General features: G+C 42.2%; 110 protein-coding genes and 1 riboswitch (2 of these 111 running past the window's edge). Of the genes, 58 read left to right on the top strand and 52 right to left on the bottom strand.

Annotated elements, in window-relative coordinates; genetic code table 11:
• A protein-coding gene (locus AB3N61_RS04580) for a phytoene desaturase family protein (protein ID WP_367898594.1) crosses the window boundary here: on the top strand, positions 1 to 416 show its 3' portion. Its footprint begins 1,042 nt before the window's first position; the window shows 416 of its 1,458 coding nt (coding positions 1,043–1,458); its start codon lies beyond the left edge, outside the window; it ends in the stop codon at positions 414 to 416.
• Positions 413 to 1,051, top strand: coding sequence for a TetR/AcrR family transcriptional regulator (locus tag AB3N61_RS04575; protein WP_020771534.1), 639 nt, complete (start codon positions 413 to 415; stop codon positions 1,049 to 1,051). Before AB3N61_RS04580 ends, AB3N61_RS04575 begins: the two co-directional genes overlap by 4 nt.
• Positions 1,052 to 1,061: 10 nt before the next feature.
• Here AB3N61_RS04575 and AB3N61_RS04570 read toward each other — a convergent pair whose 3' ends face one another.
• The 4 genes from AB3N61_RS04570 to AB3N61_RS04555 form a co-directional block, all read right to left on the bottom strand.
• Complete coding sequence (locus AB3N61_RS04570) at positions 1,062 to 1,499, bottom strand: TIGR04452 family lipoprotein (protein WP_020771162.1); 438 nt, start codon at positions 1,497 to 1,499, stop codon at positions 1,062 to 1,064.
• A 33-nt stretch (positions 1,500 to 1,532) separates the two neighbouring features.
• The gene (locus AB3N61_RS04565; protein WP_367898593.1) at positions 1,533 to 2,180 is read right to left on the bottom strand and encodes a hypothetical protein; all 648 of its coding nucleotides are present in this window, start codon (positions 2,178 to 2,180) and stop codon (positions 1,533 to 1,535) included.
• Between the two features lie 196 nt (positions 2,181 to 2,376).
• Positions 2,377 to 3,021, bottom strand: coding sequence for a hypothetical protein (locus tag AB3N61_RS04560; RefSeq protein WP_367898592.1), 645 nt, complete (start codon positions 3,019 to 3,021; stop codon positions 2,377 to 2,379).
• The gene (locus AB3N61_RS04555; protein ID WP_367898591.1) at positions 3,022 to 10,125 is read right to left on the bottom strand and encodes an RHS repeat-associated core domain-containing protein; all 7,104 of its coding nucleotides are present in this window, start codon (positions 10,123 to 10,125) and stop codon (positions 3,022 to 3,024) included. It abuts the gene before it with no gap.
• Between the two features lie 435 nt (positions 10,126 to 10,560).
• Between AB3N61_RS04555 and AB3N61_RS04550 the strand changes: the two genes are divergently transcribed.
• Genes AB3N61_RS04550 through AB3N61_RS04540 form a run of 3 tightly spaced genes read left to right on the top strand, consistent with a single transcriptional unit; the run spans position 10,561 to position 13,393 of the window.
• Entirely contained in the window at positions 10,561 to 11,430 is an 870-nt protein-coding gene (locus tag AB3N61_RS04550; RefSeq protein WP_367898590.1) for an LA_3334 family protein, read from the top strand.
• On the top strand, positions 11,427 to 12,788 hold the full coding sequence (locus AB3N61_RS04545) for a Kelch repeat-containing protein (RefSeq protein ID WP_367898589.1): 1,362 nt from the start codon (positions 11,427 to 11,429) through the stop codon (positions 12,786 to 12,788). Before AB3N61_RS04550 ends, AB3N61_RS04545 begins: the two co-directional genes overlap by 4 nt.
• Positions 12,785 to 13,393: a tetratricopeptide repeat protein gene (locus AB3N61_RS04540; protein ID WP_367898588.1), complete on the top strand. Its 609-nt coding sequence runs from the start codon at positions 12,785 to 12,787 to the stop codon at positions 13,391 to 13,393. The genes AB3N61_RS04545 and AB3N61_RS04540 overlap by 4 nt, the downstream gene beginning before the upstream one ends.
• A gap of 49 nt (positions 13,394 to 13,442) precedes the next feature.
• Here AB3N61_RS04540 and AB3N61_RS04535 read toward each other — a convergent pair whose 3' ends face one another.
• The 3 genes from AB3N61_RS04535 to AB3N61_RS04525 form a co-directional block, all read right to left on the bottom strand.
• Positions 13,443 to 14,063 (bottom strand): ankyrin repeat domain-containing protein, encoded by a 621-nt coding sequence (locus AB3N61_RS04535; RefSeq protein ID WP_036091014.1) that lies wholly within the window; start codon positions 14,061 to 14,063, stop codon positions 13,443 to 13,445.
• 103 nt (positions 14,064 to 14,166) lie between these two features.
• A complete protein-coding gene (locus AB3N61_RS04530; protein ID WP_367898587.1) occupies positions 14,167 to 15,327 on the bottom strand; it encodes a YncE family protein in 1,161 nt (386 codons plus the stop codon).
• 1 nt (position 15,328) lies between these two features.
• Positions 15,329 to 17,431: a TonB-dependent receptor gene (locus AB3N61_RS04525; RefSeq protein ID WP_367898586.1), complete on the bottom strand. Its 2,103-nt coding sequence runs from the start codon at positions 17,429 to 17,431 to the stop codon at positions 15,329 to 15,331.
• Positions 17,432 to 17,456: 25 nt separating this feature from the next.
• Positions 17,457 to 17,645: riboswitch (cobalamin riboswitch) on the bottom strand.
• Positions 17,646 to 17,994: 349 nt separating this feature from the next.
• Between AB3N61_RS04525 and lsa26 the strand changes: the two genes are divergently transcribed.
• The gene (lsa26, locus tag AB3N61_RS04520) at positions 17,995 to 18,735 is read left to right on the top strand and encodes a surface adhesion protein Lsa26 (protein ID WP_367898585.1); all 741 of its coding nucleotides are present in this window, start codon (positions 17,995 to 17,997) and stop codon (positions 18,733 to 18,735) included.
• Between the two features lie 381 nt (positions 18,736 to 19,116).
• Here lsa26 and AB3N61_RS04515 read toward each other — a convergent pair whose 3' ends face one another.
• The 3 genes from AB3N61_RS04515 to AB3N61_RS04505 all read right to left on the bottom strand — a co-directional run bounded on the left by AB3N61_RS04515 (position 19,117) and on the right by AB3N61_RS04505 (position 21,470).
• The gene (locus tag AB3N61_RS04515; RefSeq protein ID WP_367898584.1) at positions 19,117 to 20,163 is read right to left on the bottom strand and encodes a CapA family protein; all 1,047 of its coding nucleotides are present in this window, start codon (positions 20,161 to 20,163) and stop codon (positions 19,117 to 19,119) included.
• A gap of 76 nt (positions 20,164 to 20,239) precedes the next feature.
• Positions 20,240 to 20,722 carry a hypothetical protein gene (locus tag AB3N61_RS04510; protein ID WP_367898583.1) on the bottom strand — a complete coding sequence of 161 codons (483 nt, stop codon included), beginning with the start codon at positions 20,720 to 20,722 and terminating at the stop codon, positions 20,240 to 20,242.
• A gap of 172 nt (positions 20,723 to 20,894) precedes the next feature.
• Positions 20,895 to 21,470, bottom strand: a complete 576-nt coding sequence (locus AB3N61_RS04505) for a hypothetical protein (RefSeq protein ID WP_367898582.1) — start codon at positions 21,468 to 21,470, stop codon at positions 20,895 to 20,897.
• Positions 21,471 to 21,579: 109 nt separating this feature from the next.
• Here AB3N61_RS04505 and AB3N61_RS04500 point away from each other — a divergent pair, with 109 nt between their 5' ends.
• The gene (locus AB3N61_RS04500) at positions 21,580 to 22,449 is read left to right on the top strand and encodes a class I SAM-dependent methyltransferase (protein ID WP_367898581.1); all 870 of its coding nucleotides are present in this window, start codon (positions 21,580 to 21,582) and stop codon (positions 22,447 to 22,449) included.
• An 18-nt stretch (positions 22,450 to 22,467) separates the two neighbouring features.
• Here the strand turns inward: AB3N61_RS04500 and AB3N61_RS04495 are convergent, their stop codons facing one another.
• The 4 genes from AB3N61_RS04495 to AB3N61_RS04480 form a co-directional block, all read right to left on the bottom strand.
• Complete coding sequence (locus tag AB3N61_RS04495) at positions 22,468 to 22,989, bottom strand: hypothetical protein (protein WP_367898580.1); 522 nt, start codon at positions 22,987 to 22,989, stop codon at positions 22,468 to 22,470.
• Positions 22,990 to 23,117: 128 nt separating this feature from the next.
• Positions 23,118 to 23,849 (bottom strand): LIC_13076 family protein, encoded by a 732-nt coding sequence (locus AB3N61_RS04490; protein WP_367898579.1) that lies wholly within the window; start codon positions 23,847 to 23,849, stop codon positions 23,118 to 23,120.
• Between the two features lie 50 nt (positions 23,850 to 23,899).
• The gene (locus AB3N61_RS04485; RefSeq protein ID WP_367898578.1) at positions 23,900 to 24,385 is read right to left on the bottom strand and encodes a hypothetical protein; all 486 of its coding nucleotides are present in this window, start codon (positions 24,383 to 24,385) and stop codon (positions 23,900 to 23,902) included.
• Between the two features lie 6 nt (positions 24,386 to 24,391).
• Positions 24,392 to 24,772 carry a hypothetical protein gene (locus tag AB3N61_RS04480; RefSeq protein WP_367898577.1) on the bottom strand — a complete coding sequence of 127 codons (381 nt, stop codon included), beginning with the start codon at positions 24,770 to 24,772 and terminating at the stop codon, positions 24,392 to 24,394.
• 95 nt (positions 24,773 to 24,867) lie between these two features.
• On the opposite strand from AB3N61_RS04480, the gene AB3N61_RS04475 reads away from it, so the two are divergent.
• On the top strand, positions 24,868 to 25,554 hold the full coding sequence (locus AB3N61_RS04475; protein WP_020771292.1) for a hypothetical protein: 687 nt from the start codon (positions 24,868 to 24,870) through the stop codon (positions 25,552 to 25,554).
• A gap of 133 nt (positions 25,555 to 25,687) precedes the next feature.
• Entirely contained in the window at positions 25,688 to 26,632 is a 945-nt protein-coding gene (locus AB3N61_RS04470) for a DMT family transporter (protein WP_367898576.1), read from the top strand.
• A gap of 37 nt (positions 26,633 to 26,669) precedes the next feature.
• Here the strand turns inward: AB3N61_RS04470 and AB3N61_RS04465 are convergent, their stop codons facing one another.
• Positions 26,670 to 28,400 (bottom strand): GAF domain-containing SpoIIE family protein phosphatase, encoded by a 1,731-nt coding sequence (locus AB3N61_RS04465; protein ID WP_367898575.1) that lies wholly within the window; start codon positions 28,398 to 28,400, stop codon positions 26,670 to 26,672.
• A 137-nt stretch (positions 28,401 to 28,537) separates the two neighbouring features.
• On the opposite strand from AB3N61_RS04465, the gene AB3N61_RS04460 reads away from it, so the two are divergent.
• From AB3N61_RS04460 to AB3N61_RS04445, 4 genes are all read left to right on the top strand, one after another.
• Positions 28,538 to 28,675, top strand: coding sequence for a hypothetical protein (locus AB3N61_RS04460; RefSeq protein ID WP_020771405.1), 138 nt, complete (start codon positions 28,538 to 28,540; stop codon positions 28,673 to 28,675).
• Between the two features lie 75 nt (positions 28,676 to 28,750).
• Positions 28,751 to 29,362 (top strand): LemA family protein, encoded by a 612-nt coding sequence (locus AB3N61_RS04455; RefSeq protein WP_020771225.1) that lies wholly within the window; start codon positions 28,751 to 28,753, stop codon positions 29,360 to 29,362.
• Between the two features lie 14 nt (positions 29,363 to 29,376).
• Positions 29,377 to 30,264, top strand: coding sequence for a TPM domain-containing protein (locus tag AB3N61_RS04450; RefSeq protein ID WP_367898574.1), 888 nt, complete (start codon positions 29,377 to 29,379; stop codon positions 30,262 to 30,264).
• 5 nt (positions 30,265 to 30,269) lie between these two features.
• Complete coding sequence (locus AB3N61_RS04445) at positions 30,270 to 30,824, top strand: TPM domain-containing protein (RefSeq protein WP_367898573.1); 555 nt, start codon at positions 30,270 to 30,272, stop codon at positions 30,822 to 30,824.
• A gap of 5 nt (positions 30,825 to 30,829) precedes the next feature.
• Here the strand turns inward: AB3N61_RS04445 and AB3N61_RS04440 are convergent, their stop codons facing one another.
• The 4 genes from AB3N61_RS04440 to AB3N61_RS04425 form a co-directional block, all read right to left on the bottom strand.
• A complete protein-coding gene (locus tag AB3N61_RS04440; RefSeq protein WP_036091008.1) occupies positions 30,830 to 31,228 on the bottom strand; it encodes a SufE family protein in 399 nt (132 codons plus the stop codon).
• Positions 31,229 to 31,317: 89 nt separating this feature from the next.
• Entirely contained in the window at positions 31,318 to 32,205 is an 888-nt protein-coding gene (locus tag AB3N61_RS04435; RefSeq protein WP_367898572.1) for a DUF4349 domain-containing protein, read from the bottom strand.
• Positions 32,206 to 32,342: 137 nt separating this feature from the next.
• Positions 32,343 to 33,758 carry a jacalin-like lectin gene (locus AB3N61_RS04430; RefSeq protein WP_020771220.1) on the bottom strand — a complete coding sequence of 472 codons (1,416 nt, stop codon included), beginning with the start codon at positions 33,756 to 33,758 and terminating at the stop codon, positions 32,343 to 32,345.
• A 92-nt stretch (positions 33,759 to 33,850) separates the two neighbouring features.
• A complete protein-coding gene (locus tag AB3N61_RS04425) occupies positions 33,851 to 34,756 on the bottom strand; it encodes an aldo/keto reductase (RefSeq protein ID WP_367898571.1) in 906 nt (301 codons plus the stop codon).
• A 134-nt stretch (positions 34,757 to 34,890) separates the two neighbouring features.
• Here AB3N61_RS04425 and AB3N61_RS04420 point away from each other — a divergent pair, with 134 nt between their 5' ends.
• Both AB3N61_RS04420 and AB3N61_RS04415 read left to right on the top strand, forming a co-directional pair.
• A complete protein-coding gene (locus AB3N61_RS04420) occupies positions 34,891 to 36,018 on the top strand; it encodes a TauD/TfdA family dioxygenase (RefSeq protein ID WP_020771113.1) in 1,128 nt (375 codons plus the stop codon).
• Between the two features lie 64 nt (positions 36,019 to 36,082).
• The gene (locus AB3N61_RS04415) at positions 36,083 to 36,982 is read left to right on the top strand and encodes a bile acid:sodium symporter family protein (RefSeq protein WP_020771527.1); all 900 of its coding nucleotides are present in this window, start codon (positions 36,083 to 36,085) and stop codon (positions 36,980 to 36,982) included.
• Positions 36,983 to 37,013: 31 nt separating this feature from the next.
• On the opposite strand, the gene ygiD is transcribed toward AB3N61_RS04415, so the two are convergent.
• The gene (gene ygiD / locus AB3N61_RS04410; protein WP_367898570.1) at positions 37,014 to 37,781 is read right to left on the bottom strand and encodes a 4,5-DOPA dioxygenase extradiol; all 768 of its coding nucleotides are present in this window, start codon (positions 37,779 to 37,781) and stop codon (positions 37,014 to 37,016) included.
• An 84-nt stretch (positions 37,782 to 37,865) separates the two neighbouring features.
• Positions 37,866 to 38,915 carry a rhodanese-related sulfurtransferase gene (locus AB3N61_RS04405; protein ID WP_367898569.1) on the bottom strand — a complete coding sequence of 350 codons (1,050 nt, stop codon included), beginning with the start codon at positions 38,913 to 38,915 and terminating at the stop codon, positions 37,866 to 37,868.
• Between the two features lie 137 nt (positions 38,916 to 39,052).
• Between AB3N61_RS04405 and AB3N61_RS04400 the strand changes: the two genes are divergently transcribed.
• From AB3N61_RS04400 to rmuC, 3 genes are all read left to right on the top strand, one after another.
• A complete protein-coding gene (locus tag AB3N61_RS04400) occupies positions 39,053 to 39,811 on the top strand; it encodes a DNA alkylation repair protein (protein WP_367898568.1) in 759 nt (252 codons plus the stop codon).
• A gap of 179 nt (positions 39,812 to 39,990) precedes the next feature.
• Positions 39,991 to 41,505 (top strand): DEAD/DEAH box helicase, encoded by a 1,515-nt coding sequence (locus AB3N61_RS04395; protein WP_020771419.1) that lies wholly within the window; start codon positions 39,991 to 39,993, stop codon positions 41,503 to 41,505.
• A gap of 112 nt (positions 41,506 to 41,617) precedes the next feature.
• Positions 41,618 to 42,970 carry a DNA recombination protein RmuC gene (rmuC, locus tag AB3N61_RS04390; protein WP_367898567.1) on the top strand — a complete coding sequence of 451 codons (1,353 nt, stop codon included), beginning with the start codon at positions 41,618 to 41,620 and terminating at the stop codon, positions 42,968 to 42,970.
• Between the two features lie 2 nt (positions 42,971 to 42,972).
• Here rmuC and AB3N61_RS04385 read toward each other — a convergent pair whose 3' ends face one another.
• Positions 42,973 to 45,054 carry an adenylate/guanylate cyclase domain-containing protein gene (locus AB3N61_RS04385; RefSeq protein ID WP_367898566.1) on the bottom strand — a complete coding sequence of 694 codons (2,082 nt, stop codon included), beginning with the start codon at positions 45,052 to 45,054 and terminating at the stop codon, positions 42,973 to 42,975.
• A gap of 102 nt (positions 45,055 to 45,156) precedes the next feature.
• Here AB3N61_RS04385 and AB3N61_RS04380 point away from each other — a divergent pair, with 102 nt between their 5' ends.
• On the top strand, positions 45,157 to 46,125 hold the full coding sequence (locus AB3N61_RS04380) for an LIC12353 family lipoprotein (RefSeq protein WP_367898565.1): 969 nt from the start codon (positions 45,157 to 45,159) through the stop codon (positions 46,123 to 46,125).
• 81 nt (positions 46,126 to 46,206) lie between these two features.
• On the opposite strand, the gene AB3N61_RS04375 is transcribed toward AB3N61_RS04380, so the two are convergent.
• The 3 genes from AB3N61_RS04375 to AB3N61_RS04365 all read right to left on the bottom strand — a co-directional run bounded on the left by AB3N61_RS04375 (position 46,207) and on the right by AB3N61_RS04365 (position 50,366).
• Positions 46,207 to 47,127, bottom strand: coding sequence for an esterase/lipase family protein (locus AB3N61_RS04375; protein WP_036090850.1), 921 nt, complete (start codon positions 47,125 to 47,127; stop codon positions 46,207 to 46,209).
• Between the two features lie 440 nt (positions 47,128 to 47,567).
• Positions 47,568 to 49,382, bottom strand: coding sequence for a translational GTPase TypA (gene typA / locus AB3N61_RS04370; protein ID WP_367898564.1), 1,815 nt, complete (start codon positions 49,380 to 49,382; stop codon positions 47,568 to 47,570).
• Between the two features lie 126 nt (positions 49,383 to 49,508).
• Positions 49,509 to 50,366, bottom strand: coding sequence for a pirin family protein (locus AB3N61_RS04365; protein WP_257587979.1), 858 nt, complete (start codon positions 50,364 to 50,366; stop codon positions 49,509 to 49,511).
• A gap of 177 nt (positions 50,367 to 50,543) precedes the next feature.
• On the opposite strand from AB3N61_RS04365, the gene rplU reads away from it, so the two are divergent.
• The 10 genes from rplU (at position 50,544) to rsfS (ending at position 57,505) form a co-directional block, all read left to right on the top strand.
• Positions 50,544 to 50,855 carry a 50S ribosomal protein L21 gene (rplU, locus tag AB3N61_RS04360; protein WP_008593635.1) on the top strand — a complete coding sequence of 104 codons (312 nt, stop codon included), beginning with the start codon at positions 50,544 to 50,546 and terminating at the stop codon, positions 50,853 to 50,855.
• Positions 50,852 to 51,172, top strand: a complete 321-nt coding sequence (locus AB3N61_RS04355) for a ribosomal-processing cysteine protease Prp (RefSeq protein WP_020771163.1) — start codon at positions 50,852 to 50,854, stop codon at positions 51,170 to 51,172. The genes rplU and AB3N61_RS04355 overlap by 4 nt, the downstream gene beginning before the upstream one ends.
• 2 nt (positions 51,173 to 51,174) lie before the next feature.
• Positions 51,175 to 51,429, top strand: a complete 255-nt coding sequence (gene rpmA / locus AB3N61_RS04350) for a 50S ribosomal protein L27 (RefSeq protein ID WP_020771288.1) — start codon at positions 51,175 to 51,177, stop codon at positions 51,427 to 51,429.
• Between the two features lie 96 nt (positions 51,430 to 51,525).
• Positions 51,526 to 52,581, top strand: coding sequence for a GTPase ObgE (gene obgE, locus AB3N61_RS04345; RefSeq protein ID WP_020771415.1), 1,056 nt, complete (start codon positions 51,526 to 51,528; stop codon positions 52,579 to 52,581).
• On the top strand, positions 52,568 to 53,428 hold the full coding sequence (proB, locus tag AB3N61_RS04340) for a glutamate 5-kinase (protein ID WP_020771535.1): 861 nt from the start codon (positions 52,568 to 52,570) through the stop codon (positions 53,426 to 53,428). The genes obgE and proB overlap by 14 nt, the downstream gene beginning before the upstream one ends.
• The gene (locus AB3N61_RS04335; protein WP_020771197.1) at positions 53,425 to 54,687 is read left to right on the top strand and encodes a glutamate-5-semialdehyde dehydrogenase; all 1,263 of its coding nucleotides are present in this window, start codon (positions 53,425 to 53,427) and stop codon (positions 54,685 to 54,687) included. Before proB ends, AB3N61_RS04335 begins: the two co-directional genes overlap by 4 nt.
• Positions 54,688 to 54,704: 17 nt before the next feature.
• A complete protein-coding gene (locus AB3N61_RS04330) occupies positions 54,705 to 55,313 on the top strand; it encodes a nicotinate-nicotinamide nucleotide adenylyltransferase (RefSeq protein WP_367898563.1) in 609 nt (202 codons plus the stop codon).
• A gap of 24 nt (positions 55,314 to 55,337) precedes the next feature.
• The gene (yqeK, locus tag AB3N61_RS04325) at positions 55,338 to 55,931 is read left to right on the top strand and encodes a bis(5'-nucleosyl)-tetraphosphatase (symmetrical) YqeK (RefSeq protein ID WP_020771128.1); all 594 of its coding nucleotides are present in this window, start codon (positions 55,338 to 55,340) and stop codon (positions 55,929 to 55,931) included.
• Between the two features lie 45 nt (positions 55,932 to 55,976).
• Positions 55,977 to 57,125 (top strand): LCP family protein, encoded by a 1,149-nt coding sequence (locus AB3N61_RS04320; protein ID WP_020771493.1) that lies wholly within the window; start codon positions 55,977 to 55,979, stop codon positions 57,123 to 57,125.
• 2 nt (positions 57,126 to 57,127) lie between these two features.
• Positions 57,128 to 57,505: a ribosome silencing factor gene (gene rsfS / locus AB3N61_RS04315; RefSeq protein WP_036090842.1), complete on the top strand. Its 378-nt coding sequence runs from the start codon at positions 57,128 to 57,130 to the stop codon at positions 57,503 to 57,505.
• On the opposite strand, the gene AB3N61_RS04310 is transcribed toward rsfS, so the two are convergent.
• Positions 57,502 to 59,586: a thioredoxin domain-containing protein gene (locus AB3N61_RS04310; RefSeq protein WP_367898562.1), complete on the bottom strand. Its 2,085-nt coding sequence runs from the start codon at positions 59,584 to 59,586 to the stop codon at positions 57,502 to 57,504. The genes rsfS and AB3N61_RS04310 overlap by 4 nt on opposite strands.
• A 94-nt stretch (positions 59,587 to 59,680) precedes the next feature.
• On the opposite strand from AB3N61_RS04310, the gene AB3N61_RS04305 reads away from it, so the two are divergent.
• Entirely contained in the window at positions 59,681 to 61,324 is a 1,644-nt protein-coding gene (locus tag AB3N61_RS04305) for a TolC family protein (protein ID WP_020771138.1), read from the top strand.
• A gap of 15 nt (positions 61,325 to 61,339) precedes the next feature.
• Here AB3N61_RS04305 and AB3N61_RS04300 read toward each other — a convergent pair whose 3' ends face one another.
• On the bottom strand, positions 61,340 to 62,278 hold the full coding sequence (locus AB3N61_RS04300) for a cytochrome-c peroxidase (RefSeq protein ID WP_020771239.1): 939 nt from the start codon (positions 62,276 to 62,278) through the stop codon (positions 61,340 to 61,342).
• A 154-nt stretch (positions 62,279 to 62,432) separates the two neighbouring features.
• On the opposite strand from AB3N61_RS04300, the gene AB3N61_RS04295 reads away from it, so the two are divergent.
• From AB3N61_RS04295 to AB3N61_RS04280, 4 genes are all read left to right on the top strand, one after another.
• Positions 62,433 to 63,620, top strand: coding sequence for an NAD(P)/FAD-dependent oxidoreductase (locus AB3N61_RS04295; protein WP_367898561.1), 1,188 nt, complete (start codon positions 62,433 to 62,435; stop codon positions 63,618 to 63,620).
• Entirely contained in the window at positions 63,617 to 64,612 is a 996-nt protein-coding gene (sigJ, locus tag AB3N61_RS04290) for an RNA polymerase sigma factor SigJ (RefSeq protein WP_367898560.1), read from the top strand. Before AB3N61_RS04295 ends, sigJ begins: the two co-directional genes overlap by 4 nt.
• 193 nt (positions 64,613 to 64,805) lie before the next feature.
• Positions 64,806 to 65,642, top strand: coding sequence for an alpha/beta fold hydrolase (locus tag AB3N61_RS04285; RefSeq protein ID WP_367899057.1), 837 nt, complete (start codon positions 64,806 to 64,808; stop codon positions 65,640 to 65,642).
• 81 nt (positions 65,643 to 65,723) lie between these two features.
• Positions 65,724 to 66,314, top strand: coding sequence for a Crp/Fnr family transcriptional regulator (locus AB3N61_RS04280; protein WP_020771479.1), 591 nt, complete (start codon positions 65,724 to 65,726; stop codon positions 66,312 to 66,314).
• 114 nt (positions 66,315 to 66,428) lie between these two features.
• Here the strand turns inward: AB3N61_RS04280 and AB3N61_RS04275 are convergent, their stop codons facing one another.
• Positions 66,429 to 67,592: an acyl-CoA dehydrogenase family protein gene (locus AB3N61_RS04275; RefSeq protein ID WP_020771189.1), complete on the bottom strand. Its 1,164-nt coding sequence runs from the start codon at positions 67,590 to 67,592 to the stop codon at positions 66,429 to 66,431.
• 658 nt (positions 67,593 to 68,250) lie between these two features.
• Here AB3N61_RS04275 and AB3N61_RS04270 point away from each other — a divergent pair.
• The 3 genes from AB3N61_RS04270 to AB3N61_RS04260 all read left to right on the top strand — a co-directional run bounded on the left by AB3N61_RS04270 (position 68,251) and on the right by AB3N61_RS04260 (position 69,760).
• Positions 68,251 to 68,727, top strand: a complete 477-nt coding sequence (locus AB3N61_RS04270; protein WP_367898559.1) for a hypothetical protein — start codon at positions 68,251 to 68,253, stop codon at positions 68,725 to 68,727.
• A gap of 239 nt (positions 68,728 to 68,966) precedes the next feature.
• A complete protein-coding gene (locus AB3N61_RS04265) occupies positions 68,967 to 69,362 on the top strand; it encodes a DUF1761 family protein (protein ID WP_020771281.1) in 396 nt (131 codons plus the stop codon).
• On the top strand, positions 69,359 to 69,760 hold the full coding sequence (locus tag AB3N61_RS04260) for a hypothetical protein (RefSeq protein ID WP_367898558.1): 402 nt from the start codon (positions 69,359 to 69,361) through the stop codon (positions 69,758 to 69,760). Before AB3N61_RS04265 ends, AB3N61_RS04260 begins: the two co-directional genes overlap by 4 nt.
• A gap of 8 nt (positions 69,761 to 69,768) precedes the next feature.
• On the opposite strand, the gene AB3N61_RS04255 is transcribed toward AB3N61_RS04260, so the two are convergent.
• From AB3N61_RS04255 to AB3N61_RS04245, 3 genes are all read right to left on the bottom strand, one after another.
• Entirely contained in the window at positions 69,769 to 70,941 is a 1,173-nt protein-coding gene (locus tag AB3N61_RS04255; protein ID WP_367898557.1) for a CaiB/BaiF CoA transferase family protein, read from the bottom strand.
• Between the two features lie 87 nt (positions 70,942 to 71,028).
• Complete coding sequence (locus tag AB3N61_RS04250) at positions 71,029 to 71,892, bottom strand: polysaccharide deacetylase family protein (protein WP_367898556.1); 864 nt, start codon at positions 71,890 to 71,892, stop codon at positions 71,029 to 71,031.
• 275 nt (positions 71,893 to 72,167) lie between these two features.
• Entirely contained in the window at positions 72,168 to 72,545 is a 378-nt protein-coding gene (locus tag AB3N61_RS04245; RefSeq protein WP_036090835.1) for an SMR family transporter, read from the bottom strand.
• A 144-nt stretch (positions 72,546 to 72,689) separates the two neighbouring features.
• Between AB3N61_RS04245 and AB3N61_RS04240 the strand changes: the two genes are divergently transcribed.
• Positions 72,690 to 73,517 carry an alpha/beta fold hydrolase gene (locus AB3N61_RS04240; RefSeq protein WP_367898555.1) on the top strand — a complete coding sequence of 276 codons (828 nt, stop codon included), beginning with the start codon at positions 72,690 to 72,692 and terminating at the stop codon, positions 73,515 to 73,517.
• A 15-nt stretch (positions 73,518 to 73,532) separates the two neighbouring features.
• On the top strand, positions 73,533 to 74,315 hold the full coding sequence (locus AB3N61_RS04235) for a helix-turn-helix domain-containing protein (protein ID WP_020771204.1): 783 nt from the start codon (positions 73,533 to 73,535) through the stop codon (positions 74,313 to 74,315).
• A gap of 73 nt (positions 74,316 to 74,388) precedes the next feature.
• On the opposite strand, the gene AB3N61_RS04230 is transcribed toward AB3N61_RS04235, so the two are convergent.
• Positions 74,389 to 74,925, bottom strand: coding sequence for a DUF962 domain-containing protein (locus AB3N61_RS04230; protein WP_020771270.1), 537 nt, complete (start codon positions 74,923 to 74,925; stop codon positions 74,389 to 74,391).
• Between the two features lie 157 nt (positions 74,926 to 75,082).
• On the opposite strand from AB3N61_RS04230, the gene AB3N61_RS04225 reads away from it, so the two are divergent.
• From AB3N61_RS04225 to AB3N61_RS04200, 6 genes are read left to right on the top strand one after another with little or no spacing between them, the layout of a single operon-like run.
• On the top strand, positions 75,083 to 75,262 hold the full coding sequence (locus AB3N61_RS04225; protein ID WP_020771166.1) for a tautomerase family protein: 180 nt from the start codon (positions 75,083 to 75,085) through the stop codon (positions 75,260 to 75,262).
• Between the two features lie 3 nt (positions 75,263 to 75,265).
• A complete protein-coding gene (locus AB3N61_RS04220; RefSeq protein WP_367898554.1) occupies positions 75,266 to 76,090 on the top strand; it encodes a YdcF family protein in 825 nt (274 codons plus the stop codon).
• Positions 76,091 to 76,098: 8 nt separating this feature from the next.
• Positions 76,099 to 76,497, top strand: coding sequence for a cytochrome c maturation protein CcmE (locus AB3N61_RS04215; RefSeq protein WP_020771251.1), 399 nt, complete (start codon positions 76,099 to 76,101; stop codon positions 76,495 to 76,497).
• Positions 76,494 to 78,677 (top strand): heme lyase CcmF/NrfE family subunit, encoded by a 2,184-nt coding sequence (locus AB3N61_RS04210; RefSeq protein ID WP_367898553.1) that lies wholly within the window; start codon positions 76,494 to 76,496, stop codon positions 78,675 to 78,677. The genes AB3N61_RS04215 and AB3N61_RS04210 overlap by 4 nt, the downstream gene beginning before the upstream one ends.
• Complete coding sequence (locus AB3N61_RS04205) at positions 78,674 to 79,258, top strand: cytochrome c-type biogenesis protein CcmH (RefSeq protein WP_367898552.1); 585 nt, start codon at positions 78,674 to 78,676, stop codon at positions 79,256 to 79,258. The genes AB3N61_RS04210 and AB3N61_RS04205 overlap by 4 nt, the downstream gene beginning before the upstream one ends.
• Positions 79,258 to 79,662 (top strand): zinc ribbon domain-containing protein, encoded by a 405-nt coding sequence (locus tag AB3N61_RS04200; protein ID WP_367898551.1) that lies wholly within the window; start codon positions 79,258 to 79,260, stop codon positions 79,660 to 79,662. Before AB3N61_RS04205 ends, AB3N61_RS04200 begins: the two co-directional genes overlap by 1 nt.
• Positions 79,663 to 79,669: 7 nt before the next feature.
• Here AB3N61_RS04200 and hisE read toward each other — a convergent pair whose 3' ends face one another.
• On the bottom strand, positions 79,670 to 79,948 hold the full coding sequence (hisE, locus tag AB3N61_RS04195) for a phosphoribosyl-ATP diphosphatase (protein WP_008593771.1): 279 nt from the start codon (positions 79,946 to 79,948) through the stop codon (positions 79,670 to 79,672).
• A 120-nt stretch (positions 79,949 to 80,068) separates the two neighbouring features.
• On the opposite strand from hisE, the gene AB3N61_RS04190 reads away from it, so the two are divergent.
• Entirely contained in the window at positions 80,069 to 80,890 is an 822-nt protein-coding gene (locus AB3N61_RS04190) for a thioredoxin family protein (RefSeq protein ID WP_020771375.1), read from the top strand.
• 62 nt (positions 80,891 to 80,952) lie between these two features.
• Here the strand turns inward: AB3N61_RS04190 and AB3N61_RS04185 are convergent, their stop codons facing one another.
• From AB3N61_RS04185 to AB3N61_RS04165, 5 genes are read right to left on the bottom strand one after another with little or no spacing between them, the layout of a single operon-like run.
• Entirely contained in the window at positions 80,953 to 82,263 is a 1,311-nt protein-coding gene (locus AB3N61_RS04185; RefSeq protein ID WP_367898550.1) for a UDP-glucose dehydrogenase family protein, read from the bottom strand.
• 42 nt (positions 82,264 to 82,305) lie between these two features.
• Entirely contained in the window at positions 82,306 to 83,508 is a 1,203-nt protein-coding gene (locus AB3N61_RS04180) for an ABC transporter ATP-binding protein (protein ID WP_020771492.1), read from the bottom strand.
• A complete protein-coding gene (locus AB3N61_RS04175) occupies positions 83,505 to 84,275 on the bottom strand; it encodes an ABC transporter permease (protein ID WP_367898549.1) in 771 nt (256 codons plus the stop codon). Before AB3N61_RS04175 ends, AB3N61_RS04180 begins: the two co-directional genes overlap by 4 nt.
• Before the next feature lie 37 nt (positions 84,276 to 84,312).
• Positions 84,313 to 84,984, bottom strand: a complete 672-nt coding sequence (locus tag AB3N61_RS04170; protein ID WP_020771294.1) for a JAB domain-containing protein — start codon at positions 84,982 to 84,984, stop codon at positions 84,313 to 84,315.
• Between the two features lie 2 nt (positions 84,985 to 84,986).
• Positions 84,987 to 85,211 carry an LIC12298 family protein gene (locus AB3N61_RS04165; RefSeq protein ID WP_010515858.1) on the bottom strand — a complete coding sequence of 75 codons (225 nt, stop codon included), beginning with the start codon at positions 85,209 to 85,211 and terminating at the stop codon, positions 84,987 to 84,989.
• 287 nt (positions 85,212 to 85,498) lie between these two features.
• Between AB3N61_RS04165 and AB3N61_RS04160 the strand changes: the two genes are divergently transcribed.
• Positions 85,499 to 86,365: a hypothetical protein gene (locus AB3N61_RS04160; protein WP_367898548.1), complete on the top strand. Its 867-nt coding sequence runs from the start codon at positions 85,499 to 85,501 to the stop codon at positions 86,363 to 86,365.
• Positions 86,366 to 87,664, top strand: coding sequence for a hypothetical protein (locus AB3N61_RS04155; protein ID WP_367898547.1), 1,299 nt, complete (start codon positions 86,366 to 86,368; stop codon positions 87,662 to 87,664).
• Positions 87,665 to 87,750: 86 nt separating this feature from the next.
• On the opposite strand, the gene pssA is transcribed toward AB3N61_RS04155, so the two are convergent.
• The 9 genes from pssA to AB3N61_RS04110 form a co-directional block, all read right to left on the bottom strand.
• Positions 87,751 to 88,509 (bottom strand): CDP-diacylglycerol--serine O-phosphatidyltransferase, encoded by a 759-nt coding sequence (gene pssA / locus AB3N61_RS04150; protein ID WP_036090824.1) that lies wholly within the window; start codon positions 88,507 to 88,509, stop codon positions 87,751 to 87,753.
• Complete coding sequence (tsaD, locus tag AB3N61_RS04145; protein WP_020771153.1) at positions 88,506 to 89,522, bottom strand: tRNA (adenosine(37)-N6)-threonylcarbamoyltransferase complex transferase subunit TsaD; 1,017 nt, start codon at positions 89,520 to 89,522, stop codon at positions 88,506 to 88,508. Before tsaD ends, pssA begins: the two co-directional genes overlap by 4 nt.
• Positions 89,523 to 89,526: 4 nt before the next feature.
• Positions 89,527 to 90,894, bottom strand: a complete 1,368-nt coding sequence (locus tag AB3N61_RS04140) for a S41 family peptidase (RefSeq protein WP_367898546.1) — start codon at positions 90,892 to 90,894, stop codon at positions 89,527 to 89,529.
• Positions 90,884 to 91,186 carry an LA_1448 family UV-C exposure upregulated protein gene (locus AB3N61_RS04135; RefSeq protein ID WP_020771425.1) on the bottom strand — a complete coding sequence of 101 codons (303 nt, stop codon included), beginning with the start codon at positions 91,184 to 91,186 and terminating at the stop codon, positions 90,884 to 90,886. The genes AB3N61_RS04140 and AB3N61_RS04135 overlap by 11 nt, the downstream gene beginning before the upstream one ends.
• Before the next feature lie 59 nt (positions 91,187 to 91,245).
• Entirely contained in the window at positions 91,246 to 91,854 is a 609-nt protein-coding gene (gene lexA, locus AB3N61_RS04130; protein ID WP_020771443.1) for a transcriptional repressor LexA, read from the bottom strand.
• 55 nt (positions 91,855 to 91,909) lie between these two features.
• Positions 91,910 to 93,091: an efflux RND transporter periplasmic adaptor subunit gene (locus tag AB3N61_RS04125; RefSeq protein ID WP_367898545.1), complete on the bottom strand. Its 1,182-nt coding sequence runs from the start codon at positions 93,089 to 93,091 to the stop codon at positions 91,910 to 91,912.
• Between the two features lie 2 nt (positions 93,092 to 93,093).
• On the bottom strand, positions 93,094 to 94,554 hold the full coding sequence (locus AB3N61_RS04120) for a TolC family protein (protein ID WP_367898544.1): 1,461 nt from the start codon (positions 94,552 to 94,554) through the stop codon (positions 93,094 to 93,096).
• Between the two features lie 74 nt (positions 94,555 to 94,628).
• Positions 94,629 to 95,222, bottom strand: coding sequence for a hypothetical protein (locus AB3N61_RS04115; RefSeq protein WP_020771438.1), 594 nt, complete (start codon positions 95,220 to 95,222; stop codon positions 94,629 to 94,631).
• Positions 95,223 to 95,254: 32 nt separating this feature from the next.
• Positions 95,255 to 96,817, bottom strand: a complete 1,563-nt coding sequence (locus AB3N61_RS04110) for a tetratricopeptide repeat protein (RefSeq protein WP_020771305.1) — start codon at positions 96,815 to 96,817, stop codon at positions 95,255 to 95,257.
• 70 nt (positions 96,818 to 96,887) lie between these two features.
• Between AB3N61_RS04110 and AB3N61_RS04105 the strand changes: the two genes are divergently transcribed.
• The 5 genes from AB3N61_RS04105 to AB3N61_RS04085 are packed head-to-tail and all read left to right on the top strand — an operon-like array spanning position 96,888 to position 100,293.
• Positions 96,888 to 97,412, top strand: a complete 525-nt coding sequence (locus AB3N61_RS04105; protein WP_020771289.1) for an efflux ABC transporter permease — start codon at positions 96,888 to 96,890, stop codon at positions 97,410 to 97,412.
• On the top strand, positions 97,409 to 98,074 hold the full coding sequence (locus AB3N61_RS04100) for an ABC transporter ATP-binding protein (protein ID WP_020771412.1): 666 nt from the start codon (positions 97,409 to 97,411) through the stop codon (positions 98,072 to 98,074). The genes AB3N61_RS04105 and AB3N61_RS04100 overlap by 4 nt, the downstream gene beginning before the upstream one ends.
• Complete coding sequence (locus AB3N61_RS04095; RefSeq protein ID WP_020771520.1) at positions 98,071 to 98,976, top strand: ROK family protein; 906 nt, start codon at positions 98,071 to 98,073, stop codon at positions 98,974 to 98,976. Before AB3N61_RS04100 ends, AB3N61_RS04095 begins: the two co-directional genes overlap by 4 nt.
• A complete protein-coding gene (locus AB3N61_RS04090) occupies positions 98,973 to 99,320 on the top strand; it encodes a histidine triad nucleotide-binding protein (protein WP_020771192.1) in 348 nt (115 codons plus the stop codon). Before AB3N61_RS04095 ends, AB3N61_RS04090 begins: the two co-directional genes overlap by 4 nt.
• 19 nt (positions 99,321 to 99,339) lie before the next feature.
• Entirely contained in the window at positions 99,340 to 100,293 is a 954-nt protein-coding gene (locus AB3N61_RS04085) for a lysylphosphatidylglycerol synthase transmembrane domain-containing protein (RefSeq protein WP_367898543.1), read from the top strand.
• Here AB3N61_RS04085 and AB3N61_RS04080 read toward each other — a convergent pair.
• Positions 100,290 to 100,718, bottom strand: coding sequence for an LA_2478/LA_2722/LA_4182 family protein (locus AB3N61_RS04080; protein ID WP_020771311.1), 429 nt, complete (start codon positions 100,716 to 100,718; stop codon positions 100,290 to 100,292). The two genes, AB3N61_RS04085 and AB3N61_RS04080, sit on opposite strands and share 4 nt — an antisense overlap.
• Before the next feature lie 266 nt (positions 100,719 to 100,984).
• Between AB3N61_RS04080 and AB3N61_RS04075 the strand changes: the two genes are divergently transcribed.
• Both AB3N61_RS04075 and AB3N61_RS04070 read left to right on the top strand, forming a co-directional pair.
• Complete coding sequence (locus tag AB3N61_RS04075) at positions 100,985 to 102,271, top strand: beta-ketoacyl-[acyl-carrier-protein] synthase family protein (protein ID WP_020771343.1); 1,287 nt, start codon at positions 100,985 to 100,987, stop codon at positions 102,269 to 102,271.
• 7 nt (positions 102,272 to 102,278) lie between these two features.
• The gene (locus tag AB3N61_RS04070) at positions 102,279 to 102,818 is read left to right on the top strand and encodes a SiaB family protein kinase (RefSeq protein WP_020771257.1); all 540 of its coding nucleotides are present in this window, start codon (positions 102,279 to 102,281) and stop codon (positions 102,816 to 102,818) included.
• A gap of 225 nt (positions 102,819 to 103,043) precedes the next feature.
• Here AB3N61_RS04070 and AB3N61_RS04065 read toward each other — a convergent pair whose 3' ends face one another.
• The 4 genes from AB3N61_RS04065 to AB3N61_RS04050 form a co-directional block, all read right to left on the bottom strand.
• Positions 103,044 to 103,808: a PP2C family protein-serine/threonine phosphatase gene (locus AB3N61_RS04065; RefSeq protein ID WP_020771084.1), complete on the bottom strand. Its 765-nt coding sequence runs from the start codon at positions 103,806 to 103,808 to the stop codon at positions 103,044 to 103,046.
• A gap of 125 nt (positions 103,809 to 103,933) precedes the next feature.
• On the bottom strand, positions 103,934 to 104,695 hold the full coding sequence (locus tag AB3N61_RS04060) for an SDR family NAD(P)-dependent oxidoreductase (protein WP_020771334.1): 762 nt from the start codon (positions 104,693 to 104,695) through the stop codon (positions 103,934 to 103,936).
• A complete protein-coding gene (locus tag AB3N61_RS04055; protein WP_367898542.1) occupies positions 104,692 to 105,570 on the bottom strand; it encodes a four helix bundle protein in 879 nt (292 codons plus the stop codon). The genes AB3N61_RS04060 and AB3N61_RS04055 overlap by 4 nt, the downstream gene beginning before the upstream one ends.
• On the bottom strand, positions 105,567 to 106,010 hold the full coding sequence (locus AB3N61_RS04050; protein WP_367898541.1) for an acyl-CoA thioesterase: 444 nt from the start codon (positions 106,008 to 106,010) through the stop codon (positions 105,567 to 105,569). The genes AB3N61_RS04055 and AB3N61_RS04050 overlap by 4 nt, the downstream gene beginning before the upstream one ends.
• A gap of 329 nt (positions 106,011 to 106,339) precedes the next feature.
• On the opposite strand from AB3N61_RS04050, the gene AB3N61_RS04045 reads away from it, so the two are divergent.
• From AB3N61_RS04045 to AB3N61_RS04035, 3 genes are all read left to right on the top strand, one after another.
• The gene (locus tag AB3N61_RS04045) at positions 106,340 to 108,151 is read left to right on the top strand and encodes a CoA-transferase (protein WP_367898540.1); all 1,812 of its coding nucleotides are present in this window, start codon (positions 106,340 to 106,342) and stop codon (positions 108,149 to 108,151) included.
• A gap of 72 nt (positions 108,152 to 108,223) precedes the next feature.
• A complete protein-coding gene (locus tag AB3N61_RS04040) occupies positions 108,224 to 109,201 on the top strand; it encodes a ketoacyl-ACP synthase III (protein ID WP_367898539.1) in 978 nt (325 codons plus the stop codon).
• Between the two features lie 129 nt (positions 109,202 to 109,330).
• A protein-coding gene (locus tag AB3N61_RS04035) for a protein kinase domain-containing protein (protein WP_367898538.1) crosses the window boundary here: on the top strand, positions 109,331 to 114,576 show its 5' portion. Its footprint extends 130 nt past the window's final position; the window shows 5,246 of its 5,376 coding nt (coding positions 1–5,246); the start codon lies at positions 109,331 to 109,333; its stop codon lies beyond the right edge, outside the window.

Here is a 114,576-nt window from a genome sequence, read left to right as displayed (position 1 = left end):
GCCAATTCGATCCGACCAGGGCTCCTAAAGGAAAACATACAGGATACGCATATTGCCATGTTCCTTCCGGTTCCACAAAAGATTTGACTGAAGTTCTGGAAGCCCAGATCGAAAGATTCGCTCCGGGTTTCAAGGACAGGATTTTAGCCCGACATTCCATGAATACAAAGGACTTTTATTCCTATAATTTAAACTATGTGGGGGGAGCGATCACCGGAGGAGCGGCAGATCTTACACAAGCATTCTTTCGACCGATCGCAAAGATGGATCCGTACACGACTCCTAATCCTCATATATTTATTTGTTCCGCATCCACACCTCCCGGAGGAGGAGTACACGGTATGTGTGGATATCACGCGGCTAAAACTGTATTAAAAAAAATTCATAAACTAAAGTATATTCGTTATTCCCAATGAAACTAATAACTTCCGGGTCCAGAAGACAGGACAACAAAACAAAAAATAGAAATGCGATCCTAAATGCGGCTCGTAGGGTTTTTGCAAGTGTAGGATTCGAGGCTTGCTCCACCAGAGAAATCATCCGAGAAAGCGGGCTTGCTCAGGGAACTTTCTATAATTATTACAAAGATAAGGAATCCGTAATGCAAGACATTGCGGATGAATTAGCCGAAGGAATCCGAAAGGGGATCAGAGAGGCCCGTGCAAAAGCGGAAAGTCCTTTGGCTTTTTTAAGCGATGCCTACTTTGCCGTCTTCCAAGTGATGATGCAGGATCGAATTCACTTAGATCTATTGACCAGGAACAGGGATATTATTCGGGGATACCTATTCCAAGGCGGCTCGATGACCTATATCTTGGAAGAATTAGACAGTGACTTGGAAAGAATGGTAGCTGCAGGAGGTTTTCCTGCGCATCCGATCCGCATCACTTCCGTTATGATGGTAGCCGCCGGGTTCGAAGCGATGGTTCTCCTAGCAAAAGAAGACAATTACGATCTTAGAAAATTATCCGATTATCTAGGTCTTCTCTTCCAAGGAGGGATACATAACGTTTCGAAAGTGATCCAGGAAGATGGGGAATTGCGTCGTTAAAAAAGATTTTTTATTCGCCGCTATTCGAACTTTTACCGATATTCCGATCAAAAAACATATCGTTTGGATTTAAACGACAAGTTCGATTGGTCATGAACGAAGTAAAAGAATCATAATCAGCGACGACCCCTAAAAATTGGATCACTTGAGCACAGTCGTCGACATCCTTCTTTTTATAATATTTGGATTCATCCAGATTGAAGACCGTCTCATTTATAAAAGATGCTAAGATGACTTGAGCCATCACATAAGAATCCAATTCGGCCCCAGTATAACCTTGGTCAGTAAAATATTCCGTAGCAGTCAAATAATCCCCTACTTTTGCCGCAGCCAATAACTTTTCCTTGGCCTCATCTCCTTTGTAAGTATCCGTTATTCCTAATGTATCCACTGCGATACAATTCAGAACGAAAAGTAGCATCAATATTGTGAAATAGGTTCGTTTCATCGTTTTTTTATGCCTTTGTTTATTATTTTAAAATTATTTCACAAACTCACAGCCGGGTTTATCCATGCGCAAAGGCGTGGGCTCTATAGAAAATAAAATCCGATCTCCAATGTTGTATCGTATGTATTTACTGGGATCGATTTTATCTTCAGTCAATATTTCAGGATTTCTAAAATGAACTCGAATAGACTGACCGGGCTGAAGTTCTACAACTTTAGTTATGCTCCCGCCACCTATATTCGAACGGTTCCGATTATAGCTAAAGATAGAATAGCTGGATTTTCCGACCGGAACAGGAATATAATATTCACAGCCTGAAATAAAATTAAATCTCGGAGCGGATTGAACTATCGGAGGTAGACTATCCCAATTAGAATAAAACTTTTTCCAATACCAATCTTCCGGCTGTAAACTTCGATTGGGCAACCAATCATTCTCCAAAAATATTGTGAGATAATAAGTCTTCTTATCTCTTTCCGAAACGAAAAGTCCTGGAGGAAAATATGGAGATTCTGGACCTAGATCCGGAAAATTAAATCTCAGATACGTGCTATCAAAACTTTCTATGTCCCAGTAATTATAGTTCGGGCCGATCGGACCACAGAAGTACAGATTTGCAAAACTCAATATAAGCACGAAATAAATGAGAATTCTTTCATAACGAAAACATAAACTACTCATTTACAGGATTCCTCCGCAGGCAAACACCATTTCTCATATCACTTTTCAGCAATTAAAATTCGATCCCAACTCACAGACCGGCTCTTCTTCACCGGGGCGGTTCTTTTCGATATTAAGATTTAAATTCGCTCTATTCATAAGCGCGTTTTGAACTTTCCAGCTAATGCCTATCCCTTTTTCATGCATTGGCAACAACTTACTCTGATTTTGGAGCATCCTTTTTGACTTCGCAGGGTTTAATCGGGTCTGAATCTGGGGTAGGCTCTATCGTGGAGATAATTTCATACCAATCATAACGGCTTCTATCATTTGCTAGTCGTTCTCCTATGGTTTTTGCGTCTGGATAAGGGATTCCTTTTTCTTTAAAGCTCAAGCGAATGGAATGATTTGGAGGGAGATCGATTTCAGTTCTTAATTTTCCGGCGTATCCTGATGTATTAAATGAAAAAAGATATTTCACCTTCCCGGAAGTAGTAGGCATTCGATATTCACACCCTTCCATAAAAACAAAACGAATATTCTCTTTAATTTCAAATGGTAAACTTTTTATGTCATTGTAGTATCCTTCCCAATAATCTGATTCCGGATGAATACTTCCGGGAGTTAATAAAAAAGGATTCACATCATCGAAGAATGCGAAAAAGGAATAGATTTTTATATTTCTCGCCTTCGATTGCTTTTCATACATTAAGTTTGAAAATTCAAACTTAATGTATGTATTCTGAAAATTATGAATAGTTCTCTGCCAATAGTAAATTCCATGACCAGGAACGCTGCCTGCACAAGAACAGAATACCAAAAGAGAAATTAATAGAAAGGAAAGGGAACGGATTAAATTCATTTATAATGTTCCTCCACAAGCTGAATGCATGTAATCGCCGGCACTATAAGCAAGTCCGGCTCCCGGAACTAACCCTAAACCTAATAAGCTCGCTCCGGCGCTAGCCCAGTCGCCGGTTGCAATACTGTGAGTGATACCAATGTAACCTAAGTATTCGATTGCTGATACGATATAGGTTTGAACTCCTGCTGATGCGGATACTCCAGTCAATCCCGGAGCCAACCAAGGCATCTGTGTTAGCACAAATCCCCCTACCATCGCACCGGCTTGACCTATGGCCGCGTAACAACCGGCTGTTCTCGCATTCTTTTCATTCCAATTTATATTATTGAAACTTGATTTAGAATATCCACCTGCTAGATACGCTTGGAAAGTAATTGGAGATATTATTGAGCCTACTGCAAGAAGTCCAATCCCGAGCCCGGTCGCAGCAAGAATAGGAATAAGAGCACTCACAAGCAGAGCAGTTCCCACTGCGGCAGCAAGAGCGGTAGTTACTACGGCAGATACGACCGCCAACGCCCCCATACCGACAAAAAGAGCTACTCCCGCCGCGGAAGCTGCAAGTCCTGCAGCGATAGCACTGGCTGCAAAACCGGTAGCGAGTGCGACGGCTGCAACTGTAGCACCTAACGTAATTGCTGCCACACTCGCCAAGGATGCGGCTCCGATTGCGGCAATCCCTGCCCCAACCGCAAGTCCAAGTCCGGTAGTGATAGTAGCGGTCGCTACTAAAGAAGCGGCTGCACCCACTCCTAAAGCGGTTCCAATCACTGCAGCAGGATTGAGCGCCATAACAATTCCAAGTCCGGCATCGCTCCATCTCTGAGAACTCACATAAAGCGCATTGCTAAAAAATGTACTTAACGAAAGATTAAAGTTCAAGAACCCAAGCCCGTTCCTTTCCAGGAAACTACTCAAAATACTGTTCCCGCTTGGGTCTGTGTACCTGATTGGATTACCTTCCGTATACATATACAGATCCATCCCCATCGGTCTCGAGGTATCCATAACCGAGTCCGCCTGTAAAAATCTTCCGATGACCGGATCGTAATATCTTGCTTTGAAATAATAGAGACCGGTTTCCTTATCTTCTTCTTGTCCATTGTATTTGTAACGGAACACATCCGGTCCGGAAGAATCGTTTCTCTGGATCTCTCCGTATGGTTTATAAGAAATATGTGATGCTCCGCCCTGGTTCCCTCCTGCGATCCTATTTCCATTCCCATCTGTTGCCATGGTGATGGAACCCAAATGATCCGGATGAAGAAATAAGAATCCGCCGACTGGAAGTCCCACCCCGGACCCCGGTCCCCCCGGCTCATAAGGGTTACTTACATTCGGTGTATTTGAATCAAATTGCGGTGGAACTAACCAGGGTGGATTTCCGTTACCACCGGGCATCAGAACAGAACAATTTGAAAAAGAAACGATCAGTATCGGAGAAGTGAATTTTAAAACGGACTTCCATAGACCTTCTTGAAAGGAAAGTAGTCCGAATCCAAGACCTAATAGAATTGTTATATACAAAAATCCTAAATTAGTTCCCGGCATTAGGAATAAATACTTTATTCCTCGGATGGAATTGTCTTTTATTGCCCAAGATAACGTCTTCCATCCCGTTTCTATTCCGGACGGTGAAGCGGAAATACTGTTTCCCAGATAACTTACAAGAACTGCGTCCGTTCTGGTCCACTGGGCCACCAGATCTCCAGAATTCCCCCGGAAGTACAATGTATGTTGCGGGGATTTTCCCGGAGAAACGGAAACTTCATACAATCCGCCCAAACTGATTGTTTTACTGGAATCGCTGGATTTTGTTTTTCGTATTCTGGTTCCCGAAAAGTCATAATCGAATTTAATACGATCTTGGTCTTCCGTTTGGATCTCTTTCAATTTTTGGAAAGGATCGTAGCGGAAACTTTCCCCGTTTTTGGAGATGATATTTCCGGAACCATCGTAAGAATATTGGTAAGAATGATTTTGACCTGCTACCCTTGTAACTGCATTCTTATGAGAAGGATTTTCATAAGAATAGAATAAGTTCCCTTTCTGGAGTAATTTTCCGGAATCGGAATATGTGTATTCTTCCGTTCCATAAATGCCCGAAGCGGACACCAGTCTATTGAGCGTATCGTATTGGAAGTTTTGGCTCCGTACCGGATTTTTTTTATCCAAGATAGAAAGATAATTTCCAAACTGATCGTAATTGTATTCTATACTTTGATAAATTTCAGTATCCTTGACGGAAACGAATCTACTAGGCCTACGTTTTATCAGATCATAATATATATCCGTTCGAACACCGTTTCCCAACTTTCTTTGGATCTTAAGTTCCCCATCCTCCAGGATAGGACCCTGGTATTGAACGATAGGAAAATCAGAACCACTTCCATCTCCGGGCGTTAAAGTGATCCCGGAAAGAAATCCAGCTTCGGAATATAAGTTCTTTGCAATACTTCCATCCGGATATACGGTCTCTTCTATTTGGTTTTGCAGATTATACTTTTTACGAATTACAAATTGTAGATCTTCTTCCGTGAGTTTTTTTACGACGAGGTTTTGATTCCCTCTTAGATCATATCCGAACTCCGTCGATCCAAGTGGGTCTGTTACTTTGGTCAATCTACCGATCCCATTCTCTTTATCCGGGTCATCGTATTCATATAAGTAATATACGACCCCGGTTTCAGGAGATTCTCCTTTCACTTGGGAGACTCTTCCTAAGATATCGTATGAGTATTGTATGCTGGAACCGTTTTGGTATTTTTGTTTGGATAATTTTCCGGAATTTGGATCGTATTCATATTCGATCCTTCCTGAATCCGGATGGACCACTTTGGTCTTTCTTCCTCCAAAGTCACTTTCAATAAACGTGGTCCCGTTTTCCGGATCTATGATCTCCGAAATCCTACCGGCAGAGTCATAAGAATAGCGTGTTGTCTTTCCTTGCTGAGTCGAAGAAATTACCTGACCGATCAGATTTCTCTCCTCAATGGTTTCCTTAATTAGATTTCCGTTAAGAAGTTCCCTTCTTTTAGAGATCAAACCGTCGGTTTCGGATTCGATCACTGTTCCATCGTTTCTTTCGCTTCGAACCTGGTTCCCTTCCGAGTCATAAGTAAAATCCGTCCAGGAAAAAGGATTGGATCCTTCTAAATACGGATCGATTTTCCGAGTGACCTGGCCCTCCAAATTCCGGCGAGTTTCCTCCACTAGAACGTACCCGTTTACTAGGCTGCTTCTTTTTTTAGAAATTTTAGTAATATTATTACTCAGATCTTCCTGCCAAGTCTCACCATTACTCCTTCGGAAGATTTTTCGGACAAGCTGATTCTCTAGGTCCCCGGTGTTTTCATATTCGATTTTTTCCGACCACTCGGTTTCCCCAGGTAAATAACTTTTTATAGCCCTCCCCTGAGGATCGTATTCCGTTCTGGAAATTCCCCCATTTTCGTCCGTGCTGGATAATTCCAAACCGTTTGCAAAATTATAGGTTTTTTCGGTGACCTGGCCTAGTCCGTTGGTCATCTTGAGCGGGAACTTATGTAGAATATTATCATATTCTACAGTGATCGAATTTCCGCTAGACTCTTTTATAAGACTTGGATTTCCGTAAGAGTCGTATGCCTGGATCATTTCGCTCTTCCAGACACCGGGACTCATCTCCTCTTTCACCGCTGATATTTGAAAATTAGAATATTCTATTTTTTTGTGAGAAATGATCTCCCCATTCTTCAATACTTGAATATCAGTCGGCTTTCCTAATATACCCTCGTTCCAATCGTTCAAATACGTAATTTTTTCGCCGACAGTGGTTCCGTTAATACTTGTGTCTTTGCGGGTATTATTTCCATAAGTATCATACGTTTTTGTTACCGTAGAAGATTGGAATAATTGACCTGCCCTATATACATTCTCCAGAGTATCCGTTTCCTGTATCAGTATGCCGCCGTTGAAAGATATTGATTTTCGGAAGTTTTTATATAATTCGGAAATTTTAGACCCATTCTTAAATTTCGTCTGAGCGGTCGCAATTCCAACAGCCTCCAAGAAAGGAGTATCATATTTCGTTTCCGTAATGGAATTGGAGATCGTATTTTTTTCTTCTATTTTTTGAAATCCTAAATATCCGGAATTTCTAAATCCGCCTCTATAAATTCGCGAGTGGAAATATTTATATGAATTTTCTTCCAAAACCGTACTCCCCGCTTTTTGAGAAAGTTTAACGGTCAAAAAGTCCGGAAACAGGAAAGGAAGAAATTCAGGATGATTCGGATCATATAACGCAAGTCCGTTCGCTGTCGGATGATTTTTAGAAAGGGAATACTCTAATTGAACGCTTACGTTTCCATCGGAGACATAGGAACCGTTCTCTATTTTGGTCAAAAGTCCGGAAGGAATATCGGAACGGAATCTTAACAGATGTAATTCTAAATTCGATTCATAAGGGAACTGACGATAAGCTACCGTATTCACAAATGGAATACTGGACGGCACGGAATATTGCAGCGGTCTTTTTTCGCCATTCAAGCCTAAAAGTTCCGGTTTACCATCCCCATTGATATCCAGCGGAATCAGATATCCTCCAGTCACCCAGGACTCGTCCCCATCGGCGGAATAAAATAGATTTCCATTCGAGTCCGTTTTAGAATAAGAAACGATTAGCCTAGATTCGGAAGAATCATATCTCAAGAAGTCCGCTCTTCCATCCCCGTTCAGATCTATGAATTCTTTTCTATTCCTCCAATTGAAATACGCATTATCCGAAGAACTTCCGGATGTATTTGCGGAAGGGAGATAATTTCTGAGATCTATAGGAATTTCATAATATGTGATATTCGTAATGTTTACCGAAAAATTCCGAACGGTTATCGTTTGGGGCAAGGAATCCGCATCTTCGTTATCTGCTTCTTCGGTAGTGCTTACATTCGCTCTAAGAATATCCGGAACCCCGTCCCCGTTTAAGTCTTGGGTCAAATCCTGATTCCAATACAACGAAAAACCGGGAAGATAATTGGACTGAGAAGTATCATACACCTCTACAATAAAGTACGGATTGGAAAGATCTGAATAGTTATAGGTAACCCTATCCTTGATCCCATCCCCAGAAAGATCGATTTCCATAAAAGGTTGGTTAGAGGCGGATGAACTTTGTTTTTGTTTAGATGCATATGCACCATTTACACTCACCGTTTGGAAGGCGCCTCCCCCGTTCGTTCTAAACTTTCTTCCATCGAAAGGATAATAGTGGATGGTCCCTTGGCTTGTGACCCCGGAAAAAAATACAAAATCAAGATATCCGTCCCCGTTCAGATCGGAAACGAATTGATCTCCGTCGTTCCCAAAGGTTGCTCTGGAAATTTCGGTTTGTTCTAATTCGATCAAATTCCCATTCTTAAAATCGTAGAATGTTAAGATCAATCTTGGATCGGAAGTCCCGTTGACCCTAAGCAGATCGGGGATCCCGTTTTTATCCATATCCACAAACCCTTGGAAAGAATTTCCTGGATCTGTAATATTCAATAATTGTGATTTTTGAAAACCGGAACCGGTAGAAAGATAGATCTGGATCTTTGTGGAAGTTTTTGCCTGCAAAAAATCGATCTTCCCATCACCGTTTACATCCGCCAAAAAATGATACGGTTTACTTTGATGTAAATTTTCCGCGATCAGTTCGGGATATTCTACGGAATGCAGATCCGGACCGTAATATACGATCCCTTTAGCACCATTGGACCTTAGGACTAAAAAATCGGTCTTCCCGTCTCCGTTAAAATCTCCCGGAAAAATCCTTCCTTCTGTGGTAACTCCGATCGGGTTCCCCTTAGATTCTCCGCTCACAGAAATCGAATCTAAATTTTCCGTATCCCAAGAAGAAAGTTTGGAAACGGAAAATCTTTGACTATCCATATTTCCCAACACTCGGACCATTTCCGGACTTCCGTCCCCGTCCACATCCGCAGGAACGGCAAAAGACATTTCAACACCGTTGGTGCAAATATCTTGGAAATTTTCTATCCCAATTTGGCAAAGCGAGGGCGCCGAATAGTTACTTGCAACAATACAACCCCAGTCAGCGGTACAAGCACAGGATGCAACAGTCGCCTCACAAAAGGATCTCACGCTGGGATCGGAGGCTCTATAAGAATTTTGGAATGTTTTTCCTGAGGACTTTACGTATTGGGCTTGATTCGACCGATTCGAATACGAAAAGAGGATCGGTTTAAAATTTTTACGATGAAAGGAAGTAAGAAAAGTTTCCCCATCAATGGTATCATAATCGAATTCATAAACCTCGCTTAAGTTTTCCGAACCTGAAAAATCCTTCGCATACACTTCGATTTTTTCTAATCTTTTCTTCCGGGAAAGAGATTTGGTGAGAGAGAAAATTTTTTCTCCAAATCTTTCAGACAGATCCTCATAAATAAAGAGGATCCGCGCATTTCCTCTGGCATACACGACCTCCTTAGGCATAACGTCCGCGGATTGAAGATTTTCCGGATCGTATTGGATATCATACCCGTTCCCGAACCTATCTCTGACCTTATCCAGGTAAAAGGCGATAGGCGCTCCATCACTATCCAATCTGGAATTGGAACCGCCGGAAAAGTTTTTTCCGTATTCGTAAATGATCCCGTTTTTATCTCGAACCTTCCAAACGGAACCATCGAACTCCGCTTTGGAGAAACTTTCGAATTTGAATTTATAATTTCCGCTTGTATCGGAGATCATTTCACCGAATTGGGAAGAAGTATATCCATCGGAAGAGCCGAAGTGAACTCCCAGATTCGGATTTTTGGAGATCTGAGGAAATCCAACTAAGGTCCAACCTTTCCCCAATATTCCCGAACCGGAGCCGGAATATTGGATATCGATGGAAGGAACCAAATCTCCAGTTCCCGGAGGGACCTGAATCGAAAGTGAAAATCCAGGCTTTCCATACGAATTTACACTAACGTCCGGAAACGGAAGAGGTATCTCGGTCTCCAATCCGAAAAATGTCGAGAAAAATGAATAAATAGGACGTAGAGGGTTCCAAGCTAAAAGCAGGATTGCACTACAAAATATAAGAATTACATAATATCTTCCGGTCCTAAACATTAGCTTGCCAAATCCTTCTTTGTATTTCCGGAATTTTGTTCCGGATTGGAATTAGCCGAGCTGTGAGCGGTTCACCTAAAGGCGACTTTTATATATAAGAGCACTAACACGTTTAAAATTTCCAATGTCAAACATAAATATCCCAATTTAGGATATTAAAAATCACAATTTCCACATTCTTTTTCAAATATCCTGAATTGGGATTCAGATGAATCTCCCATTTTCGAATTTGGAATCCATATTCCGCACGAATTCCGAATTTTAACCCAAAAAGGATCCATCACCAAAGGAACATACAAATTTTAAAATATACTATTTTGGGATATTTTAAATGAATTCAAAATAAATTTCTTTCTTTTTACTCGAAGAAGTCACATCCCATCCATATAAGGTTCGGTCGAATTTTTTTCCACCTTCCTAATCGAAAATACGTCTATGTCCAAAAAGTGTACTTTTATTTTTTGCGGGATCTTCTTACTGCCTTCTTATCTTTTCGCTTTCGAAATTTTATTTAAGAATGGAGATGCTTTTATCGCGGAAGAAGTTTCGGAAGAACCGGAATACATTCTTTTTTCCTGGAAAGAGAAAAGATATAAGATCCCTAGGTCGGAACTCCAACGGATAGACCCCAGGAAGAAGGGTCCTGATTCCTCCTATCGATATTCCGAATTCAAACTAACGGATGGCACCCAACTTAAAGGGGTCTTGATAGAAAAAAGAGAGAATAAACTCATCTTAAAGACGGAACTTGGTTTTGCCGAGTTGGATAGAAGTAAAATCCTCTCTCATAATTTTGACGATATCTCCTCGGAGCCTCCGATACTATCTGAACGATATCTATTAGAAACTTCTAAACAAATAGAATGGAGAATCGGATTTTTCGCTTCCGGATACTATTCCTGGGGTGCATGGGGACAGGCCTTCCCTATCACATACGGAGGTGGCGCATTCATAGAAAGAGATACAAATTCCAAACTTTGGTTCTATGGAGTTTCTTCCGAGGCATCCATTGGAAAAGGTAGGAACGGAAACTTAAGTATATGGAGCCAGTCCCTGTATTTGGGAAAATATTACGGAGCTTCTTCTCCGTATTGGTTAACTGGCGCCGGTTTCAGTAATTTAGTCCGATCGGGAGAGGAAAGGATCTCTACGATCAATCCGGATCTCATTTTCGAATTCGGCTGGAATTGGCGAACGGCATCCGGATCTTCCATACGAATTGGGATCCGATCTCAGTGCAATATAGAAGAAGGAACGAACTTTTGCAGATCAGGCTTCCGATTCTCCTGGGGGTTTGCTATATGAGAAAAATATATTCTATTTTTATAATTCTTTTTATCTCCCTGCTCATTTGTTTCTGCTCGGCTTCCGGCTTATCCGAAATTTTAGGGGAAGAATCTTCCAAAGTGGAATTCGCATTTGTAGCCAAATTAGGCCCGAAATCGGCAATTCTTTCTTGGAATTGTTCGAAAGTTTCCAAGGGTACGATGTATACTAGCGAAGGAATTACCCCAAGTGCAAATTCTTCTAAAACCCATTTTTTAGAATGGAGGCATTTGACCCCGAATACTTCATACAGAGCGATCTTAACCTGCGGATCTCAAAGGATAGAGGAAGGTAATATTTTAGAATTTACGACCTGGATCTCTAACGATCCTCCCAAAACGAGAGGGATTTGGATCTTAGGCGGGATCGGTAACGACGGACTTCCTATTCGAGAAGTGGATCTATTCGATCCTGTGACGGATATTTGGTATTCTTCCATTACGACCATCCCAAGTCCTCGGATCTTTGCCTCCATTCTTCATCATAAAAACAAAATATATGTGATCGGAGGTATGGAGAATGTTTCGGGGACCTATGTTTCTTCTTCCAAGGTCGAAGTGTATGATCCGTATGCGGATCTATGGGAAACAAAATCTTCTTTACCTTCCGGCTCTATCGGCGCGGTGGCAGGTTCCGTAGGGGATGAGATCTATCTTCTATCCGGTTCCAATTCTACCGATATGACGAATGGCCCGGTATTTAATACAATTCTAAAGTTCTATCCGGAATTGGGAACAAACGGTCAATGGATCTCTTATTCTTCCGCCTCCACGATCTTTAGTAGGGTTGATATGGCGGGTTGTACGATCAACGGTATTATTTTTTATACCGGTGGTAGGACGTATAATAGCGGAAGCGCTAACGCAAGCACGGATGGTTTTGCCGCTTCCGCAAATACGACTACTTCCTTTAGCGAACCGAGTTTGGGGGAATCCAAACATGGAGCTGCGAGCGTTTGTATTTTACCCTCTTCGTCCGATCCTTTCCCTGCCGATGGAGTTTATTTCACGGTTGTCGGAGGTTCCACCGGTTCCGGCAATGTTTTCCAACCTGCCACTTCCATTATTCCCACCAACAGAACCGAATTTTTTCAATTAGGTTCTTCTTCCTTTTCTTTGGGACCAAGCCTTCCGAGCTCTTTATATTTTCCCGCAGTCCAGACTTCCTATGAAACTAGGAAAATTTTCTCTTTTGGAGGAGCTTCATCCATTAATATCCCGGAAAATACCGTGTATTCTTTGGATTCCGGGAATCCATTAGGTTCCGCGTGGACAACTCATCCTTCAACTATGCCAAGAAGAAGATATGCTCATAAAGCGATCCGGATCGACAGATGAAAATTTCCCTCAGGAAAGATACAATTTTTAGAATATTCGCATTTTGTGTTCTTGTAATCTCTCCTTTATTCCTACTTTCGGAAGAGGAATTAGCGGAAAGCGGATGGATCCAAGAAGGAAACATATTATTAGAATCTAAACAATTCGAAGAAGCGGAATTATTGGCAAATTCCGTTTTAGGATCCGATCCTTCCAATTCAAAAGCGGAATTTATTTTAACCCGGGCCTGGATCGGAATAGGAAATGAAGAAAAGAAAAAGGGAAACTTTCAAAAGGCGAAAGAATATCTTATGAAAGCCTACGAAAAATGGCCTTTAAACGAAAGTATTCGAAAAGAACTTGCGGAGTTAGAAAATTATCCGGATCAAAGTAAAAAATTATCTCCAATAATTAGAAATAATACGCCGATCTCAAGCGTTTCCACCAAAAGTATGGAAGAATTGACTGCCGGTATGAACCTTCTCCGCTTAGAGATAGAAAGACTAAAAATCGAACTAGAAACGGAACGGAAAGAACGAGTAAAAGGGAACGATTGGAACTGGACGTATCTCCTATTAGGAATACAAATCGCGGTTTTATTTGGGATATTCAAGAAAATTAGGTAATTATAATGTTTTAATATTCGGCGATTAAAATAATCACAAACAGCAAAACCTAAGGGCTAAAAGCCACTCCTCTTTCCGCTGCGATATCTCTGGCGGTTTTTCCATCCTCCGTTTTAAGATCCGGATTTGCTCCCTTTTTCAAAAGTAAATCGACGATTTGTTCGTTTCCTTGTCTGGTTGCGGCAATATGAAGCGGCGAAAAACCTCCATCTTGCGTAAAATTAGGGTCTGCACCGTTCTCCAATAGTAACGCAACCGCGTCGGCCCGCCAGGAAGCTACAGCAGAATGTAATGCAGTATTACCGATCGATAATTTACTTTTGGATTTAGCGTGAATGTCCGCTCCTTTCTCCAATAAATATCGAATAATGGAAAGTCTTCCGAAATGAGACGCCAAATGTAAAGGGGTCCAACCATCCGGACTATAAGAACGAACGATACTCGGATTTGGATCGACGAGCCCTCTAACACGGTCCTCGTCTCCTAAAGCTGCCGCTTCAAACAGATTAAGTGGAATTCCTAAGGCGAGATACGAATTTACTATATCGTCCTTGCCGAAATAGAGAGCGAATAATACGGGAGTGATCCCTTCCGGATTTAGTTTGGAGGCCAGGTCCGGATTTTCTCTTAAAGAGTAGATAACTTGGGCTTTATGACCGGCAGCGATCATTTGAAAAATATCGGAACTCAAGGAAATAGGCCTCCGAAAAACAACGAAGGATCATCCATTCTTTTAGGGCTTTGTCAATCCGGTTTCGACACAAGGTAAAGAATTATTCTTTGAGTTGTATCAAGTCGAAAGGTTGGAGGTCCACGGAGATCGGAACCGGTGTTAAAAGCCGATTGTCTCTAGTATCGAACATCGTAACTCCCGGTTGAGAGAATTGGGTATTGGAAACGTAAAGTATCTCGTCTTCCCCAAGAAGAATTGTGGTCAGGCTCGCGTCGTAAGAAGAAGGAATAAAAAGCAGATCTGCCAGTTTCTGTCCAGTGCTTGGATTAAATACTTGTAATGTTTTATTAAAGGAAGCGTCCAGAACGCTTGCATAACCCAATTGTTCGTCCTTGATCTGTACTCCTAATATATCCCCGCCCGCCGCAGTTTCCGGAAATAAAAAGCCGGAGCGAAAAGTTCGAGTAGAAAGTCGAAACGCCACCACTCCGCCGTCAATCTGGCTTAAAAAACCCATTCTATTTGCAGCGGCAAAAACCAAATGAGTCTCTCCGAAAAGTTCTAAGATCTGCGGTTTCCCGACGGGATTCGGGGTCGGAAACGTATAAGTAGAAATAATAGAATCCGTTACAGTATCTATTTCTAAAAGAAGAGATCCCCAAGATCCTGGAGGGAAATATCCGCTCGGATCGTTCCGATCCAATCTTTGTAAAACGATAAAAAGACTCGTACCCACGATCTGCATACCGGACATTTCTGGCAGGTTATCCGGAATGGCGCTTGGTTCTGAATATCCTCCCAGGTCGATCTGGCCTAAACTCGCTCCCGTCAAAGGATGAAGAACTCTCAATATTCTGGATCCGTAAAGTGATACGTACGCTTTGTTCTGACCGACAATCGCGATATCGGTGGGATTTGTGCCGGAACCCATGGACCATTCAGCAATCGTTTGGAACCCGAAATTCGGATCCAAAACCTGGATACTGTCCCTATTTAAACGATTTAGAATATACACCCTATTGTTTCCGAATCTCGCTACCGCATCGGAATGGATAGGTGTCAGTCCCGGATAAGAAACAAGAAGTTCCGGATTTAACACCTTAAACCTTCCTCCTCCCCCAAAGTCGGTGGTGACGACTCCGATATTATTCGGGAGATTCGGAGTTAAGAACAACGTATATAAAGGTGGTCTTTCAATATCTCCGCAGAAGGAAAGGAAAATGAGTAAACCGGAAAAAATAGAATAGGATCTATTTCTCATTTTAAAACCTCCCACTTAAGGTGATAAACCAGTTTCTTCCCGGCAGAGGATATCCTACAATATCCTCCACTCTTTTATCTCCCATATTGCGGAGATCTATACTTAAGAGCAGTTCTTTCGGAGCCTTTTCTCCTTTTTTGTTAGGATCTTCCTCTTCCGTGGAAGAGTATAATACCAGTGTGAGATACGCGTTCCAAATCTGCCGAGCAGGTTGGTAATTCACATATTCGTTTGTCCTGTCTTTGAAGACGGCTCCCACATACACTCCTTCAAAACCGAGCTCCCAGGTTTTTCCTCTATATGCGATCGTTCCGGAGATTTCATGTTTCGGTCTAAGAGGGAGATATTTACCGTTCAGATAAGGCGCAGGAGAAGTATTGATCGCTTCTTGGTAGGTATATTCTAATAGAAATTTCCAGCCCTTGTATTCCGTCTTATGAGAAACCTCGGCACCATCAATCCTGGCAGAGTCGATGTTTTCAGGCCGGAGAGTAAACTGAGAATTCGGAATAAAAAGGATCATATCCTTGATCCTCTTTCTAAAGTAGGAAATCGTAATATTGGATTTAAGCTCCCCGTTTTTGTATTTGCCTGTGATACCCGCGTCCGCATTCTCACTTCTTTCAGGTTTTAAAGAATCGTTTGCTATGATCGTCCCGACCTCTCCAAATAGTTCCAAAAAACTCGGGATCCTATATTGTTTTGCGATATTGGATTTGAATTCCAAAGAATAATTTTCTTTTTCCCAAAACCTCCAGAGAAGTCCCGCTTTAGGATTCGAAAATTCGGAGGTTTTTATGGCAGAAGCGAACGGATCCTGCTTTCTATACCAAGGTTCATCGGACTGGAATTTATCCCGGTAAGAATCCCAAGAAACTCCCGGGGTTAAAACTAGTTTTCCGTCCAAAAACCGGAACTCATCCTCCACCTGAAACGTCGTGTAGGTTCTTGTTTTTCCCGGTTCGTATTTAAGATCGATATTTTGAGGTGTACTTCTGGATCTTTCGAATGTTTCCTTTTCTATCCCTGCATGAAATTTCAATATTTGATAATATTCTAATAGATAGAGAGTCGGAGTGATTTGCGCCCCGTACTGTCCCATATTGGCTGTGGAGTTAGGGGTTCCTTTGGAAAATTCGGATTTAGGATCGAATAAGTCGTCGTTCGTAAAAGATGTGAAAGCTCGAGTCTCCAACCTTAGTAGTCCATCAAACAAACCTTTCGTATCCGTTCCGAGTGAGGTAGTATTTCTAAGATATCTGCGATGTACTTTTTGGGTTTGGTTACTGGCTGGTCCTGGAATTCCATGAAATCTATAATTTAGATCGTTCCAAAATTTGATCTTGGTGGCTCCGATATCTCCGCTCAGTCCCAGCATTCCGGATGTTCTTTCATACTGAGCGTTCCTTCTTCTATCGATCGTATCGTCTAAAGGATTAACAAGCAATGTGCCGTGGTTGTTCAGATAAGAAAAGTTTTGGTCCGATTTTTCTCCAAGTAAAAATACACTAGCCCCGATCCCGCCATAAGTCCCCGTATGCGTTATGCTACCTTTTCCCGTATTAAAACTTCCGGCACCGATATTGACCCGGGTTTTAGGCGGACCAGATCCTACTCTTGTGACTAGGTTTACGCTTCCACCGATAGTCGATCCTGAAAATCCTACAGGTGCACCACTTCTGTAAACTTCTATACTTTGTAAATTGTCGAAAGGAAGATCCGCCAGGTTGACTTCTCCACCTTGCGCATTATTAAAAGGGACTCCGTCTATAAAGATCCTGGATTGGTTCGGGTTTGTTCCTCGAAGAGAAAGAGTGGAATACGACCCAAGTCCTCCGTATCTTCTGATCCGAACCCCTGCCTCTCTTTCCAAAACGTCCGGAAGATTCGTATAACGTGCATTGTATTGGTCCAAATCGATTGATGTCTGAAAACCGGTCGGATTTTTTCTGAAATTTTCGGGTTGAGAATTGGAACTGGTCTTTCCCACAACTTTTACAGGGGAGCTTTCCGTTTTCTGGTTCTCTTGGGAAAATATTTGAACGGAAAATAAAAAAAGACCTAGATGAAGGATCTTACCGATTTGTTTGGGTCTTTTGTTCATTGAGGCCTTAACTCCCGAAAGCCGAAATATTGAAAGTAGCTCGGATAGGTTTTCTGACTCACGCCCGGCTTAAGACCCTTCCCGTCTTTCGACAGTGGTTTTGTCTTACCGTTTAGGCGTTTACAGCTGCGGGTACAGCTCCGGAATTTCACCGGATTCCCTTTTCAGATCTACTTGCAAGACCAGGTTCCCAACCAGAGTCGAAGGGGCAATCTGAAAAAGGGTTGGCCGCCTCTTGCTTACGCAAGACCGGGCTGCTCCGGGCTCGGACATACGTCCTCGTCCTTCGCTTACGCTCAGGACGCTTCGCGCCCTGCACATCCCTGGCGGGTTTTGTAAATGAAAACTCTGTGTGCTCCGTGAACTCTGTGCGAAACTTGTTTGTGCATTTATTGGTTCACACGGAGAGTACTGAGATCTCGGAGGGACTTACATGCGGATTTTTCAAGAACGGAAAGAAATATTTTCTTGATGTAAGATAAAAATCGGAAAGGATTCACGAATTCGCGACCCAAAGGGAATCCCCAAGGGTCTGCCTACATAACAGGGAGCACCGAACTCGAATGAAACGAATTCCATCCTTAAGATTTCTTTTACTAGGGATCTTTCTTTTAACTACCTCATCCTTATCTGCGGCAGGAACTTATTCCGAAGGTTGGACAGTTGCAAAATTGATCCAATTCGAAAGCAGAGGGATCGTTTTTGAATCTTATGAAGGTCTTTTAGAAGTGTATACCATAAACGATTCGGAAGCTTGCGACGAAATGAAGGACGAATGTTATGCTCCGGCAAAACAAAAAATCGAATTCAGCGTACGCCCCGAGAATGCGGATGTGGTGAACTTCTTAAGCAAAAGTCTGAACCAGGAAATTTTAGTCCAGTACAGGATCCATAGATTCGAAGCGATCGCGTTGTCTTCCGATTACGAAGTGATAGGAGCTCAACTCCAAGAAAGATCACTTCCGAAAGGTTTACCGGACAAGATCGTAAGCAAAAGTAAATCCGGAGGAAAAAGGAATTTTTCCGTTACAGGTCGTATTCTAAGTTTAGAATATAAGGGAACTATGATTGGAACTTGGGAAGGATTGTATCTGGACGAGACCAGAAATAAAGTGCACCCTTTTTCAATTACCGATGAAGAGATCGCAACCTTTGCCACTAACACTCTTAAATTCGGACTTAGATATTTCTTAGGCGTTTCCGTGGCTTACGTAAAGGGTTGGAGAAATTCTCATTATGATATTTATGAGATCAACTTCAAAGCTCCTGCAGGTGCATTGGAACCTACCGGAAAGACTGAATAATTCACATTAAAGTTTTATTAAGTAGAAGACCGATGTAGGAACTCCTACGTCGGTCTTTTTTATTTTAAGGATTTTACCGGGGCCTTGTTGGAGCTCCTACTGAATTTTGGGAAACGGCCCCACCCCTTCGCAGCGACTCGTAGGGAGCGAGAAGACAACCAGCTTTGCTGAGTCGGTGACGAAAGTCAAACGAGGTGGAACGCAAGTTTAACACACTAAGTTTGATCGAACGTAAATTTTGAAAAAGCGGCCCCGCCCTGAGCTTGGGTGGTGGAGGCGGGTCAGCGGGAGAAGCCGCTTTCCCTATATCAGAAAATCGTAAAATTTGCAATCAAAAATACAGGCCGAAATATGTAGGAACTCCTACAGGACAGCCCTAGATTATGGATGGAAACTTCCGTCCGACTGGATTTTCGGTCCTTTGTTCGGGAAATCCGATCTAGTCAAAGATTGGATCAGCTCCGTAGTTTTTGCCTCCGGATCAGGAGCAGGGATACCGTTTTGGCTCAGTTGTAAGGGATGGATCTTACCCTTGATAAAATTCCCTTGTTTGTCCAAGTCCGCTTCTAAGACCAAAGAGTAACCGCCATAACCTTTCGTAGAGAATACCCTATATCCTAAAAAGTTCCCTAGTGAATAAGCGATCAATTTTCCTTTATACAATTCGAATGCTCTTGGCAAATGAGGACCGTGACCTATGAATAAGTCCGCACCGGCGTCGATCAACGCGTGAGATAAAGCGACTAAATTTCCTCTATATTCTCCGTAAAATCTTTCCTGTTCGTTTTTTACATGTAAAGCAGGTCCGCCTTCCGCACCACCGTGAACCGAGATAAATACAAGTTGCGCTTTCTTTTTGGCTTCTTTTACGAGAGCTACACCTTCTTCGATATGGTTCACATGATTATGCGCGCTTTCCATATGACTAAATCCGATCCAAGCCACGGAAATTCCTTTTGCGTTCATATAAGTGATCGCGCCCTTTTTTCCGGTGAATCTAACTCCGGCTTCGGAAAGATTTTTAGCGGTATCCTCGAACCCTTGTTGGTGAAAATCCAGGCTGTGATTGTTGGCAATCGAAACTATATCGAATCCTACATCCTTTAGAATTTTTGCATACGATGGCGGTGTCCTGAAAGCGAATATAAGAGGGCGATTGATATTTTTGGCACAATGAGGATAGTCTGTCAGAGTACTTTCGAAATTCGCAAATAGTATATCTGCCCCTCTCAAACTTGGTTCCACCTGAGAGAACAAAGTGTTTCTAGGATCGGAAGGAAGTTTATTCTCCGGATAATTTGTCCCCATGACTAAATCACCCACCGCTTTGATCTTCAATGTTTCCGGTTCAACCGATTCGATCGGTTGGCATTGGGAAAATAAAAGAGAGAGTCCTAAAAGAGAGGACAATGCAAGGTTTCTATACATAGGGGAAGGATTTTAGAAACCCTGTCTCTGGAAAAGCGGTTTTTCTAAGATAAAGTCGCTTAGATACAACCACATTTCACTGGATTAAGAAAGGGAGAGACCCCGCATCGGCACCGATAGTTAAACCGGAATTTTGAGATGTCACTTCTCCACTTACAGTATACCGCACGATACAAGAGCCCGGATTAATAGTACTAAAAAATAGACCGTTTACCGGATTATAAGGAGGACTAAAAGTAAAAGGCCAAAAATTGGGAAAAGTACCCGATGGACAAGACGATACATCTATATCAAAACCAACTGTCACATCATTACTCGTCCAATCGGAAGGAACCGATCTAAGACTCACTTGGTAGGAGGCATCTGCTCCAGCGGTCGTAGATAACACTGCTGGAGTAAATACGAGTAACGAATTACTTCCTCCCGTTACTAAGGAAAGCAATGCAGCGGCTGCCTTTTCCGGGTCCTTTTTATCATCTTCGGAAAGACCTAAAAACTCTTTACCTATATCCGTCCCGGTCAGCACCAGACCACAACTTACGTTGTGAAAAAGAAGCATAATGAATAGAAAACTTGTTATAAGAGCCCGCACCGAAGGCAAACTCTTGGAGGCCGAGAAGTCATACTTATCGACAAGATAAGTTTTGGGACTGACTATAAATTTCCTTAAAAGGTAAAGGGATGTTCGCATGCCTTATGTTAAATAATAAATTTACCGAAAAAGCAAGCCATTAAAAAGAACAGGTAGGAGGAAAATGTGCTCTAACAGATCCCAAAAACTGGCCCTGACTCAATAATTGAGGCACTGGATTATGTACACTATGCGAAATATCACAATATCCGAAAGCTTGGCAGTTAGCCCCCGCAGTATTTGCGTCTACTTGGATTAGGATCGAAGTATAATTGGGAGCTGAAAAAGATTGCGAAGAATCCGCATTGCCCTGGACCCCGTTAACGGAGTTGACCGTCACATTGTTGCAGACTGCTTGGATAAAAATATGAAACTGAAAGTTTTGTTCCAGCCAAGCAGAAGGTATACTGCTCACCGAAATTGTATAGTTCGCCGGCCCCCAAGTAGAAGTCGTAAACTCAGTGGAAGAGAATACGATCGGGACCGAATTAGCATTGGATTGGAGAAGTCCTAGAATACTTAGCGTATCGGAGTGACTCTTTTTCTCTTTCCCAAAATAACTGTTCTCTTCCTCGAATAGAAGATATACCCCGCAAGAAGGCAAAGAAAAGATTAAGGCCAGAAACAGAAGAATAGACCGAAATCGAATTTTGGATCTGCAAAATTTCGTTTTCATAGGAACAATTGACAGACTGATCCGATAAAAATAGGAAGCAATAAAATTTTTAAATAAGAAAATCCTCATTTTATGTCCTAAAACCGCTCAAATCACCGATCTTTATAATATGCAATCGATACCTTGCAATACTTGCTTTAGTTCGGAATTCACCCCGCTTTTCTCCAAGGCCAGTCCGAAAGGAGAAATCTTCCAAATTGTAGAATGCAAAAAATGTAAATTAGTTCAGGTCAATCCCCAGCCAAGCTTGGCAGAAGTTTCCAAGTATTATGAGGACTCTTACTTCACACAAAGAACGGACAGAGGTTACGATAATTATTATTCGGAAGAAACCAAAAAAGAGATCGCAAGAGTATTTAATTTGAATCTGAAAGATCTAGGTTTTTTCGATTGGGAAAGATTATTAGGTCCGGAAAGATCCGCGCTGGATGTAGGCTGTGCAGCCGGTTATTTTTTGGATTATCTAAAAGGTAGAAATTGGAAAACCAAAGGTCTGGATATTGCAAGCGGGCCGGTTCGTTTTGCAAAAGAAACATTAGGATTGGATGTGGAGCAAAAAGATTTTTTGACCTGGGACCAAGATGGGAAGGAAAAATTCGATCTAATCACTCTTTGGGCGAGTATCGAACATCTGCATCATCCGAAAGAAACACTTCTGAAAATTTTAAAACACCTGAAACCAGGGGGAAGAATGATCCTTTCCACCTGTAGATACGGAGTTCTTGCAAAGTATCTGGGACCGAAGTGGAGATATTTAAATGTCCCGGAACATCTTTACTATTATAGTTTGCCGGGTATTATTTCTCTCGGAAATGAATTAGGTTATATTCCGTTAGGCCATATCTCGTATGGAAGCGGTCTCACTGCCAAGAAAGGATCCGGAATCTTCTATAAAACTACAAAGAAGATAGCGGACTGGGCGGTTAAAAAATTCGACCAAGGAGATATGATGGCGGTTTGTTTCGGAGTAGCTAGGTAAAACGTTTTAAAACTCGGACTAAGGAGTTACAGTTACGCTTAGATTTCCGAGGTTCGTTCCTACACTCGGAAGTCCGGATCCGATAGCCATATCCACAATATGCGATACTTCGCCAATTCCGGTAATAAAACAGTCGAAAGAAACATTAGCAAAAGTCAAAGGATATGTGTCGTCGTTAAACACCGCGAACACTCCTTCTTGTGGAGCACAAGACATTATCCCATTCCAGACCGGATCGATACGTAACTCCCCTGTGCCTGAACCAGGCCAGTAATTAACAGTTATATCATACGCTGATTTTCCCGTTGAGGCGGAAAACGTCAATGGAGAAGGAGAAAAGCTAAGCAAACTGCTCGAATTCCCGCTTAACAAACCTAACGCAGCTAACATCGAATCATTATTATTATTTTCCGAAGCCTTAGCAGCCTGCTCTTCGGCTTGGTACCCTAAAGCTAATCCACAGTTCAAAATCGGCATAACGAACAAGAGTATTATAAATTTATAAAGTATAGATCCGAATAAAATACGACAGGATACCATAGGAGAATTTCCTTGTCCGTATGATAAGCGAAGATATGGTTTATGCACAAGTAGGATTTTTCTAACGGTTAAATTTATTGACTGAAAATGAGAAATCGTATCCCTCGAAGAAGGGATACGAAAAAAGATTAGTGTTTTTCTTTTCCGGTCTCTTTAACCGGTGGAGAGTCTTTCACCTTGATGATCTTAGTAGCGAAGATCACTTTATAGACTTCTTTTTTCGGAAGAGTAAACTCATGCTTTTGTCCGTTAGAATCTTCCGTTTCCAGTTTAATAGTATCCACATCCTGGCCCACTACCCTTGCTTCAGTAGTCTTACCGGTTCTCAAGATGATCATGCTATAATTTTTACCCGCATTTTCCGCCGGGCTTGTTTTATCCAAATACTTACGTAAAGCATCTTCCAATTCTCTTTCGGTTTTTGAGAAGAACTCCGAGTGAGCCTTTGTTCTTTCTTCTTCAAAGAATTTTTCGTATTGGTCTCTATGAACGAATCTGGTTCCAAGATCGCATTCATTTACGGTTACTTTATAGAATGTGATGGTGCTAAAAAAACCGGTGAGCACGTTCAGACTAGCCTGCCACCAATTTACGGAATGTTCTGCGAAATAGACCTTACCTTCTTTCTTTTCTATCTCCGTATCCCTCGAACCAGGGATGCGCCATAGACCGTAAAGAGCAAACCAACGATTATAATGTGTTAGTTCCTGGCAAGGGTTACTTCCTGTTTCCAGGCCTAATTTATCCTCTCCCGCGAATTCTATCCTTTTATCTAAAGTACAGTTTTGGAGAAATAATACAAATACACCGATTAGGGTAATAATTTTACGAAAATTCGAATATCGTCTACTTGGAAGCATACGACATGTTCAATACGCCATAATAACGTAATCAAATCTATTTTAACTCTTTAGGATTTTTTTTGGGTAAGTGTGGAAGTTTTCCTGACCTTTGAAACTGCGGTTACCGGAACCGGCCATACTGCCTTCTTTTGGGGTTTGTCCTTGAACAACCTTACGAAAAAGTAAAATGGTACGGCGATCGCTAGAAATAGAAAAAGATATCTAGGAAGAGTGGATTCTAGAACGGATTCACGTATTAAACCCAAGGCACGGCTCTCGTTTTCGGGGATCTTATTTCGATAGTCCGAGCCGTATTCATACGCATATACTTTTAGCTTCAGACCTCTCCAGGCCTTTTCGATCGGATTCAACCTGTTCTCAAATGCGGATTCAGAACTAACCCGATCTATTTTCAGAACGCTTCCGAGCATTGCGCTAAGCAGAAAAAAGAAGAACGGAATCCCTACCAATAGCAGGAACAAAGGAGAAGAAGACCTATTGTTCGATATGCTCTTCTTCGTTTGTTTTTTATTCTTAGGTTTTACCGTGCTCATATCCGCCTAAACCTTCGACTGTTCTGACATGTCTTTCAGTAATTTAAAAAAAGAGTATATCGGATAGCTACTGATAGTAAGTACAAAAAAAATCTTGGGGATCGTTCTCTCCATCGGATTGTCCTTAATGGTCCCGGTGACATTCCTTTCTTCCTGGTTCATTCTGTTCCGAAAATCATATCCATATTTATGGAACATACTCTCCATATTGAAGTCTTCCACTAACCTATCCAAGACCGGTTTACTGGAATACATCGACCTTTCTTCCGCCAAACGGTATAGTCTCAACCCCTCTCCTAAAATCGTGGTAACAATGAATAGGATCAAAGGGAGCAAAAATAATAAACGAAACGGTGTGATCGCTTTTTGCGGTTTTGCGGCCCTCATGGACGTTGCACCTACCTGGGAGGATCAATATAAGTATCGAACGAAAGTCCTTGCTTTTCCAAGGAGTTTTTCTAAGGTTTCAAAGAATTGCAAACATGCGACATATTCGTTTCCTTCTCATCCTAATACTAACCTCCTGCACCACTGTGGGATTTCATAAATCTTCGGTACGAGAAACCTACGAGTATGGAAAAATGAAGACCATACGAGTCTGCGTTTGGAAGGACGAAAACGTTTCAAAAGAAAGAATGGACTATCTATTCGATTCTTGGAATGAAGAATTGATCCTATATAATTTGCAGGCTAAGGTCGCCCAAGTAAAAGATTGGAAAAGGCCAGGTTGGACGGGTAAAGCGATCATGGAAGAACTATATAAAGCGGAGCTGCCGGAAGGTTGCGATCGGATCTTAGCCTTTGCCGGAGTTAGGTTCTCGGATATCGCATACGAATTCGCTTCTTATATTCTAGCGTTATTCTTTATCCCCACGTTCGAAGTATTAGGAGCAGTGGATAGCCACACAGGGACTAGAGGATTTGTTTTAGCCCATACTGCTTCTCTCGGACATTTACTCGTAGGTGGGGCCTCAAATACAATGATCCATGAAGGATACCATCTATTAGGATGTGGACATGCTTTCTATCTTTCGGAATGTTACGGACAGATCAGAGATCTAAAAGCTACCTCAGAAATTGCCGGAGATTCTTTTTTTCCGGCAATCCATCCGGGAGGAGGATTTTTAACTTCCAGGAAAGAATTGAATTATTTCTTTTTGGGACGTTAGGTTACAATTCCCAAACATATCGTTATTATCGTAGGACTTCCCCGGAATTTGAAGTAAGAACCGGACTATACTCTTTCATTCATTTTAATAGATTCCTACTTTAATCAAATCGGGCCTATTAAAACCTGGAAGAATGGGCCAGACTTCCGAGAAAACCAAAGAACATTTCTTTCTAGGACTTAGCGAAGAAACCTTGGGTTATCTATACGCTCTGGCGGGAACTGTCTTATTCTCCTCAAAAGGAGTGCTTGTAAAATTAGTTTATAAATTTGGAATAGACTCGGTTACTGTTTTGGCGTTAAGAATGATATTTGCGATCCCGTTTTTCGCATTTGTTCTTTACCAAGAATCTTCTAAAAACTCGAACAAATCGATCTCTCGCAAAGATTACGGGATTGTGGTTTTACTCGCATTCATCGGTTATTATATGGCCAGCTTTTTCGATTTTTGGGGATTGGAATACCTATCCGCCTCCATGGAAAGACTAGTCTTATTTACATTTCCTGCACTTGTTCTTCTATTAGGTTTTGTTTTTTTAAAGAAGAAGGTTCATAGGATCGAGGTCTACTCCGTGGCTCTCACATACTCGGGCATCCTATTGGCATTTTTGCCGGATGCAGAGACTCAAGGTAAGTCCGCATGGATCGGAGGAAGTTTAGTATTTTTATCCGCATTGGCTTATGCAATCTACCTAATAGGTAGCGGGCAGATGATCCCTAAACTGGGCTCACGGAAATTTACGGCTCTTTTAATGATCTGGTCCGGAGTTTTTGTGCTGATTCATTTCTTTTTCACTAAGAATTACAGAATCCTAATAGACCAACCATGGCAGATCTACGGTTACGGATTCGCGTTGGGATTTTTGACTACCGTGGTTCCCGCTTTCTTAACGACTGCAGGTATCCAAAGAATAGGCTCCAATAAAGCTTCCATCGCTGGAAGTGTCGGTCCTGTATTTACATTATTTTTAGCCGCGATCCTTTTAGGAGAGATCATCACCTGGGAAAACGTTGTCGGAACGTTCATCGTTCTATCCGGAGTTTTTTTATTAGGAAGAAAGAAAAAAGTTTTAGAGTAAGAAATAGAATTTAGCTATAGATAATAAACTGCAGATCTTACCCGTTAATATCGATCACGAGCATCGCCATATCGTCACCGAACACACCTTCCGAAAATTGGAATACCTCGGAGACAACCTGATCTAAATATTCGTCTAAATTTCCGAGATCCCTATGTTGGAGTAAAATGTCTTGGAATCCCGGCAGATCCAATATTCTACCTTCCGCATTGAATACTTCGTACATTCCGTCGGAATAAAAAACGATCCTATCATTTTTTTGTAATTTAACGGATTCGTTAAAATATTCTATCGAATCGAAGATCAGAAGCGGAAGATTCATACCTTTTAGTTCGATCTTTTCTTCTCCTCTAAACAAAACGATAGGCGGATGGCCCGCATACGAGTATACCAACTTCTTCTCCAAAGGGAAAAATCTGGCCCAAACGGCGGCGATATGATGTTCCACCACCATAGGTTTTAGATCTTTCACGAATTGTTGTATACCTTCCGCGGGGGAAAGACCGGCCTTAGCATGGTGCCTGAAAGAAAGTACCGCCATTCCGGAAACCATAGCGGAGGAGATCCCATGACCGGATACATCTCCGAATAAAATATCCAATACACCGGTCTCATGTTGGATATACGTTATGATATCTCCTCCCACTTTTTCGAAAGGACGAAAATAACTATCCATTTTATAAAAAGGAGAACTAGGAAACTCTCTGGAGACCAAGGATCTTTGTGTAAGACGCGCCAATTCCAGATCGTGATTCATTCTTTCATAAAAATCGTTCAGATCCGATTCTCTTTTTTGTCTATCGAAAGCAAGAACGATCAGGTCACCCACTAATCTCAGAATATAAATATCTTCTTCCGTCCAAAGTTTTTGGCCTTTTACCGAATCGAATCCGATAAAACCGAGCTCCTCGTCTCGGGATGAAAGACCTACCACTACCAAAGAACGAGTCCCCCGTCTTTCCAAAAGATTTCGTAAGGAAGCATGGGTAGAAGGCACATTATCCAAAGAATCATAAACGATATGGCCCTTATTACTGATGGTTTCGTAATCCGATTTAGGAAACGTTTCTATAGGAAGATTTTGTAATAGATGGATCCTATGTTCAATCCCGTCCGCGCACCACTCGTTCGTATTAGAGATGGTTAGACCCGCATGGGTGTATAAAAATAAAAATGCCCTGTCCGCTCCGCAAAATTTTCCAAGCTCACCTAACGCGTGATTCACCGCTTCCGTAGTGTTTCCGGGTTCTACACTTAAAAAATATCGGGAGAGCTGAGTGAGTAGACTTTCTAAAGCGATTGTCCTCTTCAGTCTGGATTCGGCAGCCCGAATAGCGGTAATGTCCTTCAGCACACCCCAAGCTCTAAGTAAGTGCCCCTTCTCCACAACCCCTAATGCGCTGCTTAAAAAATACTTACGTTTTCCTCTTAGATCTATCTCTTCCGATTCGCTATCGTGTATCTTATAGCCGGAACGAATAAAATCGTTAATACCGAACATATTCATCTTGTTAGTCGGTCTAACGATATCTTTTAATAGAACACCTTTGATCTCTTCCGCATTATGATACCCGTAAATCCTTGCCATGGTATCGTTACAGTGCGTGAGTCTTGCATTTTCATAGATCAGCCTGCACTGCTCCTCAATCGGAAGAGTGGTGTCTAAGGGAGAATCCAGTTCGTAGGACCAAATCCCTTCCGGGGACCTACGAAAATAACCGTCTACCTTCTCGATTTCCTCGAGTCGGGTCTTATAATCCAATTCCATTCGTCCAGGGCGGCCCTTGCCATTTTTCTATTTATCGGTAGAGGCAGTCGGGGAATTTTCCCGGTTTTTTGTTTTCTGCCCGGCCGATTTGTCCGGGGGTCCATGTATTTTTATATTCGGACCACAAGGAGGCGCCAATGAAAACCGACTATAGAAACTCGATCAACCAAGAAAAAATATCCGCTCTAGCCGAAATGCTCGCAGACAAACTCATCGAAGAAATCCGCAAAAGAGCACTGGAAAAACACGAAAATTTCCCAAAAGAGGCGGCATAAAACTTAAATGTTCTTAGAAAAAACCGATTGCCAAGGGACGTTTTCCTTACAGAATTCCGCAGGTCGGAGGTAGGAATGTCCCAAGGCGATTTTTTTCGGATCCGCAAAGGTTTTTTGATCGGTTTTACCGGTCTGATCTTGTTTTTCACAAATTCATGCGGTTATAATACGATCCAAGTCCAAGACGAACAGGTAAAAGCCGCCTGGTCGGAAGTAATTAATATGTACCAGAGAAGGGCCGACCTAATCCCGAACCTAGTCAATACCGTCAAAGGTTACGCCGCTCAAGAAAAAGAGGTACTGATCGAGGTGACCAGGGCCAGGGCTAGCGTGGGTTCCGTCCAAGCTACACCTGAAATATTAAATAATCCTGAACTGTTTGCGAAATTCAACCAGGCGCAAGGACAAATGACCTCGGCACTATCGAGGTTGATGGTTGTGGTGGAAAAATATCCGGACCTTAAATCGGATAAAAGTTTTATCGGGCTACAAGCGCAATTAGAAGGAACTGAAAATCGGATCGCTGTTGCCAGAAACCGATACATCACTGCAGTCCAAGAATACAATATCACCGTCAGGACGTTTCCGAACGTGATCACAGCTAAAATTTTCGGCTATGACGTAAAACCGAATTTCAGCGTGGAGAACGAGAAGGAAATTTCGAAACCTCCTCAAGTCCAATTTTAAAACTCGGATCCCAAATGAGAAGGCTACTCTTTCTTCCGATTATCCTATTTTGTTCCGGGATTTTTGCGGACCAAGTCCCCATTCCCAAATTGACGCATAGGGTCACCGACCTGACGTCGACGTTAAGCGGAGAAGAAGTTTCTAGTTTAGAAGATAAACTAAAGAATTTCGAAAAACGTAAAGGAAGCCAAGTGGTTTTGGTCATTATCCCGACAACGGGAGAGGAGACCATTGAACAATATTCCATCCGTCTTGCGGAAAATTGGAAAATAGGAAGAAAAGGAATAGCGGATGGGGTCATTTTCCTAATCGCAAAAGACGATCGTAAAATGCGTTTTGAGATCGGAAGAGGGTTAGAAGGTGCCATCCCTGATGTAATCAGCAAACGGATTCAGTTGGAGTACGTTAGACCCTTATTCAAGGAAGGTAAATATTTCGAAGGGATCGACCAAGGGATCGATAAAATTCTCGGACTTATAGACGGAGAACCTTTGCCGGAACCGAGCTCCACCAGTTATGAATCAAGCTCGGCAACGGAAGACGATTATTTCGGACTTTATATCGGCGCATTGGTCGTAATCGGAATTGTAGTAGGTTTCTTATTCAAAAAATTATTCAGCTTACTCCAGGCAGGAGTAGCAACTTATCTAGGGTATTGGGTGGGAGGATTATTAGGTTTTTCTTTAGAAATCATGCTTCCACTTTTGGTAATCTTCTTCATACTACTTTGTATCATATACATAGCGGCCAAAAATCCAGGTTCTGGCGGAGGGGGATGGTCCGGGGGCTCTTGGAGTTCCTATAGTTCCAGCGATTCAGGCTGGAGTTCCTCTTCTTCCGGTGACTCTTTTAGCGGGGGCGGAGGAGATTTTAGCGGAGGAGGATCCTCTTCGGATTGGTGATTCTTATGAGCAGATATCCTTCTTTAACCGAAAGACTGATACGCAATATTTTTGCGGGTTTCCTGGACCTATTTAGGATCGGGAACGGACCTTTATCAGGTTTTACTTTATTAAGAAAATATTTTAGTCCCAAAGATCTGAAAGAGATCACTTCTGCGGTCTCCGACTCGGAAAAGACCCATAGAGGAGAATTAAAGGTCGCTATCGAGACAAAGATCTCTCCATTCCAAGTGTTCTCCGGTAAAACCGCAAGAGATCGAGCGGTGGAAATGTTCTCTTTTTTAAAAGTTTGGGATACGGAAGAAAATACAGGGATATTGATCTATATTCTTCTTTCCGAAAAGAAGATCGTAACCTTGGCCGATCGTGGGATCTACAAAAGGATAGGACAAGAAAAATTGAATTCGATCTCTTCCAAAATTGGAGAGGGTTTCAAATCCGGTGCTCCCAAGGATGCGATACTCGTAGGAATTAAGGAACTCACGGGGGAACTTGCCAAACATTTCCCTGCAAGAAAGAAAAACCCGAACGAGATCCCCAACGAACCTTATATTAGTTAAAAATATTAGAAACTTCTAATTTTATTTACCATGGAATAAAGACCGTTTCTGCGGCTCATGGAAAGATGTTTGTCCAAACCGATCTCTTTTAGGAACTCCAAGGATGCTGACTTGATCTCTTCTCTTGTTCTTCCCGAAAATACCCGTAATAGTAATGCGATCATCCCTTTTGTGATCGCGGAATCGCTATCCGCTTGGATGAATAATTTGCCTTCTTTTTCTTCCGGAACGACCCAAACCCTGGACTGGCAACCCGGGACTAATCTATCTTCCGTTTTTAATTCGGGGGACAGAATAGGAAGCTCGTCCCCTATCTCGATCAGCATCTGGTATCTTTCTTCCCAGTCTGCCGCCTCCGAGAACTCGGCGATAATTTCTTTTTGAGCTTCTTCCAGAGTAGGCATTCTTTTCCCCAAACCGTTTTCTTCTAGGCTAAAAACCATAGCTTCCCCGGAAACAAAATAATTAGGACGGGGCGCGAAGCCCCATTCTATTATTTTAGACGATTCTTCACATATTTAACTAGGTAGAAAATCCCAAATACAACCAATCCTAAGGGAAGGATATAGATCAGATACAGAAGAAGTTTTAATCCGAGACTAGCCAGATCGATAAACGCATCTCCGAAACTGGGAACTTCCACTGCTTTCGGTTTTTTAGGACCGTACAAATGTATACTGATCTTTGCCCAGTTCACTCTATCTAGTATTTTCCATTTTTCGAATTCTGCGGAGTCTGCGGAATCTTCCGACTGTCCAAGCATCTCATCGATCTCAGCCGCGTTTTTAGGAGTGGATCTGGCGCCTAGTTCCGTTCTTCTTGCAATCCGGATCTTTTCCCTTCTGGAATGGATCTGTTCTAACGTATAATTCTCTGTATGATCTTCTACTTGGATATTTTCGGAAGTGAGTGTGCCCAACTTCTCCAGTTCCATCAAAACTTGATATAGATCGGATGACTTTACGTGAATAACTGCGGTCATACTCGGTTCGGTATCTCCTCCCCAGTTTCGAAGATTTTCGCTCTGTACGAATCCATACTTGCCGGAGAGTTCCAATAGGAATTTTCGAGCAGCTATAAAATCTTTCGTCTCGAAATTTAGATCTACCTTATATTCCAAAAGGCGGCCTATCTTTAGGCTACCGATCTTGGGTGTCGCAAAGGTTTTGATTTGATCTTCCGGTGACTCTTCCCTTTCACCCGCTCTGCCGCTAATTTTTTTCTCGGCTTCTTGCATCGGTTGTTCGTCCGCTGACGGCATAGGAGCCGATACGGATCCCGAACGAACATCGGAAAGTTCCTCGGATTGTTTTTTGGAATTTTCGGCCTTACAGACGAAAAAGAAAGATACGATTAAAATTGAAGTTAGAAAGCGAAACATTCATTTCTCCTAAAAATCCTATACGTCCCTCTTCGAACCTCGGACATATTTAGGAAACTTTCTATTAGAAACAAATGGATCGCTTTTTATTTCTTCGGTTTTTATCGAATGTTCGGCCGAAATACTTTCAAATCTATTTATGGAATCGGAGCAAAGATCACTCCGAGTTTATCAACTTCGCTTCCGCTTCTTCCATGGAATCCTACTATCCCCCAACCGTTAGGAGCGGAGTATGTAACACAACTGGAAGTGTTTGAACCTCCGGTGAGGAATCTTGCTAGGTTTGTGCGAAATTGAGCATAAAAAATCCTTGTATGACCGTTTTTTTGACCGCTACAAAGTTTTACTTGGTCTAAATACTCTCCCGTTCCCAAAGTCAGAGTTTGTAAACTTCCTCCCGTTCCTCCATGACTTAAGACGGTTCCATTCGTCAATTGTAAGGACACAGCATCCACCCTGGATCCGGATCTTAGACTTATTTTAGACGCGGAAGGAGAAGAAGGGAGAGAATCCACATCGTTGAACGCAGTTCCATGAGGCCCGCCGAATGCGTCACTAAACGATAAATTCTGTAAAAGAGAATAATTGAATGTGGAAGAAATCGCGTAATGGTCGGAAAGAGGAACTCCGGTTACAGGATGAACGAATCTTGCGTCTTCTACCAAATAAGAGCTAGGTGATAAGGAGATATAGGAATTTCCGCGGTATAATATTTTATCCACCACCTCACAGCCTGCACTTGTCCTATGTCCCTCGCAGTCCGTCAAGGCATCTCCTCCCTGTGTAGGATACGATCCTCCCCGGATCATCTGGATCCAAACATCCGTAAATCCTTGATTGATAAATTCCCGGATATTGTCTCCCGATCTGGTATATCGGGTGTTTGTATCTCCCAAGACGATCACTGCATTTCCCGCAGAATTAGTTCCGATAAAATTCAGAATTTGTAATATATTGGATCTTCTTGCCGCCAGATCCGCTTCTCCCGTACTGGCATTCGTATGTAAATTATATACGTCTATAAATACCCCGGGCGCTACTTTATGCCTAGCCAAAGTAAATCCCTTAGGAGTCAGACAATCCGTTCCGTTACAAGCGTTCCAATCCACTCTTTGGAAATCCGAAAATGGAAAATAAGAAAGAGTGTTCAAACCGTCTCCGATACCCATTCCACCGCTAGTAGCGGATCGATGTGGATGTACGTCATTTGCATACAGACTCGCATGATAATTGAAATCTTCTTGGACCACCACCAGATCGAACGGTGTCATCAAAGGTCCCATATAAGGAGTATTCTCACTTGGATTCGAGCTGGAAAAAGGTTCTAATAATCCGGCCACATTATAAGTAAGAACGGAAAAATTTCCCGTGCCGTTTACAGTATCAATGACTGCAAGATCCGAGTAGCTTGCACTTGTTTTCGTTTGGTCCGGTTTCTGGATCAGTCCCAGTAAACTTTCCGTATGTACCATTTTCTCCCCGTTACAGTTGAATAGGAACCATAAGATCCCTACCAAAAGGGGAAGTCCCTTTTTGCCTTGTTCGATTTTCATTTTGAATTCTCTCCGTTTTGATATCGAACGAGTAGTATAAATATAAGTATTATATTCTGATTAGAATTCTCTTATGTTGTCATTTTTTTGTATCACGGAACTCTTTTACCTGTTCCTGCCTCTAAAATGCGGAACCATTCCTCTTTTTCCAGCCGAAGATGAACTGATTTTGCAGCCGATCTGATACGGTCGGGATCGTTCGTCCCTAAAACTGGGACCAAATTTGCAGGATGAAAAAGATACCAAGCGAATAAGACCGCGTCCGGACTAGTATCCTTCTTCTTTGCAAGATCTTCCAATGTATTATATAAAACGGTTTCTTGTTCCCTTTTAGGTCGAAAAACTCGACCACCTGCCGTAGGAGACCAGATCATCGGTTTAATTCGCAATTCTTGTGCCTGATCGAATACTCCATTCACAAGAGGATCCGTATGGAACGGATGGAATTCCACTTGGTTCGTAACCAAAGGAAAATCCAATCTGGACTGCAATAATGAAAACTGAAAAGGAGTGAAATTGGAAACTCCGAAATACAAAACTTTACCGCTTTCTTTTAGGGAGCTAAATGCTTTAGCGATCTCGTCCGCATCCATAAGAGGGTCAGGCCTATGTATCAGAAGCAGGTCTATCTTATCTACATTCAATTTTCTTAATGAATTCTCCGCAGAATGGACCAGATAATTCGCGGACGTATCATAATGTTTTATTGTGATCCCATGGCGATTCGGCCCAGGAAGTTGGATCCCAGCCTTAGTAACTATCTTTATTTTCTCTTTAATATCCGGTCTGATTTTTAATGCCGTACCGAATCTCTCCTCGTTCTCGTATTCACCATATAAATCCGCATGATCGAACGTATCAATCCCGGATTGAATACAAACTTCTATCTTTTCTAAAATTCGATCAGTCCCTGCTCCTTTCGGATCGGTATGTATTCGCCAGCATCCGTAAACAAGCCTGGAAAAAACAGGACCTTCCTTAGAAAGTGAAACGTTCATTTTCTTTCTCCGGCGCTAAAACTCATGATATAGGTATTTTAGATGAAACCGTTGAATCAAGGCGGAAATGAAAAGACTTGCCTTTCCATTCTGTAGTTTTATAAAAGTTTTCATTCTCTAAGGGGAGAACTAACATGAAAACAAATACAGTTTCCCGATCCGGCAAATCCGCAATTAAGAAAGTTTCCCCTAACAAAACTAAGCCGAAAGGTCTAGGCAGGGTAGAAAGATCTTTTTTCCCAGGAAGGGAACTCCCCAGAATTTACGGGCCTGGTGACACGAACGCTTTAGAGCCGGGGTTTTTACCTGCATGGGTTTCCAAAAATAAAAAATCCGTAGAAGCGGATCTATTGGAATATGGGGCAATATTATTCCGAGGTTTCCGGATCTCTTCCGCACAAGAATTCGAAGACGTCGCACTTAGCTTAGATAAAAATCTAAAAACGGATTATTTGGGAACTTCCCCCAGGAACAAAGTTACGCAGTTTGTACACACTGCGAGCGAACTTCCCCCTCATTATCCGATTATGCAACATGCGGAGATGAGTTTCTTAGACAAACCTCCCCGAAAGTTGATGTTCTTCTGCGCTGTTGCCCCCAAAGAACATGGAGAAACTCCCATCGCGGATCTCCGCAAAATATACGAGGACATGGATCCCGATCTAATAAAAAAATTTGAAACCAAAGGGGTCAAATACATCCGTAAATATGACGGTCCAAGCGCCTCACGGTATAATCTTTGGAAAACAAAACGTTGGGACGAGATGTTCTCTACTAAAGAAAAAAAACAGGTGGAGAAGATTGCTGCACAACAAAGATTCCAAGTTGAATGGCTTCCTGAAGACGGATTAAAACTCACAAATAAGCAGGTTGCGGTCAGAAAACATCCGATAGCAAAAACAAAAGCATGGCATAATCATAGCCAAGTATTCCACCAAGACGCAGCCAGATTAGAATATGCAAAAATCCTAAAGCAGCAAGGCACAATTCGTAGCGCAATCCTGGCCGGCGTGTTGTACGTTCTCACATTCTTAAAGAAGATGCTTGTGGAACCTAAGGACCAAGATACGAATGTGGTCTTCGGGGACGATTCCGAGATCAGCGTTTCCGAGATCGGCAAGGTAAGCCGTACATTTTGGAAACATTTGTCCATATTCTCCTGGCAAAAGGGAGATATACTTTTGATAGACAATTATTCGGTTTCCCATGGAAGATTACCATTCTCCGGTCCAAGGGAAATTTTAGTCACCTGGACGGACTAAAATATAATTTAAAAAATCATAAAATATTAAACGGGAGCGGACATTTGTCCGTTCAAGGAAATACATGCAAGATTTCGATTTAGTCAAATTGAATTTCAGTCCGGCGGGGCTCTTTGTCTTGAATATTTGTTTGGGACTCATCATGTACGGGGTCTCTTTGGAACTGACCCTCGCGGACTTTACGAATTTAAGAAAACAGCCCAAGGCTGCCATTGTCGGTCTGTTTTCCCAATTAGTATTATTGCCCGCTCTTACGGTAGGATTACTTTATATTTTACGCCCACATCCCGGTCTGGCTCTTGGAATGATCTTAGTGGCGGCCTGCCCGGGCGGGAACATGTCCAATTTTATCAGCCTTCTTGCCAAAGGGAATGTTCCTCTTTCCATTTCACTCACGGCTACCACAACCGTTTTAGCCTGGTTCTTTACTCCGTTTAACTTTTTCTTTTGGGGAAAGTTATATTCTCCCGCTGCAGACAGATTAAAAGAGATCAGTTTAAATCCGGTAGATGTATTTCTTTCCATTTTTCTAATATTAATCTTGCCGTTGATCTTAGGAGCGCTCACGAACCGTTTTCTTCCCAAGATTGCTTCTAAATTAAAGAAGCCTATGAGGGTTGGATCTACCGTTCTACTTGGGGTTTTTATATTGATCGCATTCATCGGCAACTGGAGATCCTTTGTGGAATTCGGACCTGTTTTGTTTTGGTTAGTACTTCTGCATAACGGTACCGCCTTAACGGTTGGCTATCTTGCCTCATGGATAGCCGGCCTAGCTCATAAAGAGAGAAAAACAATCTCCCTGGAGACAGGACTCCAAAACTCAGGTCTTGGTCTTATCCTGATCTTTACGTTCTTCCAAGGAATCGGATCAATGGCCCTTATCGCCGCTTGGTGGGGGGTATGGCATTTAATCAGCGGACTTTTTCTGGCTGGGATCTGGGGAAGAGAAAAGACCTCCTGAAGATACGATTGAGTTCGTAAAAAACTAGATCCTAACCGATCTTCATACTAGTCAAAGATACCGAACTTTGGATGATATCATTATAAAAACGGATTTCTTCCTTCTCCTCTGCCAATGCCAAAGCGTATAACATAGGAAAATAATGTTCGGGAGTAGGGATAGCCATCTGCACCGCCGTCCCTAATTTTTGATAATTTGCGAGGCTCTTCCAATCTCTTTTTTGGATGAGATCTTTGAAAGTCTCATTTGCATCCAATGCCCAGTCATGCGCCTTGTCTTGGTTTTTCCAATCATAAAGACGTAAATTATGCACTAGGTCTCCGCTTCCCAAGATCAAAATACCTTCTTCTCTTAACTTGGATAAAAATTTCGCAAATTCGTAATGCCATTCTCCGGATTTTGTGGCATCTATACTCAACTGCACGACAGGAATATTCGCTTTAGGATACATATTCCGTAGTACACTCCAGGTTCCATGATCTAGTCCCCAAGAATCGTCTTGGATCACTTGTACATGATTGGATCTGGAAAGGTCTTCCGCAAGTTTTGGATTTCCCGGGGCAGGATATTGAACATCGAATAATTCCTGAGGGAATCCGTAAAAATCATGAATGGTAGGAGGAAGCTCGTTAGAGGTTATATATGTTCCTCTAGTAAACCAATGAGCAGAAATACTTAAGATCGCTTTAGGTTCCGGAAAATCTTTCGTGGATTCCGACCATGTATCGGCTATCGGATTCGGTCCTAGTGCGTTCATGGGACTTCCATGGCCTACGAAAAATACCGGTAATTTTTGCATAATTTCCTACTTTTTCTTTAGACTCCTTGTAATTTAAAATATTACAAGATAATTCGATTTTCTTAAGAAAATTAAAAGGACCTTTTATTTTCCTTTGTACAGTTCGAAAACTTTTGGCCTGATCTTGGACTTGGAAAAATGTTTATTGGAAGCGGCTTTACCTTTTCTTAATTTTTTCTGTTCTTCCGCAGGTAAAGCTGCGATCTCTTGGCATTCCACAGAGCAGCAGTTATCGAATTTTTCCGCACAGGATTCACATTGGATGAATAAAATATGACAGGCGGGATTCGCACAATTGATATGCCTTGCGGATTTCCGATCACATTGGTGGCATTCACTTAGGATCTCTTCTCCCACGGTTTCCTGAAGCCTCGCATCGAACACGAAATTTTTTCCCTTAAACTTGGAGTCCAATCCCTTCTCCTTAATTTCGGAAGCGTAAGAGATAATTCCTCCATGCAACTGATACACATTTCGGAACCCATGATGTTTCAGGTATGCGGATGCCTTCTCACATCGGATCCCGCCGGTACAATACATTACGATCTCTTTATCCTTCTTGTCTTTCAGAAGGTCTACTATCATCGGCAATTCTTCCCTAAAGGTATCCGCTTGCGGAAGTAATGCTCCCTCGAAATGTCCTATCTCAGACTCGTAATGATTGCGAACATCCACCACAATGGTCCCGGGAGATTCCAATTTTTTGTTAAATTCTTCGGCGTTTAGGTGGGTTCCTACATTGGTTACGTCGAAAGTATCGTCGGTCAAACCGTCCGCTACGATCTTATTACGGACTCGTATGTCCAATTTTAAAAATGAGTAAGACTTTTGTTCCACGGCAATTTTGAACGGAACATCCTTAAATTCCTTTCTCGCATCTATCGAGTCCCTGAATTTTTGAAAATTAAATTCAGGCAAGGATAACTGAGCGTTGATCCCTTCTCTTGCGATATAGATCCTTCCGAGCACTCCCAGAGATTCCCATTCTTTGTATAGTTCATTGCGGAGAAGGTCCGGTTCCTCTAAGATCACGTATCTATAAAAGGAAATAGTAGTACGCTGAAAATCCTCGGCCTCTAACTTCTTTCTCAGAATATCTTTACTGTAAATATTATGAAGGGGTTTATGTTTCATAGTAGAGCGGATCTTTCCTAAAAATTAGGATTTGTGGGACCTCCTAACTGGCAAGCCCAAAAACCGAAATTTGGAACATGACAAATATCTTCCGATAATGCTTGCCCTACCCCTCTCCCAAAAGGAAATTTTGTCCCATGCCTAAATCGAAAACAATCAACAAAAAGAAATTATTGGGAGGCGAAAATTCCAAGGCGGAAGATGTGATCTTAGAAGTCAGAAATATCGCCGACCCGAAGGCGGTAGAGATACTTTCCCGATTTTTCAAAACGGGAAAGGGTGAATACGGAGAAGGCGACCTATTCTTAGGAGTAAAGGTCCCCCCTTTACGAAAAATTTCCAAATCATACAAAGGACTTCCGTTACCCGAATTACAAAAGATCGTAAAATCAAAATACCACGAGGAAAGGCTCCTTGGATTTTTTATACTATGTGAGAAGTTCCAAAAGACGCGGACAGACAAGCGAGAACAACTGCATTTATTCTATTTAAAAAACTTAAAATACGTAAACAATTGGGACATCGTAGACCTAAGCTCCAGAGATTTGATAGGGGATTATCTCATAGATAAAAAAAGGGACCTCCTATATAAGTTAGTTAAATCGAATAATATATGGGAAAGACGGATCGCGATCATCTCCACTTTCGCTTTTATACGCAAAGGAGACTTTAAGGATACCTTAAAGATCTCCGAATTACTCTTATCGGACAAAGAGGATCTCATCCATAAGGCGGTGGGTTGGATGCTAAGAGAAGTGGGCAACAGAAGCCTCAAATCTGAAACAGATTTTTTAGACAAACATGCCCATAAGATGCCCAGGACCATGCTTAGATATGCGATCGAAAAGTTTCCGGATAAGTTACGGCTGAAATATATGAAAACCGGAAAGGAATAAAAGACCTTTAATGCTATGCTGGAGAGTCGTGTTTGAATTCATGGAAGAAACGATACCAGAGCCTAAATCTTTCCTTTATGTTTAAATAGGACCATTCTATAAAGATCCAAGCTCTTAGCCGGAAAGGCATAATCGTGAGGATACCGTAAAAATTTACGCAAGTATCCCAGGAGCTATCTTTGAAACCTAAAAAAACATTCCATGAACTCGGTATATCCGAGGACGTATTAAAAGCCGTATCCGATCTAGGATTTACCGAACCTTCTTCCATCCAATCCGAAGCTATTCCACTTATTCTTTCCGGAAGGGACGTAATCGGTCATTCCCGTACAGGAACAGGTAAAACGGCGGCATTCGCAATTCCAAGTTTAGAAATACTGGAAGAAAAAGAACAGTCACCTCAAGTATTAGTACTCTGCCCGACAAGAGAATTGGTAGTCCAAGTCGCGGAAGAGTATAGAAAATTAGGAAAATATAAAGAAGATTTCCAAGTAGTCGCAATCTACGGCGGAGACGATATCACCAAACAATTCAAGGCATTAAAAAGAAAACCGCAAGTGATCGTCGGTACACCTGGAAGGACCATGGATCATATGGATCGCAAAACCTTGGATTTGAGCAAAGTCAAAATGGTGATCCTAGACGAAGCGGACGAAATGTTGGACATGGGATTTTTGGAGGACATGGAAATCATTCTTGCAAAGGTCCCGGAAGAAAGACAGACTATTCTGTTCTCCGCAACCCTTTCCGCAAAGGTGATGGGGATCACTAAAAAGTTCCAAAATTCTCCCAAGGTTGTAGATGTGACCGGAGGAAAAGCGGACCGACCTAAGATCCAGCAGATCTATTTTGAAATGAGAGAAGGCCTCAAACACGAGGCATTGATACGTCTTTTAGAATATCATACTCCTAAGGCTTCTTTAGTATTTTGTAATACTAAGGTCCGAGTGGATGAACTTGTGGAATTCTTAAAATCCAAAGGAGTATTCTCCGAAGGATTGCATGGAGATCTTTCCCAAAACCAAAGAAACAAGGTAATGTCCGGATTTCGCTCTGGACTTGTTACAGTTCTTGTAGCAACTGACGTAGCCGGAAGAGGAATTGATGTAAGCGACGTAGAAGCAGTATTTAATTACGATATCCCTAGAGATTCCGAAGACTATGTGCACCGTATCGGTAGAACAGGAAGAGCTGGAAGAAAAGGACTCGCGCTCAGTTTTGTTTCTAATAAGGACTTCAAAACATTACGCAAGATCAGAGAAGACCATGAATTCGAAATGGAACTCGGAAAAGTCCCTGATATTTCAGAACTCACGGAAAAGAAATTTTTAGAATATTCCCATATCGTAAAAGAAGTTGCGGAGGAAGGAGACGTTTCCGAATATTCCAAACTCGTTAAGAAACTTACCTCCGAAGGAATTCCGGCGGAACGAATAGCGGCAGCGCTATTCAAATTGGCCCTTGCGGATAAGTCCGAAAAATTCGACTCCGAAGTCCGTTTTGACCAAGATCAAAGGGGTTTCCGAGAAAAAGAAAGTCATTCGAGAAACGACAGAGATAGACGTTTCGGTGGAAAATCCAAACAAAACGGAAAACGGGACCATAAGGATAAAAATCGAAACACCAATCGATTCCACTCAGGCAATAAAAAAGGCTCAGGTTCGGGCCCTTCCCGTAAAAAAGGAAAAAATTAATTTTTTAAATTCTCACCAGGGATCCCAAATTTGTCCGGGGTCCCCATAAAATGGAAATTCTATCCTGGAAATAGGTATCCCGAATTGTACCGAATTCCAAAAAGGAGTCAAAATGGAATTTGCAATCGTATTACTCACCGGTCTTCTTATAGGATTTGGCCTGGCATTCTTTTTAGCCAAAGCCCTCTATTCAAAAGAGTCCGGTATCAATCCGAATGAACACGAAAAGTTAAAATTAGAAAAAGCGGGCCTTCTCACCTCGGAACAAAGATCCAAAGAAAGGATCCTCCAGTTAGAAAAAGAATTAAAAGAGAATTCCGAAAAAACGGAAAAAGCGATCGGCTATTACCAAGCTATGAAGAAAGAATCCGATCTTTTGAAAGAAAGATTGGAGAACCAAAAAAAAGAATTCGAAGAGCTTATGACCAAGCTTGATGAAAAGTTCAAACATGCAGCCAATCAAGCTCTGTTAGATAACTCCCAAAAATTCAGCCAGCAGACCCACGAAAAGATCACCGACTTGCTTCGCCCGTTTAAGGACGAAATTGAAAAATTCGGCGTAAAAGTGGAACTTTCTCATAAAGAACATAAGGACGATACCGCAAACTTAAAGGCTCAGATCAATAATCTATTAGAAATGAATAAAACTCTTTCAGAAGACGCCAAAAGTTTGGCTTCCGCTCTGAAAGGAAATTCGAAAACGCAAGGGGATTGGGGAGAAGGAATACTCGAAAATATTCTCCAGAATAGCGGTCTTGTCAAAGGAAGGGAATACACAGCTCAGGAGTCCGTACAAACGGAAGACGGAAGATTGAGACCGGATATAGTAGTCAAACTTCCTTCCGGTAAATCGATCGTAATAGACTCCAAAGTCTCCTTAACGGCTTACGTGGAATACGCTTCGGCAGAAACGGAAGAAGTAAAAAAGGCGGCTCTACAAAAACATCTTAAAAGTTTATATGAGCATGTCTCCGGGCTATATAAGAAAAATTACCAGTCCTTGTACGGGATAGAATCTCTGGACTTCGTATTGATGTTTTTACCCGTGGAACCTTCTTACTACGAAGCAGTTCGTACGGATCCGAAATTTTTAGAAGATGCTTACGCAAAAAATATCCTAATCGTTACCCCTTCCACTCTAATGGTTTCCTTAAAAATGGTGGCCAATCTTTGGAGAAAGGAAAAACAAAACAAAAATTCGGAACAGATCGCGGAAGAATCCGGTAAGATGTACGATAAGATCGTAGAGATCGTTACCGCTCTGGAAGTTCTAGGAAAATCCATTGATAAGTCCAAAGACAATTACGATGCCGTTCTCGGAAAATTAAAATCAGGCAGAGGAAATCTTTTAGGAAGAGCGGAGAACATCCGTAAACTAGGCGCCAAGGTCCGCAAGTCTTTGGATTCCGCTTCCGAAGATTCCCAGGAAGACGCGGAAGAAACCTTGTTTTTAAACGGAGAATGACCTTAAGCTAGATCCGGACCGGGTTGCACTTTTGTATTGGAAGAATAAATTTGTTCCGTGCAACGTTTTAAATACAAGTTCGCGGCCCTGTCTCCGGAATAGATCCTCAATGCTTCCCGAAAGAATTCGCCTGAATCCAAATACTTTCCGGAATGAAAAAGTTCGACTCCTCTTTCAAAATTGCCTTTCGATCTTAGGAATGCTTCTTTTTCGGTTTTACTCAAATGATCTCCCAGCTCATAGATTGCCTTAGGTTCTTCTTTCCCTCTAAATTTGAGTTTATCCAATTTCCGAAGTAGGAATTTTTCGGAAGAGTTTAATTTTGAATAAGTATCTTCGCTGATCAATATACTAGAGCCGTAATATTTATTCAAAGCTTCCAATTTAGAAGCCAGATGTACTACATCCGAGATCACCGTACTTTCCATACGATCTCCTGAACCGACAAGGCCCATCATCAAGGAACCCGTATGGATACCGATCCCTACTCCGATCGCACGATTTCCTTGGTCCATTCTTCTTTGATTATAATCCAAAATACGATTTTGCATCGAGATGGCGGCATTCACCGCATCGTCCGAACTTTCCGGAAACAAAGCCATGATCGCGTCCCCAAAATACTTATCCACAAAACCGCGATTGGAATGAATGAGAGGTTCCATCTCTGAAATATATGAATTTAGTAATTCGAAACTTTCCTTGGAGTCCAGACTTTCCGAGATCTCGGTAAAAGACCTGATATCCGCAAATAGGATGGTCATCTCCTTTTTGATCTGATCCCCGGGCCTCATATCCTCCAACTTTCCCTTACCTAAAAATTCCAAAAAGCTGATAGGTACGAATCTACTGTAGGTCTCGTTCAAACGTTGTAGTCGATCCGAAAGTTTTTCCTTTTCTCTATATAGATCTCTGTATCTAGAAGAAAGAATGAATGTCTGGGTAAGAATGGCCACGAACATTCCGATTGGAATAATAAACCTAGCGAATATGATCTGTCGAGCGGCAAGCATATCGAAAATCCCCGCTAAGATAAGAGCGAATATGGCAAATCCGATCGCGATAGAATATTGTTCTTTATGAATGATCGCCCTAAAAAGTACCACAAGTGCGAATACTACCCCGCCCAAAAAGACCATCTGAAAATAAGGAATTGGCAAGGAAGGAATAGGAAAAGGAAAAATTGTACTTAAAGAAAATGTAAATGAGATGAGATAAAATAATAACATCCATTTTCGAGGAAAATAGACCGGAAAGGAATGTCTCAAAAAATGAAGCCCTAAAGGTAAAGCGGCATACATGGTAAGATATTCCAAATTCATAGAAAGTGGATAATCCACCCAAGGAAAATAGAATTGGATCAATTTTTCCTCGGTTACGAATAAACGAAGAAATAAACAAAAGCAGAATAAAGCGAATACTAGAGGAGTGCGATCCTGCCTTCTGAGAAAAAAAAGACCCAGATGGTAAATGGTGGACATAAAAAAAAGTCCCGCCAAAAAAAGGTCCCAATCCCTAAGTATTAGAGTTTCTTTATAAACGGCCTCGGCATCGCCGAAACGGATATCGAACCAAAGCCCGGTCAACCTATGATGGAAATTAGAAATTTTGAAACTAATATCCACTTCGTTAGCCGACTCGTCCCATTCATAATAAACCGGGCGATTATCCGGAATACTTGTCTCCGAAGAGATTCCCGGTTTTCCCGAACTCCCGGCGGAAACTCCGTTAATCAAAATTTCAAAGGCGGTCGCCTGATGTTTGGAATAGATCGCTAATCGTCCGTGTTTTTCAGGAAGAAAAATTTTCAATTTAAGAAGCGCATAACTGTTGCCGGACCAAACGCCAGGGACTTTACGAAACTCTTCTGGCTTTTCGGAATTATCGTCAGGCTGAAATGTATTCGGAAAAAAAGACCATTCTCCCTGTAAATTTATGGTAGGGCTGGATCTATAATCCCAATGAGTTAAGTCTAAAACACCTTTTTGAGCGACCGGTGCTTCGAAAGAATTGCAGGAAATTACGAAGATACAAAAAACTAAAGAAAGTAGATTTCGAAAGCGGTAATCTGTCGGCTCAGGGTCCATTGATTTTATCGCTCATTAATCTAAGAAAACTACAGCTTTGTCAAGAGAATATGGATCCATTTTTTTCTTTACCCTTTCCGGTAACAAACTAACGTAATTCAAATGTTTCGAAAGCGTTTCAAAATAACCGTACCTCTTTTACTATTGTTCGGCATTCTAATAAACTGCGGAGATAGCTTGAAAGGTAAACCTACCCCTGCAATCCCGGAACTGGCAGGTTTTTATGTGAATGAAAGATCAAAAGAATGGTTTGAAAAAGGAAAGATTAAAATTCAAACTCTCTGGATCCGGCGCACCGCAAAAGGAGAGATGGAATTCACTCACGAAATTTTAACAAGACTCCAATTTAGCATCAGCGAAAACCGGGAAGAATTAAAAGTTAAATCCGGAAAATTACAGACTAGCGATAGAGAACTTTTATTTTTCGAAACACTATCCAAAGAATTCCATCGCAACTACCACGGGCAAAATACGGAAGACCCTAAAAAATGGGCAGTACGTGCCTTCGGACCTTTTGTAAAAGTGAAAGAATTCGGAAAATTAATAGGCGAAGGAAGCGGAAGATCCGCAGAACTTTCTCAGGATAAAAATTCCATCGTATTCTCCAATGGAGACGTGTACAGAAGGATCGGGAATCCACTTCTAGGCAGGATCTCCTTAAATTTAGGAAAGTTCAGGAAGACGATAGATAACGAGGTGGCAGGAGTAGTATTATTTCCTTTGGATGCGGAAGCATTTCCTCAAACGGAAGGTAAACAAAACTTCTTTGCTTTTTTTTCCACTACGGATCCCCTCACAGCGGGAACTCCGATCAAGATCGCCGAGTATCCAGGCCAGGTCCAGGAAGTATTCGAACATGTAGCCGTGGTAGAACTGAACAAAACCAAACCTGGACTTACCGCTCCTAAGGTCCAAAACTTCTCTTCTATCATTCTGGACGGAGTCGTGGATAGTAAGACAATTTCTCAAAAAGAAAGCGCAGACGAATTGATCCGAAGATTAAAACAAGATCCGAATGTTTCCAAAGAGGAGCTGATCCGCGAATTGGAAAAGATCAAAAATAAAGATTAATAAGACCTAAAAATATTTTGGATAAAAAAAACGCCTCCGTAACGGAGGCGTCTTCCCGTAATACAGGATCGAAACCTGCTACTATTGGTTACTTTTTGCGTTGGAAGCTATTTTTAAGAAATAACCTTTCGTATCGTACCAGAACTGTCCTGAATACAATGCGTTGGTAGCTTGTAAGTGATCCACACCTGTGGTAAGGATTCCGTAAGAAGGTCCACCTTTCCAAGTTCCCCATCTTTGTGAATCTTCAGGAACCACACCGTCATTCCAAATACTTTGTCCATAGAACGGCGCTCCGATGGAACAAATAGGAGCGATTAGTCCCATTGCAGGGTGTTGGATCAGGTCATTCCCGATCATATATGATCCGTAAGAGAAATACTTAACTCCGGAAACGTTTGGAGTGCTTGCGTTAAAAGAACTGGCACCGCTTACAGTCAGAAGTTTTAATGCGGCAACTACGTTTTGGCTAGATTGTCCGTAAACTACACCTACTAAAGAATTGATAACTGTTCCTACATAAGGTAATGCCCAACTTGGGATCACTGCCTCTATCACGCTCGCAACTGGACTTCCTTTGTGAGGAGTGTTGAGTGTAGTGAGAGTCGCTACTTTACTTGCAAAGCTAAGATTCGAAACTAGGTATCTTGCGTCCAATCCACCTTGGGAATGTCCGATGATATGGACTTTTCCGGTGTAATTATTAGCTGCCATTGCAGTCTGGATCGCCGTTTTCAACTGAGAAGCTCTTGCTGCAGAAGAGTTCGTAGCTGTCACAGTAGGAGTGAGAACAGTGGCTCCTTGGGATTGAAGATAAGCTGCGTTTCCGCCCCAATAGTCAACAATACCAGTGGATTTACCCCAACCGAAAATACCATGAGTCATTACGATCGGATAAGCTCCGGCCAAAGGTTTGCTTGAAGAACCTCCTCCAGATGCGCTCACTGCTCCCGCCGCTAGGAATAGAACCCCAGCTACCATTAACTTTGCTCTTTTTAACATTCTCCTTAACCCTCTTCTTTTAAACTATTCTCTCTACGGATCTCACTTCCCTGGCTTTGCCTCTTTAGGAAGGAGTTCTTTTTATATATAACAAACAATCGATTTAATTTTTTAATTTCGAACGTTCGCTATTTGAACCTTTGTCCACCTCTTCCGTGTCTCCGGCCCACAAAGGTGATTATAAAACAGTGCAAAATTGTCAATTGAGAAAATAAGAGAATTATAAGTAAGGAAGGAAAAATAATCTTAAATCGATCGTTCAATTAAAAATAAAAGAAAGGAATATTCTAAAATTCTAATATATTTTATACCATTTGGTGTAACGAAATCCCTGTAACGACCGATACAATGCGGCGGGTAAAAAACCATTGGGCAGGGTGCACAAAAAAAGGCCCGCAACTGCGAGCCTTCTTCTTTGTTGGAAACGCTTTAGTTTAGTCTTACTTTCCGGCGCGCTTTCTCATATTTGCATCTAAGTATTTCTTACGAAGTCGCAAGCTCTGAGGAGTTACTTCCAGAAGTTCATCGTCGTCCAAGAATTCGATATTCTGCTCTAAGCTGAATTTACGAGGAGGAACGAGCCTGATCGCCTCATCCGCTCCGGAAGATCGTACGTTAGTCAGTTTTTTCTCTTTTACAGGGTTCACTTCCAGGTCATTGTCTCTGGAGTGGATCCCGATGATCATTCCCGGATACACAGGAGTTTGAGGATCGATCAATAGCTCTCCTCTTTCTTGGATTTTCCAAAGCGCGTATCCAGTGGTTTCTCCGGAGTCCATAGAGATTAATGCTCCGTTCTTTCTTCCTGGAATTTCTCCCTTATACAGATCGAATCGAAGGAAACGGCTGGATGCAACTCCTTCCCCTTTCGTTTCGGTTACGAAATATCCTCGGAACCCGATAATACCTCTGGTTGGAATTACGAATTCTACCCTGGTCATTCCGGAGGGATGAGCATCCATCAATTGAAGCTCTCCTTTTCTGCGGTTCAACTCGGAGATAATACTTCCTGTGAATTGATCGGGTAGATCCATTACTAGATACTCGTAAGGCTCTAGTTTTTCTCCGTTTTCTCCCTTCTTGATGATTACCTCAGGGCGGGAAACTTGTAATTCGAAACCTTCTCTTCTCATGGTTTCGATCAGTACGGAAAGATGTAATTCTCCTCGACCTAAAACCTTGAAGCGGTCCTTATCTTCGGTTTCTTCCAAACGCATTGCAACGTTTGTTTCCAACTCTCTATCCAGACGTTCGCGGATATTTCTGGTAGTTACGTATTTTCCTTCCTTACCGGCAAATGGAGAATTGTTTACCATGAAAAACATGGAAACCGTAGGCTCTTCTACCTCGATGGCAGGCATAGCTGCAGGTCTGCCGGGTTCACAAACAGTGTCCCCGATAAACACTTCGGGTAGTCCTGCAATCGCAACGATGTCTCCGGCTTCCGCCTCTTCGATCTCGTTCCGTTTGAGACCTTCAAAGTTATATAATTTCGTGATTTTTAAAACTTGAGTCTCGTCTCTTCCGTTCGTTTTAGGGGAAAGTTGGACTACGTTCATCCCTCTTTGTAGTCTTCCGTTATAGATCTTACCGATTGCGATACGACCCACATAATCGTTATAATCCAAAGAAGTAACTTGGAATTGTAAAGCTGCGTCTATATTCGCTTTTACAGGAGGAACATGGGAAAGTACAGTATCCAAAAGTGGATCCAAATTGGTTCCCGGAGCATCTTCTAACTTGCTGACGGCCCAACCTTGTTTTGCGGAAGCGTAAACGATCGGAAAATCCAATTGTTCATTGGTTGCACCTAAGTCGCTAAACAAATCGAAAACCATGTCCACGACTGCATCAGGACGGGCTCCGTCTCTATCGATCTTATTGATCACTAAAATAGGTTTATGTCCTAGTTGCAGGGACTTTCCCAATACGAATCTGGTTTGGGGCATGGGTCCGTCGAATGCGTCCACAAGAAGAAGGCAGGAATCCGCTGTCGAAAGTACTCGTTCCACCTCTCCTCCGAAATCCGCGTGACCTGGAGTATCTACTACGTTGATACGAGTTCCTTTATAAATAACTGCGGTATTTTTGGCCTTGATAGTGATCCCTTTTTCTTTTTCGAGATCATTACTATCCATGATCCTTTCCCCATCTTCTTTGGCTGTTACTGCGCCGGTTTGGCGTAAAATGCCGTCCAGAAGGGTTGTTTTCCCGTGGTCAACGTGTGCGATAATGGCTATATTGCGGATTTCCATGCTATGACCAAAATTTACGGAAGGGCCAGGGTGACAAGGTGGAATTTTAGGAAATTCTTTTCAAAGCAATGAAAAAGAATCTATTCAATCGCTATTAATAGCCGGTTTTAAACGATTTGAACGATCCTAATGTTCCGGTAACGGGATCCTCTCCGTCTCCCCAGGCACGTGAGCAAATCGATCTTCTTTCCAATCCAATTTTGCTTTTTCTATCCTTTCTAAGGAACTGGATACAAAGTTCCAATACATATGCCTTGGGGTAGAAAGTGGGACTCCGCCCAAGAGTACAATCCTGGAAGTTTCTTCCGCTCTGAATTTGACTGCCCCACCTTTTGGATAGATCGCCATGTCTCCTACTGAGACATTCTTTCCTTCCGCGTCTACCTTTCCTCTTGCGACATAGATACCAGCTTCTTGATCTTGAGAAACGGGCAGTTCTACTTCAGCGCCTGCCTCCACCTCTAGGTCCGCATAGAATAATGGAGAATATACTTTCACCGGAGAAACTTCTCCCATGAAAGAACCTGCGATCAGCCTAAGTTCCCAACCTCCACCGCTGACAATGGGCAATTCTTCTCTTTCGTGATGGAAGAATTCAGGGGCAGTCTCTTCGAATTCTTTGGGAAGTGCCACCCAGGTTTGGATACCTTCTAAGATGCTAAATTCTGGATCAAGCTTGGATCTTTCGCTATGTACGATCCCGGAACCTGCGGTCATCCAGTTCACTTCGAAGGGACGAATATCTTCCACCTTTCCGATACTGTCCCTATGAGTGATCACTCCATCATACAGATACGTTACCGTAGCAAGACCAATATGAGGATGAGGTCGAACTACAATTTCAGTTCCGGTCTTGATGGGAAGGGGACCCATGTGGTCCAAAAAAACAAAAGGTCCTAAAGATCTGGCTTCGATTTGAGGAAGGACTCTTCTAACGAAAAAGCCGTCTCCTAAATCTTTTTTCTTAGCGCTAAGATATCTCATACTAGTATAGACTATTAGATTCGATTCCCGGAAATCTAAGCAAGATTTAAAACCCGGATAACGGAAGGTAGAGGACAATTGCCAAACTTCTTCCTGGGAAATCGTACTCCAAAACCCTTGACACCGACTCCTACCGGTCAAAACTGGTCAAAACTCGAGAAAACTAGGCCAGTAATCATGTTTGCGATCATCTCTGTCGGCAACCGACAATTCAAAGTCACTCAGGATCTTGAATTCCTGACTGAAAAAACAGGTAAAAATGCCGGTGACACCTTCGATGCTAAGGTCCTACTATTTGCTGAAAATAATAAGGTTCATATCGGCTCTCCGGAACTCAAATCCGCTAAAGTCTCCCTGAAAGTATTGGAAGATGTAAAGGGAGAAAAAGTAAGAGGATACGTTTACAAAAAACGTAAAAACTCTCAGAGAACCTGGGGACATAGACAACAACTGCAAAAAGTTAAGGTAGTTTCTCTTTCGGCAGTTTGATCCGGATAAAGATACTCCGAAAAGGAGAAGAAATCCTAGGTTTGGAATCTTCCGGGCATGCTTCCAAGATGCACGGATCCAAAGGACAAAATCTTCTCTGCGCCGCTGTCGGAGTACTCATCCAAACTCTTTACTTGCATTTAAGCAAGGAAGGTTTGGCAGAAGAAGCGGTAATCGGAGATGGACTCTTGGACTTCAAGATCCTCTCCCGAAAAACGACCGATCCGATCGTTCATACGAGTTTCGATCTCGTGACAAGCGGACTAGTCAACTTGAAGGAACAATATCCTTCTGAAATTGAACTCATAGGAGAATAAACATGGCACATAAGAAAGGTGGCGGTTCTTCCAAAAACGGACGCGATTCCCAATCCAAACGTCTTGGTGTAAAACGTTTCGGTGGAGAACTCGTTCTCGCAGGTAATATTCTCGTTCGCCAAAGAGGAACCAGATTAAATGCAGGAAAGAACGTAGGTGTAGGTAAAGATCATACACTTTACTCTCTTGTAGAAGGTCACGTTAAATTTGAACAAGTTTCCAAAACGAAAGTTCAAGTTTCCGTTTACCCGAAATAAGCATTAGATCTCAGATTTAGTGCGTGGAAAAGAAAGGCCTTCCGGGGATTTTTTCCCCTAAGCCTTTCTTTTTTTATTTTTAGGCCCTAGTTCGACATGGAAAAGTTTATAGATGAAGTTCTGATCGAAGTTACCGCCGGACATGGTGGAGCCGGGTCCATGCATTTTCGAAGAGAAAAGTATGTGGAATTCGGCGGACCGGACGGTGGGGATGGAGGAGTCGGCGGAAATATTATCATCCGCCCTAACCTTTCCATGGTTACATTGGATCGTTATCTTACTAAAAGAAGATTTCGCGCCCAGGACGGATTCCCGGGAGAAGGTAACGAAAGATCCGGAAAAAAGGGAGAAGACCTGATCCTTTTTGTTCCTCTCGGAACTCAAGTGTTCGACGAGGAAAGCGGGGAACTACTTTACGATTTCATAAAAGACGACGATGAATTTTTAGTCGTAAAAGGCGGAAGAGGAGGAAAAGGAAATACCCATTTCAAATCTTCCACACACCAAACTCCCAAATTTTCCCAACCCGGAGAGGATGGAGAATACAAACATCTACGTCTCAGCCTAAAACTTCTGGCGGACGTGGGAATTGTAGGACTTCCGAATGCGGGCAAGTCTACCCTACTTTCTAAGATCACCGAGGCACACCCTAAGATCGCAGGATATGCGTTCACAACTCTTTCTCCCAACTTAGGCGTGGTAAAAAGAAAAGGAGATATCTATCGTTATACCTTGGCGGATATTCCCGGGATCGTGGAAGGCGCAAGTAAGGGAATAGGCCTAGGACTTTCCTTTTTAAGACATATAGAAAGAGTAAAAGGTATATTATACGTTTTTGATGCAGCCGCTCTGGACATTCAGGAGGATTTTAAGATGCTTCAATCGGAATTGAAATCTTATAATCCGGAACTTCTCAATCGACCACATTTGATCGTTTTAAATAAAATAGACATCTGGGAAGACCAGAGTTTTACGGAAGAACTACTCAGATCCGTTTCTTCTTTGGGAAAGGTGATCCCAATCTCCGCCCAAGAAGAGATCAACTTAGAGGAATTACTTTCCGCAATGGATTCCACTTTCTTCCAAAAAGAATTGGAAAAAAACCATTTTTACGAAGAAGAACACCGGGAAAATTCAGATGAATCGAAATGATCTGAACGAGAGAATCAAAACAGCCAATAAAATTGTAATCAAAATAGGTTCCGCAAGACTTGCAGGCTCGGAAGAGGAAGTAAACGATTTCCTTTTCAGCCTGGTTTCGGATATACGCCATTTAAGGGATCTTGGAAAACAAGTGATCCTAGTTTCCTCAGGAGCAATCGCAAGAGGAAGAAAACTTTTATCCTCGTTACCGAACTCCGCAGAAGCCGGAGAATCTCTTCCGGAAAAGCAAGCTCTAGCTGCCATGGGCCAAAACCGCTTGGTGAACTTATACGATAGTTTTTTTTCTAAGGTAAATCTTCCGATCGCTCAGATCCTATTCGGCGTTTTGGACATGGAAAATCCGGAAGGATTTAAAAATCTGAAAAACACTTTCGGACAACTTTTGGATTGGGGCATTCTGCCGATCGTAAACGAAAACGACTCGGTCGCCACCGAAGAAGTAAAATTCGGAGATAACGACGTTCTTTCGGCGATCGTAAGTCTAATCGTAGAGGCGGATCTTCTGATCATACTCACAGGTGTGGAAGGTTTTTTAAAAGACGGAAAACTTCTCCCTTTCTTGGAAGAAGTAGGAAAGCCCGAACTTTCCCAGGCGGGAGGCCCAAGCGGCCCTGGCACAGGCGGAATGTATACCAAACTCAAGGCAGCTTCTATCTCCAGCGAGGCGGGAATTCCTTGCGGGATCATAGACGGGAATCGCAAAAATTGCGTGCGTGAGTTTATAGAAACGAATACACTCGGGACATTGGTTGTCTCTAACGGTAAGAAGAAACATTTTACGGAGGAGGAAATTAAATCCATTCTCCGAGCCAAACGTAACGGAGGCCAGGAATGATCCAAAGATCCGCAGAATCCATCTACGTGGACGAACTTTGTAAATCCGCGAAAGATGCTTATAGACAAATTCGATCCATAAATACTTCCCAAAAGAATAGAGTTTTGGAAAAACTTGCCTCCGCTTTGGTCGAGAGAAAATCCGAAATTTTAAAAGAGAACGCAAAGGATCTGGAAGTAGGAAAAGCAAAAGGACTATCTTCCGCACTTTTGGATAGATTGACTCTGGACGAAAAAAGGATCCAAAGCTTGTCTAACGCGGTTCTGGAAATTAAGGCTCTTCCTGATCCAGTCGGAGAAACCGTAAGAGGTGCTACTCTTCCGAATGGGATTCGCCTGAATACAAAAAGAGTTCCTTTGGGTGTGGTCATGGTGATCTACGAATCCAGGCCGAATGTTACGATCGATGTGGGAGCTTTATCTTTCAAATCCGGAAATGCGTGTATCTTGCGCGGCGGTTCGGAAGCAATCCACTCCAACACGATCCTCGCTAAAATTTTCCAAGACTGTTTAAAAGAAGAAGGTCTACCTGCAAATGCGGTCACATTTGTGGATAGAACGGAAAGAGAATATATGATCCCTTTCCTAAAACAAACTTCTCATATCGATATAGTCGTCCCTAGAGGTGGAGAAGGTCTCATCCGTTTTGTTTCCGAAAATTCACTGATCCCTGTGGTAAAACATGATAAGGGTGTGGTGAATCTTTATATAGATAAATCCGCAGATCCTAAAAAAGTTTTACCGATTGCAGTCAATTCCAAGGTGCAAAGACCCGGAGTTTGTAATGCTGCGGAAAACTTAATTATTCATTCTCAATATCCCTACATTAAAGAATTATTGGAAGAACTCGCTTCCAAAGGTGTACAACTACTTTTGGATCCAAGATCACTTTCGATCTTTCCGAAAGGCCAACCTGTTAAGGACGAGGACTATCTAGAGGAATTTTTAGATCTCAGATTTTCCGTCAAAACTGTGGATAAGATAGAAGAAGCGATCGAATTCATAGAAGCGACTAGCTCGGGTCACACCGAAGCGATCGTGACGGAAGATATAAGCGCTGCGAACTTTTTTAGTCGCTCCTTGGACTCCGCTGCGATTTTTGTGAATATCTCCACTCGTTTTCATGACGGAGGAGAATTTGGGCTCGGAGCGGAAGTCGGGATTTCCACAGGAAAATTGCATGTAAGAGGTCCGATGGGACTCGTACATCTTACAACTACCACAACGTATGCGGAAGGAGAAGGACAGGTCCGAGGTTAAGGGACCTTCTTCTTTTTATGATCTCTTCCGATCTGGTCGGAGTTTTTGGCGGGAGTTTTGATCCTCCGCATCTAGGTCATGCGGAAGTGGCGTCCAGTTTTTGGAAAAATTTTCCGAATGCAAAAGAACTTCTGATCGTTCCAAACCATACTTCTCCCTGGAAACAGAATAAAAAAACTCCTCCTGAATCGATCATAGATCTTGTTCAGGCCCAGTTCGAAAGTTTTCCGAATACGAAAATTTGGGACTGGGAGATCAAAAGAGAAACTCCGAGTTTTACGGAAGAAACTATTTTAGAACTTTTGAAAGGTCGGCCAAATGATAAACTTGCCCTTTTGATCGGAGAAGATCAATATTCCGAATTCCATAAATGGAAAAACTGGGAAAATATTTTGGATAAGGTGTATTCTCTTTTGGTGTTCAGAAGATTCTCCCAGTCCGTACCACAAAACGCACACTTGCAAAAATTCCAAGATAAGATCGTATTTTTACAAAACCTGATCGTAGAAGCTGCATCTACCAATCTTAGAGAAGAACTTCCTAAATGTATTTTGGAAAATAGGAAACCGATTGTATTGTCCCAAAAAGTATGGGATATCATACTTAAAAATAGATCCTATTGCTAAGACCGTCAGTCTTATATATAAGAGATGATCCTGAATACTACTACAGAACAAATACAATATTTTACTGATATTGTTCCAAAAGAAATTACTAAAACCCGCTGGGAGCATAGTCTAAGAGTGGCTGAGATCGCGGAGGAACTTGCAAGTATTCATTCTCCGAACGAGACGAACGAAGCTTATTTAGCCGGTGTAGTACACGATATCACCAAACAAAAAACTAAAGAGTTCCATTTAGATCTATTTACAAAACTAGGGGATCTAGAAGCCCCTAAACTTCCGGAGGCGGCCTGGCATTCGAGATCCGCAGCCTATTATCTGGAAACGGAATACGGCTTAAAAACAAGATCGGTTTTAGATGCAGTGAAACACCATACTTTAGGTGGAGAGGACTTAAACCTCTTGGATTGTATCTTGTATGCGGCCGATTTTTTAGGTTCCGAGTTTGCGGAAAGACAAAAGGATTATTCGGATTGGAGAAACAAAGCCAAGGAAAATCTATACCTCGCCGTATTAAATAAGACCGTCCATACTATGCAGAACCTGTTGAATAATAAAGGAGCGATCCATAATAGGACGATCGCTATGTATCATTTCGCCTTGGGAAAATTATCCAATTGACAGGGTTATTTTTTCTTTCTGAATGGAATCATCCGAGGCTTTGATTTGAGTCCTAACAAACCGATTCGACCTTTTAATCTTCTTCCACTATGGATTGCCGCAGGTTTTCTGTTTTTGGCACTGTTATTTTTTCTATTTCGCAATTTCAGAAGGACCGGTCTGGACGAAAAGATCAGTTCCGGTAAACCGATCCATATTCTTTTCCATGCAGTAGGAAACGACGACGTGTATGAGTTCGGATTTTTAGCCACCATCTTCCCTTCCCAAGAAAGGGTCGGCTTATTCTTCTTTCATCCGATCACCACATTCGAAGATCCGGAAGATACTTTAGAACAAATTAAATCCAAGGCAACCTCGGCGGTAAAAGAGGCAATCCAGGACATCTTAGGTTCCAAACCGAATTATACCGTTAAGATCAACGCTTCTTCCTTTATCAAGATCGTAGATATTTTAGGCGGAGTGAATTTATACACCGATAACCGAACTAATAGGGTTTCTCCTTCTTATGTTAGGGAACCCGGTTTGTATGCTTATTCGGGCGAAGATGTGTATGATTACGTTTCTTATATGGATAAGAAGGAAACATTGGATTATCTAGATCGGATCAGCAGACAAGAGAGTGCGGTCCTATCCGTTTACGAAACTTTATATGAAAACAAAGAACTTCTTAATTCATTTTGGTCGGAAATGGTCTTCAATCTGATCGATTCGGATTTTTCCAAAGAGGATTTTTATACTCTTCTAAAATTCGCCACCTCTCATAGACTCGCATTCGGGATCACGGAACTTCCGGGAGAACCCGCTCTGGATCCCAAAACAAGACGTTTATTCCTAACTGCGGATCCGGCCAGGGCTTCTGTCGCTGTCCGAAAATTCCATAAAGATGTTTCCGCTGAAATTTTCACGGATGGGGAATATGCCAGAACGGAAGTTTTGAACGGGACCGATGTGCCCGGTCTTGCAAAGGATGTGAGAGCGACCTTGGCGGATAAAAGGATCAAAGTACTCTCCGTAGACAATGCCTGGACCAAAGACGTAAAAAAAACGATCATCTTAGATCGTTCCGGGAATACCGCTGTCGCGGATAAAATCTCCTCCATATTAGAAAAAACAAAAGTATACCATGTATTAAGAAAGGACCTTGGGCTGGATTCCACCGTGCTCTTAGGATCCGATATCGAGCCTAAAAAATAAATATGAGTCCTTCCCCCAAAAATACCCCGGAAAACACGATGGAAATCCTAAAAACGATCCATAAGATCATGCAGGATAAAAAATGCGAAGAGATCGCGGTCTTAAACTTAGAATCAGTGCATTCATACTTGAGTTTCTTTTTGATCTGCACCGTAAACTCCGCAGTTCAAGCGAACGCAGTCGCAAGAGAGATCAAAAAAGCATTAAAAAGTTTTAAATTACCTCATAAGGAAACGGATAAAACAGGAACATCCGCTTCCTCCGGTTGGACTTTATTGGACTATGGTGAATTCATAGTCCATATCATGACCCCGGAAAAAAGAGAGTATTATAATCTGGACAGGCTTTGGAGAGATGCGGAGAGAATAGAGCTCTCTTAATCCTCTATCAATTTTGCTCGTAAACTAGTCCAGTCCGATACGGGAAGTTCGCAATAGGATCCTACACAGACGTACGCCTTCACTCCCCCGCCTGAATTCCTGTTTTTTAGAAGCAGGAATTTTTCTCCATTTTCTTCCGCTTCTTTATCGTTTGCCCATATAAGCACGGTTTCCGGTAAGAATAAGGAGCCGACACCTTTCCAGATCGGCAATAATTCTTCCTGACTTGAATAAACTACCGCAAGTTCTCTTCCGGGAGATTTTCGGAGCCATAATGCGGAAAGCATATATGGATAATTCATCGGGTATGTTTCCAATTCGGATTTGAAATAAGAGAAGATAGAATCCGCATATTGCAGATATTTTTCAGAGTCCACTCCTAACTTTGAAAGTATCACGAATGCGGTCGCAAAGGAACTATTGGCAGAAGGTTCCACTCCATCGTATCCATCCACAGTTCTTCTGAGCAATGTCTCTCCGTCTATACCTGAATCGAAAAACGCGCCGGAAGGACTCCTAAAAAGTCGGATCGCTTCTTCGGTGTATCGTATCGCATTTTCCAGATACCTGAATCCTTTTCCTGCTTGGAACAGATACAAAGAAGCTAAAACAAATTCCGCATAATCAGAGCTATATGCTAAAAATCTTGCCTCTCCCTCTCTAAACCTTCTGAGCAGTCTTCCATCCTCTCGGATCAGATTTTTTTCCAGGAATTTATAAGTTTCTTCCGCTTCTCTTAATAGATCCCCGTCCCCAAATGCCATTGCAGCTTTTGTTAGGGCTTTGATATACAAACAGTTCCAAGAAAATAAAATTTTATCGTCCCTAAGCGGTCTGATCCTATGGGAGCGTCTTTCTAATAGTTTTTTTCTGTTTTTGGAAACAATCTCTTCCAATTCGGAAGGTTCCAAACCGTGCAGTCTGGAGAAGTTCATTCTGAATGTTTCATGTAGGATATTTTTCTCTTCAAAATTTCCTTTTTCGGTGATATTCCAAAATTCATCCAAGAGAAAAGCGTCTTGTCCGCAGACTTCTCTTACTTCTTCTTTTGTCCAAAGATAGAATAAGCCCTCTTCTCCTTCCGAATCAGCATCTTCTGCGCTCGCAATTCCACCTCCAGGCAATCTCATATCGCGATGAAGATATTCGATCACATCGTATGCATAATCCTTGTATTTTTTTTCTCCTACCGCTTGGTAACATTCTACTAAAGCTTCCAAAAAGAGAGAATTATCGTACAACATCTTCTCGAAATGTGGTACCAACCAATGATGGTCGGTGGAATACCTGCAAAGTCCCCCACCGATCTGGTCGTATATCCCACCTTTCTTCATTGCGGTCAGTGTCTCTTCCGCCATTTCGAGAGCTTTGGGTTCACCTGTAGATTTATGATAACGTAATAAAAAACCGAGCCCCATGCTGGGTGGAAATTTATTTACAGAATTGGATTTAAAACCCGCGTAATCCGGATCGTAAAATCGATCATATAATAAAAAGCCATTCTCGAAAATTTCCGGGCCCGGAGAAGAAATCTCGGAAGTATCTGCAAATGCTCGAGTTTCTTCCGATTCTTTTAAGTGTTTGGTCAGATCTTCGGATGCCTCGAGTAATTCTTCTTTTTTCTCCTTCCATAAACCGTTTAAAATTCCCAAAACTTCCGTAAAACTTTTTCTTCCATACTTAGGGACAGGAGGAAAATACGTCCCGCCAGTAATCGGCTTTCCTTCGGGAGTTAAAAACATATTTAAAGGCCAGCCACCCTGCTGTCCCATGGCATGTAACGCGTCCATATAGATCCGATCCACGTCCGGTCTTTCTTCCCGATCCACCTTAATGGAAACGTAATCTCTATTTAAAACTTCCGCAGTCGTTTCGTTCTCAAACGATTCCTTTTCCATTACATGACACCAATGACAGGTAGCGTAACCGATGGATAAGAAGATCAGTTTATTCTCGGATTTCGCCTTTGCAAAGGCCTCTTCAGACCATGGAAACCAATCCACTGGGTTGGCGGAATGTTGGAGTAAATAAGGACTTTTTTCAGACGCGAGTCGGTTCAATTTTTTATCTGGAGTTTTCATCGATTTTAAGCTGTCTAGACTTTTACTTTAGATTTTTCGATTTGGCAAATTCTTCCGAAACAAAAACCATGCTCCGTAGGAAGACCAACACACTATGCTTAGGCCTGCAAATATTCCTTGGTTAAGGAAATTTTATCTGCGACTCTTGCTTGTTTGCACTTTTGCTCTTCCGGTTTCCCAATTCGCCCAAGAGTTAGACCCTTCCTTTCAAAATAAGCCCAGAGTTCTTAAGCTCACTTTGAAAGAAGCGGTCAATTATGTCTTAGCGAATAATATCACGGTAAGAAATGCCGGGATGGAATTCGTAAAAGCGGATACTGCCGAGTTAAAAAATCTATCTCAATATGCATGGACGCTGGTCGGCGGTTTTTCGAAAACAAAAACTACTCTTCCTCTGAATAATAATAACGTTCTCTCCGGAACAAAGATCTCGAACGATAGGGTAAACGTCGGGATCCAAAAGAATTTCGAAACCCAGACTTATTTTAGTTTGGAACTCAGTCATACTAGATTCGATGCGGATGCATTCGAAACTCAGGCAGCCGCTTCCAGATTAGGCGCAGTCGGTTCTTATTTAGCGGCCCCTCCCCAATACACCGATGCCCTGACGATCACTCTTGGTCAGGAACTTTTAAAGTATTCTTTCGGCCAAATTGAGAAAGAAAAACAAAAAGTATTAAAACAAAACGCAGTCATTCGTCGAGACGAACTAGTCAATATTCTTGCCCAGCTTGTGGTTAAAACTCTCGTGGATTATTGGAGTTTGAGCGTATTCGATTCTCAAGTTGAAACATTCGACAGGTTGGAAAAAAATACCAAAAATATCCGGGATCTAACGATCAGAAAACGTAACCTTGGTCTTTCCGAAGGGTTCGAGGTGAATCAATGGAATAGTGCCCTTACTCAAACCGAGAACAGTTTGGAAAGAGCAAAACTTGCCAGAGCGGAAGCGGAAAGAAATTTGATCCGTATTTTGAATGTGGACCCAAGTTCTAAAATTTCCGGGATCACCGATCTTCAAGAAAAAGTCCCGAACGATATCAATCCAACTAAGGATTATCAATACGCATTGGATCATAGGATAGACCTGAAAAATTTGATCCGTCAGAGGCAGATCGCAGAACTGGAACTGAAGATCAAGAACGCGGAAGATATGCCTTCCTTAAAGATTACCGGAAGTTATTCCACAAGAGGACAAACATACTTAAATCCTCAGACCAATTATGTGAATCCGGAAACAGGCATGATGTCCTTCCGTTATCCGGAAAAAACTTTAAACTTCGCTCTGTCATATCCTTTATTCGATACTGGGATCCAGACGGATATCAGAGACGCTAAACTTAAATTAGATATCTTGGCAAAACAAGAGACCGAACTTCGGACTCTGATCAAAGAAGAGTTGGATAATAGATATTATGCGATCGTTGCCGGGCAGGAACTTCTGGAAACCGCAAACACTCGTAGAGAAGAGGCGGAGAAGTTTTATAGAGGAGTCCAAGCACGCTTCAATCAGGGAAGATTTACGGCAGTATTGGTAAAATCCGCTTTGGACGGTTTGATCCAAGCCGAGCTACAAGTAGCCCAAGCAAGGATCAACTTTAATGTGGATATCATTCGGTACGAACTGGCAAGGAACTCTGTTTTCGAAAAGTTCGGAGTAAATGTGGATGAAATCGTAGACACGATCATCAAAAACGAAGTAGCGAAAGCCCAACAAGCTACTCCTTCTAATGATTAATTTCGGACTGTTTTATTAAGCTTTTGGAATAGAGGGGATTTCCCACTGGATGGGCTCTCCTTCTAACGCTTTTAAGAATTCGATCAAATCCTTTTTGTCCTGATCCGAAAGTTCCGCAGGTTTTAGCATAGGATCGTGGACCGCCTTGGAATGCCCACCTTCCGCAAAATGGTTCACGGTATCTTCGATCGATCCGAAGATCCCATTATGCATGAAAGTTTTCTTTTTAGTGACGTCCCTTAATGTAGGAGTTCTAACCTTATCTTTGATCCCCGCAAGACCGGTTGTATGCAATTTGGAATCGGAGAAATTTGGTCCTTGGTGACACTGAATACATTTTGCCTTGTTCTGGAAAACGTTCCAACCTCTGATCTGAGCCGGGGTCAAAGCGTTCTCCTCCCCCATCACAAATTTATCGAAGTTGGAATTTTTACTTACGATCGTTCTTTGAAAAGTAGAGAGCGCTAGGACAATCCTCTCTCCGGAAATCTCCGGATCTCCATAAGCTTTTTCGAAGAGTTCCTTATAACCTTGGATAGAAGAAATTCTTTGTACAAGCTTCGTTTCGTTCTGAAACATGAGTTTAGAATGGACTTTTTCTTTTACCAGATCTTCTAATTCTTTTGCTTCAGGATCTTTGAATACGTCCTTATATAATGCCACATTGGTAAGAGATGGAGCAGGATTATGGATCTTGGTCCGAGGAAAACCTTCGGAAGGAGAAGAGGCATTATGACAACTTGCGCAACTTACGTCTTGGTTGAAAGAAAGTCTAGAATCGAAATATAATGTCTTACCTAACTCTACCTTTTCCTGGTTGAACGGATTATTACTCGGATGGATTACACTTTTAACTACAAATCCTTCCAGTTCAGGGATGGGCTTTTTTTCCTTACACGTTATCAAACATAAGATCGAAGCCAAAAAAAGGATCAGGAAAAAAATACGCTTCATAATTCCATATCCAAGATGTGGACAAGAATACCTCTGTCAATCTCCTAATCAGAACCCTTCCAAAAGTCGCTTGAGACCATTTCTCAAAGAAAATCCAAAACATTGTCACAAGAAATGACCCAGATACGTCTTGCCTTTAGAACCGGAGGCAAGTATGTCAAAGAAGAAGGTATTGATCGTAGGAGGAGGTTATGCAGGTATCGCTGCAGCAAACCGATTGTCCCGCAAAAATTCGGAAGTAGATATCACTCTGATCACTGCAGAGCCGACCTTTAGGGAAAAGATCAGAAATCACCAAGTCATCGCAGGAACCAAAGGGAAAGATTTCCAGATCCGTAATTTATTGAGTCCAAAGGTAAAACTTCTGATCCAAAGAGTAGAAAAAATATTTCCGAAAGAGAACAAAGTGCTCTTAGATAACGGGACCTATTTCGAATACGATTATTTAGGTTATACCGCAGGAATGAGAGCCGGAGATCCTGGGACCAAAGGTATCAATTATTTTTCGATCGCAAGTTTTCAGGATTCGGAACGATTAAGAAAAGAATTAAGCCATCGCCCGGATGCGAAAATAACGGTATTAGGCGGCGGACTTTCCGGTATAGAAGTAGCAACGGAACTCGCAGAAAATTATCCCTTAGCGAAAATAACACTTTTGGATTCGGATAAGATCGGAAAAAATTTCTCTTCGAATGCGGTTCTTTATATGAAAGAAGTCCTGAAAAATCTGAAAGTAAACCTGATAGAAGGAGAAAGAGGCGAAGACCTATTGGAAGATAAGATTAAAACTTCCAATGGAACCCAAGTCCTTCACGATTATTGTGTGATTTCCGCAGGACTCGTCGCCTCCGATCTCGGAAAAAATTCCGGATTAGGATCAAATAAGATCGGCCAGGTATACCTGAATGAGTATATGCAAGTTCCTGAATATACAAATATTTTAGGCGCAGGTGACGGGGTAAAAGTTCCGGGAGAAGAATATTCCTATTTGAGAATGGCCTGTGCCACAGCGCTTCCTATGGGAATTTATCTGGCGGAAAGGATCTCCAACTTATTGGGAAATAAATCGAAGATAGGACAAAAACCTTTCCGATTGGCGTATGTAGGACGTTGTGTAAGTTTAGGAAGAAAAGAAGGCCTACTTCAATTCTTAAATTACGACGATAGTCCTACGGAAAAAATTTGGACCGGAAAATTAGGAGCTATTGTGAAAGAGCTTATTTGTAAATTCACAGTCTTCTCTTTTAAGGCCGAAAAATATTTCGATTTTTATGCGATCCCTCAACCTAAAGAAAGACCTTTAGTCAAACAAAACGAAAAATTCGTAACGGCAGAAAAATGAGCGCTCAAGAAAGACTAGATCAATTTATAGAAAACAAAGGTTTGGTCTTCGGGATTGCCTATAAGATGACAGGGAGCGTGGTAGAGGCAGAGGATATAGTGCAGGAGACTTTTCTGAGATGGGAAAGATCCAAAGAAGAAAAGATCAGATCTCCGAAAGCATTCTTATCCACTGTCGCGGCTAGACTCTCCTTGGATTCTTTAAGGAAAGCGAAAAGGAAAAGGGAAACCTATATCGGACCTTGGTTACCGGAGCCCCTGGCTCCGGCACCGATAGAAGAAGAGCCTGATCCGGAAACATTGGATCTGGCGTTCTTACATTTATTAGAAAAATTGAATCCTATCGAAAGAGCGGTTTTCCTACTTCGAGAAAGTTTTGCAATGGAATATGATTCCATCGCAAAAGTTGTCGGAAAAAATCAGGAGAACTGTAGACAGATCCTAAAACGAGCCAAAGAGTCGCTAAAATCGGATCGAAAAAAATACGACGCTCCATCCGAAACAAGAAAGAAGATCTTCCGTGATTTTTTATTAGCATCTTCCAAAGGAAAACCGGAGCTGCTGGTTCCTTTCTTAAAAGAAGAGATCGTTCTTTGGTCCGATGGCGGCGGGAAAGTAAACGCGGCAAGAATTCCGATCATTGGAAAGGAGAGGACCTCTCATTTTTTCATTAGGACAAAAAGTAATAGGTTAAAATACAGATTGGATTTCTATTTCGGAATAGTGAACGGAGCGGAAACGTTGATCGGTTATTACAAAGATCAACCCGCGTATCTGCAAAGCTTCCTTATAGAAGAAGACGGGATATCCAGAATTTATTCCGTTCTTAATCCGGATAAATTAAGTTCAATGCAGAACAAACAAAAGCTGATAGAAGATGGACTGATCTTTCCTTTAGAAAACTTTTTATTATTCCCTCATACTTACAGGAATAAGGTTGCAAAATGGCTAAACCCTGTGGCCAAACTAGTAAAATGGGCCATCGTACGATAGTCGCTTCGCTCCTGAAACAACGGTATCAGACTTTGAAAAAGTAATTAACATAGGATAATCCGTTTATCCATTTATACGTTTCTCCCTTCTTGACTTGAATACATTCTTAGGACAAGATCCAAGTATGAAAAGAACTCTAACAACAAGCCTATTACTCGGTTTGTTACTGATTCAATGTAGTGGAGGAGCAAGGATGGAAACGGTTTTAGAGAACAAAACTTTATCCCCGAAATTACCCAGCGGATATTTTATTTCCAAATTAGGAAGGATCGCCTATTGGATAGAAGGAAAAGGGAAACCGATTTTCCTACTCCATTCCGCGGGACATGATCATAACGATTTTGAATCTATTCTACCAAGTTTATCAGAAAAATATAAAGTGATTTCTTTGGATTGGCCGGGACACGGATTATCCGAAAATCCGCAACCGGCAACATCCGCTTCCGCGGTGGAATATGCCGAAATTTTACCCGAAATGGTCCAACAACTTGCTCCGGAAGGAGGGATTTTTATCGGCAATTCGCTCGGAGGATTCGCTTCCATGAATCTTGCGGTCCAAAGACCGGAGCTTGTAAAAGGACTTGTGATCGTGGACACCGGAGGATTAAACGATCCGGATTGGATCACCAAAAGTTTTGCAGGACTGAAATCCAAGGTTTGGTTTACAGGACTCGTTTGGAACTTCTTCCCGAACCACTATATAAAGATCAGGAACAAATACACAGAGTCCATTCTGACCAGGATCAAGGAGAGAGAAAATGTGGAGGGAGCAAAAGAAGTGAACGCTTCTATTTGGAAAAGTTTTTTGGACGAAAAACATGATTTAAGAGAGAAAGTCTCTCAGATCCAAGCGCCTACGTTAATCGTATGGGGAGAATTTGACCCGGTGATAGATCCGAAACTTGCACTTAGGCTTCATGAAAAAGTAAAAGGTTCGAAACTGGCCTATCTGAAAACCGGACATGTACCTTTTGCCGAAAATCCGAAAGAATTCCTAAAGGTTGCCCTTCCTTTTTTGGATTCCATATAATATTTGGATTTTCCCAATAATTAGATTTGTAAAATTTCCGTTTGCGGACTTTCTTTAGGGAAATCCGTGAACGGGAATTGTATGGATCAGAAAGATCTGCCTTGGGAAAAAATTTATGAGACTGTGAACCGGATCTCTCCCGTCCCGATAGAAGTTTGGAAAAAATCGGAACAACTATATACGATCCGTAAATTAGGATACGGAGATTTTCTGATCAAACAAGGAGCGCAAGCTTCGGAGTTCGCCTTCGTATTCTCAGGAGTTTTGAGAGAATATTATCTCACCAACCAAGGAAACGAGTATATTAAAAGTTTCAATTTCCCGGGAGACTTTACAGGATCCTATTTCGATCTTCTTACTGAACAACCTTCTACCTGCAATATTAGAGCGATCACAGATTGCGAACTTGCAGTCGCAAAATTTTCCGAATTCAGAAAACTATTCTACCAAGATATAGCCTGGGAAAGATTGGGCCGGATATTTGCAGAAAATTTATTCTTAAAAAAAGCAAGAAGAGAATATGAACTCTTAGCGCTCAGTGCGGAAGAAAGATACGATCTACTTTTACAATCCAGACCAGATATAGAAGACCTTATTCCTCAATATCATATCGCTTCTTATCTGGGGATCACGCCTGTGTCATTGAGCAGGATCCGAGCGAAGAGGAAATAAAAAAGGCGCCCAAACTTTGTAGGAACTCCTCCATCACAACTTTCAGGTTTGGAAAATAAAAAAGGCGCCGGGGAAACCGACGCCTTCTTCAAGCTTTGCAATATTAGAAAATTCTTATTTTGCGGAAGCTGCTTCACGGATCACATAAGCTGCGATCTCGTTCTTTTGGATCTGAGTGGTTCCTTCGAAGATACAAAGGATTTTTGCATCTCTCATCAGTTTTTCAACCGGATACTCTTTAGTATAACCGTATCCACCGAAGATCTGAACCGCATCAGTAGCCGCTTTCATTGCAGTCTCGGAGCAATATGCTTTCGCGATTGCGGAATATTTCGGAAGACGAGGATCTTCAGCATCGGACATACGAGCGGAAAGATAGCAGATCTGGCGTGCAGTTTCCACACCGATAGACATATCTGCAAGCATGTGTTGAACCGCTTGGAAGCTGGAAATTTTAGAACCGAACTGCTCTCTTTGACGAGCGTATTTAGATGCATGATCTAAAGCAGCTTGAGCAACACCCACTCCCATAGCAGCAACGTATGGACGAGAAGCGTTCAGAGTTTGAAGAGCGTAGATGAACCCGAGGTTTTCTTTTCCGATCATATTCGCTTCTTCTACCGCACAATCTTCGAAGATGATTTGGCGAGTATCGGATGCACGAATACCAAGTTTATCCTCTTTTTTACCGACGATCAAACCTGGAGTGTCGCGTTTAACGTAGAAGCAGGAAACTCCACGAGTTCCACGGCCTTTATCGGTATATGCAAAAACGGTATAAGCTCCAGCGCTACCACCACCGGTAATCCATTGTTTGGTTCCGTTGATGACCCATTTGTCGCCTTTTTTAACCGCAGTAGTGCTCATACCAGGAACGTCGGAACCTGCGCCAGGCTCGGAAAGACAGAAAGAAACTCCGTATTCTCCGTCAACAACCGGTTGAAGCCATTTTTTCTTTTGTTCGTGGCTTGCACCTTTCATGATTGGAAGGATACCAAGACCTGTATAACCGAAACAAAGGCTGATACCGAGACATCCTCTAGAAAGTTCTTCGGTTACCAAACACTGCTCTACTGAACCAAGGCCCCATCCACCGTATTCTTCGGGGATAGTGAGTCCGTTGACTCCTAATTCGGTTCTCATTCTATTGATAAGTTCTTCTGGATGTTTGTTTTGCTCGTCCCAGTGGATAGCAACTTCATGGGTGATTTCCTTCTTAACGAAGTTTCTGATCGTGTCCCTAATCTCGATCTGCTGCTCAGTCAGTTCCTGATACATTTTTTCCCTTCTTGCGAGAGTTTCTAATCCTAATTTTTCGCGAGGGTCGATTCCATCAAGAAAAACATGCCCGGTGAAACGCCGATTTTAGTCCTAATGGGACAGAATTCCGGGAAATCTCGATATTTTCATCCATTTTGGCGATCTGAAAGCATATAAAAAACAGAACGTTCGTTCTGTCGCAACGTTCCTTTTAAATTTTGCCTGAAATAAATTGAATAACGCAAATCCACCCAATCGTAAGAAAAGAAGTGGAGAGGTCCAAAAGTCATGTTAACAATTGGAACGTAAATGATTCGGTCGGCGCTATCTCTTTCAACAAGTCTTATATTAATTTTTACGTAAAGTTATTGCGCCCTAGGAGTTAGCGCTGTAACACAACCTTTCTTGTACTCGTATGATGGACAGGAATTACGATGGGAACTTTTTTCTCCACCGGATTACGAATAGACAACATCGTGTATATTGTGGATCGGCTTATACATTCATGAAAAATAGTGATACACATTTACTCATTTCCGTCGGCGCTTTCATAACGTTTATTATTGGCTCATTTGTTTTTTCCTTCCTGGACCGTCGTAAGATTCAAAACGAACTTGCAAACCCATCCGGAAAGTTGATCTCACCGAATGATCGTATCATTGTGAACCGGAATAAGATGTTCTTTATCGGGATTGTATTAATCCTTTTTGGAGGGCATTCCGTTCTCTTTGTACGAATTAATACGATTTATATGACAGCGGTTAGTGCAATGTTGGTTATAGGTATTTTTATATTATTATTCTTTCTACTAAAAAGGAAGCCCACCGGTTGGCTTAAATTCTCCGAAGAAGGGATCACTATAGGTTTACGCAACGGCAGTCACACAATTCCTTGGAAATCTTTTCAAACTTGGCGGATTGTCGAGGTATTTGGAAATATATCGGTTCTGATTAACTTAAAAGAGCCTATCTCAGAGTCGTTCCGGATAGAAAGTGGTGAACCAAACTATACGCGGAGAGTTCAGAAAATATTTTCGCAAAACTTTTCTATCTTCGGAGCCCATGTGATGATCCTCTTAGGAATTTGGAATGCAGCACCGGAGGATATTGTTTACACAATAAAAAAATACGCTAACAATATTGACCCGATCTAAAAAGTTTACTCGGCAATCAAAAGTGTAACTATGTCGTGGATTTTACAACCGTTACAAGGGAGTCAGTCGGTTGTGTAGAAAAAACCTATACGACATTACATTTCTCCCCCCTTTCAAAAGAAAATTCCTCATTCCACTTAGTTGGAATTCCAACGATAGAATTTAGATTCGGAAATTTGTTTACTTTAGAAAAGAATACTGGATAAATATTAGCTTAAGTAGTTTGTCAGGGAGACCTCATGACACAAAGTATCGTAGCTCCTATCGTTTCCGGAATGGCAGGATTTATTTGCGCATTTCTTTTTAGCGGTCCTCTTTATTTCGGCCTTTCAAAATTCTTGACCCTTCCTACACAAGAGGAGAAGAAGAATTTAGGAATTCGAATATTTTTGAATTTCTGCGTTTTCTTAACTACCGCTTTTTCTCTTTCTTTAATATTACAATATATGAACCTGCAAAATAAAGCTCATGGGCAATCCATCGCTTTTCTCCTATGGTTCGGATTTATATTCACTTATAGTTCCATCGATGTGATATGGAAGGGCAAACATCTAAAGTTATGGATTTACGAATCGATATCATCCCTAATCACAGTCCAAGTTTTAATGTTTGTTCTATTATGGTTTTATAAATGAAACAAGCTCGTTTTTTTCTTACACTCGATTCTGCCGGAGCATTTGTAGTAGGGACTATTATACTTCTTTTCTCTTCTCTTATTTCAAACTTGGCCGGCTGGGAGGAAAGTTTCACCCGCATGGAAGGTTTTGCGAATTTGGTATACGGTTCTTATTCCGGAACTCTTCTATTGCTCTTCGGAAGAGGGCAACTTCGCCGGATATTCATTGTCGTCTTAATTATAGCTAATTCTTTTTGGGGTTTGCAATGTTTTGTGCAAGTTTGGAGATTGCAAGAAGAAGCCACTTACCTCGGGACCGTTGCACTATTGCTCGAAGGTATTTATCTACTGGCATTAGCTTATTTCGAGGCGAAGTTCGTTTTACCAATTGTTTCCAACTTGTCTAGAGTATCGTAAGTAAAAAACTATATTACCTTATCTTTCTTCAATTCTTCTATCTCGGAGTCGGTATAACCCAAGGAATTTAGGATTTCCCGATTATGCTCTCCATGCTCGGGAGGATCTGTTCGATAAGTCACCTTACTCTCCGAAAAAGGAAACGGGGAACCGAATTGAATATAATCCCCGTATTGTTTGTGCTTACGATCCAGGATCATCCCTTTCTCTTTCATTACCGGATCCTTGGAAACCTCATCCAGTGTTTTGACAGGGGTAAGACATGAATCAGGATTTTGGAATATAGGCTCCAAGTCGGCAAGTGTTTTAGAGGCGAAATATTCCGTTAGGATCTTTTTCCACTCTGCAAAATGTGTTTCTGCAATCGGAGTTTTTTCCAAATGTGTATCAAGCCCGGATTGTCTTAAGAACGTTTTGAAAAACATTTCCTCAAGTGCACCTAACGCGACCCACCGTCCTTCCTTGGTCTTGTACGTGGAATAATTCGGCAGTTTTCCGGATAATAATTCGTTTCCACCTTCCGGATTTTTTCCCGTCGCAGAATAGATGCCTCCGTACAAGGAAACGAATTGTAGGGACGCTTCCATCATAGAGATAGCGATCTTTTGTCCGCGACCTGTTTTTTCGCGATAATACAATGCGGCCAGGATAGAAGATAGTGCGGTTAATGTTCCGCCACCTATATCCGCTAATTGGAATCCGGGGGCCTGCGGATTTTTTCCGGTCTGGTCCAATACTCCGGAGAGGGAGAGATAATTTAAGTCATGTCCCGCAAAATCCTTATAAGCTCCGGAATCTCCGTAACCGTAGATCCCACAATAGATCAGTCTCGGGAATTTTTGTTTTAAATCGTCGTAACCGAGTCCCATTTTGGAAAGTCCGTCGGGACGAAACCCTTCCAATAATATATCAGCATCTTCCAAGAGTTTAAAGAGGATCTCTTTGGACTTTTCTCTTTTGAGATTGAGTGTGATCGCTTTTTTATTTCTGTTCAACATCAGATATAAGGAAGGTGCACCGTTCTCTTTTTTGAACATCACTCTGGTTGCATCCATCGCTCTTGGATTTTCTACCTTGATGATCTCGGCTCCCATATCTCCTAAATACATGGAGCATAACGGACCTGGCAGTAATAAGCTCAAATCGACTACCTTAACTCCAGAAAGTGGACCTTTGTTCATTTTTATGTTCCTGAATATTAAACTTCGGACCTGTTTAGATCCGGAATGTGGAAAGAAAAGTGTTTTTTGTTTTTTAAAAAACGGCGTTCAATCCGAGTCCTCTTCGCTTAACTCTTCGCTAGTTTTTCCCCAACGCCATCGGGTATAATCTTCCGCGGTAGCGAAAGTGTATCCTTCCGATCTCAATTTTTCAATGATAAAAGGTAGAACTTCCTTAGTAGTAGGATGTGTATCATGGAATAAGATCACTACTCCTTGTCCTTCCGCCTTGGATGCTAAGGAGTTATAGATACGATCCATTTTCCTTTTAAACTTTTCATGATCTGGATTGATCTTTGCTCCTTTTTCGTACCATTCTCCTTTGACCCATTCTTTGGAATCTGTCGAGTCAAACTCTTTGGTCCACATGAATATAAATCCTTTACCTTGTAGTGCTGAGCTGACCCTTCTGCGGACTGTTTCGTTCTTTGTTTTGATATAAGGAGAGCCGAAAGGCGGACGAATCCATATTAGTTTTCCGGAATATTCTCCGAGTTCGTTTTGGTATAATCTCTGATTCTCTTCCAATTGGCTTTCTATTTTTTTGGGAGACATGTACGCGAAGTTTTGGTGCCCAAGCGTGTGATTTCCGATCGTATGGCCTTCTTCTTTCATTCGGACGAGTACTGTTTTGTATTTCCGGAAACTATTTCCTTTTGTGCTGGCCTTAGGTAACCAGGCTCCGCATACGAAGAATGTAGCCTTTATGTTTTCTTTTTTAAGTACATCCAATACGTCGGAAGTCCAGTCGGATGGACCATCATCGAACGTTAAGAATGCCGTCTTGGGTGGAAGAGGATCTCCTGCGTAATATCCGATGGGACCTTTATGATCGGCCCGGCTAATTGTAGCAGGTTCGAAACTGGAGCAGTAGGTTAGAAGCAGTACGGATAAGGATATGGTGGTCTTCATAAAACTCATACCATCCTATAAAGTTAAAAAACTTTAAGCTTGGATCGGTTTGAATTTTTAGCTTATTGTCCGGCTACGGGCTTCAGGAGCGAAGCGACTATCCTCCATTAATTAGACTCTAGGAGTAACGATCTTAGTCGTCATTTCAATTCGAGACTACTACTCTCTTCGGGTTATTATTATATAACTTTATAATATATGGTCCTTCTTTGGGCTTGGTTCTATGTCAAAGTCAATTTCTGGCCGATAGAACCGGGACCATTTAAGGTAGGCTCTTAGGCAAACATTTCCGCAGAAGTCAACCATACTCCTGCGAGTATCAAACCGATCCCAGTCCATTGAGTCCAGTTCAGTTCTTCTTTGAAAAATATTGCGGAGGCTACGAGCACTATGATAAATCCCGCGGATGTGAAAAGCGGATAAGCTAACGATAATTTTAATCCGTTACCCAATACCCATCTATAACCCAATAACGCGATCCCAAAAGAAACAAGTCCTGCAAAAAATACAGGATGTAAAAATGCTTTGATCAATCCTTCGATTCCGGAAGCCGTATCCGTTTTATCTCCTAAAGAACTTGCCTTGATCAGAATGTTTGCCAGGGCATTGAAGAATAATGCGACTACGAAAATGATTATCACCGTTAATTTCATCTATCTCTCTCAAGAATTCGATTATTGTTTTCTTGTAATCTCCCCTTAGGAAGAGTGTATTATCCCTCTTTTGGGAATCGGTCGAAACTCCGAATTCCTGTCCATCGAAAGCAAAGGGAATGAAATAGCAAGGGCAAATCTTGAATGGATAGAAAAACATTTAACTTCCGAGGGATCAAACTTTCTTATATAGATTCAGGCAACAAATCCTTGGATCCGATTTTGATCGCTCATGCTAACGGATTTTCCGCAGGTTGTTATTCCTTCTTCATCCAAAAACTTTCCGAAACTTATAGAGTTCTTGCCTTAGATTTTTGCGGTCATGGAGAATCGGAAGCGAACATGGATTGGAAGGATTGGTTTTTCTTTCGAGACCAAATTTTAGCTCTGATTGAAACGGAAAATTTGAAAAATGTTGTGGGTGTTGGACATTCTCTAGGAGGAGCAAGTCTTATTCTTTCTTCTTATAAAAGACCGGATCTCTTTCGTAAAATTTTCGCAATGGACCCGGTGATCTTAAATTTTGCGTATCTTCTTCTTGCCTTAGCCTTCGATACTCCTTTAGCAAAAGGAGCTCTCAAAAGAAGAAGGGAATTTAAAGACTTAGCTCTCGTCAAAAAAGCATATAGAAAGACTCCTACTTTTGTGAATTGGTCCGACGAGGTTTTCGAAGATTATTTGAATTCTTGTTTTAGAAAAGAAGGAGAGAAATGGATCTTATGTTGTCCGCCTGAATTGGAGGCCAAAATTTTCAACTCGGTCAGTTTTTTAAGCTTGTTCCAATATGGAAGGATCAAAACGGAAACTCATATCACTCTCCCTCGAAAATACGAGGTATGCTCCCCATCTGCGGCCAAAAGGATTATTAGAGGAAATTCGAATTCAAGCTTAGAGTTATGGGATAACATTTCCCATTTTTTTCCGTTTGAGCGTCCCGAAAAAACCCTGGAAAGAATCATTCAAAAATTATAATCCGGTATGCGGGAAATGGAAGAGTCTCAGATCGGAACCTTATTTTATTTCGGAGCGAGGGTATTCCTCGCCCAGAAAGGACTTACTACAGATCCTCACTCTCATTATGCGGTTTCCATTTTGATCTCCTTAACTTCTAAGTTTAAAGTGATCGAGGAATCGGGTACCATATTGGAATTCCAAGCTGTAGTTTTGGCTCCCAATACGTATCATACTCTTTCCGCCGAAAATTCGGATCTGATCGTTTTACAGATCGATCCATACGGTATCGACTATGCTTCCATCGCTTCTAGATTCGGGAGAAAGGGAATCTCGGAGATCCCGTTCGAAAATTTGGATCCGGTTCTTTCCAGATGTAAAAATCTATTTCATGAAAAAGTAAATTGCCAAGCCGCGAAGGAACTATTCGAAGATATTCTTGCCTGCGTTGGGACGGAAAAACCTTCCAGAGTTTCTTTGGATCCAAGAGTTTTATCCGCGACAAATCGTATGAAATCCGCTCTTCCAGGTTCTATCTCCGTTCCGGAACTTGCAAAGGAAGCGGGATTTTCAGAAACAAGGTTTATGCATGTTTTCAAATTACAGATGGGTCTACCTGTCAGACAATATCAACTTTGGTTGAGACTTCATGAAGCGGCAAAACTTTTGAAAGAAGGGGGAAATCTAACGGAAGCTTCCCATGCCGCAGGTTTTGCGGACCAAGCTCACTTAAGTCGCACATTCAAAAGAATGTTCGGTGTGCAACCTTCCAAATTTTTAGGATCGAACACGAACGTCACGGTTCATTTTTGTGTTTAAAGCTAGAAAATAATCTAAAAAAGAAAAGCGCCCGCTTAAGACCGCGGGCGTGTGCCTGAAGCAAGAGAGAAAGTTAATGAGCAGTGCTGAAGTTTTTGAGTTTACCTTGTGCCGCTAATTCTTTACGAACAGCTTCTTGCACATCTTTTCTAAATCCCAATTCGAAGAACACATCCGCAATTACGAAAATCGGAGCGGATACGATCGCTTGGAATAAATTGTCGAACAATGCAGGACGGCTTTTTTCAAAAATGAAATGTCCGTAGAATTGGGCTCCCCAACCTACTAACTGAGCAACTGCGAAAATACTCCATGCAGTAGTAGCCGTTAAAGACAGAGTAATATACTGCGCCAAAAACATTAAAGAGCCGAATACAACGGTGGTTGCCAAAGCAAAAATAAAATCCAAGGTGAAATAGTAGGCAAGTACTACGATCCCGAATACGGTAGCAGCGGTTACTGTGTAACCTAAAACATTGATCAACTCTAATCTATTCAGCACTAAAAACAAGGTGAAGGTGATGGTAGGAACTCCTAATACGTGGATCCAAACATTTCTTTTTTCTTGGTGGTACGCGGAATAGAAGGCCATTTCCTTAGCGAATTTCATGGATAAAACTCCTCACAATTTCAGATCCAGTATATACCGGAAGTCATAGTTCCGGCTTGAACGAACCTGCCATTTTTAGAAAAAAAAATCCGTTGCGTAATACCCGTTCGAAAAAAACTATTGAGTCGTTCCGAAAACCCGTTCCAACCGGAGATTTATGCCTTACATTAATTTAAAAGTAGCCGGACCTCTTACAAAAGAGCAAAAACAGCAGATAACGAAAGAATTCACCGAAACTCTTACAAAAGTTGCCGCAAAACCTCCTGAATCCACCTATATCGTGATCGACGAAGTTTCCAGAGAAAACTGGGCTGTAGGTGGAAAACTCTTAGAATAAAAAATGGATACGATCTTTTTTGCGGCCTCCAAACTTGCGGGAGCTTTTATATTTCCCCTACCTGCCTCCCTACTTCTGTTAGTATTTTTCGGTCTCAGACTTCCTAAATTTAAGCATAAGATTTGGGTTTTATTTCCTACATTGATTATCTGGGTCGCGTCCACTGATAGTTTTTCGCAATGGTTAGTCAAAGGCCTCGAAGAAAAACATCCTCCGGTTCGTTTGGAAACCTTAGAAAATGCAGATGCCATTCTAGTTTTGGGCGGAGCCGTGGACAATCTTGCATTATACGAACAACAGGTGCAGTTGACTTCCGCTGCGGAACGAATGACTGATGCTGTATTATTATTCCAAAAAAGAAAAGCGCCTCGGATCGTTTTCACCGGGGGTTCCGGGAATTTATTCTTCCAAACTCGAAAAGAATCCGACTTTGCACTTCAATTTTTCGAATCTTTAGGAATTCCTACAAAAGCTGTTTTTTTGGAGAACGAAAGCAGAAACACTAAGGAGAATGCGGAAAAAACCGCGGAACTCTTTCGCAAATACAAATGGAAGTCCGCAATCCTGATCACTTCTGCATTTCATATGGAAAGATCCTTATCGGTATTTGCAAACACAGGGATCAAAATCCATCCTTGGCCGACAGATTATAGGTCCCGGGTAAAAATACTGACCATAGACGATTTTATACCTTCTTCCCAAAGTTTGGAGAATACAAGTATTGCCTGGAAAGAAAGAATCGGGTTATTTGTTTACGGTTTCAGAGAGAGTATTTCCACTTTTCTTCCCCTCCGTATCCGATATCCTTGGTCTAAGGACTGGAATTAAACATAGATATGAACGTGAAATTTACCGTACTTGCGAGTATCATCGCACTTTCCTTAGGGACAATCGCCTTCTTCTCCTCTAAAGAAACTTCTTATACTCTATTGGATGCATCCGATCTTGCGGCGAATCCAGCCAAATACGAGCCGGATGATCTCTTAAGAGTAAGAGGATTCGTAAAATTGGGTTCAGTGATCCGTGAAGGAAAAACTGCCAAGTTTGTTCTCCAACTAAACGAAAAAGAAGTGCCTGTTTTTTTTACGGGAGCTACATTATTGCCGGACGCATTTAAAGAAGGTACAAGAGCTCGAGTGGACGGAGTCTGGAAAAACGGAGTCCTAGTCGCAGATAAGGTAGAAGCAAAATGTGCCTCCAAATACGAAGCAGGTTATAAAGAAGAAGAACAATGAACGATTTAGGCGCAGTTTGTCTCATCTCCTCCTTCTCTATCCTATTATTTTCCATTATCCAAACCGGCTACGGAATTTTTAAGAACGATTCCAGAGCATTAGAATTAGGCCGTTATACTTTGATGGCCAATTTTGCGGTCATTCTTTTGGCTTTTATTGTGTTGGTCGTCCAACTAATGAGAACGGATCTATCCAACTATTACGTTGCGATGCATTCCAGCGAACATCTTCCTTTATTCTATAAGATCACTTCCGTTTGGTCCGGATCTTCCGGTTCACTTCTCTTCTGGAATTTACTTCTCTCCGGATTTACATTCATCGTTCTTTGGCAAACAAAGGATCTATTAAACGAAAGAATCCCGGTAATGCATCTTTCTTTAGCGGTAATCGCATGTTTTTTTTCGTTCCTGGCGATCTTTTTTCCCGATGCACAACCGTTCCGTGAATTCCAACCCACTGCGGTCGCAGGTAGAGGATTAAATCCACTACTACAACACTGGGCGATGATCATTCATCCTCCTATCTTGTATATAGGATATGTGAGTTTTGCGATTCCGTTCGCGATCGCTTCTTCCGCATTAATTACCGGACAATTATCCGAGAACTGGTTCAGATTCGTAAGAAGATGGAGTATCTTCTCTTGGTTTTTCTTAGGAACGGGAATCCTCTTGGGTTCCAAATGGGCTTACGAAGAATTAGGATGGGGCGGTTATTGGGCCTGGGACCCGGTAGAGAACGCAAGTTTGATGCCTTGGCTTTTATCCACAGCATTCCTTCATTCCATGATTATCCAGGAACGAAGAGGAATGTTAAAATTTTGGAATATGCTTCTGATCATTCTGGCATTCCATTTCTGCTTACTCGGCACCTGGATCACTCGAAGCGGAGTTTTAGAAGGACCACATTCGTTTTCCAAATCCAGCATCGGAACCCCGTTTATAGTTTTTATCGGAGCAAGCTTCCTATTCTATCTCGGAATTTTAATATATAGGAAAGATAGACTTAAACCGGAAAGGAACTTAGAGGCGATCACTTCCAAAGAAGGAAGTTTCTTATTGAACAATTTCCTTTTGGTGATCGCAACACTGTCCATTTTATTAGGAGTATTCTCTCCTTTATTGTCCGGAGTAGAATACAAGGCACCTTGGTTCAACTCATGGGGAGTTCCTGCGGGAATTCTACTCATTCTATTAATGGGAGCGGCTCCTCTACTCGCATGGAGAAAAGGCGCAGACCAGATATTTTTTACCACATTATTAAAACCTCTGATTGCAGGAGTGATTGGTGCAGGGATCTATATCCTATACTACAGAAGTAATTTTTCGATCAGCGATTATAGCCTAGGCGACGTTCTTGGAGAAGTTTATAGCGTTCTCACTGTTGGGCTCGGAATATTCACGATAGCCGGGATCGCACAAGAATATCATAACGGTATCCAAGCGAGAAGGTCCGCTATCCAGGGAGAAAATTACTTCCAAGCGGGATTCCGAATGCTTCTCAAAAACAAAAGAAGATACGGCGGATATTTAGTTCACTTGTCCATGGTAATCCTGTTTATAGGTCTTGCCGGAAACGCATTCAAACAGAACACCTCCGTTAAGTTTTTCTATTTCTTGAGATTTTCCCCTACGAATGAACTCATCTATACGAGCGATGATACTGCAATTTTAGGAGATTATACGATAAGCGCGAACACTCTTAAGATTAAACCGATCATAAACGGAGATCCGGAAGCGGGCGTCAATCATAGGAATGTGATCGTTTCTCACGAAGCAACCTTCGAAGTCAAAAAACAATTAAAAGATTTCGATACCATGGTCACTGAAAGAAGATATTATCCCCAGATCTCTCATTTGAGCGGGGACTTCGAGACTCATATCCCTACAAGCGAACCGTCCATTTCCTCTACTCCGAAAGAAGATCTTTATATCCAATTAGGAGCGATCGAACATGCGGATCTTTCGGATGAGAATCCGGATCTACCCGGAATGTTCTTGGACTTCTTTTTTACGAGAGATCCTGCGATTAAGGCCGCAAAATATCTGAAATTCCCGAACCAGATCGTAGCAAACTTGGAAGTTTGGATCAATCCGATGGTAAAATTCATCTGGGCGGGATCTTTGATGTTCTTCTTATCCGGACTACTGATCCTATTGCCGATAGGAGAGGATAAAAAATGAAACTTTTAGTCACTCCTAATCTATATAAGAAAATTATAATTCTTTTTTTCGGATTATCCGTTTGGGCCGGCGCGGTCCATGCGGATTCCACTTTTACGAATCTAACGGATCAGGAACAGATACGCACATTCCATAATGTGACGGAAAGGATCCGATGTATTTGTATCCCTTCTATCGCGATCAAAAGTTGTTCTTTCAATAATTGTACAGTTTCCGCAAAACTGAAACTGTTCATTGAGAACAGGATCCGAGCGGGAGAATCTGCGGATGTGATCGTGGACAAAATGATCCACGGATTCGGTCAAGATGTGATTTCCGATCCGATCATTGCAAAGTTTATCGAAACTGGCAATCAGGGAATGGCGCAAGGAGTTATCATGGGTTTCGGTCCCGATATCCTGGCAAAACCCGATTCTTCCTGGATCGATTTCAGTATAGCTGCCGCTGCTGCATTCGGGATACTTCTCATCTATCTATATTTAAAAAGAAGAACGGCTCCTAAGGCGGCAATCGCAACGGAATCGGAAAATCATTCCTCTTTCGATAAGTACATCTCCGAAATAGAGGAGAAACAGAAATAATGGATTTTTTATTAGTTTTCTTTTATATACTTTTAGTCGCCATCATCGCAGCTCCGTTCGTTTACGTGAGTATGTTCGCAAAACATATTCCGTACGAGACGGATCCTAAAAGTTCGGAGTTATTCGACAGAAGGGACGTTCTTCTGGATAACCTGAAAGATCTAAAAATAGAATTCGATACCGGAAAATTGACTGAGACTGAATTCAGATCCATCTCTTCCGGTTTAGTAAAAGAATTGGAAGAGCAGGACAAAATGATCAGCCAAGGCGCCAATGTTTCCTCTAAAACGGAAATATCCGCCAAACCTCAACTCGGCGGAAAGTTCTGTCATAACTGTGGATTTAAAATAGAAATTTTCGGAGCAAAATTTTGTCCTGAATGTGGGACAAAACTACAGGTTTAAAGATCGATTAGGAATGTCTTTTTTTAAGTTCTTCCACTATGTCGGAAAGAGAAAGACCTCTTTCCACAAGAAGGACTTGCAAATGAAAAAGTAAATCCGCGGATTCGTGAGTGAGTTCTTTTTTATCCGCGTTTTTTGCGGCGATAATCACTTCTCCAGCTTCTTCCCCTACTTTTTTAAGGATACGATCTACGCCGCCTCGGAAGAGGTCTGCTGTATAGGATTTTTCGGGAAGTTCTTCTTTTCTTTTTTTAAGGATTTGCTCTAACTGAAGCAGGAAGTCCATTATTACCACCGGAGATACTTCGAATATTAAGGCCTATTCTTGACGGTAAACAAAAAATTCCGTATTTCCGCGTTTCCTTAAAAACGAAACGGAGAAAAAAAGGTCGAAGAGATAAGAATCATGGTCCCTTTTTCAAAGATCCGATACTTCCTTGCACTACTTCTCCTAATATTCACATCCGAAATGACTGCTGAGGTTTGGGAGACTTCCGTGGAGACCGCCTTTAATAAGGCAAAGAAGGAAGGAAGGCCCATTTTTATAGATGTATACGCGGATTGGTGCGGATACTGCAAAACCCTTAAGAAGGAAATTTACCCTAAAAAAGAGGTGAAACAGGAAATGTCCAAGTTTGTACTTCTTTCTTTGGACGGGGATAGATTCCCTAACTTAAAGAAAAAGTACGGTGTCACCGGATATCCCACACTCTTATTTTTGGATAAGAACGGAAGTCTTACGGAAAAGATCGCAGGAATGCCGGATCATAAAATGGTGATCAGAACTTTACGATCCGCATATTCAAAACGTGATAAAGAAGTTAGCCTTCTTGCCGACTTGGAAAAAGACCCCGAAAACAATCTTCTTCTTTTGAAAGCAGGCGAATATTATTTCGAAGCCAAAGAATTCAAAAAGGCAGCGGATTATTTTTATAGATCATTCGCATCCGAAGATCCAAGAATGCCCGAAAACAAACACAAGGCACTGTTTAATTTAGGTCTCAGCTTTTCGGAATTGAAAAACTGGGAAAAAGCGATCAAAACGTTTTCTTTATATTTGGACAAGTTTCCGACGGGACATTCCAAGGCAGCATTGTTTTATCGAGGGGGGGCTTACTCTTCTCTCGGCAAAAAACCGGAAGCGAAAGAAGATCTGAAAAAAGCCCTGGAACTCAGCTCTGATCCGGAGGAAAAAAAAGAGATCCAGGACTTATTAAATCGACTATAGTCGCTTTGCTCCTGAAGTCCGGGATTATACATTTACCGATAACTTCAGTTTCGGAAGAGACTTTAGACCGCTTGTTTACCTATGGAGAAGTATTTGAATCCTTCTTTTTTCATATGATCCGGACGATATTGGTTTCTACCGTCAAAGATCACATGGCCTTTCATTAATTTTTTTATTCTGGAAAAATCAGGTTCTCTGAACTCTCTCCATTCGGTAAGAAGAAGGAGCGCATCTGCTCCTTCTAACGCGTCATACGCATCTTTCGCATATTCTATCTTATCTTTGAAATAATACTCGGAAGTTTCTTTCGCGACCGGATCGAATGCTTTGATCTTTGCACCTTCTTCATACAATTTTAATAATAGAGGTATGGAAGGAGCTTCTCTCATGTCGTCTGTGCCAGGCTTGAACGCAAGTCCCCAGACTGCGAAAGTTTTTCCTTTGATCTGGCCTTTCCCGAAGAAGTTCTCAATTTTGGTGAATAAACGGACCTTCTGATCCTCGTTCACTCTTTCTACTTCTCTAATAATTCTCAAAGGAGAAGAGAAATTTTCCGAAGTTCGGATCAATGCACGAACGTCTTTAGGAAAACAAGATCCCCCGTAACCGATACCTGCATATAAGAATTGGCGGCCGATCCTGGAATCGGTTCCCATTCCTTTCCGCACATCTTCGTAATCAGCGCCCACGGTTTCGCATAGGTTCGCGATCTCGTTCGCAAAAGAGATCTTAGTGGCTAAGAATGCGTTACATGCATATTTAGTAAGCTCCGCAGAAACGGTTCCCATTTTGATGATAGGATTTCCATTCAGTACAAATGGAGCATAAAGTTGCGCGACAAGCTCTCCAGCTCTTTCGCTGTCTGCACCGATCACAACCCTTTCAGGTTTCATGAAGTCGTCGATTGCAGCGCCTTCTTTCAGGAATTCAGGGTTGGACACGACATCGAATTCATGTTTGGTGTTTTTAGAAATAATTTCTTTTACTTTGGCGGCGGTTCCCACAGGAACAGTGGATTTATCCACAATTACCTTATAACCGTTGATGGATTTTCCGATCTGTTCAGCCACTGCGAATACAGCGCTTAGATCCGCGGAGCCATCCTCGGATGTTGGAGTTCCAACCGCGATAAAAATGATTTCGGAGCCTTCCACACCTTCTTGGATGGAAGTGCTGAAACCCAATCGATTTTCCTTATGGTTGTTCAAAACCAATTCGGACAAACCAGGTTCATATATAGGTATGATTCCTTTTTTCAAGTCCTCTATTTTTTTAGAGTCCTTATCCACGCAGATTACATGATTTCCATATTCCGCAAAGCAGGCCCCGGCCACAAGGCCCACATAGCCGCTTCCAATTACGCAAACTTTCATACGGAAACCAGAATCCTTTCAAAGGGGAGGCTGGGAAGGAATTTATCCGGAAAAATCCCCTTTTTTCGCCTCCACTTTGACCGGGATCCAAGCTGCACCTTCAAATTTAGGGACGTCCAATCTTTCCAGCTCGAATTGTAAAACCCCATCCTTCCAAAGATAGGAACCTTCCGCATGACTTTCCCCCGAATGTAATGCGATCCCTAAGGAGTATTTGCCTGGAGAAAGATTCATCGGAAAACGGAAATCGATCCGAACCGGTTCCTTAGGTTTTAGATTTTTTTGTCGTCCGCCTATATGGAATGTATTCGTTCCGAAAACACGGATCCCTCTATGATCATCGATATGAAAACCGACCGTTAGATCCTCAATAGAAGAACGGAATGTCGCTCCTACTCTCAAGAGAACTTCCGCACCTACAGGCAGGATAGAGGGATTGGATTTGCCGGCGTATTGGATCTCCACATCCAGAGACTCGACCAAAGAATCCTTATCCTGGATCTTAGTGTTTCCTTCTAAAGACGAAGATGCGATGATCTGCATATACTCCCTAAAGCCGTCTATCGGATCTCCATCGAATACTAGTTTTCCTCTTTCTAATACGAGAAGCCGCGTACAAACTGATTTTAAAAGTTCCAGATCATGACTTACGATCAAAGTCAGAGTTCCTTCTTCGGAGAACTTACGGAATCGGTTTAAACTTTTCTGTTGGAAGCTTGCATCACCAACCGCTAAAGCTTCGTCCACTATCAGGATGTCAGGACGTTTTGCAGTCGCGAGCGCAAAACCTAATCTCATTGTCATTCCGGAAGAATAATTTTTTAAAGGGCTTTTGCGAAATTCGGACAAACCGGAAAAAAGAAAAATTTCCTCGGAGGATCGTATCAGTTCCTCAGGATCTAAGCCCCAGACCAAACCGTTATAGTATAAGTTTTCTTCCCCGGAAAGTTCCGGATTAAAACCCACTCCCAGTTCCAGGATGGAACGAACAGTTCCCTTCTTTTCCAATTTTCCGGTATCCGGTTTGGATACTCCGGTCAGTAGTTTCAATAAGGTGGATTTACCCGCACCGTTCCGACCGATAATTCCGATCACTTCTCCCTTCTCCGCAGAAAAAGAGATCCCATCCAGCGCCTTATATTTTACGTCCAATCCGAAATAACCGAAGGTTATCGCGCTCAAGAGTCGATTCCAAGGTTTACTATAACCTTGGTAAGTTTTGGAAATATTCTCAATCCTGATCAAAGGTGATCCAACACTATCTGATTTAATTTAGTACGGCTCAAAAAAAAGATCCCCAAAAAAATCACAAAAAAAGGAAGAAAGTCCAAGGTCCCTACTTTCGGCTCGTATCCGACAAGTAAAGCGGAACGAAAAACTTCCAGAGGAAAGAAAAACGGATTAAACACATTCAATTTCCCTAAAATACCTTTGGACTCATAGAGAATAGGTAATCCCCAAAATAGAAACTGGGTCAATAATCTCACTAAAGGAGAAATATCTCTTAGAATAATATTCACTCTTGCCAAGTAACTTTGGAGACAGGCCAAAAATAATCCTGTGCAAAACATAGAAAGAAAAGAAAGAGGTAAACTCCATATCCCAAGTTTACCTGCCCATGCCAAAAATAGAAAGATCGGGATAGAAGTCACAATCCAATGCAGTAAAAACTGAACAAAAGGAATCCAAAGAAAAATTTCGGGACCCAACGGAGATCTTTTGATCAACTGTCTATTGTCCGTGAGAATTCCTGTACCTCGGATCAAATATTCCTGCAAAGGGATCCAAAACAGAAGCCCGCTAAGTACATTAGAAAAATATTCTATGGAATTTTCGCCCTGAGATCTGATGCCTATAAAATAGAATACGACCGTATAAATTAGAATAAGACTTACGTTCTGTAGGAACATCCATGTCAGGCCCAATGCGGAACCTGCATACTGCAAAGCATAATCCCTTCTTACGAGAACCGATAAAATTCTGAGATTACGCAAAAAAACGAAAGAGGTCATCTATAACCTAGGATTGGAATTTAAGAGGAGAAATAGATCAGTTCCCTTCTAGTCGAGTAGATTGTTTGCAGGAAAAGATCCCGTCAATTCCAAAAATCCAATGGTCCAAGAGCTCTACATCCAAATTACCCAGCAGATCCTTTAGGTGAAAGTAAACTTCCCAATCCTCTTGGCTGGGATAACAGATCATACCTGGATGGTTATGGGCCAGTATCGCTTGAGAAGCTTCGTCGTTCAGTACGATCCGGACTAAATCCCTGGGAAGAACTCCCACTTCTTCCAAACTCCCTTTGGAAACGATCTCAACTCTTAAAAGATCACCTGCAGGAGAAATGGTAGCTAGAACAAAACATTCTCTTTTTAAAGGGGAGAATAAGCCCTGCAAATAAGAAGAAAGTGTGGCCGGGTTATAACCCGTCATTCGGATCGATTTGTATTTGAGTCTTTTAGCAAGCTCTAAAGCGGCGAGTAAGGTAGAAATTTTTGCCCTACCCAATCCGTTGATGCGGAAATTTCTGGGAATATTGGATGAGAGAAGTCCTCCCAATCCTCGGGATGTTTTTAGAATATCTCGGCTGAGATCTTCGACAGGAAGGCCTCTGCTTCCTTTGCCCAAAAGAACGGCAATCAGCTCCCAATCCTCTAGACTTTCCGCATCGTGAAAGATACGAGACCTAGGATCAGGGCCTGAGCCCCAGCGCTCAGCCAAGTTTAAATTTTTCTCAGGTTCTTCTTGCTCAGCTCGGAAAGAGTTTCAGAGAACCAATTTCCGTCCTGGACCAAGTCCCCTTGGAAGGATTCTTCCAAATAATCCGCGAAGGTCTTAGAGTTCGGTTCAGAAGAACGAACTTTTTCCCTCCAATCGAACCCTGCTCCAGCGAGACCTTTACGGTTTCTCTCGTAAGCACCTGAATCTTGTAGAGATCGAATCATCATAACTTTCTCTCCCTCGCCTAGTTAGACGACATAAATTGAAATTTTACCACCAATAATCTACTAAACGGTTATTAATATACTATACGCATTTATAGCAACCGTCAAGCGTTTACTGTATTTTTTTAGAGAAATTTCCAAACTTCTGCCCGGAACTCTCTCCATCACAAGATCCATTCTACTTCTGACCCGGACAAATCCGGACCTCGAACCGGATTTTCTTTGGGAAAAAATAGACCGGTCCCGTAAAAATCGCACTCGTCACTGACAATATTTGACCCGTCTCGGGAATGAGGTTCCCCTATTTAGCCATCCTTCTTCTCCCCAGTACGTTTGTTTTCGGGTCCGATCGAAATATACCGGCAGAAATCTGGTTCCGACCTTGGTGGAACGGAGGGGAAATATCCTTTTTTGGAATATATGGAAAAGAAGAAGTTCCGCTTTCCGGAATTTCACTCCAGTTCCCGTTCTCATTCGAATCCAAAGAAGAATATAGGCTCTCCTATGTTCGCACAGGCCGGAACAAAGAAGGGAAATTTTTCGAAACAGTTTCCTTAGCTTATCAAGTAGAGCTAAATAAAAATTTCGGCTTTAGAGTCAGGTTCGGAACGGGAGGTTTTGAGCCTTCTTCTTATTTTACATCACTAGGGATCTATAACTCCAAACTGAGTTGGGATCTTTTCGGAAGAAAGGACCGGGAAGAAAATTCCTTAGGAGTATTACTCAACTCTTCTCGAGACACGGAATTTAGGATCGGTTTAGGACTCGAAAGGATCCAAAGCAGCTCTTCAGATCCGGAAGATAGGATCTCTATCGGGGTTTACGGGAACTGGGAAGGATTTCTAGGGCAAATAGAAGGATTTGAATCCCAGAAAGGTCCGCTCGGAATTGTTGGACTCGGATATTCTCCATTTTATAAAAAAGAAGAAGGTCCCGAATCGGCAACTATATCGCAAATTCCTGTCGAAAGAACGAATATATACCCTTCTCTCGAAACGGAAGAACTTTTAAGATTTGGATTTTCCTTACAAGAATCCATTTTCATTTCTTCACTTTCCAAGGGACCTGCTGAAAAATTCAAGGCCTATCTGGATTCAACTCCGGAATCGAAAAGAAATAAAATCAAAAAACTGATCCGCACCAAAAGGGGTTTTTGAATGAAAAGATCCCTTTTTCTATTATTTCTTTTTTCGAATATTCTATTTGCGGAAAGTAATCCTTCTCCTTTTTCCACAGGAGTTTCCTTTTCCGGATACGATTCCAGGTATTATACAAAAAGACAAGAGACTGTCTGGTTTAGGGGAGAAGTCTGTTTAAAAGATTTTTTCTTTATCTTTCCGAATGCGGATTGTCCAAAACATAAGGTATTTTTAGAAAAAAGAGGGGAAACTTACTTAGGTTCTTATCAATTCGAAAATAATAATATATATCTTTCTTACGGAAATCGGTTTAGGCCTCTCAATCATTTTTTCTTTTTAAGGGAAAAATTCGATTTTTCATCCTTCTGGTTTTTAGAACAACCGACTGTAAGAACAGGATTTTTAGGTCTAAAATTTAAGGAAAGTATATTAGGAATGTATTATGCGGAAAATTCCGCGGGCAAACAGCCGGGCTTCTTCTTCAAACCGTATAAAAATTATCTGGAACTCGCGTATTCTCCCCAAACGAAGGAAGGATTTATGCTTTTAGAATTTCCTTCTTCCGAAGAAAGAAAATCGGAAAAGAAAACTTACTGGTTTCGAACTGAAATTTTCGGGACCAAAACGGATCTGCAAGGGATCGTATCCGCCTCTTGGTCGGATAAGGAGAAGGATAAAAGAATATTTGCCTCAGGATTTAGAGGAAGAGCGGGACAATTATTCCAACTTTCGGAAAGAACAGACCCGGAAGAAAAAGCGGAACTTTTCAGATTCGTCTGGGAACCGGCTCCTTATAGAAGATTACAATTTGCGGAATCCAGTCGATATTCTTCGGACGGCAAAGAGATCTATTCCGCACAATCCGCTTTAGGCAGGATGGAAATAATAGAATTTCCTTGGGTTGCGATCCTAGCCCAGGCAAGAGTCTATTCCTTTTCGGATCATTCTTCCTGGGTTTGGGGAAAGGGTTTATATCTATCCTATCAGAGAAAATTTTGGAGATGGGAGATCGGACAGGAGTGGAGAAAAAACGGAGATAGACTGACCGAAGCAGGATTACAAATCTCTATCAGTAAAAATTGGAAGATCTATTCTAGCCTGATCTACGCGGAAGAAAAAAATTTACTCCCAGCATTCGCAGAAGAATCCATCACCCCGGAGGAAACCGGACTAGTCGTAACGGATAAATCTTTTTATTCTTTCTTGAGGATCTTTCATCCTTACTTTGCGATCCATATCCGCCACACTCGAGAGAAGGAAGGCAAAGGAGACGGTTTAAGTATGAGATTTCAGGTGTATATTCCGCTCTTCGATTAAGCACCAACGGCATATTACAAATATAAAGGAGAAGCGCCCATTCGATTGCTTCTCCTTTATAAAAACTTAATGTTTAATAAAAATTTTTAGTCCAGTTTGACTCTCAACTCTTGCAGAATATGGATGAGGAAAGTCAAAATCCCGGAGAAGATATATAGACAGATCAATCCATACACAAGCCAAGGCCAACGAGCAAAACCCACGAAGAACAAGGCGATCAAAGCGGCGCCAAGCATCAAACCGGCGCGTAACGGAGACAGTTTGGAACGAATTGCCACCTGAGGTTTTCCATAACGAATATTAGAAACCATCAAAAAAGCGATCAGTATAAACAAAGGGATTCCGAGCCAATGAGGAAGAGTATGATCCTTCCCTAAAAAGATCGGAAGAAATCCGATCGTAATTCCTGCGATCGGAGAAGGTAATCCGGTAAAAGAAGAAGGATCATGAGCCACATTAAATCTAGCTAATCTATATGCGGCGCAAGCAGGGAAAATCGCCGCGATCAACATTCCGATCGGGAAAAGATCCTCTTTTCCGAATACGTCCACTTTGTATTCTCCCAAAACCATATTATAAAAAAGGAATCCGGGTGCGATACCGAAAGCGGTGAGATCCGCAAGGCTGTCCAGATCGGCGCCGAGTTCACTCGTTGCATCCAATGCTCTTGCCACCATTCCATCCAATCCGTCGCAGATCGCTGCGAGTAAGATAAAAAATCCGGAGAGTATATAGGATTGAGGTCCGTTCCCTGTGGCCTCGGAAGCGATCAATATGGAAACGAATCCCATACTTAAGTTTCCGAGAGTGATCATATTTGGAATCCAATGTAGCCTGCGATTCATATATAGGTCTCCTGCCTTACCGGACTTACGGTAAAGTCCAAACTCTTAGAATATCCCTGCTGAAACAGATAATAACCGAGGGCGGCAACCATGGCGCCATTATCCGTGCAGTAGATCTTTTTTTGGGGAGAAAAAAATTCCAGGGAATTTTTTTCCGCGAATTGGGATAATCTGTTACGAAGTGTGGAATTCGCCAAGACCCCTCCTCCTGCCAGGATCCTTTTGATCCCGGTAATGGAGACTGCACGTTTTAAATTTCTTTCCACAAGCTCGAATGCCGTCTTTTGGAAATGATAACATACCGCCTGAGTGGAAAGTTCCGGTTGTTTCGCGATTAAATGAGAGACCGCAGTTTTTAAGCCGGAAAAAGAAAACGCCACTCGATCCTGCTCTAGGTTCCTAAGCAAAGGAGGCAAAAGATCTTTTTCCTTAGGACTAGGGACATACTTAGATGCTTCTTTTTCGATCGGAGGTCCGCCCGGATAAGGCAAAGACAATAGGCCGGCCACCTTATCGAATGCCTCTCCCAAAGCGTCGTCCATCGTATCTCCCACCACTTCCATTTTGCCGAAATGTGGGATCTTAAAGATTGCGGAATTCCCGCCGGAAAGAAGTAAACCTAACACCGGAAAGACGGGCTCCACTCCTTCTAAATGTAATACCGCGAAGTGAGCCTGCAAATGACAAAGGGGAACGATAGGCGTTCCGTACACCGCGTGGATGGACCTAGCTAATTGTGCCCCGATCATAAGGGAACCTGTCAAACCGGGAGATCTAGTCACGGCAACGTAGTCCAGATCGGAAAGTTTCAGTCCGGATTCTTCCAAAACTTCCGAAAGTAAAGGATTGATCTTTTCCAGATGAGCGCGAGACGCGATCTCCGGAACAATACCTCGAAAAGGTTTATGCAGATCTATCTGACTGAAAATTTTAAGGGAAAGTAATTCTTTCCCGTTTTTTACGATAGCAAGACTAGTTTCATCGCAGCTAGTCTCTATTCCAAGACCGATCATAGTTTTAAGATTTGGAAGAAAGTAGATCCACCGCTTTTTTCAATTGTGGATCCAATTCCAAATCGGTCATAGTTCTGTCTTTTTCCGCTTGGGTTTTATTTTTATAAACCGCTTTTGCGACATCTGAACTGAGTTTGATCCCATGCTCTTTCAGTGCCTTTTCGAAATTTACGAAATTCTGCTCACTATAATCCGGATATTTGGAAACAAGTTGATCGAGTAACTTTTTCTCGCTCATTTTTCTGAGATAAAAACGATCGTCTTCGTTCGGTTCTATTCCTTTTACAGTCACATCGGGCTGTATTCCTTTTCCATGAAGAGATTTACCGGAAGGAGTATAATATTTTTGGACAGTGAGCTTTACGGCCATTCCGAAAGAAAGCGGATACACGATCTGAACGGAACCTTTTCCAAAAGACGTAACCCCTACAATTTTTCCTCTTTTATGGTCCTGGATGGCTCCCGCAAAAATTTCGGATGCGGAAGCGGAACCTTCGTTGATTAAAACGACCAAAGGTATGGAAGTATATTTGTCTCCCTTGTTTGTGGACTTGGAAACGTCGGCAAGTTCCCCTCCTCTTCCTTTCACGGAAACTATATCCAATCCTTCCGGAAGAAAAATATCGGACAATGCAACAGATAAGGGCAATAAACCCCCAGGGTTCATTCTCAGGTCGACGATCAGTCCTTCCGATTTTTTATCCGCGAGAGACTTTAGATGTTTTTTAAATTCTTCTAATGTGTTTTCTCCCATAAATTGGTTCAAACGGAGATAACCCACTTTTTCCTTTTCAAAAAAGAAAGAACGAACATAACGTATTTTAATATTTTCGCGTACTAAAGTGAATTGTAAAGGTTCTTTGATATTTTTCCTTTCCACCTTGATACTTACGGAACTTCCCGGCTTTCCACGCATGAGTCTGATCCCTTCTGCATAGCCCAAATTTGCCGTACTTTTTCCGTCTATCTCGATGATCCTATCTTGAGGCAAGATCCCTGCTTTCATTGCAGGAGTGTCTTCGATAGGAGAGACTACTACAATAGCTCCGTCGGTATAAGCCACTTCCATTCCGACTCCACCGAAAGATCCGCGAGTTTCTTCCCGCATCTGTCTGTATTCTTCTTCTTCCAAAAAAGTAGAATGAGGATCTCCCAAAGATCCCAACATTCCTTTGATCGCACCTAAGAACGCTTTTTCCTCATCTACGGTTTCCACATAACCGTTTTGCATGAGTCCGAAAACTTCATGGAATAATTGCAGGTATTTTTCGGCGGTTTCGGAAACCGCTTTTGCTTGTACCGGTCGGAATACGAGTGTGGTAAATAGGATCAGAACCAAACCGGCCCAGGCGAATCTTTCCTTATTCTTCATTTTTGCCGACCAATGCGAAGTATGTCTTCGGATATTTGATTCGAATTTGTTCCATTACGGAATCCTTATCTAGTTGATATCTCTCGCAGGCAGCTTCCAAAATTTCGGGATCCTTTCGAATGGATTGTTCGGAGGTGTAATTCAATCTTTCCGCAAGGCGGGCCTCGGTCAGATATTCAAGTACAAGTTTTAAGTCCCTGTCACCGATCTCTTTTTTTCGGGAGGCACAATCGAATAATAGAAATAAAAGGAAGAAGGCCGCGAATACGCGGAAAAAGGAAAGATAGTTCACTCTTTCAAAATCTTTCCTCTCTCAAGGGCTAATGTCAACTCCGAAATCCGAAGTGTTGGTCAATAGGTACGATAAAGACCGATCAACTTTCCTACGATGGTTACTTTCTTACTACGAATGGGTTTGTATTTTGGATTTCTAGCTTCCAGACGAATATGATCCGCTTCTTTAAAATAAACTTTTAAAGTCGCCTCGTCCTCGATCAGCGCCACTACGATCTCCCCATTTCTGGCTATATCCTTTTTCTGGATAATTGCCACGTCTCCGTCGTTGATCCCGGCTTCTATCATGGAATCCCCTTGTACTTTCAAAGCGAACGTAATCCCTTTGGAGGCCATCTCTTCCGGAACTGGGATATACGCTTCGATATTTTCTTCGGCCAGGATGGGGAGTCCGGCGGCTACTCTACCTAAGAGCGGGATACTTGGGGTAGGAACCGGTAAACTTTCGAATGGACTTTGGCGGGTAAGCTCTATAGCTCTGGATTGATTTTTGGAGGTCTTGAGGTATCCTTTTTTCTCGATGGCTTTCAGGTGATCGTAAGCGCCTTTTGCAGTGATCCCAAACTCATCTCCAATCTCTCGGATCGTCGGTGGAAAGCCCCTTTCTTTGATCACATTGGTAATAAAATGTAAAACTGCGAGTTGCTTTTCCGTTAGATCTTTCATGCTTAACAAGTTATTAGTGAATAAATGTTGTGCAAGTACTTTTTTGGTAACAGATCTAAAACTTCATAAATTCGCTTTTGAGCACGAATGAACCTTTCGAAACGACTTCGGCGCCGTCCGGAAGTCCACCTAAGATGATAATATCGTCTTCTATCGTGTCCCCTACAACTACGCTAACCGCTTCGAAATTACCTTCTCCACGAGGAATGAATACGAAAAATTTTCCTTCTATCTCATGGACAGCTTCTAGAGGGATCATCTTACGTTTTCCGCCTCCGGTGCTTACCACAAGGCCGGCTACTTTTGCGGTAACCGTTTGACCAGGCTTTAATTTATTTCCTTTATTGGAGACCATGATCCTGAGTTTCGCAGTACGTTTTACGCTATCCAAAACCGTTCCTACGTAAGCCACTTTCCCTAGTATCTGAACACTGCTGTGTTCGTCTCCTAGAGGGAAGATGGTAGCCTGAGCGCCTTCTTTCACCCCGCCTAGATCCTTTTCATACACGTCCAGTAAGACCCAAAGATGACTTAAGTTTGCGATCGTAAATAGTTCTTCGTTACGAGTCACCTGTTGCCCTAGGATGGCTTTTCTTTCCGTAACTTCTCCGTTGATAGGACTTCTCAGGATCAAGTTGGAAGAAACATAGATCCCTCTTTCGATTCCTTCTATTTCGGAAGGGGTCAGACCGTAATTGTCCAGTTTTATACGAGTGGTCTCCACTTCCGTTTTTGCGGTTTTATATTGCATGGTGGCGAACTCGTATTCTTTTGCAGAAGTAACTTTCATTTCAAAAAGTTCCTTAGCACGATCCGCTTGCATTTTTAATGCATCCAAGGAAGCCCTTGCTTTAACGTAAGCGGCTTCCACTTCTCCCAATTGGATGGAGGAAAGAATCGCCAAAGGTGATCCTTGGCTCACTCGATCTCCTTCTTTGACTAAAACTTTTTTGATCCTGGCTTCGACCTGAGAGCCAACCTTTGCCATACTTTCCGGATCGTAAGTAATCCTACCGGGCAATGCCAGTTCTTCGAATTGAGAGACTTCTTTTAAACCGACGTAAGTGAGAGGATGTCTTCGTAATACGTCTTCCGGGACCGTGAATATACTTTTGTTCTCTTCCGTGATCTTTTTTTCGGGTTTCTTTTTGGTAAAGTATTTGAACCCGAAAAATACGATCGTGATCCCCAAGGCTAAAACGATCAGAACTTTATATTTTTGGAATAATAGTTTCATTTTCATTCTCCCTTCGCCTTGTTTGCAGAAGAAATTTCCGCGATTTTTCCGGTTGCGGCCTTGTAGTTTTCCACCGCGTTAAAATATAAATACAATAAATCGTAATATTCCCTAAGGATAGTGAGGTAATTTTTTTCCGCTTGGAGGAAGGTTACTTGATCGGAGGCGCCGCGGACATATGCTATTCTGGACTTCTCTTCCAATTGTTTGTTCTTTTGGAGCAAGTTGATCCTTTCGTATTTGGTTAAAAGTTCCTCTCTCGCCAAGAGTTCTTTTTTTGCGGCTTCTATCTCGGCGATTACTTCCCTTTTTTTTGCGTCCAGGGCCAATTCGAATTTTCTATATTCTTCTTTTGCGGAATATACTTTTCCTTGACCTCTATCATTTAAGGGAATAGGTATGGAAGCGAATACTCCTCCATAATTTTCCCCACCTTTGACTCTCCATTCTCCGCCTAATTGCAACCAGCCGAAGGACTCCCTTCTTTGCAATTCTATATTCATCTTCTTCTCTTGGAGTCTTTGTTCCAAGGCGCTTACGTCAGGGCGTTCTATGGAAGGAAAGTCCTCTTTTAAATGAAGTCCCATTTCTTCCAATGGTCTGAATTTCATGGAATCCACTTTGAATGCGAATACACCTTCTTCTTCCGATAAACCGGTGAGAATGCGTAAGTCTTTTTCGATAACTTGTCTGCGAACGATCGCATCACGGTAGAATTTTTCTACCTGTATCCTTTCCAACTCCAAACGTTCGAATTCCAAAGGAGAGATATCCCCTTTCTGTACTCTAAACTTTGTGAGTTCCAAAAGATCGCTGTAATTTTCGTAGAATTCCTTGTTGGTGTCCACTAAAAGGGTGAGAAATACGAATGCCCAATAATTTTGGCGGAGTCTCATTCGGAAAATACGGTCGAAATTCCTGAAATCCTGGATGGATGCTTCGAATGATTTTTTGGCCACTCTGGTCCTAAGAGGTACGACCCCATACACGTCCACTTCTTGGTACATTCCGGGTGCGGTCTCAGGACTTCCCCCCTGGGAGTTAGGAGTTCCTCCGATGAACTGTTGCTGGAATTGAATGACCGGATTTCGATATAAGGAAGCGGTGATCACCCGTCCTCTTTCGATCCCCATATTTTGTTTTTCGGATAAATACAGAGGGTTATTGGAAATCGCATATTCAGTCAAACGATCCACATCCCAATCTATGACCTTTCCGGAATTCGGGGCCGCACTTGTCGAGGTGCTGGCCGTATCGGTAGTTTGGTTGGATTTATAGATTGAACTTCCCTTTTTATCTTCGCTAGTCGTTTCAAAAGGGATCGTTTCCGGAAAGACCAGGGTCCCGAAGGGGAATAAGAACGCGGACGCTGCAAAAATAGAAAGAAGGATCCAACTTCTGTTTTTTTTATCGGAAGTTTTATCGAGTATATCTTGTTCGTGTTCCGATTGGAAGTCTCGCATCCTCTTTCCTTATGGCTATTTCAATATCACGCCCTGGTACCGCAAGTCCGTTTGCCTTTTTAGAAGATTTCATTTTAAAAAAGCCGGAATAAATACCATTTTCCGTCCTGCTTTATAAAATACGGATTGATGAGCTCTCTTTCTAATTTTTGGTTCTCTTTAAACTTGAGTTTCAACTCGCAAGCACTCTTGCTCTCGTAATAAAAATCGACCTCTATTCCTTCGGAAGAAAGTAACAGATCCCTAACTGTTCTTACTTCTTTCGAGTTCTTCTGTTTTTCTAATAGTTCTCTATCGAAGAAGTATATGCGAAAATAATTATCTGGAGTAGAAAGCTCTTGGATAAGTTGTTCTCTGGTCCGATTCCCTTTTATGTCCAGAAAGATCCCTTCTTTTCCCGATACGATCTCCGGTAAAAAATCCAAGTCTCTTGCGATCGTTCCTGAAACAAGACGTTTTATCAATTTCAGGATCTCTTCCGTATCCTTGGAATGTTCTCCGGTATGTCCTGCTAAAAAAACTTTTCCTTTGACGATATTGGGAGGGATTTCCGGACTTCGCTTAGCAGAAAGAGCAAATTCCCCTCCTGTCGCGCAAGAAATTTGTAATAAGATTAGAAGTAATAGTCCTCTGAACAAAACGGATCCGTTGAAAGATGGATGGAACATTATTGAGACCCGTAATAAGACCGAAGGTTCCGTTAACCTTGGGATTTAAGCGCCTTTTTTAAAAGTTCTTCTAAGTCTTTTCCGTAGAGTACGGAGAGTCTGGACGGATTATCGGCTAAAAACCTGCGGGCACCTTCCGTAAAATCCGCATCACCGACAACAAAGGCCTTGTCCAGGCCGAGATCTTTTACCTGGCCTAAAGTATCCCTTAAGAATATATCCGAAATTTTAGCGTCCTTCCATTTCCTGAATTTAAAAAGAGCTCTCGTTTCCTTATCCGTTTTATTTAGGCCTTGGAAATTAACCCCATCCCCTTCTTTGTTTGGGATCTCCCGACTCACGGTGTAATTCAATGCGAGCACAACTTTTACGCATAGATTTTTGAAATCCACACCCTTTAAGGATCTGTAATGATCCATGGCGCTGATCCCGATCTTGTTTACGTCGATTACGATCTTATTTCCTTCTTCGTCTATGATCCCTTTGATATGGAAGGACTTGGAAGATTTTAAACCCGAGATCTCATAATAACGTTCCACTGGAAATAGTTCCGTGAATAATTTTCCAAGCTCTTGATCCGGACTGAATCCGCTCTTGGAAACCTTACCAAGTTCCAATCTTTTGGTTTCTACTTGGTACTTATAATTTGCGAGCTCTATGATCCGATCGTCGTCCACTCTTTCGGATTCCGCTTCGATCAGATACTCGCTAGCGTCTTCCAATCTCCCCATCTTAACAGCCACAAGGGAGAAATGGAAATCGGAGTCTATCATCTCCTGTTTCCATCCGTTATTCCTTGCGATTTCCATACAAAGTCGGGCGTGCTTTAATGCCTCGTTCCAATTCTCTTTTAGTATGAATTCCAACATGATAAATTGGAATAATGTGTAACGAACATACTCGTCTGTGACAACATCAACTACAGAGTTTGCTACACGGATTGCCTCGTCATGTTCTCCCGCTCTGGACAGAGAGATAGCGTATAAAAATCCCCCTACGGAAGACGTTGGATCCTCTTCGTATGCTTTTTGGAAATACGTCCTTGGATCTCCTTTTCGTAAGATCCCTGCAACCACTCCCTTTGCTAAGAGTAAGGCAGGCATTTTGATCTTCTCATCCGGGATCCTGGAAAGAAATTTATCTGCGATCCCGAATTCTTTTTGGCCGATCGCCATAAAGCCGATCCGGATACAAGCTTCTAAATTATCCGGGTCTACGGAAAGAGTATCCGAATAATGGAATACGGCCTCTTCAAATAGATCTTGTTGGTAATATATATCAGCGATCCGATTGGAAACCGCTACCTCCGAAATTTCCTTATCGAAGTTCCCGATCTTTTTGATCTTATCGAGATGTTTCGCTTCGTTATTATAATCGCCCTCCATGGCGTAAATTTTCGCCATGATAAAATGGGCCCTGGTGTTAGATGGATTGGAATCAAGAATGTCTCGGATGAGGATCCGAGAGTCGACGTAATTTCCCATAGCCGCCAAAGCCAGAGCTTTCTCAAACGAATCCTTTTTGGACTGAATGAGAAACGAACCTGCCGCGACGATCAGGATGATTCCAGCTGCTACGAGAATTACAAAGATCATTTTTCGGAATTTCTGCTATTAACTAAATAAATGTTGGATAAAATCAAACGTTTTCAATATCCTGCTCCCGATGGGAAGAATCACTTACCTGAGGTTTGCATTTTCCCTCTTCCTCCGGGACTCGATCACCAGCTTTTTGCACGTCGTATTCTCGACGTTTTTTGCCTACGGATTTTTGTTCGGAATTTTCTCCCTTCGTACGGAAAAAAGACCCACGGACGTTTCTAGTATCGATCTATTTCTGAATTCTCCGTACTTGGTTTTATCTCTTTGTGGCCTTGCTTTAATTTTTATGAGCATAGTTCGGGTGATGACTCGTTCCGGGGATAACGGAATTATGATGGCTGTGGGGGGAAACCGCCAAGGGGTTATCCTCCTTCAAACCGTGGAACTCTGGATCATTCATGGGATCGGGTTCTTACTTTCGTTCATTTTAAGCGTTTTTATCCCTATCGGAAAGTCCGAATTAATCTCTCCTTTGGACTATATCACAAGTTTTGGTTCGGAAGCCATTCTAATCGGCGGAGTCAGCGCACTTGTAGCCTATTTATACACCTTGGTTGATCCATACAGATCGATCCGGAGGGGAAAATGATCCTTAGGATTAATAATCTCTCCAGGCAATACGGTTCCACTAAGGCGGTCAATGGGATCTCCTTCGATATCAACCAATCCGACTATGTCGCGATCGTAGGACCTTCCGGTTCCGGAAAGACCACACTACTTTCCATGATCACAGGAATGTTGACCAGTAGTTCCGGAGAGATCTATTTTGATACATTAAAACTTTCCTCCATGACCAAAGGGGAACTTGCTCGATTCAGAGCGAAAAACATAGGATTGATCTTCCAATTTTCGGAACTGGTCTCTCATCTAAGTGTGGAAGAGAATATCCTTCTACCTGCATTACTCGTAGGAAAATTCGAAGAACAGGAATATAGAGAAAAATGTGAGTATCTGATCTCCAGTTTGAATCTTCATACGATACGCAATCAACTTCCAAGTAGTCTTTCCGGCGGTCAGATCCAGATGACGGCGATAGCGAGAGCACTTATCAATGAGCCTGAAATACTTCTTGCGGACGAACCATCCGGCGACTTGGATCCGGAAAACAGCGAATTAGTACGTAAACTTCTCTCAGATTTTAATTCGAGAGGACTCACGATCCTACTCGTGACCCATGATATGAATCTGGCATTCGACGCTAAAACGATCTACGAAATGAGAGAAGGAAGTTTTACCAGAGTCGTTAAATGAGTTCCATCATAGGCGTAGATATCGGCGCCCAAAGTATCAAGGCATGCCTTACCAACGAATTGGGCAAAATAATTTCCCATTCCGATCGAAAGACCGGACCGGAAACGGATTCTAAACTATTTTTATCTACTTTAGAAGAACAGATCTCCGAACTGATCTCCGAATCCAAAGATCCGGTGACAGGGATCGGACTCGGGAGTCCCGGGCCTATAGATAAAGAAAACGGAATATTGATCTCTTCCGCTAATCTTCCCTTATTAAAAAATGTTCCATTAGTCGATTTTTTAAGGAAGAAGTTCAACATTCCCGTATATTACGATAATGACGCAAACTGTGCGGCGCTCGGAGAGTATTGGTTCGGAGAAGGTAAAGCCTCACCGAATCTAATCGTTCTTACCCTTGGAACGGGGCTCGGCGGAGGATGGGTCTTCGAAGGAAAATTGTTCGACGGATATCTTGGAAATTCCATGGAAGTAGGTCATACTACCATCCATCCGGGTGGAGCGCTTTGTGGGTGCGGGCAAAGAGGATGTGCGGAAGCTTATTTTAGTGCGAGCGGATTCTCTTCCAGATTTTTAGAAAAAACAGGATCCAAACTTCCCGATATCGAAACTCTTTTCGACCTGGCTTCCAAAAATCATAAGGAAGCGAATGAGATCTTGGAAGAAGGATTAGAATGTTTGGCGCAACTCATGCGTAATCTGATCCATTTGTTCAATCCCGAACATATCGTATTATCCGGAGGGATAGCCAAGTCCTATCCCTTTTTCGGAAAACGACTTGAAAACAGGGTGAAAGAAATCATATTTCCCATATTCAAAGAATACGTAAAGATTCTTCCGGGAAAATCGGTCACCGGTGCTCTGGGAGCCGCAAGTTTATGTTTGGATAATAGGTCATGACGGATTCGTGCATATTTTGTAGACTGATCAACAAAGAGATCCCTGCTAAGATCGTTTTTGAGGACGAGAATTTATTAGCTTTTCATGATATTGCTCCTCAGGCGCCCGTCCATATCCTGGTCATTCCTAAAAAACATATCGTGGACATCGACAAAACCGGAGCGGAAGACAAAGCGCTTCTGGGAGAAATTTTATTTAGAGCCACCGAGATCGCAAGATCCTTAGGGCTTAATAAGGAAGGTTTCCGGATCGTAAACAATATGGGCTTACTTGGCGGTCAAACGGTTTTCCATCTACATTTCCATATACTGGGTGGAAGACAAATGAAATGGCCTCCAGGTTGATCTGTAGCGAGGATCTATTTTGAAAAAATTATTAGTCGGGTTCGGGATTAGCGCTTTATCTCTGGGTTTTTTATTTTGGAACCTGGATCTTTCCGGTTTTGCTTCCATTTTAGAAAGATGGCAGCCAATCTACTTATTTCCGTTCTTTGTCGCCATTCTTTGGGGATTACTTCTGTTCTCCTGGAGATGGTATTTACTTTTAAACAGAAAAGTCCCGTTTAAGACTGCACTTCTTTCCGCATACATAGGAGTCGGAGCCAACCAATTTTTGCCTGCAAGAGGTGGGGATATATTTCGTCTCTATCTTTGCAAAAAAGGAGAAAATATCGGTTACGGAAGTTTGGTTAGCGGTATTTTTTTAGAAAAGGTGTTGGACTTCTCCTTCATATTTTGCGCTGGCCTTGGCGCCCTTTTTATTTTAGGAGTGAACGGGTCCGAAACAAAGATCCTATTTCCTTTATTAGGAATCTTCGGAATATTTTCCGCGCTTGTTATCGTCCGTTTATTCCATAAACAACTGATTTCCTTGGGAGAATTTTTATTTTCCAGAATCAGGAAGAAGGAATTTTTCTCGGAAAAATTAGCGCCACAGGTCGCTGAACTCGGAAGTTTTTTAACTTTTCGTAATGTTTCCAGTTATGGAGTCTTAACAGCCGGCACATGGCTTTTCGGTTATGCGATCCATTATACTCTTTTGCAATACTTGGTCGGGATCCATTTAAGTCCCTTAGAGACCGTATTTATCATGTTCTGCGGTGCCGTGGGTGTAATGGTACCTTCCGCACCATCCGGAGCCGGAGTGTATCATGCTTCCATCACATCGGGATTCGTTTTATTAGGAAGGGAAAGTTCGGAAGGATTGGTATATGCAACCACCGTTCACCTAGGACAAATGGTCGCACTTGGAATTTTGACGACTATACTTTATGTGTACTGGTCTTTTACCGAAAAGGAAAAGGTCGCCGTTAATTAAGGAATTTCCGGTTGGGCGATCTTACGAAGTCCTTCGCAGCCAGGCACACCTAATTGTTTTGATTTTTCTCTTTGGAACATATCGCAAGTGGATTTTTCTAAAGCCGATACGCAGTTCTCGAATTCTTGGGCCATTTCGGGAGTGGCTTCTTCTCTTTTGGCTTTTCTTTGTTCTCGTGCCTGATCGAAATTTTCCTTAAAAAAAGTAACACAAGCCTCTTGAGATTGTAGAAATGCGGGAAGAGTGTTCCTGTATTTAGGAGGGATCTTTTCTATCTCTTCTTTTCCACATTCGATTACCTTAGAACAAAATGCTAATTGGAACCTAGGTCCTAATTCCATAATTTTCTGTTCGGGAGATTTGGAACAATTCACTAAAGCAAAAACTGCAATCGATAATAACATTATATTTTTTATATATTTCATACGATGACCTCTGGAAATTTTTTATCAATATTAGGATCCCTGGCAGATCCGAAAACCGTTTTTCAAAAACCGCTCGCCGAAAGCCTAATCCTGGTTTGGGAGAATTTCGGACGGAATTTCACAAACAAGCGGAACTTCTACCCATTTTGCCCGTGTATTTCCGGTTTTATGGGAATTTTCTCCCTTTTTTGCGTCCTATATGTTTCGGAATGATTTTTTTATTTCCAAATCTAATCCACCTAGGTAATTTCTAAACCCGCTATTCTATGGATAAATCTAAAAACGGAAAAAACTCCCGAGTAGTCATCACCGGTATCGGAGTCATTCTTCCGAACACTTTTTCGGTGCAGGACTTCTGGACAAATCTTTCGGAGGGAAGATCCCAACTGGATTTTATCACTCGTTTTCCTACCGAAGATTTCCCGATCAAGGTCGCAGGAGAAATGAATACTTTCGACTGGAAAAAACATCTGCCGGACTTGAGCGATAAATATTCCAAAAATTATAATACGGAAACTCTCGCACTCATGGCAGCTATGGAAGAAGCCAATAAGGATGCTGGTATAGCTAAAGGAGACTTGCATCCAAGTAGAGTCGGTTTTATAGATTCTTCATCCAGAGCTTCTATGGCTTGGTGGGATTTTGCTTGGAGAAAATATTTGGAAGAAAAGGATGATAACGTGTTCGATCGTTATTCCGTTCTTACTTCCATGGCTTCCAATCCTACGAACTTAACCGCAATTAACGCGAATATCCAAGGTTTCGTGACAACGGTTTCCGCAGCTTGTGTGGGCGGGCATCATGCGATCAGTTTATGTTACCAGGCGATCCGTAAAGGTAGAGCGGAAGTAATGTATGCAGGCGGTCACGAATTTCCTCTTCTCAAACCTTTAATGATGATGTATTCCGACCCAATGAGTCGGGTCATGTCTTTGGAAAAGGATAATCCCAAAAAAGGGATACGGCCTTATGATAAGAACAGAGACGGGTTCTTATTGGGGGAAGGTGCAGTCGTTCTTGTCATGGAAAGATTGGACAGAGCATTACAAAGAGGCGCCAAAATCTATTCGGAAGTTTTAGGAACTTACAGTTATAATGAAGCGGACCACGCGATGAGAATGGACTTAACCGGTAAAAAGGCCACAACCGGTCTTAGACATCTCATGAAGATCAGCGGACTTCGTTTGGGAGATATCGATTATTTTTGCGGGCATGGAACCGCCACGCATAATAACGATTTAGCGGAGAGTCGAGCGATCGGTCATCTCTATGAGGGTCGGCCCAAATTTCATTGGGCTCCCGTCGGTTCAATTAAACCTATATTCGGTCATACATTCGGAGCGGCGGGAATTATCAATGTAGCTGCAACTTCTCTTATGTTGAAAAATCAGATACTCTGTCCAACCATCAACCTGGAAAATCCGGATCCCGAATGCGATCACGATCATATCGCAGAAGGAGCCAGAAAGGCGAAAATCAGATATGCGATTTCCATGGCGTTTGCAATCGGAAGCCAATCTTCATTCGTAAGTTTGGCGGCGCCGGAATTTTGAGGGGTATATGCAATTATCAAAACAATATAATGTTCTTAAAAGGACCGGAGTCGCTCTCCTTTATAAGGGACCTTTTTCGGAGACCACCATTTCTTCCTTAAACGATCTTCTAAAGGAAAAGTTAGAAGGGGAAAAGAAGAAGAATCGTATCCTCACCGTGTTCGTGGAAATGGCCCAGAACGTTGCTCATTATTCCATAGAAAGGGACGAAAAAAGCGGGATCGGGATCTTAGTATTAAGAAGAAAGGCGCATAATTGGGAACTCAATTGTGGGAATGCGATATCCCGAGAGCAGGCCGAGTTCTTAAAAAGTAAATTGGAAGAGACTAAAAAACTTTCTCAAGAAGAACTCAAACAAAGATACAACGAACAGATCCGTTCCGATAGGCCCGAAAAAAGTAAGGGCGCAGGTTTAGGATTTTTTGAGATCGCAAGAAAATCGGATATGCCCTTGGTATACCAATTCGAGGAGGCGGACAACGGGGACCTATTCTTCCGATTGACCGCCCGATTTCTGTTAGAAGGCGCCTATTCTTCCAATCTTTAAAAGTTGAGAAGCCGCCATTACCGACATAGAATTACATAAATCTAAGAGCGTATCGTAAAAACATTTTAATTTTTCTTAGAGTGAATTTTTGCCTTCCCCTTCGCCTGCACTTCCTGTGCAAACCTCCGGGGCGCTTCGCCATCCTGGCTTCGCTCTCAGGCAAAAAATCCACTCTAAGAAATTGTTTTATAAGATTTCTTGGAATAAGCTTTTAAATTTATGTAATCAAACTGAATCGATCTTGATGATCACAATCGTGTGATTGTCCCTGGTCAGTCTGAGGTTGGCTTCTTCCGACAGTATCCTGCAGGTTTCTCTAAGATCCTCGTGTTCTCTCAGGATCTTTTCTATCTGGTCTATATTCAGGACTTCCGTGAGACCATCGGTGCAGATCAATATAAAATCTCCCGGAGATAATTTTCCCGAATAGTCGAATGTATCCACTTCTATACTTTTAGTTCCGCCGCCGATACAACTAGTTAAAAGATTTCTTCCGTAACTGGTTCCCAACTCTTCTCCGATATTATGATCTACCGTTACCTTGCTAAGTCCGTTCTTCGTAAAATGATAAAGGCGACTGTCGCCTACGTTGAAGATCCAGGACTTTCTTCTTCCCAAAAGACAACCGACTAGAGTGGTCCCCATCTTCGGTTTTCCAATGGATTCACCGTAGGCGTTTACTTCGTTATTAATTTTTCGGATCAGGTTTTTCCAGCCGGAGGAAGGTAATTCTTCGATAGGACGGATCGCTTTTTCCATCCATGCAAGTTTTTCTAATGCAACTCGACTTGCGATCTCCCCAGCCTCGTGTCCGCCGAGGCCATCCGCCAATGCAAAAAGTCCGGAAGATTCTTCCGTGTCTAATGTTCGGACTGTTTCCGATTCTCCGTGAGTTTGGCCGCATACCAAACTATCTACGGTTAAAAAAGAATCCTCGTTATGAGAACGAAAGTTTCCTTTATCCGTAATTGCGTAATACCGGAGTTTCATATAATTTTCGAAACGGAATTACGCAATGTTGACTCATCCAAACTTTCCTACAAGAAAAAAGATTACGTTTTCTAGATGAGAAAATAACGAAATTTTGATGGATTCCTGTGAAAAATCTTTCCTTTTTACTTTGCAGTATAGCCGCCATCCACCGGAAGCGCCACACCGGTAATAAAGGAAGCCTCGTCGGAACATAACCAAACCGCCGCTTTAGCGACTTCTCCCGGTTCGGAAAGCCGATTGACCGGATGTAATCTGGTGATTTTTTTCTCCGCTTCTTTCGGATCGGAAGAAGACTGAAATAATCCCTCCAACATTTCCGTTCGGATAAATCCGGGACATACTGCGTTCACTCTGATCTTTTTTTCCGCGTATTCTAATGCAGCTGATTTTGTAAGTCCGACTACTCCGTGTTTTGCCGCGGAATAAGGAGCCACTTTCCAATCTGCACCGACTAACCCCGCGATAGAAGATACGTTAACGATAGAACCTCCCCCTCTTTTTAAAAGAAGTTCTATTTCATGTTTCATACAAAGCCAGGTGCCTTTTAAATCCACTGCGATCACTTTGTCCCAAACTTTCTCGGGATATTGGTGAAGATCGCTAGCGAGTCCTCCCACTGCGGCGTTATTCACTGCGTAGTCCAGGCCTCCGAATTCGGACTCGACTTTTTGTACCAATTCTTTTACTTGAGAATCGTCCGACACATCGCATCGAAAGAATTTTACCTTTCCACCCAGTTTGGAAATTTCTTCTTCCGTTTTTTTTCCTTCTTCTTCTCTTCTTCCGCAGAATAGAACTTTCGCACCTCTGGAAACGAATTCGTGTACGATTGCTTTTCCGATCCCTGCGTTCCCGCCTGTGACTAATGCGACCTTATCTTTCATCGGATCTTTCTAGTTTCTCCGGTCCTGACTTTGTTCAGATATTTTTTAAGATGAGAATTGATCGTCTGAAGATCATCCAGTTCTTGAGAAGGATCCACTTTTCCAAGATCCGCAACTAAGATCAGAAGATATCTCAGCTCTTCCAAATGTACTTTCGCTCTTAGGATATTTTTTACTTTTTCGGCGCGGATCCGGGTTCCCCAGGCTCCTGCGATCCTGACAGGCAATAAGGAAGAAATGGATCTGATATGTTCCAAAAGGCTAGGTTCCACTTTACCTTTCCAGGTTTCACAAAGTTCGTATAAATGAAGAAGGAACACATGTGCCAAATTCCAAACTTCCAATTTACGAAATCCGAAAACAAATCCGTCGGGTCCTACGGCACTCGAGATCTCTTTTCCGATCTCTGGACTTTGCATCTTGATGTATTTGCCTGTATCGAATTTCTTTTTGAATTCGGAAGGGACAGGAACTACTTTTCTTTGTTTATAATCGAAGAATAAAACTCTGATCTTTACGAGGGATACCTTCTCCGCTCGATTCCTTTTGGAAAGCCGGAAGTATAGATCGAAAGACTTCTCCCCGAAATTATCCAAGGAAACGTCTATAATCACTTTATCCTTATATAATAATTCTCCTTGGTATTGTATGGAAGCATTCGCGAATATGATACTATTTCCATGTATATCGGTTACGGAATAACCCAGGTATTGGAAGAATTGAAGGTGAGCTTCCATTACAAGATCCAAAACGCTTGCGAAAGAAACGTGTATGTCCAAACTCAGATCGATCTTACGGATCGGTATCTCCGTCGAAAAATAATATTCCGTAGGAAACTCGGCTTCCGTCTGAGAAGTTTGGACCTTGGAATTCATACTTCGAATTTCGCCCTAAATGCGGACGGGATCTCCAAGGTTTTTTTAGAAACATAGTCGTAAAAGACTAGAGAAATTTTCGCAAGTCCCACTTCTTCTTTGGAAACTTTTTGAGAAGCGGAGATATGTAACTCGCAGGACTTCTTCCCTAAATTAAAAACTCCTGCGGAAAATTCCAGGACGTCCCCTGCTTTCGCTTCGGACTTATATTCCACTTCCATTTTTGGGATGATGATATTGGCCCCTGCAATATTTGCCTTAGACCAGGAGTACGCTTCTAAGAAAGTATCGAACACTTCGTTCACAAGCGGGATAAAGGTTTCGTAGGTTAGGTGAGAAACAAAAAGTCCGCCTACTACTGTGGCGCTCCTGGTATCGGATCTGCGGACAACAAGTTCTGTCTTAAAAGTAGAAGACTCTTGATTCGTGGATTGAGACATCTGATTTTTTTTCTCGAAGGGTTCTATCTTAGTATCGGAGTCTGGAAATCCGATCTTAAAGCCTGGGAACCTGGATCAGAATGGATTGGAGGGATGTTCTGAAATTTTTTATACCGAAGTCTGGTAAAAAAGAGAGGCCTAATCCCTCTTATTTAGTAAACACTCGCATTAAACGATGTTAGTCTTTCTTTGCGAAATATCAGTGGATTTAAGCTCACGATTTGACAGTATTTTCACACATATTTCGTATGAATTCGGCCTTTTTTCCGTCAAAAATTTAACCTTTGGTGAAAAAGCTCTTTGTCCGGGCTTTTTTGCAAAATAAACGAATGCCACAAGAATCGAAACATCAGACTACTCAGATTCTTTCCGATCCTGACTCCCTTGTACGGGAATTCGTCAAACCTGGCATGTACATACATTTGGCCACTACCATGTCTAGGCCGAATGCACTTATCTATTCTCTCTCCAGAGTTTTTGACGGAACAAATCCCGAGTTTACCGTAAGCGTGGCCGGTATTCATTCTAGCGCTCATTGTCTCGCTCTTTCCGGCATTGTAAAAAAGATGATCACCGGTTTTGCCGGAGATAATTATCCTAAGCCAAGTCCGAACGGATTATATAAGGACTTAATGAGAGGAAAACCATTCGAGTTGGAACTTTGGTCCCTTCTTAGCTTGGTGCAAAGATTGATGGCAGGGGCCATGAAACTTCCGGGCTTTGTTTCGAACTCTTTAGTAGGGTCTGACCTAATTACGGACAAGTTAGGAAAGACTGCATTCTTATACCATAAACCAACCGACGGAAATCCTTTCGGAGAAGCTGCAAGCCCTCATCTAGATTCCGAAAGTAGAGGAACAAAAGAAAAGGACATGGTGGTCCTTCTTCCGCTCTACCCCGAAATCACATTGGTCCACGGCATAGTTGCGGATGAAGACGGAAATATCGTTCTCTCACAACCTGGGGGAGAAGGAGCATGGGGTGCGCTTGCCGCCACAAAAGGTGTGATCGCTACAGTGGAAAAGATCGTACCAAGAGGAACCTTGCCTCCCGAACTAGTGCATATACCCGGCACGAAAGTTTTAGGGATCGCTCCCGCAAGATTCGGGGCTCATCCTCAATCCTTGCGAGTCCAAGGTTTTCCTGAGATCCCGGCATTCGAAGGTGTGGAATCCTATCTGGACGATTACGAATTCCAAATGGAGGCCAATAAAGCGGCAGGCATTCCCGCTAAGGCCGAAAAATGGTATAAAGAAAACGTAATGCTAGTAGGAGGTCATGAGGAATACCTGGAACTAATGGGAGAAGTCAGGCTTAGACGTTTAAAAATGACTCCTCCGGAACATTCTTTATCCTCTCCGGAAGATCCGAAAACGGTAAATGATTCGGAACAGATGATCATTCTTGCCGCAAGGGCAATCATAGAGAAGGTCAAAACAAAAGGATACAAAACAATTCTCGCAGGAATTGGAGCCGCACATATCGCCGCCTGGACAGCGGCCAAACTTCTGGAAAAAGAAGGGATCCATATCAAAATCGTCGCAGAGCTCGGATTTTATGGAATGAAACCTTTTGCGGGTGATGTGTTTCTTTTCAGCCAACTTCATACACACCAATGTTCTATGCTCTCGGATATAGTAAGTATATTGGGAACCATCGTACCTGACGATTGTTTGGGAGTGATCGGGGCTGCCGAAGTGGACTGGTTCGGAAATATCAACTCCGTCCTAGATGGAAAGGGGAACTTTTTAGTAGGGTCCGGAGGAGCAAACGATATTGTTTCCACAGCGGATACCATCGTTGTAGCGAAGGCAAACCGTTTCCGTTTCGTACGAAAAGTAAAACATATCACTTCTCCCGGAGACAGGGTGATAGAAGCAGTATGTCAATACGGTAGATTCCAAAGGTCTCCTTTTTCGGATCACCCTTTCGAATTGAGCTCCTGGCTTGCTCCCGCCTCCGACGACGAGATGGAACCGGAAGAAGCTGTTCTAAGATATACACTTTGGCTTCCTCCTGACGAGGACCTTCCCATTGCCCAAGAACCGGCAATCAATTCGGATGAATTGACGGCACTCAGAGAATTGGATCCGGAAAGAATTTATACGGAACAGTTTATGGTGTATACCCGTTTGCCTTAAGTATGATAAAGATGAAGCAAAAGATTGGAATTATGACTGGAAATTTATTATGGACCAAAGGAGTATTGATCCATGGCGAATTCTAAAAACCTAGTTTCGAACGGAGTTCGAATTACCGGGATCGGGCATTATCTCCCGGAAAGGATCGTTACCAACGAAGAAATTCGTCCTAGATTAAAATATCCTGAAATGCATCCTGCCGAAAAAGCGGTCATCGGAAATATAGGTGTAACGGAAAGAAGAAGGGCGAATGAAAAAGAGACCGCCCAGTTCATGGCCGCGGAAACCTCCAAAATGATCCTGAAAGATGCCGGCAAAAAAGCGGAGGATGTGGACTTATTCATTCTAGCAAACTGGACGGACCGCCTCTATCTTCCCGACCTAGCTCCCCAGGCTTCTAAACTTGCGGGAACTTCCAACTCATTGGCATTCGATATATGTACGGCCTGTACCGGCTTTGTGCACGGAGTACAAATGGCATCCGCTTTCTTAAGCAGCGGTAAATTTAAGAACGCACTCGTCATCGGCAGTGAAAGATTTTCTGTCAGAACCAAAATGAACGGTTATGGAGAATTCACAGCAGGTGATGCGGCGGCCGGAGTTCTTTTGGAATACACCGGAAATACAGAATTCGGGATCATAGATTCCTTCTTAAAGGATGACGGAGATCTTTCCAATATCATTGAGATCGGACCAGGACCGAATTTTTATATAAAAAGTTATCCGGAACTTGTAACCAATGCTGCGGATCTTACACTTTCATCCATGGATGATCTATTAAAAAAGAACGGTATAACCTTGGAAGATATAGACTGGGTCATCCCTCATCCGGGAACGGACGTAGTCGTGCAGGATGTACTGAACAGAACAAAATTCCCAAGAGAAAAAATACTTCTGAATTTTGAAAGAGTGGGAAATACTTCGGCTGCATCCATTCCGATCGCATTATCCGAATTTTATTATAAAGGGATCGTCAAAAAAGGTGATTTAATCCTTTCCCCTGCAGTTGGAGCCGGATTTTATTGGGGCGGACTTTTGTATCGTCTCTGAAAATTCGATATTTAGAATAATATATTAGGGTCTGTCCCGAAAGGTCCAGGCTCCCGAAGAACAAGACCGAATTTTATCGAATGCCTTGGTCTTCGGAATGGACTATAAAAATAAAGGTGAAGTAGAAGGATGATCGTAACTGGGTTCGAACTAAAAGAAAGACTGAATGCCGAATCTGCGTCCGAAGTTTATAAAGCTGTCCGCAAAGAGGACAGTAAGTCCGTTATCATCAAATTTCTTCCGGTATTGGATGAATTACATCCATCGGTGGTCAATCTTAGGAACGAATTCGAGATCCTGAATTTACTTTCCTCCGGTTATTTTGTTAAACCTATCAAGTTCGAAAAACTCCAAGACGGATTCGCACTTTTTATGGACTTCGTGCCTGGAGGTTCTTTAAAGGATTTTATCTCCAAAAAGCCGATGACTCTTTCGGATTTTTTCCCGATCGCCATCCAACTCGCGGAAAGATTAAGCGAGATACATTCCAAAAAGATCATACACAAGGACTTAAAACCTGAGAATATAATATTCAATAAGGATGAAAAACAGATCCGGATCATAGATTTCGGAATTTCCACCAGACTGAATAAGGAGGAAACTTCTTGGTCCGCTCCGAATATCCTAGAAGGTTCCATCCACTATGTTTCTCCGGAGCAAACCGGAAGAATGAACCGTTCGGTAGATTACAGAAGTGATTTTTATTCTTTGGGGATCACTTACTACGAGATGCTTCTTGGAAAGTTACCGTTCGACGGAGACGATCTTCTACAATTAGTACATTCCCATTTGGCAAAAATCCCCGCTTCTCCGAAAGAAGTAAGATCCGAAATCCCTACCGTACTTTCAGAGATCGTAATGAAACTTCTAGCAAAAAATGCGGAAGATAGATACCAGACGGCAAGGGGACTCCAGGGAGATCTGGAAAAAGCATACGCTCTCTGGAAAGAAAAAACAGACTTCCCTCCTTTCCCTCTCGCCCAAACGGATTTCTCCACGGAATTCAAGATCCCTCAGAAACTATACGGAAGGGATGAGTATATTAAAACTCTTTTGGAAGAATTCAAATCCGTTGCCACAAACGGAAGATCCAGAATGGTTTTGATCGGAGGTTACTCCGGTGTGGGAAAATCCTCACTTGTTAAGGAAATCAATAAACCTCTCACCGAATCCAAAGGTTATTTCATCTCGGGTAAGTTCGACCAGTACAATCGGAACCTCCCCTTCTCCGCCATCATCCAAGTGTTCTCCAGTTTGGTGGAATTGATCCTGACCGAATCTCCGGAAAGGATCGAGGCATGGAAGAGTAAGATCAAAAAAGCGGTAGGCGCCAACGGAAAAGTGGTCACGGACGTGATCCCGGAATTGGAGATCATTATAGGTAAACAGGATCCTGTTCCGGAACTTGGACCTCAAGAGAACGCAAACCGTTTTTACATAGTATTCCAAAACTTCATTAAGGTTTTTGCAAGTCCCGACCATCCTCTTGCAATTTTCCTGGACGATATGCAATGGGCGGATACCGCTTCCTTAGAACTTCTCAAAAATCTGATGGAAGACGTAACCGTAAATTACCTTTTCATCATATTAGCATACAGGGACAACGAAGTGGATTCTTCCCATCCTTTCCAAGTATTGCTGGATACGCTGGAAAAGGAAGGATTGGATCCTTATAAGATCGTACTCCAACCTTTGGCATTAAAGGACGTAAGACAATTACTCTCGGACAGCCTTTATACTTCGGAAGATAAAACCTCCGAATTTGCGGAAATCGTACATTCCAAAACCGGAGGAAACCCATTCTTTATCGGGGAACTTCTGAAACAACTCGCCAAGGAAGACTCGGTCTATTTCGATCATGGTTCCGGAAAACCGGGCGAAGGAATCTGGAAATGGGATATCACCAAGATCCGGAATACTAAGATTTCGGATAACGTAGTAGAACTTTTAGTGAATAGGATCCGGAAACTTTCACCTAAGATCCAAGAAACCTTGGAATTGGCGGCATGTATAGGGAGCAGTTTTGATTTGGCTCTTTTGACTAGGATTTTAGAAACGGATTATAAAACCGCGCTTCGTTCCTTACAGGAGACCATCGCGGAAGAATTGATTGTGCCGATCGGGGAAAACTATCGCCTTGCGGAATCGTTCGAGGAAACGGAAGCGAATAAGGAAAAAAATTACCAGACCGCAAAAACGGTCACCTTCCGATTCCAACACGATAGGGTCCAACAAGCGGCGTATGAAATTATAGAAGAAGAAAAGAAAAAAAAGATCCGCTTACAATTGGGAAGATTCCTATTGGAAGGAGCGGACCCTAAACATATCGAAGACAATATTTTCGATATTGCAAATCACATGAATATCGGCTCCGGGCTAATTACCGAACCGGCGGAAAAACTAAAACTGGCCCAATTGGATCTGATCGCAGGAAAGAAGGCCAAAAACTCCACGGCTTACAAACCGGCTCTTTCCTATATCGCAAAAGCCAGGGAATTGCTCTTCCTTCTTCCGGAGGCTTCCAAAGGGGATGACGCTCTTTGGAACGCCAAGTACGATCTTTGTTACTCCATCTTCAGAGAGTTAGGCGAAACCCAATATCTGACCGGGAACTTCGAGGATTCCCAAAAGACGATAGATACACTTTTAAAATATGCAAGATCTCCGATCGAAAAGGCGGATGCTTGTAACCTGCTCATTATCCAATATTCCGCCCTTGGAAAATTCGACCTCGCTCTTCCGATGATCATAAAGGCGCTCCAACCATTAGGTGTGGATATTCCTGAAAAGGATCATGAAAAAGTAACGGGGGAAGAGATAGAGATCGTAAACAAAGCCTTGGAAGGAAAGACGGTAGATTCTTTGTTGGACCTCCCACTGATCCAAAAACAGGAACAGATCATGGCAGTGAACCTTTTGATTAGCGCCATCCCAACCGTTTACAATTTTGCATTGTCCCTTTTCCCGATTGTTTCCTTAAAAATGGTGAACCTATTCTTGAAGTACGGGAACCTTTCCGATCCGTACGGATATTCCATGTATGCGATCCTTCTCACTTCGGGTTTCCAACAATATAGAAAAGGTTACGAATTTGCGGAACTCGCGGTCAAGGTGAGTGAAAAATACAAGAACCCGAGCGGGATCACGAAGGCAGCGAATATTCTCGCAAACTACACGACTCCGTTCGTAAGACATTTAAAATACTCGGAAGAGATCAACCATAGAGGGATCCAAGCCAGCTTAGAATCCGGGGAATTCCTGCATGGCGGTTATTGCGCCATGAACGACGCAGTCAATGTTGTCCTTCAGTCCAAAAATCTAGAATTAGTAAAACCTAAAATAGATGGACTATTAAAATTCACTCGTAAGGTAAAGAACAACTTAGCGATAGATACGGTTCTCGCATCCGCACTGGTGGTTTCCAACCTGAGAGGAAAAACTCCTTCTCATTTGGAATTTTCCATCGAGGAAATGGATGAGAAAGATTATATAGAATTATGTAATTCTCACCAAAGTCCTTTCCCGGTCTGTCTTTTCAAGATTATGAAGGCGAGAACGTTACTTAGCTATGGAGAAGCAGAAAGCGCGTTAAAAGAATTGGAAGAATCCGAAAGTATGCTCGGATTCATTTCAGGTCAAATAGCGGTGGAAGAGCACGGGTATCTGCATTCTCTCGCAATGGCTGCGAATTATAAACTTTCTACCCAAGAACAAAAAGTAAAATTCTTGGAAAGGATCAAGAAGAATCAACAGAAACTAAAAGTCCTTTCCGAAAGCGCCCCTGAAAATTTCGAACATAAATATCTATTGGTAGAAGCGGAACTTGCAAGACTAGAATACAAAAACTGGAAAGCAGCGAAAACCTACGAGCAAGCGGTTCAACTCGCGGGTAAAAACGAATATTACAACGATGAGGCTTTAGCCGCGGAACTGGCATCCAAATTCTGGTTCTCCAAAGGAAGCGCCAAAATCGGATCCCAATATATCGCGGAAGCTTACCAAAAATACGGAAGATGGGGAGCGACTAAAAAGCAGGAACTCCTCAAAACCAAGTTCCCGGAATTCATCCGAGAAAAAGGAAGAGATACTTTCCGCACTACCCGCACCATGGGGACCTTAAGCACCAGGACCGCTTCCGCTACGGAAGTATATTCCGGTCAGACCCTGGACTTCCAATCCATCCTGAAAAGTTCCACTGCGATCTCCGGAGAGATCAAACTAGAGTCCTTATTGGATACTTTAATGCAGATTTCCATAGAGAACGTGGGTGCGGAAAAAGGGGTCATGATCCTACGAAGGGACGGAAAACTATTCGTAGAAGCGGAAGGAAGTACGACGGACGATGAGATCAGAGTCCTCCAAGGAATTCCGATCCAAGAAAGTAAAAATTTACCTATCAGCGTTATCTACTATGTGGAAAGGACCAAAGAGGATCTGGTGCTCAGAAACGCTTTCGCAGATGAGAAGTTCAACAAGGATCCGTATATTAGAGAAAGGAAAACAAAATCCGTTCTATGTTCTCCGATCATCAAACAAGGAGAACTGATCGGTATATTATATTTGGAGAATAATCTTTCCGAGGCTGCATTCACTTCGGATAGGCTCCAGACTATCTCCATTCTATCCTCGCAGGCCGCGATATCCATCGATAACGCGTTACTTTACGCGAATTTGGAAAGTAAGGTCGCCGAAAGAACCAAAGAATTAGCTCAGGCCAACGATGATCTGGCATTAAAAAACCAGCATATTACGGACAGTATTACATATTCCTTGAATATCCAGCAGGCAATTTTACCTTCTTCTGAAGTATTGGGAGGTGCACTTTCCGATTATTTTGTGGTATTCCGCCCGAAAGATATTGTATCAGGAGATTTTTACTGGTTTTCAAAACAGGAAGATGCAATATATATCGCATCCGTCGATTGTACCGGCCACGGAGTGCCGGGAGCTCTTATGTCCATGATCGGAAATACTTTGCTTAATCAGATCGTAAACGAAATCGGTATTACCGATCCGGGATCTATTTTAGAACATTTACATAAAAAAGTCAGGCAGGCTCTCAAACAGGACATGGACCAAACGAATTCTAGGGACGGAATGGATCTTTGTTTATTAAAGATTGAAGGAAACAATTTATACTTTGCGGGAGCAAAACGGCCTATTTTTATTGGAAAAGGCGGAGTCTTGACCGAAATTAAAGGTGATAGATTCTCGATCGGCGGAAGGCAAAAAGAAGAAACGCGAAAATTTACAACACACTCCATTCCCTTGGAAAAAGGAATACGTACGAGTGTTTACTTAACCACGGACGGCTTTATGGATCAGCCGAATCCGGACCGACAAAAAATCGGTACCAAAGGGTTACTAAACTTCTT

The organism is Leptospira sp. WS58.C1, from assembly GCF_040833995.1.
GTDB lineage: Bacteria > Spirochaetota > Leptospiria > Leptospirales > Leptospiraceae > Leptospira_B > Leptospira_B cinconiae.
This window is presented reverse-complemented; position numbering and strand designations above follow the sequence as displayed.

What these genes read in the sequence shown, in the direction of transcription:
- AB3N61_RS04575 (WP_020771534.1), top strand. Translation starts at nt 413, where the DNA reads ATGAAACTAATAACTTCCGGGTCCAGAAGACAGGACAACAAAACAAAA.
- AB3N61_RS04570 (WP_020771162.1), bottom strand. Translation starts at nt 1,499, where the DNA reads ATGAAACGAACCTATTTCACAATATTGATGCTACTTTTCGTTCTGAAT.
- AB3N61_RS04565 (WP_367898593.1), bottom strand. Translation starts at nt 2,180, where the DNA reads ATGAGTAGTTTATGTTTTCGTTATGAAAGAATTCTCATTTATTTCGTG.
- AB3N61_RS04560 (WP_367898592.1), bottom strand. Translation starts at nt 3,021, where the DNA reads ATGAATTTAATCCGTTCCCTTTCCTTTCTATTAATTTCTCTTTTGGTA.
- AB3N61_RS04555 (WP_367898591.1), bottom strand. Translation starts at nt 10,125, where the DNA reads ATGTTTAGGACCGGAAGATATTATGTAATTCTTATATTTTGTAGTGCA.
- AB3N61_RS04550 (WP_367898590.1), top strand. Translation starts at nt 10,561, where the DNA reads ATGTCCAAAAAGTGTACTTTTATTTTTTGCGGGATCTTCTTACTGCCT.
- AB3N61_RS04545 (WP_367898589.1), top strand. Translation starts at nt 11,427, where the DNA reads ATGAGAAAAATATATTCTATTTTTATAATTCTTTTTATCTCCCTGCTC.
- AB3N61_RS04540 (WP_367898588.1), top strand. Translation starts at nt 12,785, where the DNA reads ATGAAAATTTCCCTCAGGAAAGATACAATTTTTAGAATATTCGCATTT.
- AB3N61_RS04535 (WP_036091014.1), bottom strand. Translation starts at nt 14,063, where the DNA reads ATGATCGCTGCCGGTCATAAAGCCCAAGTTATCTACTCTTTAAGAGAA.
- AB3N61_RS04530 (WP_367898587.1), bottom strand. Translation starts at nt 15,327, where the DNA reads ATGAGAAATAGATCCTATTCTATTTTTTCCGGTTTACTCATTTTCCTT.
- AB3N61_RS04525 (WP_367898586.1), bottom strand. Translation starts at nt 17,431, where the DNA reads ATGAACAAAAGACCCAAACAAATCGGTAAGATCCTTCATCTAGGTCTT.
- lsa26 (WP_367898585.1), top strand. Translation starts at nt 17,995, where the DNA reads ATGAAACGAATTCCATCCTTAAGATTTCTTTTACTAGGGATCTTTCTT.
- AB3N61_RS04515 (WP_367898584.1), bottom strand. Translation starts at nt 20,163, where the DNA reads ATGTATAGAAACCTTGCATTGTCCTCTCTTTTAGGACTCTCTCTTTTA.
- AB3N61_RS04510 (WP_367898583.1), bottom strand. Translation starts at nt 20,722, where the DNA reads ATGCTTCTTTTTCACAACGTAAGTTGTGGTCTGGTGCTGACCGGGACG.
- AB3N61_RS04505 (WP_367898582.1), bottom strand. Translation starts at nt 21,470, where the DNA reads ATGAAAACGAAATTTTGCAGATCCAAAATTCGATTTCGGTCTATTCTT.
- AB3N61_RS04500 (WP_367898581.1), top strand. Translation starts at nt 21,580, where the DNA reads ATGCAATCGATACCTTGCAATACTTGCTTTAGTTCGGAATTCACCCCG.
- AB3N61_RS04495 (WP_367898580.1), bottom strand. Translation starts at nt 22,989, where the DNA reads ATGGTATCCTGTCGTATTTTATTCGGATCTATACTTTATAAATTTATA.
- AB3N61_RS04490 (WP_367898579.1), bottom strand. Translation starts at nt 23,849, where the DNA reads ATGCTTCCAAGTAGACGATATTCGAATTTTCGTAAAATTATTACCCTA.
- AB3N61_RS04485 (WP_367898578.1), bottom strand. Translation starts at nt 24,385, where the DNA reads ATGAGCACGGTAAAACCTAAGAATAAAAAACAAACGAAGAAGAGCATA.
- AB3N61_RS04480 (WP_367898577.1), bottom strand. Translation starts at nt 24,772, where the DNA reads ATGAGGGCCGCAAAACCGCAAAAAGCGATCACACCGTTTCGTTTATTA.
- AB3N61_RS04475 (WP_020771292.1), top strand. Translation starts at nt 24,868, where the DNA reads ATGCGACATATTCGTTTCCTTCTCATCCTAATACTAACCTCCTGCACC.
- AB3N61_RS04470 (WP_367898576.1), top strand. Translation starts at nt 25,688, where the DNA reads ATGGGCCAGACTTCCGAGAAAACCAAAGAACATTTCTTTCTAGGACTT.
- AB3N61_RS04465 (WP_367898575.1), bottom strand. Translation starts at nt 28,400, where the DNA reads ATGGAATTGGATTATAAGACCCGACTCGAGGAAATCGAGAAGGTAGAC.
- AB3N61_RS04460 (WP_020771405.1), top strand. Translation starts at nt 28,538, where the DNA reads ATGAAAACCGACTATAGAAACTCGATCAACCAAGAAAAAATATCCGCT.
- AB3N61_RS04455 (WP_020771225.1), top strand. Translation starts at nt 28,751, where the DNA reads ATGTCCCAAGGCGATTTTTTTCGGATCCGCAAAGGTTTTTTGATCGGT.
- AB3N61_RS04450 (WP_367898574.1), top strand. Translation starts at nt 29,377, where the DNA reads ATGAGAAGGCTACTCTTTCTTCCGATTATCCTATTTTGTTCCGGGATT.
- AB3N61_RS04445 (WP_367898573.1), top strand. Translation starts at nt 30,270, where the DNA reads ATGAGCAGATATCCTTCTTTAACCGAAAGACTGATACGCAATATTTTT.
- AB3N61_RS04440 (WP_036091008.1), bottom strand. Translation starts at nt 31,228, where the DNA reads ATGCCTACTCTGGAAGAAGCTCAAAAAGAAATTATCGCCGAGTTCTCG.
- AB3N61_RS04435 (WP_367898572.1), bottom strand. Translation starts at nt 32,205, where the DNA reads ATGTTTCGCTTTCTAACTTCAATTTTAATCGTATCTTTCTTTTTCGTC.
- AB3N61_RS04430 (WP_020771220.1), bottom strand. Translation starts at nt 33,758, where the DNA reads ATGAAAATCGAACAAGGCAAAAAGGGACTTCCCCTTTTGGTAGGGATC.
- AB3N61_RS04425 (WP_367898571.1), bottom strand. Translation starts at nt 34,756, where the DNA reads ATGAACGTTTCACTTTCTAAGGAAGGTCCTGTTTTTTCCAGGCTTGTT.
- AB3N61_RS04420 (WP_020771113.1), top strand. Translation starts at nt 34,891, where the DNA reads ATGAAAACAAATACAGTTTCCCGATCCGGCAAATCCGCAATTAAGAAA.
- AB3N61_RS04415 (WP_020771527.1), top strand. Translation starts at nt 36,083, where the DNA reads ATGCAAGATTTCGATTTAGTCAAATTGAATTTCAGTCCGGCGGGGCTC.
- ygiD (WP_367898570.1), bottom strand. Translation starts at nt 37,781, where the DNA reads ATGCAAAAATTACCGGTATTTTTCGTAGGCCATGGAAGTCCCATGAAC.
- AB3N61_RS04405 (WP_367898569.1), bottom strand. Translation starts at nt 38,915, where the DNA reads ATGAAACATAAACCCCTTCATAATATTTACAGTAAAGATATTCTGAGA.
- AB3N61_RS04400 (WP_367898568.1), top strand. Translation starts at nt 39,053, where the DNA reads ATGCCTAAATCGAAAACAATCAACAAAAAGAAATTATTGGGAGGCGAA.
- rmuC (WP_367898567.1), top strand. Translation starts at nt 41,618, where the DNA reads ATGGAATTTGCAATCGTATTACTCACCGGTCTTCTTATAGGATTTGGC.
- AB3N61_RS04385 (WP_367898566.1), bottom strand. Translation starts at nt 45,054, where the DNA reads ATGGACCCTGAGCCGACAGATTACCGCTTTCGAAATCTACTTTCTTTA.
- AB3N61_RS04380 (WP_367898565.1), top strand. Translation starts at nt 45,157, where the DNA reads ATGTTTCGAAAGCGTTTCAAAATAACCGTACCTCTTTTACTATTGTTC.
- AB3N61_RS04375 (WP_036090850.1), bottom strand. Translation starts at nt 47,127, where the DNA reads ATGTTAAAAAGAGCAAAGTTAATGGTAGCTGGGGTTCTATTCCTAGCG.
- typA (WP_367898564.1), bottom strand. Translation starts at nt 49,382, where the DNA reads ATGGAAATCCGCAATATAGCCATTATCGCACACGTTGACCACGGGAAA.
- AB3N61_RS04365 (WP_257587979.1), bottom strand. Translation starts at nt 50,366, where the DNA reads ATGAGATATCTTAGCGCTAAGAAAAAAGATTTAGGAGACGGCTTTTTC.
- rplU (WP_008593635.1), top strand. Translation starts at nt 50,544, where the DNA reads ATGTTTGCGATCATCTCTGTCGGCAACCGACAATTCAAAGTCACTCAG.
- rpmA (WP_020771288.1), top strand. Translation starts at nt 51,175, where the DNA reads ATGGCACATAAGAAAGGTGGCGGTTCTTCCAAAAACGGACGCGATTCC.
- obgE (WP_020771415.1), top strand. Translation starts at nt 51,526, where the DNA reads ATGGAAAAGTTTATAGATGAAGTTCTGATCGAAGTTACCGCCGGACAT.
- proB (WP_020771535.1), top strand. Translation starts at nt 52,568, where the DNA reads ATGAATCGAAATGATCTGAACGAGAGAATCAAAACAGCCAATAAAATT.
- AB3N61_RS04335 (WP_020771197.1), top strand. Translation starts at nt 53,425, where the DNA reads ATGATCCAAAGATCCGCAGAATCCATCTACGTGGACGAACTTTGTAAA.
- AB3N61_RS04330 (WP_367898563.1), top strand. Translation starts at nt 54,705, where the DNA reads ATGATCTCTTCCGATCTGGTCGGAGTTTTTGGCGGGAGTTTTGATCCT.
- yqeK (WP_020771128.1), top strand. Translation starts at nt 55,338, where the DNA reads ATGATCCTGAATACTACTACAGAACAAATACAATATTTTACTGATATT.
- rsfS (WP_036090842.1), top strand. Translation starts at nt 57,128, where the DNA reads ATGAGTCCTTCCCCCAAAAATACCCCGGAAAACACGATGGAAATCCTA.
- AB3N61_RS04310 (WP_367898562.1), bottom strand. Translation starts at nt 59,586, where the DNA reads ATGAAAACTCCAGATAAAAAATTGAACCGACTCGCGTCTGAAAAAAGT.
- AB3N61_RS04305 (WP_020771138.1), top strand. Translation starts at nt 59,681, where the DNA reads ATGCTTAGGCCTGCAAATATTCCTTGGTTAAGGAAATTTTATCTGCGA.
- AB3N61_RS04300 (WP_020771239.1), bottom strand. Translation starts at nt 62,278, where the DNA reads ATGAAGCGTATTTTTTTCCTGATCCTTTTTTTGGCTTCGATCTTATGT.
- AB3N61_RS04295 (WP_367898561.1), top strand. Translation starts at nt 62,433, where the DNA reads ATGTCAAAGAAGAAGGTATTGATCGTAGGAGGAGGTTATGCAGGTATC.
- sigJ (WP_367898560.1), top strand. Translation starts at nt 63,617, where the DNA reads ATGAGCGCTCAAGAAAGACTAGATCAATTTATAGAAAACAAAGGTTTG.
- AB3N61_RS04285 (WP_367899057.1), top strand. Translation starts at nt 64,806, where the DNA reads ATGGAAACGGTTTTAGAGAACAAAACTTTATCCCCGAAATTACCCAGC.
- AB3N61_RS04280 (WP_020771479.1), top strand. Translation starts at nt 65,724, where the DNA reads ATGGATCAGAAAGATCTGCCTTGGGAAAAAATTTATGAGACTGTGAAC.
- AB3N61_RS04275 (WP_020771189.1), bottom strand. Translation starts at nt 67,592, where the DNA reads ATGTATCAGGAACTGACTGAGCAGCAGATCGAGATTAGGGACACGATC.
- AB3N61_RS04270 (WP_367898559.1), top strand. Translation starts at nt 68,251, where the DNA reads ATGTTCTTTATCGGGATTGTATTAATCCTTTTTGGAGGGCATTCCGTT.
- AB3N61_RS04265 (WP_020771281.1), top strand. Translation starts at nt 68,967, where the DNA reads ATGACACAAAGTATCGTAGCTCCTATCGTTTCCGGAATGGCAGGATTT.
- AB3N61_RS04260 (WP_367898558.1), top strand. Translation starts at nt 69,359, where the DNA reads ATGAAACAAGCTCGTTTTTTTCTTACACTCGATTCTGCCGGAGCATTT.
- AB3N61_RS04255 (WP_367898557.1), bottom strand. Translation starts at nt 70,941, where the DNA reads ATGAACAAAGGTCCACTTTCTGGAGTTAAGGTAGTCGATTTGAGCTTA.
- AB3N61_RS04250 (WP_367898556.1), bottom strand. Translation starts at nt 71,892, where the DNA reads ATGAAGACCACCATATCCTTATCCGTACTGCTTCTAACCTACTGCTCC.
- AB3N61_RS04245 (WP_036090835.1), bottom strand. Translation starts at nt 72,545, where the DNA reads ATGAAATTAACGGTGATAATCATTTTCGTAGTCGCATTATTCTTCAAT.
- AB3N61_RS04240 (WP_367898555.1), top strand. Translation starts at nt 72,690, where the DNA reads ATGGATAGAAAAACATTTAACTTCCGAGGGATCAAACTTTCTTATATA.
- AB3N61_RS04235 (WP_020771204.1), top strand. Translation starts at nt 73,533, where the DNA reads ATGGAAGAGTCTCAGATCGGAACCTTATTTTATTTCGGAGCGAGGGTA.
- AB3N61_RS04230 (WP_020771270.1), bottom strand. Translation starts at nt 74,925, where the DNA reads ATGAAATTCGCTAAGGAAATGGCCTTCTATTCCGCGTACCACCAAGAA.
- AB3N61_RS04225 (WP_020771166.1), top strand. Translation starts at nt 75,083, where the DNA reads ATGCCTTACATTAATTTAAAAGTAGCCGGACCTCTTACAAAAGAGCAA.
- AB3N61_RS04220 (WP_367898554.1), top strand. Translation starts at nt 75,266, where the DNA reads ATGGATACGATCTTTTTTGCGGCCTCCAAACTTGCGGGAGCTTTTATA.
- AB3N61_RS04215 (WP_020771251.1), top strand. Translation starts at nt 76,099, where the DNA reads ATGAACGTGAAATTTACCGTACTTGCGAGTATCATCGCACTTTCCTTA.
- AB3N61_RS04210 (WP_367898553.1), top strand. Translation starts at nt 76,494, where the DNA reads ATGAACGATTTAGGCGCAGTTTGTCTCATCTCCTCCTTCTCTATCCTA.
- AB3N61_RS04205 (WP_367898552.1), top strand. Translation starts at nt 78,674, where the DNA reads ATGAAACTTTTAGTCACTCCTAATCTATATAAGAAAATTATAATTCTT.
- AB3N61_RS04200 (WP_367898551.1), top strand. Translation starts at nt 79,258, where the DNA reads ATGGATTTTTTATTAGTTTTCTTTTATATACTTTTAGTCGCCATCATC.
- hisE (WP_008593771.1), bottom strand. Translation starts at nt 79,948, where the DNA reads ATGGACTTCCTGCTTCAGTTAGAGCAAATCCTTAAAAAAAGAAAAGAA.
- AB3N61_RS04190 (WP_020771375.1), top strand. Translation starts at nt 80,069, where the DNA reads ATGGTCCCTTTTTCAAAGATCCGATACTTCCTTGCACTACTTCTCCTA.
- AB3N61_RS04185 (WP_367898550.1), bottom strand. Translation starts at nt 82,263, where the DNA reads ATGAAAGTTTGCGTAATTGGAAGCGGCTATGTGGGCCTTGTGGCCGGG.
- AB3N61_RS04175 (WP_367898549.1), bottom strand. Translation starts at nt 84,275, where the DNA reads ATGACCTCTTTCGTTTTTTTGCGTAATCTCAGAATTTTATCGGTTCTC.
- AB3N61_RS04165 (WP_010515858.1), bottom strand. Translation starts at nt 85,211, where the DNA reads ATGATGATTCGATCTCTACAAGATTCAGGTGCTTACGAGAGAAACCGT.
- AB3N61_RS04160 (WP_367898548.1), top strand. Translation starts at nt 85,499, where the DNA reads ATGAGGTTCCCCTATTTAGCCATCCTTCTTCTCCCCAGTACGTTTGTT.
- AB3N61_RS04155 (WP_367898547.1), top strand. Translation starts at nt 86,366, where the DNA reads ATGAAAAGATCCCTTTTTCTATTATTTCTTTTTTCGAATATTCTATTT.
- pssA (WP_036090824.1), bottom strand. Translation starts at nt 88,509, where the DNA reads ATGAATCGCAGGCTACATTGGATTCCAAATATGATCACTCTCGGAAAC.
- tsaD (WP_020771153.1), bottom strand. Translation starts at nt 89,522, where the DNA reads ATGATCGGTCTTGGAATAGAGACTAGCTGCGATGAAACTAGTCTTGCT.
- AB3N61_RS04140 (WP_367898546.1), bottom strand. Translation starts at nt 90,894, where the DNA reads ATGAAGAATAAGGAAAGATTCGCCTGGGCCGGTTTGGTTCTGATCCTA.
- lexA (WP_020771443.1), bottom strand. Translation starts at nt 91,854, where the DNA reads ATGAAAGATCTAACGGAAAAGCAACTCGCAGTTTTACATTTTATTACC.
- AB3N61_RS04125 (WP_367898545.1), bottom strand. Translation starts at nt 93,091, where the DNA reads ATGAAACTATTATTCCAAAAATATAAAGTTCTGATCGTTTTAGCCTTG.
- AB3N61_RS04120 (WP_367898544.1), bottom strand. Translation starts at nt 94,554, where the DNA reads ATGCGAGACTTCCAATCGGAACACGAACAAGATATACTCGATAAAACT.
- AB3N61_RS04115 (WP_020771438.1), bottom strand. Translation starts at nt 95,222, where the DNA reads ATGTTCCATCCATCTTTCAACGGATCCGTTTTGTTCAGAGGACTATTA.
- AB3N61_RS04110 (WP_020771305.1), bottom strand. Translation starts at nt 96,817, where the DNA reads ATGATCTTTGTAATTCTCGTAGCAGCTGGAATCATCCTGATCGTCGCG.
- AB3N61_RS04105 (WP_020771289.1), top strand. Translation starts at nt 96,888, where the DNA reads ATGGGAAGAATCACTTACCTGAGGTTTGCATTTTCCCTCTTCCTCCGG.
- AB3N61_RS04100 (WP_020771412.1), top strand. Translation starts at nt 97,409, where the DNA reads ATGATCCTTAGGATTAATAATCTCTCCAGGCAATACGGTTCCACTAAG.
- AB3N61_RS04095 (WP_020771520.1), top strand. Translation starts at nt 98,071, where the DNA reads ATGAGTTCCATCATAGGCGTAGATATCGGCGCCCAAAGTATCAAGGCA.
- AB3N61_RS04090 (WP_020771192.1), top strand. Translation starts at nt 98,973, where the DNA reads ATGACGGATTCGTGCATATTTTGTAGACTGATCAACAAAGAGATCCCT.
- AB3N61_RS04080 (WP_020771311.1), bottom strand. Translation starts at nt 100,718, where the DNA reads ATGAAATATATAAAAAATATAATGTTATTATCGATTGCAGTTTTTGCT.
- AB3N61_RS04075 (WP_020771343.1), top strand. Translation starts at nt 100,985, where the DNA reads ATGGATAAATCTAAAAACGGAAAAAACTCCCGAGTAGTCATCACCGGT.
- AB3N61_RS04070 (WP_020771257.1), top strand. Translation starts at nt 102,279, where the DNA reads ATGCAATTATCAAAACAATATAATGTTCTTAAAAGGACCGGAGTCGCT.
- AB3N61_RS04065 (WP_020771084.1), bottom strand. Translation starts at nt 103,808, where the DNA reads ATGAAACTCCGGTATTACGCAATTACGGATAAAGGAAACTTTCGTTCT.
- AB3N61_RS04060 (WP_020771334.1), bottom strand. Translation starts at nt 104,695, where the DNA reads ATGAAAGATAAGGTCGCATTAGTCACAGGCGGGAACGCAGGGATCGGA.
- AB3N61_RS04055 (WP_367898542.1), bottom strand. Translation starts at nt 105,570, where the DNA reads ATGAATTCCAAGGTCCAAACTTCTCAGACGGAAGCCGAGTTTCCTACG.
- AB3N61_RS04050 (WP_367898541.1), bottom strand. Translation starts at nt 106,010, where the DNA reads ATGTCTCAATCCACGAATCAAGAGTCTTCTACTTTTAAGACAGAACTT.
- AB3N61_RS04045 (WP_367898540.1), top strand. Translation starts at nt 106,340, where the DNA reads ATGCCACAAGAATCGAAACATCAGACTACTCAGATTCTTTCCGATCCT.
- AB3N61_RS04040 (WP_367898539.1), top strand. Translation starts at nt 108,224, where the DNA reads ATGGCGAATTCTAAAAACCTAGTTTCGAACGGAGTTCGAATTACCGGG.